103 protein-coding genes, 2 tRNA genes, 1 pseudogene and 2 riboswitches (2 of these 108 running past the window's edge) are annotated in these 115,343 nt (G+C 55.2%); of the genes and pseudogenes, 39 read left to right on the plus strand and 67 right to left on the minus strand.

Features of this window, described 5'->3' with window-relative positions; all coding sequences use genetic code 11:
* Nucleotides 1-870, minus strand: partial view of a zinc-binding alcohol dehydrogenase family protein gene (locus tag FYJ78_RS04785; protein WP_154620271.1) — the 5' portion only. Its footprint begins 162 nt before the window's first position; the window shows 870 of its 1,032 coding nt (coding positions 1-870); its start codon is at nucleotides 868-870; its stop codon lies off the left edge, out of view.
* 395 nt (nucleotides 871-1,265) lie between these two features.
* Between FYJ78_RS04785 and FYJ78_RS04790 the strand changes: the two genes are divergently transcribed.
* From FYJ78_RS04790 to FYJ78_RS04800, 3 genes and pseudogenes are all read left to right on the plus strand, one after another.
* Entirely contained in the window at nucleotides 1,266-1,628 is a 363-nt protein-coding gene (locus FYJ78_RS04790; protein WP_154620272.1) for a PTS glucitol/sorbitol transporter subunit IIA, read from the plus strand.
* 125 nt (nucleotides 1,629-1,753) lie between these two features.
* On the plus strand, nucleotides 1,754-2,023 hold the full coding sequence (locus FYJ78_RS04795) for a type II toxin-antitoxin system RelB/DinJ family antitoxin (RefSeq protein WP_154620273.1): 270 nt from the start codon (nucleotides 1,754-1,756) through the stop codon (nucleotides 2,021-2,023).
* Nucleotides 2,024-2,064: 41 nt separating this feature from the next.
* Nucleotides 2,065-2,286 (plus strand): annotated as a pseudogene (locus FYJ78_RS04800) (Txe/YoeB family addiction module toxin); the annotation flags it as partial.
* A gap of 95 nt (nucleotides 2,287-2,381) precedes the next feature.
* Here FYJ78_RS04800 and FYJ78_RS04805 read toward each other — a convergent pair.
* From FYJ78_RS04805 to FYJ78_RS04850, 10 genes are all read right to left on the minus strand, one after another.
* Nucleotides 2,382-3,893, minus strand: a complete 1,512-nt coding sequence (locus FYJ78_RS04805) for a phosphohexomutase domain-containing protein (protein WP_154620275.1) — start codon at nucleotides 3,891-3,893, stop codon at nucleotides 2,382-2,384.
* Nucleotides 3,894-3,958: 65 nt separating this feature from the next.
* Nucleotides 3,959-5,065, minus strand: a complete 1,107-nt coding sequence (locus FYJ78_RS04810; protein WP_154620276.1) for a 16S rRNA (cytosine(1402)-N(4))-methyltransferase — start codon at nucleotides 5,063-5,065, stop codon at nucleotides 3,959-3,961.
* Between the two features lie 45 nt (nucleotides 5,066-5,110).
* Nucleotides 5,111-5,929, minus strand: coding sequence for a Cof-type HAD-IIB family hydrolase (locus FYJ78_RS04815; protein WP_154620277.1), 819 nt, complete (start codon nucleotides 5,927-5,929; stop codon nucleotides 5,111-5,113).
* A gap of 170 nt (nucleotides 5,930-6,099) precedes the next feature.
* Nucleotides 6,100-7,386 carry an adenylosuccinate synthase gene (locus tag FYJ78_RS04820; protein ID WP_154620278.1) on the minus strand — a complete coding sequence of 429 codons (1,287 nt, stop codon included), beginning with the start codon at nucleotides 7,384-7,386 and terminating at the stop codon, nucleotides 6,100-6,102.
* A 109-nt stretch (nucleotides 7,387-7,495) separates the two neighbouring features.
* Nucleotides 7,496-8,788 (minus strand): adenylosuccinate lyase, encoded by a 1,293-nt coding sequence (purB, locus tag FYJ78_RS04825; protein ID WP_154620279.1) that lies wholly within the window; start codon nucleotides 8,786-8,788, stop codon nucleotides 7,496-7,498.
* 211 nt (nucleotides 8,789-8,999) lie between these two features.
* Nucleotides 9,000-10,208, minus strand: a complete 1,209-nt coding sequence (locus tag FYJ78_RS04830; protein ID WP_195847878.1) for an RNA-guided endonuclease InsQ/TnpB family protein — start codon at nucleotides 10,206-10,208, stop codon at nucleotides 9,000-9,002.
* Between the two features lie 23 nt (nucleotides 10,209-10,231).
* Complete coding sequence (locus FYJ78_RS04835; RefSeq protein ID WP_328597645.1) at nucleotides 10,232-10,477, minus strand: helix-turn-helix domain-containing protein; 246 nt, start codon at nucleotides 10,475-10,477, stop codon at nucleotides 10,232-10,234.
* Nucleotides 10,478-10,968: 491 nt separating this feature from the next.
* Nucleotides 10,969-11,045, minus strand: a tRNA-Val gene (locus FYJ78_RS04840).
* 93 nt (nucleotides 11,046-11,138) lie between these two features.
* A complete protein-coding gene (locus tag FYJ78_RS04845) occupies nucleotides 11,139-13,667 on the minus strand; it encodes a flagellar hook-basal body complex protein (RefSeq protein ID WP_154620280.1) in 2,529 nt (842 codons plus the stop codon).
* 32 nt (nucleotides 13,668-13,699) lie between these two features.
* On the minus strand, nucleotides 13,700-14,047 hold the full coding sequence (locus FYJ78_RS04850) for a TIGR02530 family flagellar biosynthesis protein (RefSeq protein WP_154620281.1): 348 nt from the start codon (nucleotides 14,045-14,047) through the stop codon (nucleotides 13,700-13,702).
* A gap of 292 nt (nucleotides 14,048-14,339) precedes the next feature.
* Here FYJ78_RS04850 and FYJ78_RS04855 point away from each other — a divergent pair, with 292 nt between their 5' ends.
* Complete coding sequence (locus FYJ78_RS04855; RefSeq protein WP_154620282.1) at nucleotides 14,340-14,537, plus strand: ribbon-helix-helix protein, CopG family; 198 nt, start codon at nucleotides 14,340-14,342, stop codon at nucleotides 14,535-14,537.
* 132 nt (nucleotides 14,538-14,669) lie between these two features.
* On the opposite strand, the gene FYJ78_RS04860 is transcribed toward FYJ78_RS04855, so the two are convergent.
* The 8 genes from FYJ78_RS04860 to mqnE all read right to left on the minus strand — a co-directional run bounded on the left by FYJ78_RS04860 (nucleotide 14,670) and on the right by mqnE (nucleotide 23,934).
* Nucleotides 14,670-16,376, minus strand: a complete 1,707-nt coding sequence (locus tag FYJ78_RS04860) for a methyl-accepting chemotaxis protein (protein ID WP_154620283.1) — start codon at nucleotides 16,374-16,376, stop codon at nucleotides 14,670-14,672.
* Nucleotides 16,377-16,392: 16 nt separating this feature from the next.
* Nucleotides 16,393-17,328, minus strand: a complete 936-nt coding sequence (locus FYJ78_RS04865) for a sugar ABC transporter substrate-binding protein (RefSeq protein WP_154620284.1) — start codon at nucleotides 17,326-17,328, stop codon at nucleotides 16,393-16,395.
* A 595-nt stretch (nucleotides 17,329-17,923) separates the two neighbouring features.
* Complete coding sequence (locus FYJ78_RS04870; protein WP_154620285.1) at nucleotides 17,924-19,099, minus strand: ATP-binding protein; 1,176 nt, start codon at nucleotides 19,097-19,099, stop codon at nucleotides 17,924-17,926.
* A 417-nt stretch (nucleotides 19,100-19,516) separates the two neighbouring features.
* Nucleotides 19,517-19,593, minus strand: a tRNA-Val gene (locus FYJ78_RS04875).
* Between the two features lie 207 nt (nucleotides 19,594-19,800).
* The gene (locus tag FYJ78_RS04880) at nucleotides 19,801-20,652 is read right to left on the minus strand and encodes an MTAP family purine nucleoside phosphorylase (RefSeq protein ID WP_154620286.1); all 852 of its coding nucleotides are present in this window, start codon (nucleotides 20,650-20,652) and stop codon (nucleotides 19,801-19,803) included.
* Between the two features lie 22 nt (nucleotides 20,653-20,674).
* A complete protein-coding gene (gene mqnC / locus FYJ78_RS04885) occupies nucleotides 20,675-21,703 on the minus strand; it encodes a cyclic dehypoxanthinyl futalosine synthase (RefSeq protein ID WP_154620287.1) in 1,029 nt (342 codons plus the stop codon).
* Nucleotides 21,694-22,824 carry a radical SAM protein gene (locus FYJ78_RS04890; protein ID WP_154620288.1) on the minus strand — a complete coding sequence of 377 codons (1,131 nt, stop codon included), beginning with the start codon at nucleotides 22,822-22,824 and terminating at the stop codon, nucleotides 21,694-21,696. The genes mqnC and FYJ78_RS04890 overlap by 10 nt, the downstream gene beginning before the upstream one ends.
* A gap of 9 nt (nucleotides 22,825-22,833) precedes the next feature.
* On the minus strand, nucleotides 22,834-23,934 hold the full coding sequence (gene mqnE, locus FYJ78_RS04895) for an aminofutalosine synthase MqnE (protein WP_154620289.1): 1,101 nt from the start codon (nucleotides 23,932-23,934) through the stop codon (nucleotides 22,834-22,836).
* Nucleotides 23,935-24,218: 284 nt separating this feature from the next.
* Here mqnE and FYJ78_RS04900 point away from each other — a divergent pair, with 284 nt between their 5' ends.
* Entirely contained in the window at nucleotides 24,219-24,440 is a 222-nt protein-coding gene (locus FYJ78_RS04900; RefSeq protein WP_154620376.1) for a hypothetical protein, read from the plus strand.
* Nucleotides 24,441-24,539: 99 nt separating this feature from the next.
* Here the strand turns inward: FYJ78_RS04900 and FYJ78_RS04905 are convergent, their stop codons facing one another.
* The 8 genes from FYJ78_RS04905 to FYJ78_RS04940 form a co-directional block, all read right to left on the minus strand.
* Nucleotides 24,540-25,742 carry an MFS transporter gene (locus FYJ78_RS04905; RefSeq protein ID WP_235899856.1) on the minus strand — a complete coding sequence of 401 codons (1,203 nt, stop codon included), beginning with the start codon at nucleotides 25,740-25,742 and terminating at the stop codon, nucleotides 24,540-24,542.
* A gap of 202 nt (nucleotides 25,743-25,944) precedes the next feature.
* Nucleotides 25,945-26,655, minus strand: coding sequence for a GntR family transcriptional regulator (locus FYJ78_RS04910; protein WP_154620290.1), 711 nt, complete (start codon nucleotides 26,653-26,655; stop codon nucleotides 25,945-25,947).
* A 109-nt stretch (nucleotides 26,656-26,764) separates the two neighbouring features.
* Nucleotides 26,765-29,422, minus strand: coding sequence for a glycosyl hydrolase (locus FYJ78_RS04915; RefSeq protein WP_235899867.1), 2,658 nt, complete (start codon nucleotides 29,420-29,422; stop codon nucleotides 26,765-26,767).
* A gap of 149 nt (nucleotides 29,423-29,571) precedes the next feature.
* A complete protein-coding gene (locus tag FYJ78_RS04920; RefSeq protein WP_154620292.1) occupies nucleotides 29,572-30,282 on the minus strand; it encodes a GntR family transcriptional regulator in 711 nt (236 codons plus the stop codon).
* Nucleotides 30,283-30,296: 14 nt separating this feature from the next.
* Complete coding sequence (locus FYJ78_RS04925) at nucleotides 30,297-31,694, minus strand: glycoside hydrolase family 1 protein (protein ID WP_154620293.1); 1,398 nt, start codon at nucleotides 31,692-31,694, stop codon at nucleotides 30,297-30,299.
* Nucleotides 31,695-31,701: 7 nt separating this feature from the next.
* Entirely contained in the window at nucleotides 31,702-32,025 is a 324-nt protein-coding gene (locus tag FYJ78_RS04930) for a PTS lactose/cellobiose transporter subunit IIA (RefSeq protein WP_154620294.1), read from the minus strand.
* A gap of 59 nt (nucleotides 32,026-32,084) precedes the next feature.
* Nucleotides 32,085-33,419: a PTS sugar transporter subunit IIC gene (locus tag FYJ78_RS04935; protein ID WP_154620295.1), complete on the minus strand. Its 1,335-nt coding sequence runs from the start codon at nucleotides 33,417-33,419 to the stop codon at nucleotides 32,085-32,087.
* Between the two features lie 102 nt (nucleotides 33,420-33,521).
* Nucleotides 33,522-33,833, minus strand: a complete 312-nt coding sequence (locus tag FYJ78_RS04940) for a PTS sugar transporter subunit IIB (RefSeq protein WP_154620296.1) — start codon at nucleotides 33,831-33,833, stop codon at nucleotides 33,522-33,524.
* 377 nt (nucleotides 33,834-34,210) lie between these two features.
* Between FYJ78_RS04940 and FYJ78_RS04945 the strand changes: the two genes are divergently transcribed.
* From FYJ78_RS04945 to FYJ78_RS04955, 3 genes are all read left to right on the plus strand, one after another.
* Nucleotides 34,211-35,740, plus strand: a complete 1,530-nt coding sequence (locus FYJ78_RS04945) for an S-layer homology domain-containing protein (protein WP_154620297.1) — start codon at nucleotides 34,211-34,213, stop codon at nucleotides 35,738-35,740.
* A 105-nt stretch (nucleotides 35,741-35,845) separates the two neighbouring features.
* A complete protein-coding gene (locus FYJ78_RS04950) occupies nucleotides 35,846-36,139 on the plus strand; it encodes a hypothetical protein (protein ID WP_154620298.1) in 294 nt (97 codons plus the stop codon).
* A 130-nt stretch (nucleotides 36,140-36,269) separates the two neighbouring features.
* On the plus strand, nucleotides 36,270-36,425 hold the full coding sequence (locus FYJ78_RS04955; RefSeq protein ID WP_154620299.1) for a hypothetical protein: 156 nt from the start codon (nucleotides 36,270-36,272) through the stop codon (nucleotides 36,423-36,425).
* Between the two features lie 174 nt (nucleotides 36,426-36,599).
* On the opposite strand, the gene FYJ78_RS04960 is transcribed toward FYJ78_RS04955, so the two are convergent.
* The 11 genes from FYJ78_RS04960 to sufC form a co-directional block, all read right to left on the minus strand.
* Nucleotides 36,600-37,949: a glycoside hydrolase family 26 protein gene (locus FYJ78_RS04960; RefSeq protein ID WP_154620300.1), complete on the minus strand. Its 1,350-nt coding sequence runs from the start codon at nucleotides 37,947-37,949 to the stop codon at nucleotides 36,600-36,602.
* Nucleotides 37,950-37,979: 30 nt separating this feature from the next.
* Nucleotides 37,980-39,002, minus strand: a complete 1,023-nt coding sequence (locus tag FYJ78_RS04965; RefSeq protein ID WP_154620301.1) for a substrate-binding domain-containing protein — start codon at nucleotides 39,000-39,002, stop codon at nucleotides 37,980-37,982.
* 11 nt (nucleotides 39,003-39,013) lie between these two features.
* On the minus strand, nucleotides 39,014-40,711 hold the full coding sequence (locus FYJ78_RS04970; RefSeq protein ID WP_154620302.1) for a methyl-accepting chemotaxis protein: 1,698 nt from the start codon (nucleotides 40,709-40,711) through the stop codon (nucleotides 39,014-39,016).
* A 302-nt stretch (nucleotides 40,712-41,013) separates the two neighbouring features.
* Nucleotides 41,014-43,671 carry a glycosyl hydrolase gene (locus FYJ78_RS04975; RefSeq protein WP_154620303.1) on the minus strand — a complete coding sequence of 886 codons (2,658 nt, stop codon included), beginning with the start codon at nucleotides 43,669-43,671 and terminating at the stop codon, nucleotides 41,014-41,016.
* A 569-nt stretch (nucleotides 43,672-44,240) separates the two neighbouring features.
* The gene (locus FYJ78_RS04980) at nucleotides 44,241-44,936 is read right to left on the minus strand and encodes a Crp/Fnr family transcriptional regulator (RefSeq protein WP_154620304.1); all 696 of its coding nucleotides are present in this window, start codon (nucleotides 44,934-44,936) and stop codon (nucleotides 44,241-44,243) included.
* A gap of 4 nt (nucleotides 44,937-44,940) precedes the next feature.
* A complete protein-coding gene (locus tag FYJ78_RS04985; protein ID WP_154620305.1) occupies nucleotides 44,941-45,444 on the minus strand; it encodes a flavin reductase family protein in 504 nt (167 codons plus the stop codon).
* A 107-nt stretch (nucleotides 45,445-45,551) separates the two neighbouring features.
* On the minus strand, nucleotides 45,552-45,995 hold the full coding sequence (sufU, locus tag FYJ78_RS04990; RefSeq protein ID WP_154620306.1) for a Fe-S cluster assembly sulfur transfer protein SufU: 444 nt from the start codon (nucleotides 45,993-45,995) through the stop codon (nucleotides 45,552-45,554).
* The gene (locus FYJ78_RS04995) at nucleotides 45,985-47,220 is read right to left on the minus strand and encodes a cysteine desulfurase (RefSeq protein ID WP_154620307.1); all 1,236 of its coding nucleotides are present in this window, start codon (nucleotides 47,218-47,220) and stop codon (nucleotides 45,985-45,987) included. Before FYJ78_RS04995 ends, sufU begins: the two co-directional genes overlap by 11 nt.
* The gene (locus FYJ78_RS05000; protein ID WP_154620308.1) at nucleotides 47,213-48,049 is read right to left on the minus strand and encodes a SufD family Fe-S cluster assembly protein; all 837 of its coding nucleotides are present in this window, start codon (nucleotides 48,047-48,049) and stop codon (nucleotides 47,213-47,215) included. The genes FYJ78_RS04995 and FYJ78_RS05000 overlap by 8 nt, the downstream gene beginning before the upstream one ends.
* A 78-nt stretch (nucleotides 48,050-48,127) precedes the next feature.
* Entirely contained in the window at nucleotides 48,128-49,537 is a 1,410-nt protein-coding gene (sufB, locus tag FYJ78_RS05005) for a Fe-S cluster assembly protein SufB (protein WP_154620309.1), read from the minus strand.
* Between the two features lie 10 nt (nucleotides 49,538-49,547).
* Nucleotides 49,548-50,306 (minus strand): Fe-S cluster assembly ATPase SufC, encoded by a 759-nt coding sequence (sufC, locus tag FYJ78_RS05010; RefSeq protein ID WP_154620310.1) that lies wholly within the window; start codon nucleotides 50,304-50,306, stop codon nucleotides 49,548-49,550.
* A gap of 323 nt (nucleotides 50,307-50,629) precedes the next feature.
* Between sufC and FYJ78_RS05015 the strand changes: the two genes are divergently transcribed.
* Nucleotides 50,630-51,316, plus strand: a complete 687-nt coding sequence (locus tag FYJ78_RS05015; protein WP_195847872.1) for a BglII/BstYI family type II restriction endonuclease — start codon at nucleotides 50,630-50,632, stop codon at nucleotides 51,314-51,316.
* A complete protein-coding gene (locus tag FYJ78_RS05020) occupies nucleotides 51,303-51,968 on the plus strand; it encodes an MT-A70 family methyltransferase (RefSeq protein WP_206671371.1) in 666 nt (221 codons plus the stop codon). The genes FYJ78_RS05015 and FYJ78_RS05020 overlap by 14 nt, the downstream gene beginning before the upstream one ends.
* 431 nt (nucleotides 51,969-52,399) lie before the next feature.
* Here FYJ78_RS05020 and FYJ78_RS05030 read toward each other — a convergent pair whose 3' ends face one another.
* On the minus strand, nucleotides 52,400-53,578 hold the full coding sequence (locus FYJ78_RS05030; protein ID WP_154620312.1) for an MFS transporter: 1,179 nt from the start codon (nucleotides 53,576-53,578) through the stop codon (nucleotides 52,400-52,402).
* A gap of 90 nt (nucleotides 53,579-53,668) precedes the next feature.
* Between FYJ78_RS05030 and FYJ78_RS05035 the strand changes: the two genes are divergently transcribed.
* Entirely contained in the window at nucleotides 53,669-54,379 is a 711-nt protein-coding gene (locus FYJ78_RS05035; protein WP_154620313.1) for a phosphatase, read from the plus strand.
* Nucleotides 54,380-54,382: 3 nt separating this feature from the next.
* Here FYJ78_RS05035 and FYJ78_RS05040 read toward each other — a convergent pair whose 3' ends face one another.
* The gene (locus FYJ78_RS05040) at nucleotides 54,383-55,777 is read right to left on the minus strand and encodes an EAL domain-containing protein (protein WP_154620314.1); all 1,395 of its coding nucleotides are present in this window, start codon (nucleotides 55,775-55,777) and stop codon (nucleotides 54,383-54,385) included.
* A 328-nt stretch (nucleotides 55,778-56,105) separates the two neighbouring features.
* Between FYJ78_RS05040 and FYJ78_RS05045 the strand changes: the two genes are divergently transcribed.
* Both FYJ78_RS05045 and brnQ read left to right on the plus strand, forming a co-directional pair.
* Nucleotides 56,106-57,602 (plus strand): class I adenylate-forming enzyme family protein, encoded by a 1,497-nt coding sequence (locus FYJ78_RS05045; RefSeq protein WP_154620315.1) that lies wholly within the window; start codon nucleotides 56,106-56,108, stop codon nucleotides 57,600-57,602.
* Between the two features lie 250 nt (nucleotides 57,603-57,852).
* The gene (gene brnQ / locus FYJ78_RS05050) at nucleotides 57,853-59,214 is read left to right on the plus strand and encodes a branched-chain amino acid transport system II carrier protein (RefSeq protein WP_206671372.1); all 1,362 of its coding nucleotides are present in this window, start codon (nucleotides 57,853-57,855) and stop codon (nucleotides 59,212-59,214) included.
* A gap of 248 nt (nucleotides 59,215-59,462) precedes the next feature.
* On the opposite strand, the gene FYJ78_RS05055 is transcribed toward brnQ, so the two are convergent.
* Nucleotides 59,463-60,344: a LysR family transcriptional regulator gene (locus FYJ78_RS05055; RefSeq protein ID WP_154620316.1), complete on the minus strand. Its 882-nt coding sequence runs from the start codon at nucleotides 60,342-60,344 to the stop codon at nucleotides 59,463-59,465.
* A 181-nt stretch (nucleotides 60,345-60,525) separates the two neighbouring features.
* On the opposite strand from FYJ78_RS05055, the gene FYJ78_RS12735 reads away from it, so the two are divergent.
* On the plus strand, nucleotides 60,526-60,690 hold the full coding sequence (locus tag FYJ78_RS12735; RefSeq protein ID WP_195847873.1) for a hypothetical protein: 165 nt from the start codon (nucleotides 60,526-60,528) through the stop codon (nucleotides 60,688-60,690).
* Between the two features lie 93 nt (nucleotides 60,691-60,783).
* Here the strand turns inward: FYJ78_RS12735 and FYJ78_RS05060 are convergent, their stop codons facing one another.
* The 15 genes from FYJ78_RS05060 to FYJ78_RS05130 form a co-directional block, all read right to left on the minus strand.
* Complete coding sequence (locus tag FYJ78_RS05060) at nucleotides 60,784-63,120, minus strand: FAD-dependent oxidoreductase (protein WP_154620317.1); 2,337 nt, start codon at nucleotides 63,118-63,120, stop codon at nucleotides 60,784-60,786.
* 30 nt (nucleotides 63,121-63,150) lie between these two features.
* Nucleotides 63,151-64,782 carry a glutamate synthase-related protein gene (locus tag FYJ78_RS05065; RefSeq protein ID WP_154620318.1) on the minus strand — a complete coding sequence of 544 codons (1,632 nt, stop codon included), beginning with the start codon at nucleotides 64,780-64,782 and terminating at the stop codon, nucleotides 63,151-63,153.
* A complete protein-coding gene (locus FYJ78_RS05070) occupies nucleotides 64,770-65,876 on the minus strand; it encodes a class II glutamine amidotransferase (RefSeq protein WP_154620319.1) in 1,107 nt (368 codons plus the stop codon). The genes FYJ78_RS05065 and FYJ78_RS05070 overlap by 13 nt, the downstream gene beginning before the upstream one ends.
* 414 nt (nucleotides 65,877-66,290) lie before the next feature.
* On the minus strand, nucleotides 66,291-67,289 hold the full coding sequence (locus FYJ78_RS05075; RefSeq protein WP_328597636.1) for a M23 family metallopeptidase: 999 nt from the start codon (nucleotides 67,287-67,289) through the stop codon (nucleotides 66,291-66,293).
* A 130-nt stretch (nucleotides 67,290-67,419) separates the two neighbouring features.
* Nucleotides 67,420-69,393, minus strand: a complete 1,974-nt coding sequence (locus tag FYJ78_RS05080; RefSeq protein ID WP_328597637.1) for a TonB-dependent receptor plug domain-containing protein — start codon at nucleotides 69,391-69,393, stop codon at nucleotides 67,420-67,422.
* Between the two features lie 75 nt (nucleotides 69,394-69,468).
* Entirely contained in the window at nucleotides 69,469-70,248 is a 780-nt protein-coding gene (locus tag FYJ78_RS05085; protein WP_154620321.1) for an energy transducer TonB, read from the minus strand.
* Nucleotides 70,241-70,660 (minus strand): ExbD/TolR family protein, encoded by a 420-nt coding sequence (locus tag FYJ78_RS05090; protein WP_154620322.1) that lies wholly within the window; start codon nucleotides 70,658-70,660, stop codon nucleotides 70,241-70,243. Before FYJ78_RS05090 ends, FYJ78_RS05085 begins: the two co-directional genes overlap by 8 nt.
* Complete coding sequence (locus FYJ78_RS05095) at nucleotides 70,647-71,312, minus strand: MotA/TolQ/ExbB proton channel family protein (protein WP_154620323.1); 666 nt, start codon at nucleotides 71,310-71,312, stop codon at nucleotides 70,647-70,649. The genes FYJ78_RS05090 and FYJ78_RS05095 overlap by 14 nt, the downstream gene beginning before the upstream one ends.
* A 21-nt stretch (nucleotides 71,313-71,333) precedes the next feature.
* Nucleotides 71,334-72,377: a FecCD family ABC transporter permease gene (locus tag FYJ78_RS05100; protein WP_195847874.1), complete on the minus strand. Its 1,044-nt coding sequence runs from the start codon at nucleotides 72,375-72,377 to the stop codon at nucleotides 71,334-71,336.
* Nucleotides 72,364-73,218 carry an ABC transporter ATP-binding protein gene (locus FYJ78_RS05105; RefSeq protein ID WP_328597638.1) on the minus strand — a complete coding sequence of 285 codons (855 nt, stop codon included), beginning with the start codon at nucleotides 73,216-73,218 and terminating at the stop codon, nucleotides 72,364-72,366. Before FYJ78_RS05105 ends, FYJ78_RS05100 begins: the two co-directional genes overlap by 14 nt.
* A gap of 12 nt (nucleotides 73,219-73,230) precedes the next feature.
* Complete coding sequence (locus FYJ78_RS05110; protein ID WP_154620383.1) at nucleotides 73,231-75,117, minus strand: TonB-dependent receptor plug domain-containing protein; 1,887 nt, start codon at nucleotides 75,115-75,117, stop codon at nucleotides 73,231-73,233.
* A 76-nt stretch (nucleotides 75,118-75,193) separates the two neighbouring features.
* Nucleotides 75,194-76,186, minus strand: coding sequence for an ABC transporter substrate-binding protein (locus tag FYJ78_RS05115; RefSeq protein WP_154620324.1), 993 nt, complete (start codon nucleotides 76,184-76,186; stop codon nucleotides 75,194-75,196).
* A 193-nt stretch (nucleotides 76,187-76,379) separates the two neighbouring features.
* Nucleotides 76,380-76,586, minus strand: a riboswitch (cobalamin riboswitch).
* A 73-nt stretch (nucleotides 76,587-76,659) separates the two neighbouring features.
* Nucleotides 76,660-77,148: a DUF4446 family protein gene (locus tag FYJ78_RS05120; RefSeq protein WP_328597639.1), complete on the minus strand. Its 489-nt coding sequence runs from the start codon at nucleotides 77,146-77,148 to the stop codon at nucleotides 76,660-76,662.
* An 87-nt stretch (nucleotides 77,149-77,235) separates the two neighbouring features.
* Nucleotides 77,236-78,186 (minus strand): ParB/RepB/Spo0J family partition protein, encoded by a 951-nt coding sequence (locus FYJ78_RS05125; protein ID WP_328597640.1) that lies wholly within the window; start codon nucleotides 78,184-78,186, stop codon nucleotides 77,236-77,238.
* The gene (locus FYJ78_RS05130) at nucleotides 78,176-78,937 is read right to left on the minus strand and encodes a ParA family protein (RefSeq protein ID WP_154620326.1); all 762 of its coding nucleotides are present in this window, start codon (nucleotides 78,935-78,937) and stop codon (nucleotides 78,176-78,178) included. The genes FYJ78_RS05125 and FYJ78_RS05130 overlap by 11 nt, the downstream gene beginning before the upstream one ends.
* A 214-nt stretch (nucleotides 78,938-79,151) precedes the next feature.
* Here FYJ78_RS05130 and FYJ78_RS05135 point away from each other — a divergent pair, with 214 nt between their 5' ends.
* A complete protein-coding gene (locus tag FYJ78_RS05135; RefSeq protein ID WP_154620327.1) occupies nucleotides 79,152-79,832 on the plus strand; it encodes a methionine synthase in 681 nt (226 codons plus the stop codon).
* Between the two features lie 83 nt (nucleotides 79,833-79,915).
* The gene (locus tag FYJ78_RS05140; protein ID WP_154620328.1) at nucleotides 79,916-82,297 is read left to right on the plus strand and encodes a homocysteine S-methyltransferase family protein; all 2,382 of its coding nucleotides are present in this window, start codon (nucleotides 79,916-79,918) and stop codon (nucleotides 82,295-82,297) included.
* 105 nt (nucleotides 82,298-82,402) lie between these two features.
* Here FYJ78_RS05140 and pfkA read toward each other — a convergent pair whose 3' ends face one another.
* Entirely contained in the window at nucleotides 82,403-83,365 is a 963-nt protein-coding gene (gene pfkA, locus FYJ78_RS05145) for a 6-phosphofructokinase (protein ID WP_154620329.1), read from the minus strand.
* Between the two features lie 199 nt (nucleotides 83,366-83,564).
* Nucleotides 83,565-83,641: riboswitch (ZMP/ZTP riboswitch) on the plus strand.
* Nucleotides 83,642-83,767: 126 nt separating this feature from the next.
* On the opposite strand from pfkA, the gene FYJ78_RS05150 reads away from it, so the two are divergent.
* Nucleotides 83,768-84,940 (plus strand): phosphoribosylaminoimidazolecarboxamide formyltransferase, encoded by a 1,173-nt coding sequence (locus tag FYJ78_RS05150; RefSeq protein WP_154620330.1) that lies wholly within the window; start codon nucleotides 83,768-83,770, stop codon nucleotides 84,938-84,940.
* Nucleotides 84,941-85,099: 159 nt separating this feature from the next.
* On the opposite strand, the gene FYJ78_RS05155 is transcribed toward FYJ78_RS05150, so the two are convergent.
* The 9 genes from FYJ78_RS05155 to rpmH form a co-directional block, all read right to left on the minus strand.
* Nucleotides 85,100-85,768 (minus strand): hypothetical protein, encoded by a 669-nt coding sequence (locus tag FYJ78_RS05155; protein ID WP_154620331.1) that lies wholly within the window; start codon nucleotides 85,766-85,768, stop codon nucleotides 85,100-85,102.
* A gap of 157 nt (nucleotides 85,769-85,925) precedes the next feature.
* A complete protein-coding gene (gene rsmG / locus FYJ78_RS05160) occupies nucleotides 85,926-86,639 on the minus strand; it encodes a 16S rRNA (guanine(527)-N(7))-methyltransferase RsmG (protein ID WP_154620332.1) in 714 nt (237 codons plus the stop codon).
* A 59-nt stretch (nucleotides 86,640-86,698) separates the two neighbouring features.
* Nucleotides 86,699-88,603, minus strand: a complete 1,905-nt coding sequence (mnmG, locus tag FYJ78_RS05165) for a tRNA uridine-5-carboxymethylaminomethyl(34) synthesis enzyme MnmG (RefSeq protein ID WP_154620333.1) — start codon at nucleotides 88,601-88,603, stop codon at nucleotides 86,699-86,701.
* 39 nt (nucleotides 88,604-88,642) lie between these two features.
* The gene (gene mnmE / locus FYJ78_RS05170) at nucleotides 88,643-90,025 is read right to left on the minus strand and encodes a tRNA uridine-5-carboxymethylaminomethyl(34) synthesis GTPase MnmE (RefSeq protein WP_154620334.1); all 1,383 of its coding nucleotides are present in this window, start codon (nucleotides 90,023-90,025) and stop codon (nucleotides 88,643-88,645) included.
* Nucleotides 90,026-90,171: 146 nt separating this feature from the next.
* Nucleotides 90,172-90,939 carry an RNA-binding cell elongation regulator Jag/EloR gene (gene jag / locus FYJ78_RS05175; RefSeq protein ID WP_154620335.1) on the minus strand — a complete coding sequence of 256 codons (768 nt, stop codon included), beginning with the start codon at nucleotides 90,937-90,939 and terminating at the stop codon, nucleotides 90,172-90,174.
* Nucleotide 90,940: 1 nt separating this feature from the next.
* The gene (locus FYJ78_RS05180; protein ID WP_328597641.1) at nucleotides 90,941-91,609 is read right to left on the minus strand and encodes a YidC/Oxa1 family membrane protein insertase; all 669 of its coding nucleotides are present in this window, start codon (nucleotides 91,607-91,609) and stop codon (nucleotides 90,941-90,943) included.
* Between the two features lie 39 nt (nucleotides 91,610-91,648).
* Nucleotides 91,649-91,858, minus strand: coding sequence for a membrane protein insertion efficiency factor YidD (gene yidD / locus FYJ78_RS05185; RefSeq protein ID WP_328597642.1), 210 nt, complete (start codon nucleotides 91,856-91,858; stop codon nucleotides 91,649-91,651).
* Nucleotides 91,855-92,232 carry a ribonuclease P protein component gene (gene rnpA / locus FYJ78_RS05190; protein WP_154620336.1) on the minus strand — a complete coding sequence of 126 codons (378 nt, stop codon included), beginning with the start codon at nucleotides 92,230-92,232 and terminating at the stop codon, nucleotides 91,855-91,857. Before rnpA ends, yidD begins: the two co-directional genes overlap by 4 nt.
* 80 nt (nucleotides 92,233-92,312) lie before the next feature.
* Nucleotides 92,313-92,447 carry a 50S ribosomal protein L34 gene (rpmH, locus tag FYJ78_RS05195; protein ID WP_075429623.1) on the minus strand — a complete coding sequence of 45 codons (135 nt, stop codon included), beginning with the start codon at nucleotides 92,445-92,447 and terminating at the stop codon, nucleotides 92,313-92,315.
* A 468-nt stretch (nucleotides 92,448-92,915) separates the two neighbouring features.
* Here rpmH and dnaA point away from each other — a divergent pair, with 468 nt between their 5' ends.
* From dnaA to FYJ78_RS05260, 13 genes are all read left to right on the plus strand, one after another.
* Nucleotides 92,916-94,349, plus strand: a complete 1,434-nt coding sequence (gene dnaA, locus FYJ78_RS05200) for a chromosomal replication initiator protein DnaA (protein ID WP_154620337.1) — start codon at nucleotides 92,916-92,918, stop codon at nucleotides 94,347-94,349.
* A gap of 273 nt (nucleotides 94,350-94,622) precedes the next feature.
* Entirely contained in the window at nucleotides 94,623-95,735 is a 1,113-nt protein-coding gene (gene dnaN, locus FYJ78_RS05205; RefSeq protein ID WP_154620338.1) for a DNA polymerase III subunit beta, read from the plus strand.
* A 20-nt stretch (nucleotides 95,736-95,755) separates the two neighbouring features.
* Nucleotides 95,756-95,983: an RNA-binding S4 domain-containing protein gene (locus tag FYJ78_RS05210; protein WP_154620339.1), complete on the plus strand. Its 228-nt coding sequence runs from the start codon at nucleotides 95,756-95,758 to the stop codon at nucleotides 95,981-95,983.
* Between the two features lie 28 nt (nucleotides 95,984-96,011).
* Nucleotides 96,012-97,118, plus strand: coding sequence for a DNA replication/repair protein RecF (gene recF / locus FYJ78_RS05215; protein ID WP_154620340.1), 1,107 nt, complete (start codon nucleotides 96,012-96,014; stop codon nucleotides 97,116-97,118).
* A gap of 1 nt (nucleotide 97,119) precedes the next feature.
* Nucleotides 97,120-98,073, plus strand: coding sequence for a DciA family protein (locus tag FYJ78_RS05220; RefSeq protein WP_195847875.1), 954 nt, complete (start codon nucleotides 97,120-97,122; stop codon nucleotides 98,071-98,073).
* On the plus strand, nucleotides 98,073-98,360 hold the full coding sequence (gene remB / locus FYJ78_RS05225) for an extracellular matrix regulator RemB (RefSeq protein ID WP_154620342.1): 288 nt from the start codon (nucleotides 98,073-98,075) through the stop codon (nucleotides 98,358-98,360). The genes FYJ78_RS05220 and remB overlap by 1 nt, the downstream gene beginning before the upstream one ends.
* Before the next feature lie 114 nt (nucleotides 98,361-98,474).
* Nucleotides 98,475-100,454: a DNA topoisomerase (ATP-hydrolyzing) subunit B gene (gene gyrB, locus FYJ78_RS05230; protein ID WP_408014423.1), complete on the plus strand. Its 1,980-nt coding sequence runs from the start codon at nucleotides 98,475-98,477 to the stop codon at nucleotides 100,452-100,454.
* A gap of 23 nt (nucleotides 100,455-100,477) precedes the next feature.
* The gene (locus tag FYJ78_RS05235) at nucleotides 100,478-101,428 is read left to right on the plus strand and encodes a GGDEF domain-containing protein (protein ID WP_154620344.1); all 951 of its coding nucleotides are present in this window, start codon (nucleotides 100,478-100,480) and stop codon (nucleotides 101,426-101,428) included.
* Between the two features lie 39 nt (nucleotides 101,429-101,467).
* Complete coding sequence (locus tag FYJ78_RS05240; RefSeq protein WP_154620345.1) at nucleotides 101,468-103,885, plus strand: transporter substrate-binding domain-containing protein; 2,418 nt, start codon at nucleotides 101,468-101,470, stop codon at nucleotides 103,883-103,885.
* A 36-nt stretch (nucleotides 103,886-103,921) separates the two neighbouring features.
* A complete protein-coding gene (locus tag FYJ78_RS05245) occupies nucleotides 103,922-104,620 on the plus strand; it encodes a YjbE family putative metal transport protein (RefSeq protein WP_235899858.1) in 699 nt (232 codons plus the stop codon).
* Nucleotides 104,621-104,692: 72 nt separating this feature from the next.
* Nucleotides 104,693-105,544, plus strand: a complete 852-nt coding sequence (gene htpX / locus FYJ78_RS05250) for a zinc metalloprotease HtpX (RefSeq protein ID WP_154620346.1) — start codon at nucleotides 104,693-104,695, stop codon at nucleotides 105,542-105,544.
* A 135-nt stretch (nucleotides 105,545-105,679) separates the two neighbouring features.
* Nucleotides 105,680-106,189: a phosphoethanolamine transferase domain-containing protein gene (locus tag FYJ78_RS05255; protein ID WP_154620347.1), complete on the plus strand. Its 510-nt coding sequence runs from the start codon at nucleotides 105,680-105,682 to the stop codon at nucleotides 106,187-106,189.
* A gap of 14 nt (nucleotides 106,190-106,203) precedes the next feature.
* On the plus strand, nucleotides 106,204-107,388 hold the full coding sequence (locus FYJ78_RS05260) for a phosphoethanolamine transferase (RefSeq protein WP_154620348.1): 1,185 nt from the start codon (nucleotides 106,204-106,206) through the stop codon (nucleotides 107,386-107,388).
* Between the two features lie 66 nt (nucleotides 107,389-107,454).
* On the opposite strand, the gene FYJ78_RS05265 is transcribed toward FYJ78_RS05260, so the two are convergent.
* On the minus strand, nucleotides 107,455-108,108 hold the full coding sequence (locus FYJ78_RS05265) for a prepilin peptidase (RefSeq protein ID WP_154620349.1): 654 nt from the start codon (nucleotides 108,106-108,108) through the stop codon (nucleotides 107,455-107,457).
* Between the two features lie 377 nt (nucleotides 108,109-108,485).
* On the opposite strand from FYJ78_RS05265, the gene cpaB reads away from it, so the two are divergent.
* The 9 genes from cpaB to FYJ78_RS05310 all read left to right on the plus strand — a co-directional run.
* A complete protein-coding gene (gene cpaB, locus FYJ78_RS05270; protein ID WP_154620350.1) occupies nucleotides 108,486-109,529 on the plus strand; it encodes a Flp pilus assembly protein CpaB in 1,044 nt (347 codons plus the stop codon).
* A 1-nt stretch (nucleotide 109,530) separates the two neighbouring features.
* Entirely contained in the window at nucleotides 109,531-111,123 is a 1,593-nt protein-coding gene (locus FYJ78_RS05275; RefSeq protein ID WP_154620351.1) for a type II and III secretion system protein family protein, read from the plus strand.
* Nucleotides 111,124-111,139: 16 nt separating this feature from the next.
* A complete protein-coding gene (locus FYJ78_RS05280) occupies nucleotides 111,140-111,967 on the plus strand; it encodes a CpaE/TadZ family protein (protein ID WP_328597643.1) in 828 nt (275 codons plus the stop codon).
* Nucleotides 111,968-111,983: 16 nt separating this feature from the next.
* Complete coding sequence (locus FYJ78_RS05285) at nucleotides 111,984-113,111, plus strand: CpaE/TadZ family protein (protein ID WP_154620352.1); 1,128 nt, start codon at nucleotides 111,984-111,986, stop codon at nucleotides 113,109-113,111.
* Nucleotides 113,108-114,094, plus strand: a complete 987-nt coding sequence (locus FYJ78_RS05290; RefSeq protein ID WP_154620353.1) for a type II secretion system F family protein — start codon at nucleotides 113,108-113,110, stop codon at nucleotides 114,092-114,094. Before FYJ78_RS05285 ends, FYJ78_RS05290 begins: the two co-directional genes overlap by 4 nt.
* A 19-nt stretch (nucleotides 114,095-114,113) precedes the next feature.
* A complete protein-coding gene (locus FYJ78_RS05295) occupies nucleotides 114,114-114,272 on the plus strand; it encodes a hypothetical protein (protein WP_154620354.1) in 159 nt (52 codons plus the stop codon).
* Nucleotides 114,273-114,335: 63 nt separating this feature from the next.
* On the plus strand, nucleotides 114,336-114,518 hold the full coding sequence (locus FYJ78_RS05300) for a Flp family type IVb pilin (RefSeq protein ID WP_154620355.1): 183 nt from the start codon (nucleotides 114,336-114,338) through the stop codon (nucleotides 114,516-114,518).
* 55 nt (nucleotides 114,519-114,573) lie between these two features.
* The gene (locus tag FYJ78_RS05305) at nucleotides 114,574-115,029 is read left to right on the plus strand and encodes a TadE/TadG family type IV pilus assembly protein (RefSeq protein ID WP_195847876.1); all 456 of its coding nucleotides are present in this window, start codon (nucleotides 114,574-114,576) and stop codon (nucleotides 115,027-115,029) included.
* 78 nt (nucleotides 115,030-115,107) lie between these two features.
* Nucleotides 115,108-115,343, plus strand: partial view of a TadA family conjugal transfer-associated ATPase gene (locus tag FYJ78_RS05310; protein ID WP_154620357.1) — the start only. Its footprint extends 1,162 nt past the window's final position; 236 of the gene's 1,398 nt are visible here — the first part of the coding sequence; it begins with the start codon at nucleotides 115,108-115,110; its stop codon lies beyond the right edge, outside the window.

Genomic DNA, 115,343 nt, shown 5'->3' on the forward strand with positions numbered 1-115,343 from the left:
ATCCTGTTTCCGCGCATTGCGCGAACCAAAAACATTGAGCTCCTTTTTCTGCAGCAGCGTGAAGTCGAAATCGGCATGCTTCCGCCCTACGCCGATCTGAACCACGCGCCCGCCGAATGCCGCGGCGTCGATGCAGTTCAGGAACGTCCCCGGCAGGCCTACGGCCTCGATCGCGACGTCAAAGCCATTGCCGCCGGTGATTTTCTCTACCGCCGCACGGAACTGCTCCGGCGAATCATTGAGAATCGTCCCGTCCAGATGGAACGATTCCATCGCATAATCCAGCTTTTTCGGCGCGATATCCGCGATATAGACCTCGGCCCCTGCCGCCTTGGCTGCCGTCGCGGCCAGAACGCCGATCGTCCCGGCGCCGACCACCAGCACCTTCTCGCCCGGGCGGACATGGGCGCGGCTCACGCCATGATAGCTGATGCAGAACGGCTCGATCGTCGCCAGCGTCCTCGGCGGCAGGCCTTTTCCGTCATAGATGCGGTCCAGCGGCATCGTGATGTACTCCGAAAACGCGCCGTCGCGCTGGGCGCCCATCGTCTCATTGCTCGTGCAGCAGTTGACCAGCCCGCGCTCGCAGGAATAGCAATGGCCGCAGTTGAAATACGGATTGCAGGTCACAATCTGTCCTTCATGAAGGCCCTCCGCCTTGCCGTGGAGTTCGACGATCTGCGCAGAAAACTCATGACCGGGGATCCGCGGATACGAGGCATAGGCAAACGTCCCCCGGTACGTCCCCAGATCGCTGCCGCAAATGCCGCCGTACAATACCTTCAACAGCGCTTCTCCCTCTTTAGGCATCGGTTTTTCGGTCTCTATGATCTCGACTGACCCGGGAGTTGGAATCCGAATCGTTTTCATGGAAATTCCTCCTTTTCATTCTTCCTTACGCGTATTTTATATTGCAAACGCCATGCCAACTTTCAAAATCCAGCCGAAAAACCTCGTGAAAAAAAATTTTTCGCATTCTGATGCATCGCTTCTGCCGCAATTCCGGCAATTCACTGAAAATTCTCCAGCCAGACCAGACCGTTTTCCCGCGCATTGTCACGTATTCTCCCGCTCTCCCTCCGGACTCGTTTCCGGTCTCTTGCGAGTTCTTTCAAAAATGAAACGTTTTTTGCAATCCGTCCATCCATCCGTTCCCGTTCCGCCCGCCGGGACGCCGCGGGGACGCCTTGCGCCCCCTGTTCAAAGGTGCTATACTGAGGCCGATTTGAAACAAAGTGATGTAAGGAAATGAGGAGGAATCCACCATGAAAATCAAATACGATGTAGCCATCACCGAAATCGGCAGTCTGGCCCGGACCTTTCTGAAAAGCAATCACAGCGCCACGCTCATGAACGCGGGGGAGAATCAGGAACTCAACGACATGGTCATCGCGCACCGGAAGGACGAGCTCAGCGAGGACATCTGCGCCGGCGACCGGCTGAAGATCTGCGACAGCGTGTTCACGGTCACCAAAGTCGGCGAAGCCGCCAACGCCAATCTGCGCCAGTCCGGCCACTGCACAATCCGCTTCAACGAAGAGGCCACCCTGCCCGGACAGATTTCCGTGGAAGGCAGCCCGCTGCCGGAACTCGCACCCGGCCGCCATATCATGTTTTATCAGGACTGACCGCGGCAATCAAAAATCCGAAACACCTGCATTGCAATAAATGTCTGTATTTTTTACATATATTTATTGTAAAATACTTTATTTTTGATATTATATATACATAAAATAGAAAGAGGGTGTTTTACATGGCACAGGCAGTAAGCGTGAATTTCAAGCTGGATTATGATGTAAAAAAAAGCATGGAATCAGCTTGCGCAGACATGGGATTGTCCATGAGCGCAGCTTTTACGATTTTCGCCAAAAAAGTAGGCCGTGAGCGAAGGATTCCCTTTGAAGTATCTGCTGCGCCTGACCCTTTTTATTCTGACAGCAATATTCGTTATCTGGAGAAAAAAATGGAAGATTATAAGGCTGGCAGGATGAAGTTGGCAGAACATGATCTGATTGAGGAATGACCGTGCGTATAACTAAGCTGGAATGGGATTTTGATGTGTGAGAAGATTATCTCTATTGGCAGACACAAGATAAGAAGACCTTGAAGCGCATCAATGCTCTTATCAAGGATATCAAACGGCATCCTTTTGAGGGTATTGGCATGGCAGAACCTCTAAAGGGAAATTTATCTGGATTCTGGAGCAAACGGATTGACGATGCCAACAGACTGGTGTATGCAGCAGAAGGAACGACCGTTATCATCATCGCGTGTCGAAATCACTATGCGGTAACGAGCGATAAAAAGAACCCCGGTCAGGGGGCCATTCAGACGCCCCCTGACCGGGGTTCTTTTTATCGATAAGACCGATGCGGACACGGTCACTTCTGCTCGAATACGCTGAGATCCAGGCTGGCAAAACCGTCCAGCAGCGTGCGGACCTCGGCCGCGATCCGGGCGACGCCGCCTTCCTTCCGGCTCTCGACATTCAGCGGCATATTCGGGTCATGCAGCGACATGCGCAACAATGCCCAGCCGTCGGCAAAGACCAGCCGCACGCCTTCATAGGACGGGCTGGCGATCCGGATGCCGCGCTGCGCGGCGCGTTCCTCAAAGGTTTTCAGCACGCCTTCGCCGTAGGCACGGAAATCCTCCTCGCCCTGTATCTTGATGCGGTACTCCCGGCTTTCCGCCGGTTCGCCAAGTCCGGCTACCAGATCGGCCAGCCGGCGGCCTTTCGCCTTGGCGCGGGCCGCCGCGACCAGCAGCTTGACGGCCAGATACGCACCATCGTCCAGATAGTAGTTTTCGGACAACGCGCCATGACCGGATGTCTCGATCGCCAGCGGCGAAATGACGCCGGCCTTATTCTGGCGGATACATTCGTCAATGACGTTCTTATAGCCGCGCTTATAACGGAGATGATGAAGCCCGAGATCTTTTTCCAAAAAGACCGTGAGCTCATCGCTTGTCACCGAGTCCGTGATGATCGTGCTGCCCGGATAATCCGGCGCGAGAATCGCGGCCATCATCGCGATCAGCGCATTGCGGCTGATTTCCTTACCGTTTTTCAGCACGGCGCTCATGCGGTCCACATCGGTATCAAAGATGAAGCCGAGATCGGCCCGGTTATCCAGCACGGCCTTGCGGATCGCGGCCATGGCCTGCTTGTTCTCAGGATTCGGGATATGATTGGGAAAATGTCCGTCCGGCTCCAAAAAGATGCTGCCCGTCGTGTCGGCGCCCAGCCGTCCGAGCACCTGCGTGGCAAAGAAACCGCCCGCGCCGTTGCCTGCGTCCACGACGATATGCATGCCCTTGAGCGGCTGATTTTCGCCGCCGAGCGCCTCGCGAATCTTCTTGCGCAGATGGTGGCAGTAACGCTCCATGAGGTTGTACTTCTGCGCCTTCGAGCGGTCGCCCTCCAAAACGGGATACCGCGCGGCATGTTTCAGGATCTGAAGAATATCCTCATGCTCCACGCCGCCGTCCTTCGTAAAGAATTTGAGTCCGTTGCGGTTGTACGGAAGATGGCTGGCCGTAATCATGATCGCCCCGTCCATCTGCGTCTCGGGAAAAACCGTAGACATGAACATGGACGGCGTCGATGCCATGCTGCAGTCCACGGTCACTGCCCCGGCAGCCGTCAGCGCCTTCAATGCCGCCCGCTTGAGATCATGCCCCGACAGGCGGGAATCGCGTCCGACCGCGACGCGCAGCTCCGTCTTATCCTTGCCCGTGCGCTGGGCCAGAAACTCAAGGAACCCCGACGTGATGACATTGGCCGCATCGGCGGTCAGCGTCACCGGCTCATCGGCGACCCCCTCCATGGCCACGCCGCGCACATCGCTGCCATTAGCCAGCTTCATGAGGTTTTTCTCTGGAATAATCATCAAAATGCCCCCTCAGCAATTTTTCGCAAATTCGTTATCTTTAGATTACATTCCATGCTGCCGGGTCATTTTCCTGCCTGACCGGACGACTTTCTGGCCCAGCGCAGCTTCGTCGAATGGGCCCGGCTGTTGCTGCGGCACTCCTCCCGGGTCGGCCGGACGACCTCCCGCGCAATGTCCTCATAAACGCCCTGCCGAAAAAACGCCTGAAACGCCTTCTTGACGATGCGGTCCTCGCCGGAATGAAACGTGAGAACCGCCGCGCGGCCGCCCGGCGCCAGCGCATCCGGCAGCTTCTCCATAAAGGCATAGAGCGCCTCGTATTCCTGATTGATATCGATACGCAGCGCCTGAAAGACACGGGCGCTGCTCTTCTTCACAAGCTCTTCCCGCGCCAAAGCCTGCTTTTTCGCGCTGCCGCCGGCGCGTCCGGCCAGATCGTCAGGCAGCCGGACGCCGCGGAGCGCGCGGGCGATCAGCTCATGGAGCTGCGCGGTCGTCTGAACAGGATGACGGCGGCGCTCCCGCACGATAGTGCGCGCGATTTCCATCGCGTACGGCTCATCGGCATTTTCCGTCAGCATGCCGGCCAACTCATCCATATCGATCTCTGCCAGGCGCTCCGCCGCAGAGACGCCTGTCTCCGGATTCAGCCGCAGGTCAAGCGGCCCGTCGCTCTTGTATGAAAAACCGCGCTCGGGATTGTCGATCTGCATAGAGGAAACGCCGAGGTCAGCGAGGACGAAATCAAACGGCCCCGTTTCCCGGACGAGCTCGTCAATCTGACAAAAATTCATCTGCCGCAGCTCCCAAAGATCCGGACCAATCCCTTTCGCCCGGATGCGGGCTTCCGTCTTGGCCGACTCGATGGGATCGACGTCTCCGCTGATGAGATGGCCCTTCCCCGCGAGCTTTTCCAGCATCGCGCAGGTATGCCCGCCATAGCCGAGCGTCGCGTCAAAGCCGCGTTCGCCGGGCCGGATCGCGAGGATATCCAGTATCTCGCGGACCATAATGGGGATGTGCATGCCGGCCGGCGTATTCCCCTTCGCCAGCACATGCGCGATCTCCTCGCCGTACTTTTCCGGATGAAGTTCCTTATATTTTTCTTCAAATCGCCGCGGATATTTGCCGCGGTAATGAATCCGCCGCCTGTGCTTCTGCTCGTCCATCACAAAATCCTTTCCATGCTGCCGCGCAGCCTCTTCCCGCTCCGTTCACCAAGAAAAATGTCTGGCCAGAGAAACGGCAATGCCGTCCTCATTGTTGGAAAGCGTGACCTCGTCGGCCATATCCTTAAGCTCAGCGCAGGCGTTCCCCATGGCCACGCCGCAGCCGGCAAACTCCAGCATACTCATGTCGTTCTGCGCATCGCCGAACGCCATGACCTCGGACGGATCGACGCCGAGCCGCTCGCAGACCCTGCTCAGCGAACTGGACTTGCTGACTCCCTTGATCGTCCCTTCGTAGAACCAGGGCGCCGACTGCACAAAGGACATATCCTCCTCAAAGCCGCGGCGGATATCGGAAAGATGCGGCACGAGGACTTCATTCGGTGCCGCCGTCAGAATCTTGACCGGGCGGAACCCGCCGGCGGCCACGGCATCTGCGATATTCGGCACGATTTTCACCCGAAGATTGTTGTTCCGGCTCTCGTCCATCACTTTGTGACGGCGGGCATCCGTCGTATAAATCGACTCGCCGTCATCGACGATCGGCGAAAGCTCGGGCCATTCTTCCAGATGGCGCAGAAACGCCACCGCGGTATCGTTGTCAATGTTGCTGTCAAACAGGATCTCTCCCGTCGTCGCATCCTGAATCCGCCCGCCATTGTAGGAAAGCAGCAGCCCGTGATAATCCTTCAGGCAAAGCGCCTCCGCCTCGCGGCGAAGCCCCGGCGCCTGCCGCCCGGAGGCCAGCACGACCGTGACGCCCAGACGCTGCACGGCCAGCAAAGCCTCCCGTGTCTTCGGCGTAATTTCCTTCTCATCATTATTCAACGTGCCGTCAAGATCCAGCGCAATCATCTTATACATGAACATCCATCCCTTCCCGAACCGGCAGGCGCGCCAAGCCCCTGCCCCGGCTGAAATCAGTATAGCAGAAAGCCCTGCCGCCGGCAATAACGCGCGGCTGGCAGCATGGCAGATAAAAAAGCAGGCAGGTACGGCCGTACCTGCCTGACTGTTCTTACCGGTTCCCTCGCTCAGAATATATCCTTCGCTATGACGATCGTCTCGTCGCGGTTCGGACCGACGGACACAATGCCCAGACCGATGCCGGTGACCTCCGACATACGCGTCAGATATTTTTTCGCGTTTTCCGGCAGGTCTTCATACCGGCGAATCTTGCCGATGTCGCATTTCCAGCCTTCAAAGGTTTCATAGACCGGCTCGACTTCCGCCAGCACCTTGAGGCTGGCCGGAATCTCATGGAGGAGTTCTCCCTTGTACTTGTAGCCGACGCACATCTTGATCGTATCGAAATCATCGAGAATATCCAGACGCGTCACGGCCATGTAATCGATACCCGAAAGGATGCCCGCATAGCGGACGACGCAGGCGTCCAGCCAGCCCGTGCGGCGCGGACGTCCCGTAACGACGCCGTACTCATGGCCGACCTCGCGCAGCTTGTCACCGATCTCGTTGAGCTGCTCCGTCGGGAACGGGCCTTCGCCGACGCGCGTGCAGTACGCCTTGACGATGCCGACGACCTTATCGATCTTCTGCGGCGCAACGCCGGCGCCCACACCGACGCCGCCGGAAATCGGATGGGAAGCCGTCACGTACGGATACGTGCCGTAGTCAATGTCGAGCATCGTGGCCTGAGCGCCCTCAAAGAGGATTCTGCGGCCCGCCTTGATCTCCTCATCGAGCAGGGCGATCGTATCGCAGACGTAAGGACGCAGGCGATCCGCATAGCCGTTGTACTCCGCAAGCATCGCCTCATAGTCCAGCGGCTCATGATCGTAGAGCAGCTTGAGCTCGCGGTTCTTGATCGCAAGATTCGCCTTCAGGCGCTTGGCAAACTCCTCTTTATCGATGAAATCACAGACGCGGATGCCAATGCGGTTGTCGCGGTCGACATAGCACGGGCCGATGCCGTTATGCGTCGTGCCGACCTTCCCCTTGCCGCGCGCATCATCAGCCAGCTGATCGATCAGGCAGTGATAAGGCAGCACAACCTGCGCCCGGTTGCTGATACGGATCCCCGAAAGATCGATGCCGCGTGCCGCGAGGCCGTCCATTTCCTCAAGCATCACTTTCGGATTAAAGGCCACGCCATTGCCGACAACGCAATGCGATCCCTTGAACAGAATGCCCGACGGCATGAGACGCAGCTTGTACGCCTCGCCGTCGACGACGACCGTATGGCCGGCGTTGCTCCCGCCCTGAAAGCGGACGACAGTCTCAGCCTGCTGGGCCAGATAGTCTACGATTTTCCCCTTTCCTTCGTCGCCCCACTGCGTACCGGTAACTACTACTGTTGACATAATCTGTCTCTCCTTCATGAAAGGACCCATCCGCCGGATGTTCCCACTGACACACAAAAGCCTTCTCCCCTCGGGGAGAAGAGGCTTTTCTTTCTTATTGATCGGATGTTCAAAGGCCGAAGCGCTCGAAAATCATATCGACATGGCGCAGGAAATACTTGTAATCGAAGCAGTCGTCGATTTCTTCCTTCGTCAGATATTTGGTGATATCCGGATCGTTCTCAACGCTCGTGCGGAAATCCTGTCCTTCCATCCAGCGTTTCATGGCGTTGCGCTGCACCCACTTGTAAGCATCCTCGCGCAGTACGCCCTTGCTGACCACCGTCAGCATAATGCGCTGGCTGTAAATCAGGCCGCCCGTGCGCTCCATATCGTGAAGCATCTTGTCCGGATAAACGAGAAGCTTGTCGATGATATCGGTGAGTTTCTTCGTGCAGTAATCGAGATTGATCGTCGTATCCGGCAGGATAACGCGCTCCACGGAGGAATGCGAAATATCGCGCTCATGCCAGAGCGTGATGTCCTCCATGGCGGCGACCGCATTGCCGCGGTTCAGACGCGCCATGCCGGAAATACGCTCGCAGTTGATCGGATTGCGCTTGTGCGGCATCGCAGAAGAGCCCTTCTGCCCCGGGGAGAAATACTCCTCCGCCTCGCGGATATCCGTGCGCTGCAGGTTGCGGACCTCCGTCGCGATCTTTTCCAGCGTACTCGATACGAGAGCCATGGTCGTCACGAACTCCGCATGACGGTCGCGCTGAATGACCTGCGTGGCAAGGCGCACCGGCTGAAGGCCCAGCGTCTTGCCGACCATCTGCTCGATCTTCGGATCGATATTGGAATACGTGCCGACAGCGCCGGACAGTTTGCAGACAGAAACGGTCTTTTTGGCATGCTCGACGCGATCGATATCGCGCTCGATCTCCGCGCTCCAAAGCAGCATCTTCAATCCGAAGGTCATCGGCTCCGCATGAATGCCGTGCGTGCGCCCGATGCACGGCGTATGCTTGAACTCCACAGCGCGGCGGCGGAGGACCTCACGGAACTTTTTCAGATCCTCAAGGATGATATCCGCCGCATCGCGCATCATCATGCAGTACGCCGTGTCCTTGACATCGCTCGACGTCAGTCCCTTGTGGATATATTTGGAATCATCACCGACGTTTTCCGCTACATTGGTCAGGAAAGCAATGATATCATGATGCGTGACCATCTCGATCTCATGGATGCGCTTGACATCGAATTTCGCCTTGGCGCGGATATTTTTTGCCGCTTCCTTCGGGATCTCGCCCAGCTCAGCCATGGCATCGCAGGCAGCCATCTCGACATTCAGAATCTGCTGCCACTCGTTCTCGATAGACCAGAGGTGCCCCATCTCCGGATTGGTGTAACGTTCGATCATTAGTGATTTCCTGCTACTAAAAAACATAGACAAAAGTATATATGTCTTAGAAAAATTCCTTATTCATCGTGTATGCTTTTGTCCAGGTAAGCCTGAGACTACTCACAAGTTCTTGTACACTCCAAAGGCGTTGACATCACACTCCTTGCTTTCGCAAGGAGGCAAGTCTGTTCCCGACCAGCCATCGGTACATATATCGGAACTTTTGTTGTTAAGCTACTCGATATTCTTTCGCATCCCGCAAATTCAGCGAAGCATTGTAATCTCTATCCGCTGTATAGCCACATTCTGGACAAACATACACTCTGTCTTTGAGTTTCAGCCCTTTGTGTATATGTCCGCAAGCATGGCAGGTTTTGGAACTAGGATAGAATCTATCAACTTCCCGAAACTCGATACCTATTATTTCAGCCTTACGTTTTAACTTGGCCAATAGGTGGTTGAACCTCTGTGCCGCTACCGCTTTTGACAGGTGCCGGTTCTTCATCATGCCTTTGACGTTCAAATCTTCCATTGTGATGAAGCGTGGTTTTTGCTTCACGATTTCATGGATAACTTTATTTTCGTAATCCTCACGGATTCTTGCTATACGCTGATGAAGCTTTTGTACCTTAAGCTTTTGCTTTTCTATGTTTGCAGAGGCAGCAGCAGTCTTACCACCTTTCTTTTTTCTAAATTCATATTTACGACTAAGGCGCCTCTGCTCTCTCCGAAGTCGTTTCTCCAGTCTTTTAACCTTCGAACCCTTATTGATATTCTTGAAAACTCTGCCGTCACTTAGGATAGCAAGGTTTTTCACACCTAAATCGATACCAATTCCTTCTGTTTGCCTAGCGTAACATGACTCTAAATCATTGTTATATCTGGATTTTTCATCAATATCCACGACCACGGAAACATAGAAACGACCAGCTGCGTAAGAGACAGTACCGCTCACTGCCGCCATACCTATAGGCAAATAGCCGTATTCCTTCAGCCTGACCTGCTTCAGGGTTGGTATCATCAGTTTATGCCGCCATATCTTCCAGTCACCTTTATTGTTGCGAGGAAAATACAGTTTGACATCTTGATTTGTCTTTTTCTTAAAGTTGGGGAATCCAGATGTGCCAGCAAAGAACCGCTTAAATGCTTGTTCAGCGTTTACCAAGGCTTTCTTGCGAGCCTTTGAACCGCATAGATTAATCCACGGCAGTTCTTTTTTCAGCTTATGATTAACATGCTTGTCAAACTCGTTAGCAGTAACAAAATGCTTCTGTCCCGCATCAAGCAGTCCGCACTGATACATCTTGTATAAGCGGCGATTACAGGCAATATACTGATTATACAGAAACCTCGCCACACCGATAGAACAGACGATTTTTCCTTTCTGTTCTTCAGTTGGGACTATCTCCGTTTTGAACGCCTTTAGCAATCGTCTCATCCCCTTCAATCTGTTTTTTGTATTTACGTAGGCCGTATAGCCTGCAAGAAAATAACTGTTTTCCTAGAATCAGCATCCTTGCCAATGCCTTTGAATTGTAAATACTGGTCGTAGGTATAATATCTTCGATTCGTGGGGGTTCTGTTTGCTACAAGTATCTTCTCTCTATCCCAGCGTTGAAGTGTCTTGACTGTAACATTAAGAAGCTCAGCAAATTCGTTAGGCTTGTAATTAGTGATATCTGATGTGTTCATGGCACAATCCTCCATAAACACCTTATACTACTAATACACATAATACACACTTTTGTCTATAAAATTATTTACTTAAACTTTCCTCCTCATTTTCCTGGCGGCGTCACTGCACCGCGGAAGTGAAAACACAACGAAAAAACTCAAATTGACCGGCCCACAAAAAAATCATAACAAAAGCGGGGCAGGCCTCATTTTGAGTCTGGAGAAGTACCTTATTTCCCTTGTCTATCATAGCAAATACACGTCCCGGTGTCAACGCCGCCCGCATATCCGGAACAAGTGTAATCCTGCACTGGCACAACGCAAAAACTCCCCCTGTGATGAGCGTCTGATATTTGCCGCCCGCACAGGGGGAGCCTGTCAGAATCCGGACGGGGCCGCTCCACCCTTTTGCGTTTCAGTCAAAGCCTGTCTCAAAGCTGCAAAGAAAAAAGAGGAGACACCGCTTATATGCAGCGTCTCCTCTTTCTATGTCCTGACTTGCCGCGGCAAGTCGATCTCTCGATTGGTGCTCGCTGAGGGATTCGAACCCCCGACCCCCTCCATGTGACGGAGATGCTCTAGCCAACTGAGCTAAGCGAGCGACTCAATGACAAATATTAGTATACTCCTTTTGCCAGAAAAAAGCCAGCTTTTTTTATCCGACGCTAACAGGCGCTAAAACTCCCGCATTGATTTACCGCTTCATATTGATGAGCGTCTCCAGCATCTCGTCGCCGACCGTGATGATCTTCGAGTTCGACTGGAAGCCGCGCTGCGTGATGATCATATCGGAGAACTCGTTCGCGATATCGACGTTGGACATCTCAAGCGCGGACGGCGTGATCGTGACGCCGAGATCCGCCGCCGTCTTGACGTTCGCCGTACCGGAGTTATTCGACTCCTGATAGAGGCTGTTCCCTGTCTTCGTAAGACCGGAAGCGTTCGTGAACTGCGCGACAGCGACCTGCGCTTCCGTTTGCTTGATGCCGTTCGTGTAGGTACCCGTGATGATGCCCGAGCTGTCGACGGAGACACTCGAAAGCGTGCCGGCGGCATTGCCGTCACCGGTGGCCACGAGCTTATTGCCAGAGACGTACTGCGTCAGATGCAAGAGATTCACGGACACCGTCTGCGTATCCGGCTTCTTCGAACCCGCCGGCTGCGTCGGATCCACCGGCGTCGTCGACCCCGCCCCATTGGTAAGCTTAAGCTCGAGGATGCCAGAGCCGGACACATAGGCACCGGACGAATTGAATACGAGCTCGCCGACGGGCATAGTCAGCGTCGTCAGATTCCCATTCTCATCTTTGATTGTCGCTGTACTCTCTGCACCACTCGCCGTATGGTCTAAATCAAGGGAAACCGCCCATTTGCTCTTCGGGTTTCCATTTTGATCCTTCTCACCTCCCATCTTCGTGAAAAAAAGCGTAGCTTCATGCTTCCCTCCCAAAGAATCGTAAATGGTCGCCGTCGTTGTGATCGGCAGGCTCGTCCCTTTCTGATACGATCCCGTGGTTTCCTGCACCGAAGTCCCATCGCTGAGCGTAAGCGTCACAGGATTCTCCGAGGAGGCGATCAATTGCGACGGTTCCTCGATCTGCGTGATCTTTCCTTTCTCCACATAATCGATCGCAGCGATGTCAGAACGCGTCGCCAGTGAAGTAACCGTTCCCGTATAGGCAAAGCTCTTAATTTTCGTCGTCGTTGGCGTGCCGCCTGCGGTGGTGTAGGTATACGCATCGCCTACTGTATAGGTCTGGCTAGCCGCCCCCGTAGCCGTCGTGCCATCCTCAAGAGTCAGGAGGATTCCCTTATCCGGCGGGTTTGCGGGATCGGAGGTATCACCAATTGTCGTGATCGCATCACCCGTATAGGTATCCCCCAGCTTATAGCTGCCGGTTGTCTTGGTAACGCTGCCATTGATAATCACTGTCGTATTGACATCTGCCGTTGCCGCATTGAGCTTACTCTCTTCTGCAAAACCGCCGACTTGCACCGTCGTACCCCGGCCGCCACTGAGCGTCAGCACGTCCATTTTCTGGATGGTATAGATCTTGCTTGCACCCGTGACCGTCGCCGTGGCCTGACCAGCTCCCGCCGGATACGTATAGGTATCCGTACCGATGACATAGTCGCCGGACGTCACCGTATGCTCCGTCCCATCACCGAGCTTCAGCACGAGCGGCGTGTCCGGTGATGCAGTGACCGTGCCAGTCGTCACCTCTGCCCCCTGATACGTCCCGCCGACCGTGTACGAGCCTGCCGGCAGCCCCACAGCAGTCGGAATGATCTTCGACGTTCTATTATCATCATAATAGAGCGTTACTTGCTGCTGTGGGCTCGCCGTCACAGTTTCTCCCAACGTATCTGTCGTAAAACCATATTTCATATTGGCGTTCGCTGTCGAGACAGTATACGTCTTTCCATTTTTCAGCGTTACACTCACAGGATCGGTACCAGCACTCGACGTCACTGAGCCGCTGGTCGTATGCGCCTCCCGACTTTGGGTACCACCGACCACGTATGTCCCCTCCGTTTTCACAATCTGCTCCGTCGTCCCATCGGGATACTTGACCGTCAGTGTGAGCGGTGTACCCGTCGACGCCGTAGACGATGCGCCATCTGTCGTATACGTTTTCGTCGATCCGCCTGCCGTTCCGCCCGTCATGGAAACGATGGAGGCCACAGAGGCGTTCAGATTATTCTTATACGTCACCGTTTCCGTCGCCTTTGCCGCCATGCTTTTGCCAGAAGGAATTTTAATATCCCCCGGATCATTCGATGTATTGAGCGATCCATCGGTCGCCGTCCACCCCTGCACATAGAGTCCAGAGCCCGGCAGGACATAGTTGCCCTCAGCATCGAACGCAAACGCGCCGTTACGCGTATAATACGTCTGCCCCCCCTGCTTTACGACAAAGAGCCCGTTGCCAGAAAGACAAAGGTCTGTATTCTTACCTGTTGACTGCACGGAGCCGTCCGTGAAAAGCATGTCGATGGAGGCGACGCCCGTGCCGAGGCCGATCTGCTTCGGGTTCGTGCCGCCGAGTGTTCCCTGCGGCGCGGAGGCTCCCGACAGCGTCTGAGAAAGTGTATCGGCAAATGTCACGCGGCTCGATTTGAAGCCCGTCGTATTGACATTGGCGATATTATTGCCGATGACATCCATACGCGTCTGATGGGATTTCAGACCGGACACGCCGGAAAAAAGAGAACGCATCATATTGTATCACTGCTCCTGTCTTATGATTTCAGTTAGAGAATGGCTGCGCTGTCGATGTTCGTGAAGATATTTTCCTTCGCACTCGCTTCATCGACAACCGTAATGACCGTGCGGTTCGCAACACTCACGATGAGCGCCACGGCATGGTTGATATAGATGAGGGCATCCTTGACGCCCTTCTCCTGCATCCTGTCAACCATGCGGCCGAGGCGCATGAGATCGCCCGGCGATAGCTTCACGCCGCGTTTCTCGATACGCGCCGCTGCATGTGCGGAGAACCGAACCTCCTGCCCGTCCGCCCGCTCCTGAGATGACGCTCCCTGTCGTATGCCGGCCGCTCTTCCCTGCCCGGCGCATCCTTGCCGCTTTGCTGTCTCCATGCCGCCCGCCTCCTTTCCGGATATTCATATCATCCCTATGCCTGATTTCATAACATATTTTATAACATACTATATGCTCATTTTCTATATCGGTTTATTCACCATTTTACTTAAATTTTATTTCAATTCACTAACATATAATATAGTTTTTATTTAGGCTATCCATTTTTAACATGTTATGAATATATCATATATATGTTTGTTTTAATAAAATAAAGTTGTTTCAATATAGCTCGCATGCATCTGCATCGCTTATATGAATCAACAATTCCTGCATGATGAGGTGATCGATATGAATAACAAGCTCGTCATCACAAAAAAATTACGCGGCGATGACGGCTACCGCGTTTTCTCCGTCCGCATCAAGGTCGATACATTCGACCGCATCAACGAGCTCGCCGAGGAGACGGGACGTACGCGCAACGAGCTTATCGGCATGCTGCTCGATTTCGCCTTGGATCACAGCGAAGTCGCCGGAGAGCGCACATGAAATAAAGTGACATCACAAGCAAAAAGCTGCGGTACGAATTTCTTCGTACCGCAGCTTTTTGCTTGGGCGTTGCGTATGCTTTTTTTTACCGATGGCAGCGCCTGTTCTGCGCTTACCCCTGCATTTCTTCCTTTATACCTTGAAACGCTCCACCTGCTCCCGCAGACGATCCGCGCCTTCTTTAGACGCACGGACCTTCTCCAGAATGGCATTCGCTTTTTCGGCGACCTGCGTGACCTTTTCCGCTACGGTCGTGTTGCCCGTAGCTTCTTCCTGCGTCGCCTTGGCGATTTCGCCCATGGCCTGATGCATGGTCGCCACATCATCGGCCAGCTCCTGCGACATCGCATTGCTCTTGCGGGCAAAACCGCGCAGATAATCCGCATCGCCGAGGTACTGATCCGCCGTCCGGTTGATCAGCTCATAATCCTGATTGACATTCTGCTCCATAAACTGCAGCAGTCCAAACGCCCCGTTGGACAAGTCCTGTACCGAACCGGTCACACGGCCTGTAAGGGACTGAATCTTCTCGGCCGTATGCTGGCTCTGCTCCGCCAGCTTGCGCACCTCGTCAGCGACAACCGCAAAGCCGCGCCCATGCTCTCCGGCACGCGCCGCTTCGATGGCGGCATTGAGTGCGAGAAGATTCGTCTGCTCGGCAATATCAGTAATATCCTTCGTCAGCGCATCAATGTGATCGACTACCTTGGCCGCCTCAATCGCCTGCTCCACCGAGGATTTCGTCGAATGATACACCTCTTTGGCGCTGGCCTGCGCCTCGTCCATTTTCTTCTTGAGGTCACCGGCACGCGAAGCCACTTCGTCCGTATACGCTTCGCTCTTCTTGGCCTCCTCCGCCGAGGAACGGATATTATCCCGAACCGTATCGGAAAGATGCTGGAGGCTCGCCGTCGAAGCGGCGGTTTCCTCCATCCCGGCTGCCATCTCCTCCGTCGCAGCCGACATATCCTGCGCACCGTCATTGAGTTCGCCGACCAGTCCGCTGACTTCCTCGACCATCGCGGCGCTCTTCTCCGCCTCGCTGCGGACATCATGCAGGACGCTGCGCAGCGATTCCTGCATCGTGGCCAAAGCGTCAATCATCCGGCCGATCTCATCGCGGCGGTCCACCAGCTCGTGCGGAAGCTCCTGCGTGAGATCTCCCGCCGCCACAGCATGGAGAAGATCGACGGACTTCCCGAGCGGCCCCGCAATATTCCTCGCGATGATCTGCGCCGCGGCGACGCCGATGATCAATCCGATCAGGATAATCCCCAAGAAGATCTTGATCGTGCGGTCATAAACCGCATTGCTGGCCTCAAAGAGCTGCTTGCCCTGTTGTACATTGTCCGGCGTAAGCACAGACAGTCCGGAGCTTATCGCCTTGGCCGTCCCGAGGTTTTTGAGAAGCTTCGCCTTATCCTCCGGCGAATTGGTCAGGCTTTCCGATGCCTTGATGCTGGACAAAAACGCCTCGGTATCCTGCGCCAGCTGGCTGATCGTCTCCTGTGCGCGCTCGCTGCGGTCGATTTCCTTGATTTTTTCTATGTCCTGCTGAATGGCTTTCGTTTTGGAACTCATATCATCCAGCAGCATCTTGCGGTTCTCCGGCACCAGATCATTGAGCAGCAGGAAATCAATATCGCTGTCGATCGTCCGTATCTGGACCGTAGCATCATTGAGATACTGCGTCGTCATGAGATTATAATTGTACATATCATCCGCCGACTGTTTCGACTGATGATTGGAGTAAATCCCCACCGCAGCCACCACACAGGTAATGACCAGCATGATCACGGCGAGCAGCAGGATCTTGATCCGGACACTGAAATCTTTCATTGAACACACCCCCTGCTCACTTCAAAAACGAGGCAACATTGCTCTTCGTGATCTCGATAAACGGAACTTTTTCATCCTCCGCCGACTGGCCGCCCTGAATCATCTTTTGAATCAGGCTCATGATGGTATCGGCGGATTGATCCACATCCTGCTTGATCGTCTGGCTCATATCGCCGGCGGCGACCGCCTTGACGGCCTCATCCCCGGCGTCGACGCCAGTCACCAGAATCCCGCTGTTAAAGCGGCCGGCCGCCTTCATCGCTGCGATGCCGCCCAGCGCCATATCATCATTGCCGGACACGATCGCATCAATCTGCGGGAAAACCCGGAGCCACAAGGTCATGTCCTTCATCGCTTCCGTTTTGTTCCAGCCGGCATCGGCCGAAGCCACTACCTCGATATCCGGTCGCTTATCCAGGCAGGCTTCCTTGAATCCTTCCCAGCGCTCGCGCGCCGAAACCTGCATGCTGTCGCCCATGAAATAGACGATCTTAGCGCCCTGCCTGAGGTTCTTTGCCATGAACTCTCCCTGCAGCCGCCCGGCCTGACGCTCATCGGAATGAACCTGCGCCGTCTTGCCGCCCGCAATATCGCGGTTCGTCACCAGCACAGGAATTCCCTCTTTATTCGCCTTTTCCACCGACGGAGTCAGCGCCGACGCCTCGACCGGCAGCAGAACAATCGCCGCCGGCTTTTTGGCGATGATTTCATTCATCTGGTCAATCTGCGCGCTGGAATCCATGCCCGCATTGGTAAATGCAACCGAATACCCCTGTCCTTCCGCCTTTTCCTTAATGCCTTCATACAAAGCGCCTGGAAAACCGGCTGCTTCATCATGGGAGACAAAAACGATCGTCTTGCCCGAGTTCCCCGACAAGCCTCCGCACCCCGCCGCGGCCAGCGCTACCATACCGGTGAGCAAAAGCGCCATCATTCGTTTTATTGCGATCATACCAACACGCTCCTCTTTTCCCTCGTCTGCAGCTCCCGCCGCAGGACTTCCGATGCAGTAATCTGCATGAATTATTTTTCAGTTCAAACTTATATTTCTTCGGAAGCAGCTAAAAATCCTTTTCCCCGCCCGAAAAACTGTAGGCACAAAGTCCCACATGCCCGGGGAAGGACAACAAAAAAGCCCCCGCTTGCGCGGAGGCATCCTCTTCCAATGGTGGGGTTAACAGGATTCGAACCTGTGACCTCCTCGATGTCAACGAGATAGGTCTAAAAGTACACTGACCATTAACAAGGTTTTACCCTAGACAAACGATTATCTATTTAGACCATCAGAAAATGATGGATAGTTTTTCTCACCTGCCTTTCTAAAATGTATATTACTCCATAAAAAATATCATAACATAGATTTCGCTGAAATCCTAATTGATAAGAAAGTGAGGTGAGGCGGGTATTCCTCCCCGGCCTAAAAGGTCGGAGTATCCTGCCCGCATTTAGATGAATTTTGAGATATGTTCGTCGTAGCTCAGTTCCTGCTCTAGTCCGCAGTCATAGCCCGAATTATCTTATCGAAAATCGCCGAAAAGCCTCTGTTTTTAGCCATGGGGATAACTGACTCTCTTGAGATATTCTCCGAATTGAGGAACAGTGAAATCAATCTCCCCCCGTGACGAATCATAGATAAACCCTTTGTGTATGAGCTGGGCACGCAATACAGAAATGCTTTGGAGTTTTACGTGCAGAATATTCGCAACTTGGCGTATGGTGCAGGGAAGAGCCCCTGTCTTCACCATAGCGAGCATAAACTCAAGTTCTCTATGCGTCGCTTTCTCATATCGGACACGAAAAAAAGATTCATCAATACGACTCTCAAATTCTCGATATGCTGCTTTTACTGTACCAAGCGTAATTGTATTATCCTGCTTCAAATCCCAGATTTGCGAACCATATTCTTGGAGAAAATAAGGGTATCCTTCGGTGATTCGCAGCACCTCATTAATTGCATCAGGCGTATAAGAAATGCCTAGTCCTTCAGCGGGCTTTGTAAGCGCGAGTGCAGCAGATTCTTTATCAAGAGAACCAATTTTCACAAATAAGAAAAGCCGTTCTGCATAAGATTTTACCCTGCCTGCTATCTTGATAATTTTCGGCAGGCCAGCACCGAATAGGACAAGAGGATATCCTTTCTGATTGACACGGTGGATAGCTACAAAAAGAGCTTCCATATCAGCCACCCGCAGAATTTGCATCTCGTCAATAAAAATTGCTACACCTTTTTTTTGATGCTTCGCAACTGAACCAAGAGCGAGGAAAAGTTCAGAAATATCGTTAGAGATATTGCCTGTATTGGCGATTCCCTGTACAGGATCTACGGAAATTTCCGTAGTAAAACCATCATTCGAATATTTCAAACTGAATGCTTTGAGAATACCGAGCGCACGGATCATGTATGCTTCGAGTTGCTTCGTTCGGCTCAACTGTGCCATAAGCTTGTATACTTTAAGAGCCAATTCGCTCTGAAAAGACTTGCTCCGATTCTCAATTTCGATACTCTCCGAAACAATGCCCCGTTCTATGCCAATATCCATAAGCCGATTGAGCAGGACAGTCTTGCCAACGCCGCGCAATCCATAAAAAATCTCTGAACGAGCAGGATAACCATAAGAAATCGTCGTCAGGATTTTCTCTCCTTCTTCGAGAGTCTTATCTCTGCCTGCGAGATATGTCGGTGTTTCTCCAGCACCTGGGCGATAGGGATTTGGAACAAACATTTGCCAAGCACCTCCTTTGTATTCTTATGAATATTATACTATGTGCGCGAGAAAACATCCATATATTTACATATAAATATTTATACAATCCGCCGGCTGTCTTTAGTATATCGTTATGTTGTGTCTTGTTCCTGAAGTATGCCGAGGGGCGGGAGTGGATTGAAAAGAACCCAATGCAGTTTGCAGAACTTCCATCCGTAGAACAGAAGCATAGCAGAGCCTTGACCGACGAGGAAATTAAAACGATGTGGTCTGTTGCGAAATGTGACAGAATCGGGGCTATAGCCTTTCCGTTACTTTTAGGGCTGGAATGGGAGGACAGTTCGAAGGCTTCTTATCGGAAACCATAGGAACATGATTGTCTCCGGAAAAAGGCAACAAAAAAGCCCCCGCTTGCGCGGAGGCATCCTCTTCCAATGGTGGGGTTAACAGGATTCGAACCTGTGACCTCCTCGATGTCAACGAGACACTCTAACCAACTGAGCTATAACCCCTTGTCATTTCTTCAACGACAGAATTTAGTATAGCATAATGAGTGCTTCGTTGCAAGAGGAAGGTCTTAAATTCTTAAAATTTTTTTCCCAGCTTGTCAAGTACTCTGCTTTCTGCCTCCCTTCATTCGGGAGTAGGAAGTGACCGCAAGCATGTTGTGCAAGTATGTTGTGATGGTTCTCTTGCATTAAGGCTTTCAGGCGGTCCTTTTACCCTTTTGCTGAAATTTCATGGTAAACCTCTTTGAGCAGGGTTTCTTTTCGCAGTGCCGCGCACTCGCAATGCCGGTGCTCCGCATCGATACGGCGAATCGTTTCAATCAGAATGGCGCCGATCATCGGCGCGTCGTCGTAGAAGATATCCGCCATTTTCTGATGCGACCATTTCGCACGGATCCCTTCACCGTAATTGACGGTAAAGTACAGCCCTGCATAGCAGGCGCCGATTTCACGGGCCAGATAGACTTCCGGCGCGATGCTCTGTCCGACGATATCCGCATGACCGTTCATCATGGCGATTTCCGCCGGGCTTTCAAAGTGGCGGCCATCCGTAACGGCATATGTGCCCCGTGAAAAGACCCGGCCGTCGAAGTGCTGCTTCGTCACGTCGATCAGGGCCTGACGCAGTTCCGGGCAAAGTGCATCGCGCATAATCAGCAGATACCGGCCGTCGAGCATGACGTCCTTTCGCACCGAAAGATCCAGATAATCATCCGGTATGATAAAGTCGCGCAGATCGAGCAGTTTGTTGACTGTGCCTACGCCGCCCTCGGAAAGAATGCGGCGAACGCCGGCCTCGCGAAATACCCAGAATATCTGTCGTGAGGCATCCGCCCGCGTAACGCCGGAGCGCCAGCCATGCATCCGAACCGTCAGCACGCGTTTTTTCCCCACCCGGAAGAGCCGGATCGCGGGGCTCCTGCCATACGGCGTGTCAAAGTGCATCGATTCAGCCAGAATCTCCACATCCTCATCCGGGAGCCGCGCCGGAAAATCGCTGGAAAGCGTTCCCGACCCGCCTACAATCGCATATTCCGCCTTTGGTATCTCTGTTCTGTCCATGTCTTCCTCCTGTTTTCGCCGGTCAGTCAAACCGGCGGATAATATGGTATCTGGTATCGCGCTGCGCCGGTTTTCTCCCCGCTTCGCGGATCAGCTCCGTCATTTTCCGGACATTCATTGCATGACTTGTCCCGGCTGCCCGCACGACGTTTTCTTCCAGCATAACACTGCCGAGATCATCGGCGCCGAAGCCCAGCGTCAGCTGGCCGATGCGCTCCCCCTGCGTAACCCATGACCCCTGAATATGATCGATATTATCCATGTACAGGCGCGTCATCGCCAGCGTTTTCATATAATCCCAGCTGCTCGTCTTCTCTCCGCCCATTTCGGTATGGCCCGGCTGATACGTCCAGGTGATAAACGCCCGAAATCCGCCCGTCTTGTCCTGAAGGCGGCGAATCCGTTCCATATGCTCGATGCGCTGGCTCATCGTCTCCCCCAGCCCAATGACCATGGTCGCCGTGCTTTTCATACCGATGGAATGAGCGCATTCCATCACATGCAGCCAATCCTCTGTCATGATCTTTTTCGGACTCACGCGGCGGCGCACATCATCGACAAGAATTTCCGCGCCGCCGCCCGGCAGACTCGCAAGGCCGGCATCCTGCAGGCGCTCGAGCGTATCCATTATGCTCAGCCCCGCCCGACGGGCAAAATACTGGATCTCCGTCGCCGTAAAGGAATGAATCGTAATCGACGGAAACGCACGGCGAATGCTGCGCAGCATCCGTTCATAATAATCCAGCCCCAGATCCGGATGAAGCCCGCCCTGTATCATGACCTGCGTCCCGCCGGCCTCCACCGTCTCGCGGACCTTCTGCAGGATCTCTTTTTCGGAAAGCAGATACGCATCCTTCTGTCCCTTGCGGCGGAAAAACGCGCAGAACCGGCACTCATTCTCACAGACGTTGGTATAATTGATATTCCGGTCGATGATAAACGTAACCGTATCGCCGAACCGGCGGCGCCGCACCGCATCGGCCTGACGGCCGAGCTCGACCGGATCGCCATGCAGCAGAAGCCGCTCGCCTTCCTGTGCAGTCAGTCGCATCGAACCGCCTCCTTCTCCTCCGTTTGCTCTGCCGGCTGCCCGCCGATTGCCTGATAAAAGGTATCACGCTCCACCGGCTCGAACCCGGCCTCGCAGATGATGCGCCGAAGCATGGTCCGCGTGATTCCCCTCCCTGTTTTCGCACCGGCGGCATGAATGATCTTTTCCTCGCCGATCGTCCCGTCCAGATCATCCGCGCCGAAGCCGAGCGCCAGCTGTGCCACCGGCATCGTCAGCATGACCCAGAAGGCTTTGACATGATCAAAATTATCAAGGATCAGACGCGACAAAGCCATCATCTTCAGGTCCTCCCAGGAACCAACGCGCTGCAGATGATACGTCTGCCCCAGTTCCGTATGAGCCGGATGAAACGGGAACAGCATGAACGCCTGAAATCCATGCGTTTCATCCTGAATATCCCGCAAGGTAATCAGGTGCTGCAGGCGTTCTTCCACCGTTTCCACATGACCGTACAAAATGGATGCGTTGGTCCGGATCCCGAGCCGATGCGCCGTCTTCATCGTCTCAATCCACTCGGCCGCCGTCGCTTTGTTCGGACAGATGATCCGGCGCACGCGGTCGGAAAGGATTTCTGCGCCGCCGCCCGGCAGACTGTCAAGCCCCGCCTTCCGGAGAAGCTCCAGTATTTCCCGGATGCTTTTCCCTGTCTGCCGGGCGAAATTCACGATCTCCACCGGTGTAAACGCTTTGACATCCACCTGCGGCAGCGCGGCCTTCACGCGGCGCACCACATCGAGATAATACGAAAACGGCTTGTCCGGATGCAGCGCGGAGACAATATGCACCTCCGACAGATTTTTTACCGTCCGCGCTTCCGCCGTGATGCGGTCAATATCCTCCGCTTCCAGCACAAAGCCGCGCGGATCGTCCTGCCCGACCTGAAAGGCGCAGAGCGGACAGTGCGAACGGCAGATATTGGTGAGGTTGATATGCCGGTTCACCGTATAAAAGACCTTCCGCCCGCTCTTTTTCTCCTTCATCCGGCGCGCGCAGGCCGCCAGAAACAATAAATCATTCTCCTGATACAGCGTCATAGCGTCCGCCAGCGAGAGGCGCTCCCCCGTCTCAGCCTTCGCGCGCGCTGCAGCAATTGTCGTCATAAGCTCCTCCTATTCAATTCGCCGGATCGGATGAAAATTGCAGTCACAGGCCACGGGAACGCGGCCCGCTTCCCGGATCACCCGGATGATCCGATCCTCGGAAAGCGCGGTTGGACTGGTTGCTCCGGCATCATGCAGAATCGTCTCTTTATGCACCGTCCCATCAATATCATTGGCGCCGAATCCCAATGCGACCTGCGCCACCGGCACGGTCAGCATGACCCAGTACGCCTTGATGTTGCGGAAATTATCCAGCATCAGGCGGGAAATCGCCATCGTGCGCAGATCATCCCACATGCTTGTCTGTCCGACCTCATGCCCCAGCTCGGTGTTCTTCGGCAAAAACGGGAAACAGATAAAGGTCTGAAACCCTCCGGTCTCATCCTGCAGCGCCCGCAGCCGCAGCAGATGATCCACACGCTCCTCCACCGTTTCGATATGGCCGTAAAGCATGCTCGCATTCGACCGGATCCCAAGGCGATGCGCCGTGCGGGCGACGTCCAGCCACTGATCCGCCGTCGCCTTGTTCGGGCAAAGCAAGCCACGCACACGGTCCGACAGGATCTCCGCCCCTCCGCCGGCAATCGCCTGCAGGCCGCCTTCATCGCGCAGCCGGATCAGCACCTCCTCCACGGACAAACCGGAAATCTGTGCGAAATGCGTGATTTCCACGCCGGTGAAGCCCTTGATATAAAGCGTTGGAAAGGTCTCATGGAGCGCCCGTACCAGCCCGAGATAATGCTCGAACGACCAGTCCGGATGAAGACCGCTCACGACATGAAGACCGGCCAGATTCGGGTCCTTCATGGCGTCGCGGACAACGTCAATCGCCTGTTCCCGGCTCATGGCATAAGCGCCCCGATCTCCCGCATCGCGTCCGAACGCGCAAAACTTGCAATGCGACGTACAGATATTCGTCAGATTGACATGACAATTTACATTATAATACACGGCATCGCCGCATTTCTTCCGGCGCACCTCATCGGCCATCGCGCCGAGCCAGGCAAGGTCCCGGCAATGAAACAGCCGCACGCCGTCCTCACGGCTCAGACGCTCTCCGCGCCGAATCTTTTCTTCGATATCCCTGTAGGATTCCGATGCTGACACCATAGTTCCTCCCTGCTCATAATATACATATTCATAGATTATACCATCGATCCCGTTTCTTTGCGATGATTTATTCTTTCAGACATGTCCATAGTTAACTTAATCAACTTTTAACAGCCCCCACTGCGATTTTTAAAAATAAACCGCTATACTGTGAAACGTAGTCAGGAAAGACTTCAACGAAACATAGCATTCTATGGATAGAACCAGCGAAATGACCCTGACCCAGCTGCGGCCGGATCAGGAACCGGAAAAAGGAGATGACCATCATATTCCAAACAAAAACCATGAAAACGACAGCGATCGCCCTTGCCAGCTTCCTCAGTCTGGGACTCTTCGGCGCGACGGTTTCCGAAGCAAGCCCGCACCGCCATGGCGGCGACTATGAGATCACCCAGCTCGCCAACCGGCATCACCGCTGGCATCCGAAAACTTACTCCGAAGGCGACCGCAACACCGCGGCAATCGTCGGTGCCGTCGCCGGTTACATTATCGGCAAAAACACCTGATCCCGTCCCTTCTTCCCAAATGTCCCAATCCTCACAATTCACAAAAGCCGCAGCCCGGACTTCCCGACCGGATCTGCGGCTTTTTGTCGCGGGCAAGGCTCAGGCCCCGTCGCGCTCCCGCTTCTTCGCCTGCGGGATATAGACCAGACAGAGATACACGGCGGCGGCAGCTGCGATGGCTGCGCCAAAAAAGCCGACGTACGCGAGCAGTCCCGCCGCCGATGCCCGCCCGCCAAGAAAGGTGCCACTGCCGATGCCGACATTGAAAATGCCGGAGAAAATCGCCATCGCGACGGGAGACGATGCACGCGTCGTATGGCGGATAATCTCTGCCTGCATAGCCAGATTGAAGCACGTCGAAATCGTGCCGAGCACCATGCAGGTCAGAAACGTCAGCGGCAGCGACGCGGACGCCGGCAGAAGCAGCGCCAGCGACGCCATAAGTCCGGCCAGTCCTGCGCGCAGCACGCCAAACCGGCAGCGCCCGTAGCAATGCGAGAAAAGAAAGCTGCCGCAGAACCCCATCACGCCAAGCACCATAAGCGTCACCGTGATCAGGGACGGCGCAAAATGAGCGGTCGTCGAAAGAAACGGCTCAATATAGCTGTACGCCGTGAAATACGCCGTCGCATAAAGCAGCGACAAAAGGAAGATCCCGGCAATCAGCGGCTGGCGCACAAGAGACGGCAGCTGTGCAGGCGAAAAACGCTCCCCCTGCGGCAGCGGCGGAAACACGCGGCAAAGATAGACGAGCGTGAGAAAGGAAATGGCCGCAATGCAAAAGAAGGTCGTGCGCCAGCCCAAAGCAAGCCCGACCACCCGCCCGAGCGGCAGGCCAAAGACCATCGCCACCGAAGACCCCGCCGCGACAAGCGAGAGCGCGAACGGCTGATGCTCCCGCGTCACGAGCCGCGTCGCCAGCGGCGCTGCGATCGACCAAAAGACCGAATGAGCACAGGCAACGGCAATGCGCGCTGCCAGCAGCGCCGGAAAACTCGCGGCAAGCCCTGCCCCCGCCTGACCGATGGTAAACAGCGCCAGCGTGAGCAGCAGCAAACGCCTGAGATCCATGCGGCAGGCGATCAGCATGAGCGGCAGGGACAGCAGGCCCACCATCCAGGCATACACGGTAATCATGACGCCCGCCTCCGCCGGCGTCATGGCAAACGACTGCGCAATATCCGTCAGCAGTCCGATCGGCATGAACTCGGAGGTATTAAAGACAAACGCCGACAGGGTAAGGCCCATCAGCGGCAGAACATACTTCAAGGGAATCGACGGCAAGAAACTCGCTCCTCTCAAAAACAGCAAAACACTACATCATTCATCCGCTTTCCCGGCCCGCATGAGCCGCGAAAAAGTAGTTCTATCCTACGACCTCCGCTGGGAATTGTCAAGCACTCCTTTTCTTTCCCGCAGCCCCCCAAAGAGGCCGCACACAAAAATACGGCAAAAGGGCTGTGCATGGACGCATCAAAGCGCATGCACAGCCCTTTCTTTACCTTTACCGTACGCTCACCGAACGGAAATTGCTCTTGTCGCCGCGGTGGCGGCTGACCGAATACTCAAACGGACGGCCGTCATCGAGAAACGCGACCTGCGAAACCTCCAGAATCGGCAGCGTTCCCTCGATCTGCAGCTCCTCACGCTCCCGGTCCGTCGGCATATCCGCCCGCACGGAGCGGTGCGCCGACTGGATATGAAGCCCGAGATCCTGCTCGATATAACGATAGATGGATGTCTCCAACACCTGCTGACGGATGCCGGGGATCAGCTGAATCGGCATTTGCGTATACTCGATGACGATCGGCTGACCGTCCAGAATGCGCACGCGTTCGATCCGATAAACAAAATCCTCCGTGCTGAGCTGCAGCTTCTCCGCCACCTGCTCCGAAGGGTGACCGATATCGAAGCGCAACACCCGCGTTTTGACCTCATGCCCCGCAAAGGTCGCGGCAAAACCGGAAAACTGATTCGCCATGCTGAGTTCCCGGACATCCTCATTTTCCATCGTCTTGACGAAGGTTCCCGATCCGCGGCGCTTGACTACAAGACCCTGCTTGACCAGCTCGTCAACCGCCCGCTTGATCGTAATGCGGCTCACGCCGAACTCCCGGCACATCTCTTTTTCCAGCGCCAGCTGCTGGCCCGGCTCATATTTCCCCTGCTGAATATCCTCGCGCAAGCGATTGGCAATCGCCTCATATTTCAACATAACCTTCGTATCTCCTCTATATACACTCATTTTATTCTGTCCTATTCTATTATATACTGAACGAGCTTATTATACAAAAGGATATACGAACATTTCTATTAAAAAATGATTATTTTACCGCGCGAATGTCGTCAAAGTAGAAAGACGAATCCACCGGAGCATCGCCAACCGCATTGCAGTAGAGCGCGAAATGCTGAATGGCTGCCGTATCCAGCCTGCCGCCGTTTTTGCCCTTGAACTGGCTGAACGGAATCGTCACAAGCTGCGGGGCCGTTCCGGAGGCAACCTTGGTCAGATCCACTTCAAAATCCTCGCCGCCGCTGTTGAGCTGGCAGATGAGTTTCTGACCTTTTCCATCCGGCGTAATCCAGAACTGAACCCCCTGATAAAGGGACCAGTCCACGCCTTTCAGGCTCTTGATGATGCCGGCATAGCCGCCCTTCGTCAGCTTGTAGTGATAGCGCAGTCCGGTCTCGCCTTCACTGTGCGTCGCGCTCAGCGAGGGATCGATGCTGCAGCCGGAGCCGCAGTTGGTGGAATAGGCGCCCTTGAGCAAACCGTTATCCCCATAATAATGTTCAAACGTATCAACCACAGCGGGATTCGGCGCCAGAGCCGGCATATTGTACAATACCGGGACCTGATCCGTCACCTGTCCGTCCACTTCCAGCGCCACACTGCCGACCGCCGCGCCGAGCAGGGACAGCGAATCTTCCGGCAGCAGGGCCTCAGCCAGACCTCCCTTGCCCGGCGAAGCGGGGATCGCGGCCGCTGTTGTGCCGTCCTTGCGGTGCAGCAGGAACTGCACCTTGCTCACCGGTCCGGTCAGCTTCGCCTTCATCGTGACCGGAGTCAGAATGCGCGTCATGGCATCCGGCGCCGTCAGGTATCCGTCCCTGGCCATGGCAGGTTCTGCCGCGACCTTGAGTTTCGAGACATCGCTGATCTGTCCGGCGAATACGGATTCCGGCTGATTATAGAACTGAATGAACTGGTTGACCATTTCATGACCGCGTTTCGGCGTGACGAGATACGGCTGATCGAAATTATCCTCGCTGAAGTTCGACCATGTCATAAAATAAGCCATCTTATGCGGTGCGATCGTATGAAGCGCCTCATTGAACCAGTCCGGACGCTGATTGCCCGTTCTGGCCAGCGCGCCGCCCTTGTTGCCGACGAGGATGCCCGTCTCTGTTACCGCCGCCAGTTTATGATGCTCCTCCGCAAACTGCTGAACCACCTTCATCGTATCGTCGAAGCCCTGCATCCAGTCGTCGCCCTTAGCAGGATCGCGGTGATAAATATCAAAGCCGGCAATATCCACAAATCCGTCGCCCGGATAACGGGACGCATAATCTTCCGTGCTGGCGAAAGGACCGTTCGGCGAATAAGCATAAATCAGGTTATGCAGCCCCTTCTGATCGCGCAGATACTCCACGGTATAGCGGAACAGATTCTTGTATTCGCTGGACGTACAGAACGCCGCGCCCCACCAGAACCAGCTGCCGTTATTTTCATGGAACGGACGGAAAACGATCGGCACATTGGCCGCCTGCAGCCGTCCGGCAAAATCCGCCACCTTGTCGAGATACCCGTTGAAAACCGGATTGAGATCCCCGCCCGGCAGGATGCGCCGGACCACATCGCCCGATGTAACATTCGGCGAATACGTGCTGTAATCATACTGCCCGTTAATCTTCGGCTTCTTCGACACCACATCGAAATTCGGCATATGGCAGGACATCGTGATGATCGCGCCGCGTTGTCCGGCAGGGATGATGATGCCGGCCAGCTTCTGCGCGTAAGTCATGCCCGCGGCCTTTTCCGCATCCGTAAGATCCAGTTCGTCACCGGTCAGCGCCAGCCCGTCCACGCCAATGACCGCTGCATCGTCCCCGACGATATCATACGTATCGGAACGGCCCGGCAGCGTACTGACCTTCTTGTGCAGCTCATTCTGATGGCCGTACAGCAGGTATTTGGAATCCGCAATCCCCTGCATGTACGCATAGACCTGCGCCGTGCGCTCCGAGGCCTTGCCGTCAACGAGCTTCACCTGTGCGGGAATCTGCAGCTCGGACAAAGGTACCTGCTGCTGCCGGGATACCTTGGCGGTCTTGCTGACATAGCCGTCCGGCAGCTTCACATAATGCGCCGAAACCTTGCCGACATACATCGCGCCCTTGTAGTCCGTATTCGAGCCGACGATGCTGAACATCAGATAATTGACGGCATTCCTGACCGGCTGGAACTGCACCTGCACCGAAACGACCTTCATGCCGTTTCCTGCATCCTTCGCCTTGCTCAGATCAATATCCGGCGCGGCATTGATGACCTCCTTGCCCGCCGTATCCTTCGCATAGACCTTCGTCTTAAAGGAACCGGCCGTCATGGCCTTCGGGTTAAAATACAGATCATACGTCAGCACATTGCAGCCGGCCAGACTGACCGGCTTCTCCGCCGCCTTGCCGTATTCCAGCTTAACCTCGGACCAGCTCTGATCCGCCGTCGGGCTATAGTCCAGATCCAGACGGATTGTCCCGCCGAAATCCTTGGACCAGGCGACCGCCGGCTTGCCCTTATACGCCCATTTTCCGCCGTATTTCCAGCCGTCCAAATCCTTGCTGAAACTCCAGCTCACGCCCTTGGACGCCGCCATAGCCTGCGCCGAAAGCGAAGCCGGCACAGCCTGCGGAAGCAGCGCCGGAACAGAAAGCACCATGCCGGCCGATAAGGTCAGCGGTACGATTTTTTTCAAAAGCTGCATATTCACGTTTGTTCTCCTCCCCAAAGCGGATTCCCCCGTCCGCACAAAATACGAAAAGGCTGCCGCGGCCGATTCCTGCCGCGGCAGCCTGTAGTTGTCCTTCCGCGTCAGAAACACGCCTTTTCGCTAAAACCATGTCAGAATCTTTTTTAACGGATGCTGACCGACCGGAAGGAATTCCAGTCCCCCCGATGACGGGAGATCGAATACTCAAACGGACGGCCGTCATCCAGAAAGGCAACCTGAGTGATCTCCAGCAGCGGCAGATCCCCGGTAATCCGGAGTTCCTGCTTTTCTTCCGCCGCCGGCATGACAGCCCGCACCTTGCGGTGAGCGGACTGAATATGGAGCTTCAGTTCCTGTTCGATATAACGGTAAATGGATGACTCCAGCACAGAGCGCTGAATCCCGGGGATCAGCCCGATCGGCATCTGCGTATACTCGACGACGACCGGACATCCGTCCACAGAACGAACGCGGGCAATGTCATAGACAAAGCTGTCCGGGCTGATCTGCAGCTTGGCCGCGATTTCCCGCTGCGGATGAATAATATCGAAGCGCAGGATCTCCGACGTGACCTCATGCCCCGCAAAAGCCGCCGCAAAGCCGGAAAACTGATGAGCCATGCCGAGCTCCTTCACATCCTCGTCCTTAAGCGACTTGACGAAAGTCCCGGCGCCGCGGCGCTTGACCACCAGTCCCTGATGAACCAGTTCATCCACCGCCCTGCGCACCGTGATGCGGCTGACGCCGTAACGGCCGCACATATCTTTCTCCAGCTCAAGCTGCTGTCCCGGCGTATAATCTCCGCTCAGAATCTCATGACGCAGATCCTGAGCGATTTTTTTATACTTCACCATGACGCCGGACCCCGTCAAAACCCGTGATTCCGGGCCACCTCGCGAATCCAGTAGCCGGATTTCTTGATCGTCTTTTCCTGCGTCGCAAGATCCAGCGCAATAAACCCGTAACGGTTCTTATACGCATTCATCCAGGACCAGCAGTCAATCGGCGTCCAGGCATGGAAGCCGAAGCAGTTCGAGCCTTCCTCGATTCCCTTGTGCAGCCAGGACAGATGCTCCTTAAAGAAATCGATCCGGTAATCGTCCTCGATATACCCCTGCGCGTTGCGATACTTCTCCTCGCCTTCTACGCCCATGCCATTCTCCGAAATATACCAGGGAATATTCCCCAGATTATCGCGGACATTGATCGCGATGTCGTAGATGGCTTTCGGATAAATCTCCCAGCCCCGGTAAGGATTCATGCGGCGGCCCGGCATCTCATAGACATCGAAATGCTTCTCCGGCAGCCAGCCATGGCTTTCATCGAAAGGCTCCTCCTTCGCTTTGGCGCGGAAGGGCTGATAATAATTAACCCCGAGGAAATCGATCGTATTCTCCGCGATGATCTTCAACTCCTCCGGCGTCGAAGACCAGAGCACGCCGTCCTGACGCAACGTCTCGACGATCGTCTCCGGGAAGAAACCCTTGACGGCAGGATACAAGAACGAATTGTTCTTGAAATCCTCCGCAAAGGCAGCGGCAGCCCGATCCGCCGAATCCTCCGAGCGCGGATAAGCCGGCGTGAGGTTCAGCACAATGCCGATGCGTCCGCCCTCCGCCGCACAGCGGGATTCATGAAAGGCGCGGATCGCCTTGGCGGAAGCCAGATTCAGATTATACAGGACCTGACACGCCTTGCGGCCGTCCACCAGCTTCGGGTAATGGAACTGATAGAGATATTCTCCCTCGACGACGACCATCGGCTCATTGAACGTCACCCAGTCTTTGACGCGGTCACCGAACAGCTCGAAGCACTTTTGGGCAAACAGGACAAAGAGATCGACGACCTTCTTCGACTCCCAGCCGCCGTATTTCTGATACAGCTCGACCGGCAGATCAAAATGATGAAGGTTGATAATCGGGCGGATGCCCTGACGCAGGAACTCGTCGATGACCGCATTGTAAAAGCGGACGCCGTCCTCATCCGTCGTCCCCTCCTCAAAGTCCTTCATGAGGCGGGTCCACTGGATCGAAGTGCGGACCGAGTTTAACCCGATCTCCTTCATCTTCGCGATATCCTGCTTATAATCGTTATAGAAGTTGGAAGCCGTATTGGGGCCTACCCCCTGAAAAAAAGCTTCCGGCTCCGTATCATACCAATAATCAAACACGCTGCGGTGCGCTTTATGAAAGCGCCCCTCGGACTGCGGGCCGGACGTCGCTGCGCCCCACCAGAAATCCTCTTTAAACCGATACTGAACCGCCATCTCTTCCTCACTTCCCATTTTTCAGATTGTCATACATCCCGACCATAAGCTGCGCCATATCGCGGACAGCCAGCGCCGTCATGAAATGATCCTGCGCGTGAATCAGAAGGATGGACTTCTCCACCGGCTGGCCGTCACATTCCGCCGACATCATCGCCGTCTGAATATCATGCGCCTCGCCGATCTCCTTGCCGGCCTCTTCGATCTTCTTTTTGGCAGCCTCCACGTCATTATCCTTCATCAGATCGCGCACGGCCTCAATGGCCATAGAACGGCCCGTTCCGGAATGCAGAATCAGCTGCATCGACTGCTCGACTGTTTTTTCATCCATTATAATTTCTCCTTACTCTGTATTTACTCCATTACTCTGCCTCCGGCTGACGCCGGATATTACTCCTCTTCCTCATCCTTGATCTTGTTTGCCGCGATGACAAACGGCGCGTAGATAAAGACATCCATGGCCAGCCACACCACCTGCAGCAGACCGCCGGCAATCGACCCCGTGCCAATCGTACCGCCAAAGAAAAGCGGCATCGTCCACGGAACGACATATTTAAAGATCGGAACCAGTCCGGCAGAAACAGCCAGCCAGCCGACTACCGTATTCGCCAGCGGCGCCAGAATATACGGAATCAGCAGAATCGGATTCAGTACGATCGGCAGACCGAAAGCTATCGGCTCCTGAATATTGAAAAGCATGGCCGGAGCGCCCAGCTTCGCGACAGCGCGCCAGCTGTCCTTCTTCGAGAAGAGGAAAATCGCAATGACAAGGCCCATGACGTGCATGAGTCCGGCCTCGAAAAAGCCGTTGGAGAAGATATAGGAAGCATCTCCGGCCTGATTGGCCAGCTGCGCCGGCATATAAACCATGTTCTGAATCGCCGCGGTAACATTATGCCCATGAATGCCGAACCACCAAAAGAACCAGACGATGAACTGGTAGAGCAGCGAGAAGCCGATGCCCTGCGAGAAACCCATGAGCGGAGCCTGAATGATCGCATAAATCAGATCGTTCAGCGCGCTTTTGCCGAGGAACTGCGCCTGCGACAGGATCGAAGCAAACACCGTGAAAACGCTCAGCGTGATGAGGACCGGAACGAGCACCGCAAACGACTGCGAAACAGCCGGCGGAACGGTTTCTGGCATCTTAATGCGGATCTTCTCATTCTTCGACAGCTTGACAAAGATCCAAGCCGCGACCGTCGCGACAATGATCGCCGTCAGGACGCCCTTATTGCCGAAATAATCGAGGCTGAACGCGCCCATCTTATCCCCGGCCTTGCCGATGATCTGCTGCGGCGTGATGATGATAAATGCGCCGACCGACGTCAATGCCGTCGAGAACTTATCGCCGCCCCAGATACCGCCGAGACGATAGGAAAACGCGGCGACCAGCAGGAACGAGAAGCAGCCGAAACCGACGGTAACGACATTATTGCAAAGGCCCTGCAGCGCCTGCATCGTACCAACGAAGCTGGAAACCTTGTAGGCATCGCCCGTCAGTCCACCAGACAGACTTTTCCCAAGGTTCAGACCATTTTCGCCCATAATCGTCCCCCATGGATCCAGGACAACCCATTCGATGATACCGAAGAACGAACCCACGATGATGAACGGCAGCAGCATGGAGAACGCGTCTCGCATGGCCAGCAGGTACTTATTGCTGGAAATCTTTCCGGCAACCGGCATCATGATTCGTTCAAATGTTGAAACAAAAGAACCCATTCTATGATTCCCTCCCCAATGATAATGAAATACGGCAGATATAGTAACGGACGGAAACGGCAAGTCCATTCACCGCCCCCGTCCGGCTTACCCATAAGGTAATCAGGCAGCTTCAATCATCTTGAGCGCCTTATCGAGGACCTTATCGCCGCGGATCATGCCATAGTCGCGCATATCGATCACATCGACCGGGCACTTGCCGCCGACGACCTTCTTCACATCGCCGAGCATATGGCGAATCTGCGGTCCGAGCAGTACGCAGTCCGCGGTATCGATACGCTCATCCAGAACCTCCACTGAGAACGCCTCGATATGCACATCCGCCAGATTCTTCTTCGCCGCAGCCTCCTGCATCTTCTTGACCAGAATCGACGTAGACATACCGGCATTGCACACAAGATAAATGTTCGTCATGATAAACTCCTCCTGCACTCTCGAATTCCTTTGTATTCCTTCTTTGTGATTCCTATTATATTTCCTGGTTCTTACTTTGTCAATAAAAAGATATGACATATTTGGCGCGTTTTTTTCCTTCAGCTCTGAAAAAAGAAGACTTATCGCATCCCCATGTTTTCTTTTCTTCCATATAATGCCCGGATAATGGTCGTATTTGTGTTGGATTCTTATTAAAGTGCCGCGTTTCAGTGAATATTTTTTAAATTTAAAAGTTATATTCTTTATTGACAAAAACAATTCGTTATTATATACTCATAGTAAGCAATAAATTGCTCGGTAAGAATTCGTTATTGATTCTTATCGCATAGAAGAATCAAACTTTAGGGGGAAGAATGATGAAGAAAAAACACTTGATCGCTGCAGCCGTTTCCGCGCTGGTCGTAGGATCAGCCAGCTCCTGCTTCGCCGCCGCGAATCCGTTCTCGGATGTTCCGGCTGACCACTGGGCATACGATGCGGTATCGCAGCTGGCCAAGGACGGCGTCATCGAGGGATATGGCGACAGCACCTTCAACGGCAGCAAGAACATCACGCGCTATGAAATGGCCCAGATGGTCGCCAAAGCCATGGCCAAGCAGAACGTCGGCAGCGGAGACAAGGCGCTCATCGACAAGCTGGCCGCAGAGTTCGGTGATGAACTCAATAACCTCGGCGTTCGTGTCGCCAATCTGGAAAAGAACTCGGATAATGTAAAGTGGAGCGGCAGCTTCATGCAGAAATATCAGAAGAAATACCAGACCTACAAGAAAAATGCTACCGGCAAAATGGTACGCGATCCTTCCGGCGGCCCATGGTACGAGAAAGAATTCGACCTCAATCTCTCCGCCAAAGTGCCGGGTACGGACTGGAAGGTCAACGGCTCCATCGTGACGAAATGGGGCTCCGACGGCACAGGCGGAGACAAGGGCGCTGGTTTCAACGATGAGCGCGACCTCCCTGACACTTGGAATGGCGGCAATTCCCGCTCGAATGAGAACCGCCTCGACAAAATCTGGGTCGAGGGCAATCTCGGCAAGACCGGCCAGTACCTCAAACTTGGCGACTTCCAGCCCTGGACGATGAACGGCTTCGTCAACGATGCCAATGTCAAGGGCGCCTCGGCCGAGCACTGGGGCAAGAACTACGCGACGCATATCTTCGGCGGCCGCCTCGATGTCAAAGACTGGGATATGGCCGTGCGCGGCGACGTAACCAATGATAACACTTGGGAAACCAATAGCGACGGCAGCCACTCCAATTCACATTACGGAAATCCATACAGCGACTTTGTCCGCAAAGGCAGTGTAACGAAGAAAATTGATTGGAATCCTGATTTCGACAAATCGAGCTGGGGTGCCGACAACAATACGGACCCGAACACCTGGCAGTTCATCAATACGCGCAAGGACATCATGGGCGCCGTCTTTGACTACACCTTCAACAAGAAGGTCAACGGCAGCCTCGGTTACTACGGGTTCCGTTCCGCTGCTTACGATCATGACTGGCTCCACATCGGCGCCGGCCTGCTCAACTACAAGCTCGTGCGCAACCTGAACCTCGAGCTCATGTATGCGCGCGGCAATCAGGGCGGACACAATGATGCCTGGAACGTCGAGTTGCAGTTCCGCGGCAATCCGTGGATCCCGGCTAACCGCAAGCACCTTTTCGGTGCCTACCTCGGCTACCGCTACCTCGGGCCGGATGCCCTGATCAAGTCGAATTTCGGCGATGGCGCCGACGAAGGCCAGAAGGGCTGGGAAGTCGGTATGTTCTACAACATCATGAAGAATTGCCAGTACACGCTCAAATATTTCAATGGTAAGTCTATCACCTACAACAACGAAAAGCGTTCCAAGGTCTTCACTTCCATTGGCTGGAACTTCTAATCTTGTTTCTCCTTAAACTCTCATATATACTTTTTACTCTGCAAAGGGAAAAGGGAGCCGCCTTGCGGCTCCCCTTTCCTGTTTTTTCTCAGGGAGGGAATCTCTATGTCACGTCGCGCTTTCATCCTGCGGCTGCTGCCGCTTCTCGCCGCAGGGATTGGTTTTCACTATCTGCCCGCTGATTTCCCCGTCGCTCTGCGGATCGGCCTGTCCATCCCGCTGATCCTGTTCCTGCTCTATATCGTCTGCCGCCGCGCGGAAAACATCGGGCTACCCCGCACCGCTAAAATTCTCTTCTGCCTCCTGACCTTCTGTCCGGTGCTGAACTATGTCCTCTTCCTCTATCTCGCCTGCGTCCCCACTGCCGCAGCCAGCGGGCAAGGTACTACACTGTCCTGATGCAGGGCCCCTCATCCGGGTTCGCTTCGCTCACCCACCTTCCCCCCAGGGGGAAGGCTTTTTTATTCATGGATGACGGCTATACGGACTGGGATGATTACATCACCGCGCGGGGTTCAATGGTTGGGGAATGAGTCTCGACTATGCTCCAAGCGACCACACCAAGCTGTCGCTGCCGCGCTACTGGGCGCATACCAATCCGGATGACGCCAACCTCAGGAAGGGCGCTCCGCTGGAAAAGACCGGCCATTACACAGCCTATCTGAAATTCACGACAAAATTCTAGTCCCATCCCATATTACTTCGACAAACGAAAGGAAAGACAATGACGAAAACAAAACAGATTATCGCAGATGCCGCCCTGACAGCTCATTCCCTCGCTTTCCCCAATATTTACATACACACCGAAAAGGAGACGCCGCAAAGGACGTCTCCTTTTCCTCTCATTCTTTTCTGGAATTTAATGAAAGTTTCGGTAGTCCGGATTCTGACTGGCAAAAATGGACGCGGGTTCATTGTAGAACGCGATGAATTCATTGACCATTTCATGACCGCGTGCGGCATCCACCATGTACGGCTGGTCAAAGTTCGTCTCGTCGAAATTCGACCAGGTCATAAACCAGGCCATATGATGCTTAATCAGGAAGGGCATAACCTCACGGAACCAGTCTTTATCCTTGTTATGCTTTTTGGCCAGTGCGCTGTTCCCGCAGAGAATGCCTCCCTCCGTGAGCGCGGCGGTCTTGTGATGGGCTTTGGCAAACCGCTCGACAATGGCCAGTGCGGGATCCATCTCATCCTGCAGGAAGCCGTCGCCGCGCTCCGGGTCCCGGTGATACATGTCCAGGCCACAGATGTCTACGGCCCGGTTGCCCGGATAGGTCAGACCGTAGTCTCCCTCGGATTTCGTCTCTCCGCCGCCCGGCGAATAGACGTAGAGTATGTTGTGCAGGCCCTTGCCCTGCAGATACTCTTCGGTGTACTGGAAAAGCTGCCGGAACTGCTGCGGAGTGCAGTGGCCGGCGCCCCACCAGAACCAGCTGCCAGTATTCTCATGGAACGGCCGGAACAGCAGCGGAATATCGTCCTCCTGCAGGCGGCGGTCAAAGTCAACGATCAGATCAAGGTAGCCGGTGAACACCGGATTCAGATCTCCGCCCGGCAGGATCCGGCGCACCACGTCGCCGTCTGTGACATTCGGCGAGTAGCCGCGGTAGTCATAGCTTCCGTCGATCTTCGGCCGTTTGGCCACCCGGTCAAAGTTCGGCATGTGACAGGACATCGTCACGATCGCTCCATGGCGGTCCGCGCGACGGGCGATTTGGGCCAGCTTCGCGGGAAGCGTCACTCCGGCCTTTCTTTCGCCTTCCGTAAGCTCCAGCTCATTGCCCGTCAGCGCCAGCCCGTCCATCCCGATGATGGCTGGATAGTCGCCGGTTATGTCATAGGTATCCGAATCGGTCGGGATGTTTTTGGCGACCTTGCGGCTCATGTCATTCTGATGTCCATACAGAATCATGCCGGAATCCGCAATCCCGCGCAGATAACGGGCCAGCGCTTTCGTGCGCGGCGTCGCCTGCGGGTCAGCCGTCTCCACGTCCACGGCTTTGAGCTGGCTCAGATCCACCGGCTTCTGCGGCTGGATCGCCTCGGTCCGGGCCACATAGCCGTCCTTATCCGGTTTTGCTGCAGCGGCCAGACAGACCGGCTGGCCGGCTCCGCCCGCCAGCGGCAGGACTCCGCCGGCCAGTGCGAGCAGGAGGCCTGCTCCTGCCGCCCGCTTTCTCATACTCTTCCAGTTCCGATACATATATCGTCTCTCCTTTTCTCTGTCCTCCGGTTACTGTGCCTCGTCGAGGTTCCCCCGGTCGATAATCTGCGGGATGCAAAGATACGCCGGTACGGTGATGACGCCGTTGTTATAAGTACGAACATCGTTGATATCCGGCTGCGACCCCTCGACGACCGCTTTTATCATCCTCAGGCATTTATAGTTTAAGGTGTCCGAATCTTTTTTGATGGTAAAGCCCATGCGACCATTCCGGACGTATTCCAGTGCCTTCTGATCCGCGTCCTGGCCGGTGATGAAGGGCCATCTGCCCGAATACCCTTTCAGCCCGTCGATAACGCCATAGGCGATGCCGTCCGATGCCGCTACGACAATATCCAGGCTGCGGCCCGTGTAATATTTCGCAACGATCTCCTGCATGTGCGACGCGGCATTTTTCGTATCCCAGTCCTTGATGGCCGTATCCTCGAAAGAGGTCCGTCCCGATGCCACGATCAGCTGTCCCTTGTCGATATATGGTTTCAGCACCGCGTAGGTTCCGTCGTGCATGAGGCGTGCGTTGCTGTCGTGCTCGCTGCCCGACAGGAACTCGATCGTGAACGGGCCGGCGCCGGACTGCAGATTGAATTTCTCCTCGATATACCGCCCCATGCTCGCCCCGACGCCCTCATTGTCAAACGTCACATAATAAGACAGCGCATCCGTATTCTGGACGAGCGAATCGTAAGCGATGATGGGAATCTTCGCCTCTTTGGCTTCTTTCAGCTCATCGCCGATCGCCTTATCGTTGCCGCCGGCCAGAACGATACAGGAGGACTTCCCGTCAATCGCCTGCTTCATGGCAGCCTTCTGTTCCTCTTCATTGCTGAAAATCTGCAGCTTGACGGCATATCCCTGCCGGCTGAGCTCTTCTTCCATACTCTTTGCACCATTCTGCCAGCGCTCCGGACTGTGCGAGAAGATCAGATCGACCCGCTTCGCCTCATGATCCGCACCGCCGCAGCCTGCCGCCATCAGCGACATCGTCAGGATAAGCAGACATGCCGCAAGAATCCCCCATGCTCTCTTCATCATCGTCCCCCTCCTCAAATCTGAAACTGTGCCGTGGACTGCTGCAGGTTGCCGGCCAGATCGGCAAGTTTGCGGCTGGCCTCCGCGACCTCGTCCATCGAAGCAGACTGTTCTTCCGTCGCAGCCGACACGGACTCCGTTTCCGCTGCGACATCCTTGCCGGACGCATTGATCCCTTCCATAACGGCAACCATCTGATCCGCTTTTTCCACCGAAGCATGCGCCGCGTTCAGAATATCCTCCGAATGCTGCGTCAGCGAAACAACCGCCTCGTTGATTTTCTCAAAGGCCTGTCCGGCCTCCGTCATAACGGCACTGCCGCTCTTCACATCCTTCGTTCCCTGCTTCATGCGGGCCACAGCCTGATCAGTGTCCTGCTGGATGCTGGCAATCAGCGCGGCGATCTGCGAAGCGGCATTGCCGGATTCCTCCGCGAGCTTGCGCACTTCCTCCGCGACCACGGAGAACCCGCGCCCTGCGTCACCGGCGCGCGCTGCTTCGATGGCGGCATTGAGCGCCAAAAGATTCGTCTGATCAGCAATGCCGGAAATCGTATCGCTGATCTGGCCGATCTCCTTCGAACGGCGGGCCAGCTTCTCAATGACCGCCGCGGATTCATTGACCGAATCCGCAATCTGTCCCATCTGCGCGACCGCGCCGTCGATCGACTTCTTGCCGTCAACAGCGATCGTTTCGACATGATGCGCCGCCGTCGATGAAGCCTTCGCCTTATCGGCAAATCCGTTCAGATCCTCGGCCATAGTCCGGATGCTGCGTGTCGATTCGCTGACCGAATCGCCCTGCTGGCTGGTTGAAGCCGCCACATTGCCAATCGACACAGCGACCTGCTGCGTCGCCTGCGCGGATTGATTGGCATTTTCCGTCAGCTGGGCGGCAAAGCTCGACACCTGCTCTGCCGTCGTCTTGATATTTTTGATCAGCCCGTGAAGATTCTCCACCGTATCGCGGTAAGCCGCAGTAAGCTGACCGATCTCATCCTGCGTCTTCGGCTCTACCTCGACCCGGAGATTGCCCTGTGCGACCTCACGGGAAACCTCCATCAGATAGCCGACGGACGAACCGATCGATCCGGCCAGATAACGGGCCATACCAAGAGAAAGGAGCAGCACGAACAGGATGGAGCCCATCAGCAGATACTTCGTCCGCTGATACTCCGCCGCGGCGTTCACATTCTCACGATGGATGAAATCCTTGCGATTATCCATCAGGGTACTCAGCTTTGTATCGATCGAATGATAAGCGCCTGCGTTTTTCTGCAGGCGGCTGATCGCCGCATCGCGCTGATGCGTGCGGGCCAGCGCGATCACTTCCTCCGTTTCCCTGCGGTACTGCGCCCATTCCTCACGAAGCGTCCGGAACGTATCGGCGGCATCGCCGGACATACTCGGCTCAATCGCATCCAATTTGATATCCATCTGATCCCCGATCTTCTTCGTCTCCAGGATCGCACGGACGCGCTCCGGCACCGTCGTCGCCGTCACCGCAGCATATTCCCCCTGCCGGTAAGACGCCAGCGCGCTGTGACTGTCGGCTACCGTCAGAATCCCCTGCAAATGTCCGGTGGCAATGCGCATCGTCGTATCATTGACCTGACTCAGACTATAGGCGGAATACACCCCGTTCCCCACAAAAAACAAAATCAGTATCCCGAAAATCAGATACAGTTTCTGCCGAATTGTCAACTTATCCATTCTGCTGACACTCCTTTCTCATCCTTCCCAGCTGCCCCGCTGCGGCCCTTCCTTTTCCTTTTCTTCTTGTATACATATCTTTTGTATAACATGATATATCATTTAAGATACCATTTCAATTTCTTTTCATGATTTCCTGCATATTTTATCTGTTTTTAATTTCTTTCTCATGAAATCCATCAGGAAACACAAGAGAGGCCAAACAGGCGGACAATCCAACGGGATTTCTCCGCCTTTCCCCATTCTCCGCACAAAGAAAGGACTGCGCCGGGAATCGCCCGGCAGCAGCCCTCAGCGCCGGATCAGCGCGCACTGTTCACGGCTTTGACATTATCGATGTAGAAATGAGAATCCACGGGATCCTCACCGATGGTATTGCAATAGAACGCGACATGCTGGATGTGCGCCGGATTGAACTGGCCGCCGTTCTTGCCCTGGAACCGGCTGAACGGAATCGTCACAAGCTGCGGCGCCGTTGTCCCGGCAAGATCGGTAAGGTTGACCTCGAAATCCTCACCGTCTGTGTTGATCTGGATCAGGAAACGCTGCCCCCTGCCGTCCGGCTTCAGCCAGAACTGCACGGCATCATAAGATGACCAATCCGCACCCATGCTTTTGATGACACCGGCCCAGCCACCCTTCACCAGCTTGTAGTGGAAGTCCAGTCCATGGCCCTCGCCCTGACGCTCGTCCGGCTTCACCGTCAGCGCCGGCATGATGCTGCAGCCCGGGCCGCAGTTTGTGGAATACGCCCCCTTGAGCATTTCATTGTCCCCGTAATAGCTTTCGAAGGTATCGACTTCCTCTGCCGGCGCTTTGACGAACGGCATATTGAAAAAGACCTTCAGCCGGTCCGCCGGCCTGCCGTCCTGCAGAACCTCCACCGTGCCGACCGTCTGTCCTATGCGATTCAGCAAATCTTTTGTGATCGCAGCCTGATAGATTCCGGGCGAAACGTTCTGCGCCGGAAGTTCTGCCACGAGTTCGCCTTTTGCGCCGCGCAGAGCAAACCGGATTTCCTTGTACGTTCCGGCCGCTTTGGCCCGAATCTCAGCCGGCTCGCAGACACGCGAATTGGAACTTGGCGTCAGGATATACGCATACGCCTTCTGCACCGGGGCGCCGCTCACTTTCCATTTCGTATAGTCGATCATCTGACCGGCAAAAACCGAACGCGGATCGTTGTAGAACCGCGTAAAGCCATCGGCCATCTCGTGACCGCGCTTCTTGTCCACCATATAGGGCTGATCGAATACATCGGCATTGAAATTCGACCAGGTCGAAAAATACGACATCTTATGCCGGGAGAGCACATCCAGCGCCTCCAGGAACCAGTCTTTGCGCTGGGCGCCGGTCCGCCCCAGCGTATCCTTTCCGCAGAGGATTCCTGCTTCGGGAACTGTCGTCAGCTTATTGTGATGTTCGGCAAACGACTGCACAATATCCATGTTCTGACTGAACGAATCCATCCATCCGTCCTTTTTCTGCGGCTTTTCCTGATACATATCGAAGCCGGGAATATCGACGAAGGCATCGCCTGGATAACGGGTCATATAATCATCCTCATCGACAAACGGCCCGTTCGGCGAGTAAACATACAGGAAGTTGTGGACGCCGCGCACATCGCGCAGATATTCTTCCGTATAGCGGAAAAGATTTTTAAACTCGCTCGCGGAACAATGTGCCGCGCCCCACCAGAACCAGCTTCCGTTGTTTTCATGGTACGGGCGGAACAGCACGGGGATCCCCTGTTTCTGCAGCGCCAGTCCGTAATCGGCGATTTTATCCAGATAGCCGGTGAACACCTCATTCAGATCGCCGCCCGGCATGACGCGGCGCACGACATCGCCTGCCGTGACCACCGACGTAAAGCCGCTGTAATCATAGCCGTCCGCCGTCTTTCCCTTTTCCGCCACCTGGGCAAAATTTGGCATGTGCGCGGAAAGGCTCACAATAGCGCCCTTCCGGTGCACACGAACCGAAAGCTCCACCGCGCGCTGAATCGCAGCCTTTCCCGTGACAGCCGGCAGTGCGCCGGGCGCCGGCTCATGATTCTGATATTCGGTATTGCTCCCGGCGAGCGTCATCGCATCGATCGGCATAACCGCCGGATAATCCCGGACAAGGCCGTATGTATCGGAATCCCCCGGCCCGGCATGCATCAACAGATCATTCATATGTCCATAAAGCACATAGTCCGTATCGGCCATCGCTTTCATATACGCATAAAGCTTCGCGGCGTTATCTATGGCTGCCGGATCGGTGAGCTGCACGACAGACGGGATCTTCAGCGCCTTTTCCTTTACCTTTTCCTGCTTCACCGGCCAAACGGTACGAACCACATAACCGTCGTCAAAATCCAGACAAATGTTATCCACATAGAGCGGGCCCTTGTAATCCGTACTGCTGCCGACCAGACTCAGGTTCAGCAGCGACGCCTGAATATCCGCCGGATCAAACGGTACGCTCACATGAACCTTTTTCAGCCCGTCACCGGCGTCCACAGCTCCAGCCCGCTCGATCTCAAGAAACGACTGAACCTCATGACCGCCTTCATCCTTCATGTACACCTTCGTCTTCAGCGTTCCCTTGCTCAGTTGCGCCGGCTGATAGTATAAGTCATAGCTCAGCCGGTTATACCCCTTGAGCGCCATCGGCTTTTCTTTGGTCACTGCCGCATCGCCCAGCTTAACCTCGCTCCAGTCCTTATCCGCGGTCGGGCTGAAATCCACATCAACCCGGATCGCGCCCTTTCCTACGGATTTATCGTACTGTACTGCTGGCTTTCCCTTGTAGGCCCATTTCCCCACATAGCCCCAATCCTGCGCCCCCTGAGCAAACTCCCAGGTCTGGCGAACCGCCGGCTGCGCCGCACCAGCCTCAATGACGCCTGCCGCCGGCAGCAACAGCGACAGCGACAACGTCATCGGAATCACCCGCTGAAGTAACTTTTTGTTCATCTATAGCCCTTCTTTCTGCATTTCTTTTTTCTTCTCATGCTATATTCATTATAGGTCGAATTATCCGTATATTCAATACAAAATTAATAATATTTTATTTTATATTTTGTTATGTCTTTTATTGACCTGCCACCGGACTTATGCTATAATACAAATCGATGAGGGTTTTATACTCTCCCTTACACCTAAGCACCTGATCCCTTGTTTACTAGGATTGCTTAGCATACTTCCCTTTACAGGCCCTGATTCTCCCCGTGTCAGGGTCTCTTCCCTTTTCTAATAGTTAACTTAATCAACATATAATCCTATCTCTATGGTATTTTAAACTTCGTCCCGTATACTATGAACTGTAATCAGGAACGATCTGATCACACAATGTAAATTCTTCTTCCCCAGAAGAATTTACATACATTCGATTCCTAAATCTCTAATTCTCTCAGAAAAAAGGACATGTCTCCACAACATGTCCTTTTTTCGTGTCTTGATTCAACCAAAAATCAGGGGGGGGAGTCTAAAACTCCCCCCTGATTTTTGGTTTCATTTTATTCGATTGCCTGCAACCGCCTGCCTCAGAGGTATTCCTCAAATCGATCCCGGTCGGTTACCTGAATCGTCCGCCCCTCTACGCGCAGGATGCCGTCCCGCTGCATGGCGCTCAGTTCACGGGACAGCGAGGGACGCGTCACGGCCAGATAAGCGGCCAGAAACTCCCGGCTGAACGGCAGCTTCGTCTCCGCGGACCGATCCATGTTCTGAAACAGGAAGCGCACAATTTTCTCCCGCAGAGAGCCGCTGGCCATGACCTTGATCTTATTGTGCATAAAATAGGCCTTGCGGGCAAAGATGCGCATGAGATTCCGCTGAACCATCAAGGCGCTGCGCGTGATCTTCCCGCCCGCGTCCAGCGAGAACAGACGGGAGGACAGTTCCAGAATCTGCGTCGTTTTGGCGGCCTGCACATACATATCGTACGGCTGTTTCAGCACCTCGTAGACTTCGCCGAACATGTCGCCCGGCTCATCGATCGCCGAAAGGAAGATCTGCCTTCCCGAAAAGGTGTCCTTGAGAATATGTACCTCGCCGGACAGCAGGATATAAAGCGAGTGCGGCGTTTCGCCATCATGAAAAATAATGCTGCCCTTCTCGTACTTCCTCTGCCGCACCTGACTGGAATCCAGCAGCTCGCCGACCATATCCTCATCCATGCCCGCAGCCAGCGAGCAGTGCTGCAGGATATTTACCAGATTCGCACGTTCCTTATCCATCGGATCATTCCTGCACGAGGATCGTTTCGATCTCGGCGATATACATCGTATGATAATCTCCCTGATACCATTTTTCATCGCAGGCTTTATCGATGAAGCACTCCGGCTTCATTTCCTGAGCGTAAAGCTTGCGGCAGAGCATGGTGACACGGGCTTCATCAAAATATGTCCGGCCCCGGTCATGCTTTACCGTCAGGCCGGATTTTTTGATCTTATCCTCGTCCCGTCCGGAAACCGTGCCGAAATAATTCATCATCTTGCGGCGTTCCTCCGGAAATACCGACAGAGTCAGTCCATCCGCCTTATCGATAAATTCCTTGGTATAGCGCGTCGGGCGGATAAACAGGAACGCCACCGGTTTTCCCCAGAGAATCCCCATTCCGCCCCAGGATGCCGTCATTGCGTTGGAGTGTCCGTCGGCCTCTCCCGTAACCAGCAGCCACTCCTTGCCGATTACCTGAAATACGCTTTCCCGAAATTCCTCCGGTTTGATTTCCTTTTGTGCCATGATTCTTTCCTCCACTTATCCACCAATTGATGAAGCAAAATCCACAAAATATAGATGTTATCCACAGTTTTGCCGTGGATATCCCCCATATTTTGTGGATAACTTGCTTATTTTTCCGGGTTCCCGTCCTTTTTCAGCGCGTCATCGAGCGTATGCCATGCCAGAACGGCGCATTTCACCCGGGCCGGCATGTGCGATACGTTCCGCAGAGCCAGCGCCTCGTCGAGATCCTCCAGCTCCTCGTCGTCCGTGATTTCGCCCTTGATCATCGCGATGAATTTCCGGGCCAGATCGCGGGCTTCTTCGATGGACTTGCCGCGGATGAGCTCGATCATAATATCTGTGCTGGCCTGAGAAATCGCGCAGCCGACGCCGGTAAAGGACGCGTCCTTTACCATGCCGCCTTCGACCTGCAGCTCCAACGTGATCTCATCGCCGCAGCTCGGATTGTGTCCCTTGAGCGCACAGGTCGCGCACGAAAGATGATGTTTATGATCGGGATTGCGGCTGTGCTCCCCGAGCACCTCGGTATAGACATCGTCAAGCGCCATAGCCAAGAACCCCCCTTACCTTTTTCAGGGCATCGACCCAGCGGTCGACATCCTCACGCGTGTTGTAAAGATAGAAGCTCGCCCGGCAGCTGGCGTTCTGCCCGAGATACCGGTGAAGCGGCTGGGCGCAGTGATGGCCGGCCCGTATCGCCACGCCGTAGCTGTCCAGAATCGTCGCTACATCATGCGGATGAACATCCTTGACGTTGAAGGCAATAATGCCGGTTTTATTGTCCCGGTGGCTATCGCAGCCATAAAGCTCGATATAAGGAAGCTCCCGCAGCTGGGACAGCGCGTACTCCGTCAGATCGCGCTCGATGGATTCAATCCGGTCAAACGTGATCGTTTCAAGATAATCGATCGCCGCCGTCAGCCCCGCGGCGCCGCCGACATTCTGCGTGCCGGCCTCGAACTTCGACGGGACCTCGGCATACGTCGTCTCCTGCTCCTGCACATACTCGATCATGTCGCCGCCCATGAGGAACGGAGGCATATCATCCAGCAGCTCATAGCGCCCGTAAAGAACGCCGATCCCCATCGGCGACAACATCTTGTGCCCGGAGAACGCAAAGAAATCGCAGCCCAGATCCTGCACGTCCACGGCCATGTGCGCCACGCTCTGCGAGCCGTCCACCACGCATACCGCACCGACACTGTGCGCTTTCTCAGCAATGGCCTTCACATCATTTTTCAGCCCGAGCACGTTGGAAACCTGCGTCACGGAAACGATCTTCGTGCGCTCCGTGATCTTCGTCGCGATATCCTCCTCCGAGAGATTGCCGTCCTCCGAGAGATAAATGTACTTGAGCGCAGCGCCCCGGCTCTTAGCCACGAACTGCCACGGAACCAGATTGCTGTGATGCTCGGAAACCGTGATGACGATCTCATCGCCGGGTCCGACATGATGCAGCCCGTAGCTGTAAGCGACGAGATTCAGCGCCTCCGTCGCGTTTTTCGTAAAGACGATTTCCTCCGGCCGCGCCGCCCCGATAAACTTTGCCGTGCGGGCGCGCGCCGTTTCGTAAATGTCCGTCGCCTTGACCGACAGGGCATACGCGCCGCGGTGCGGATTGGCGTTGCATCCGCCGTAATACCCGCAGATGGACTGGATCACCTGCTCCGGCTTCTGCGTGGTCGCGCCGTTGTCCAGATAAGCGATCGTTTTGTCCTCCATCTTCCGGTTCAGCAGGGGAAAATCCCTGAGAAAGTCCTGTGCCTCAGCCATTGGAAAGCCTCCCCTTCAAATAAGCATCGATTTCATCCCGCAGCCCTGCGTCCGGGATGCGGTCCAGCACCGGCTGGAACGACGCCTCTACCACCAGCCGCTGTGCATCGGCCAGATCCAGGCCGCGGCTCATCAAATAAAACAGCTTGTCCTCATCCATCTTGCCGACGCTGACGGCATGATGCCCGTCGACGTCGTCCTCATGGGACAGCATGATCGGCACACTGCGATTGCGGACCTCCGGCGAAAGCAGGACGACTTCCTCATTCTCGCGGCCGACCGACCCTTTCGAGCCCTCGATAAAGTCCAGCGTCCCGCGGAATTTCTTCTCGCTCTTCCCGAGCAGCGCCCCGCGCACCTGCATGTTCGCATCGGTGCGCTTTCCGCCCTGACGAATGACATAATTCAAATCGACGAGGCGCTCGCCGTCGCCGAAATAAAGGCCCCAGATCTCCCCTTTGCTGTCGTCGCCGGCCATATCGACCGTCAGCTCCGCCGCGGTATGACTCGCGCCGGCCTCCACCGTCGTATAGCGGAACATCGCACCCTTGCCGACGTAGACCCTGACGCGGCTTGTACCCGCCTCATCGGCCGGCAGCAGCTGGACGTTGACCAGATGCAGCTCGGCACCGTCCGCGATATGAACCTGAACCTCCTGCGCGCCGCCCTCGCGCCGCGTCAAAATAACCTGATCGCTTTTTCCCGCCTCGACGAGAATCTGTTCCTTTTTTCTATTCTCACTGAGACGCTCCGGCACGCGGGCTTCGTTGACACCCAGCCAGCGCCACGTCCGCATCGGAATCTCAGAAAATATATCCTGTTGCATCATATTCCTCCCTAAAACCTTCCCCGCAAAGAAGGCACCGGACACTCCGGACCGATGAATATCTTTTCCGCCGGAAAAGACTCAGCCCATCGTTCCTTCCAGCTCGATATTGACCAGATTATTCATTTCCAACGCATATTCCAGCGGGAGTTCCTTGGCGATCGGTTCGACAAAGCCTCGCACGATCATCGCCCGGGCCTCCTCCTCATCGATGCCGCGGCTCGTGAGATAGAAAATCGCCTCATCGCTGATCCGGCCGATCCGCGCCTCATGACCGATATCGGCCTCATCGCCCTCGATGTCCATGACCGGCAAGGTATCGCTGCGCGAAAGATTGTCCAGCATCAGCGACTCGCAGTTGACGGAGCATTTGGCATGATCCGCCCGGCGGGTCACCTTGACCGCACTGCGGTACGTCGCCTTGCCGCCGGACTTCGATATGGTCCGCGTATTGATATTGGCCGACGTATGCGGCGCGGCATGAATGACGCTGGCTCCCGTATCCAGATGTTGTCCCTTCGACGCGAAGGTAACGCCCGTAAATTCGCAGCGGGCATTCTCGCCATGCAGGATGCTGCAGGGATAAAGACAGGAAATATGCGAACCAAACGATCCCGAAACCCATTCGATGATTCCGTCCTTCTCCACGAGAGCACGCTTCGTATTGAGGTTCATCATATTGCGCGACCAGTTCTCAATCGTCGAATAGCGCAGGCGCGCACCCTCCTTGACGAACAGCTCGACGCAGCCGGCATGAAGATTCGTCACATTATATTTCGGCGCCGAACAGCCCTCGATAAAATGCAGGCTCGCCCCCGGCTCCACGATAATCAGGGTATGCTCGAACTGCCCCGCCCCGGCCGCATTGAGCCGGAAATAACTCTGCAGCGGCATCTCGACCTGAACGCCGGCCGGCACATAAACGAACGAGCCGCCGGACCACACCGCACCGTGCAGCGCCGCGAACTTGTGATCCTTGGGCGGGACAAGCGTCATGAAATACTCGCGCACCAGATCCTCATGCTCCCGCAGCGCAGACTCCATATCCGTATAAATGACGCCCTGCCGCACCATATCCTCCTGAATGCTGTGGTAAACCACCTCGGAGTCATACTGTGCGCCGACGCCGCCGAGCGACGTCTTTTCCGCCTCGGGAATGCCAAGGCGGTCAAAGGTATCTTTGATATCCTCCGGCACTTCCTTCCAGTTCCCCGTCATGCGGGCATCCGGCTGAACATAGGTAACAATATCATCCATATTGAGCTCGGAAAGATCCGGCCCCCAGGTCGGCAGCGCCAGAGAATGATACACCTCCAGCGACTTCAGCCGGAACTCCAGCATCCACTCGGGATCCTTCTTGCGCCGGGAAATATCCCGCACCACTTCCTCCGTCAGTCCGCTGCGGGACTTATACGCGGAATGGTCTTCGTTCCGGATATCGTAAAGCGTGCGTTCAATATCCTCAACATAGGTTTTCTTTTTCTCTGCCATAAGAACCGCCTCACTTTGCCGCATTCTGCGCGTCGAGAATATGCGTGAACCCGCGGCGGTTAATCTCATCGATCAGCTCTGCGCCGCCCTCTTCGACAATGCGTCCGTCCATGAGAACGTGCACCCGGTCGACCTTGAGCTTCTCCAAAATGCGCGTATTATGCGTAATGATAAGACAGCTGTTCTCCTCATTGTGGAACCGGGCCACGCCCTCCGACACAATCTGAACCGCATCGACATCCAGCCCCGAATCCGTCTCATCGAGCAGGGCGAGCTTCGGCTGCAGCATCAGCAGCTGAAGAATCTCATTGCGCTTTTTCTCACCGCCGGAAAAACCGACGTTCATATAACGCTGAGCATACTCCGGCTTCATCTTCAGCTCCTGCATCGTCGCCTTCAATTCCTTGCGGAACGGCAAAATCTTAACCTTCTGCCCCGTGATCGTCTGACGCGCCGTGCGGATCATATTCTCGACCGTGATCCCCGGAATCTCCTCCGGCGTCTGAAACGAAAGGAACAGCCCCCTGCGGGCGCGCTCAAACGTCTTGAGCTCCTTCATATCCTCTCCAGCAAACTGCATCTCCTCGCTCGTAACCGTATACTTCGGATGTCCCATAATGACATTCATCAACGTGGACTTGCCGGACCCGTTCGGTCCGAGAATAACATGGACTTCCCCCTTATTCACCAAGAGGTTCAGTCCCTTCAAAATCTCCTTGCCCTCAACACCGGCATGGAGATCACGGATTTCCAAAAGCTTCTCTGCCATACGATAAAACGCTCCTTTATATACACAACATACACAGGATAAACAGTATCTCTTTAATCCTTACTAAAATACTCGGGATTGATGTTTTCATTGTATGTTGTTTCTTAAAAAATGTCAATAGCCAATCCCACAAAGGGAATGGAGCGGATGTAGCGTTAGGAAACGAGTAAGAATGACGACAGGGATTCTGTTGAACTGGATTTGACGACGATGGTGTAGTATAATTATTACTGTCATAATAGTTTTGTCAGTATTTTAGATCTTCCATAAATACCGGGAATCCTCGTATAATGATCTTATAGTACATGCGAGGAGGCCTGCTTATGAGTGAATTGGATTGCTTGGAATGTTTATCCAATCGCATAAGAACAAACTTTGATTTTCGAAATTATGGACATGCACTGGAAATTCTCACCGAAGCATTTCCTGAAGAATGGTCCGAGCTGCAGGATGCTTTAGAAGCATTTTCCATATCTGTGGACGAGCTAAAAAAGCCGGGGGGAAATGAGAGCCCCATCCCTTTAAAGTTCGATCGCGTTTTATATCCGAAAGGATGGCGCGAAATTCGTATCTCAGGGGATTTGACCATCTTCAAATATCCGCGGGCTGCAAACAAAAAGCGTGGCCATTTTCAAGACTTGCCTGATGACCAAATAGAAATAAAAGGGTATATTGATGGACATAACATTGATTTCTTAAAGAAAAAGGTAGCATTTGATCTTGAGTGGAATAGCAAAGACCAGACTTTTGACCGCGATCTCCTTGCCATGAGAACTTATTTTGATTGTGGGATTATAGACGTTGGTGTTATTGTTACAAGGTCGACAGAACTTCATGATGTTTTCAAAAAGATAACGGATGATAAGGGAAAGCCGATCTTGCAAAAATACGGAGCATCTACGACACATATGGATAAGTTGATATATCGCTTAGATTCGCGTCGCAATGGTGGGTGTCCTATCTTGGCAGTTGGCATCAAGAAAGGATGTATAACAGGTGTTAACGAATAGCCTTAAGGCAGTAAGCCTTGAGAGTACAATTAAAAATTTCAAAAATTTCACAGCAGGGAAAAAATATCGCACAATTTATGCAGATCCGCCGTGGCAATTTCAAAATAGAACGGGCAAGGTTGCTCCTGAGCATAAGCGTCTTAGCCGATACCCTACCATGAAGCTGGATGATATAAAGTCACTTCCAGTTGCCGATGTCGCCGATGAAAAATGCCATCTGTACCTATGGGTTCCCAATGCCCTTTTACCGGAGGGAATAGAAGTGCTTCGCGCTTGGGGATTTGAGTATAAGACAAATTTGATTTGGGAAAAAGTGCGGCAAGACGGTGGGCCAGATGGACGAGGTGTCGGCTTTTACTTCAGAAATGTAACGGAAATTCTTCTGTTTGGTATCACAGGGACAAACAATAGGACGTTACAGCCTGCAAGATCACAAGTGAACTTGTTGCGGACGCGCAAACGGGAACATTCGAGGAAACCGGATGAATTCGTAGATTTGATTGAGAGCTGTTCGTCAGGCCCTTATCTTGAGATGTTTGCGCGCGGCGATCGAGAAGGCTGGGATATGTGGGGAAATCAGGCTGAGTACGATTATGAGCCAACATGGAATACCTACGCAAACCATACCGTAGCTGGTGGAGTGCATGAATAGAGATGGAGAGATCGAAAAGCTACAAGCTCGTATTCGATACCTGGAAAATCAATTGCAAGCAAGGCATGGCGGAAGAAAGCCGACTTTATCGGATGATGATGTAACGAAAATTTTGCAGATGTATTTATCATCAGAAACGCCAACTGCTACGGTCCGGGAGATTTCCCACAAATACCAAATGTCAGAACGAACGATATGGAGGATCATAAAAAAATCTAAATAACATGCTGCTTTTATCGGACCTGCAGGTTTACCATACATATTAAGAAATCAAAGGACGCGGTTTCTGCCGTATGGGCAGTGGACGACATAGACCGGGCAGCCACAGAAAACCTGTCGCTATGATGCCGTATACGATCAGCGGCCGCTTTGTGCTCTCCTTCAAAGGGAGCAGAAAGCGGCCGCTTTTTTGTAATGTTCTCTTTTATTCTTTATTCCGTTTTTTCCGTCCGACGGCACCATGCGGCGTCGATGAGCAGCAGGAGCGCTACAGCGAAGAACATCTGGCGTATGCCGAACACGGCGGCGAGATGACCGCCGAAAAAGGCGCCGGAAAACATGCCGATGAACTGGGCCGACTGATTGAATCCGTAAATTTGTCCAAGGCAGTCAGGCGGCGTCAGCTGACGGATCAGGCTGTTGACCGACGGCATGAGTCCGGCGATGGCGATGCCATGCAGGAACCGCAGCAGCGCAAGCTGCCACGGCGCAGTGACGAGGCCCTGCGGGATGGAAACGAGCCCGGCCAGCAGCAGACAGGCGGTCAGGACGTTCTGCGCCCCGATGCGGTCCGATATATGCCCCAGCCGGGAGGCGGTCAGCATACTGGCAAAGCCGGCGCTTGAAAATACAGCGCCGGAAATCACGGCGAGGTGCTCTGTGTCCGGCGCCAGTTCGCTGACGTAGACCGTCAGAATGGGCTGAATGCAGGTCAGGGAAAAGTGCAGGACAAGCGTGGTCAGGAAAAGCCCGACGACCGCCCGGCGGTGCGGCAGGGCAGAAAAAACGTCCCGCAGCCCGGCCGGCGTTCCCGCCGCAGCGGTCCGGCGCGTCTCACGGACCTGAGTCAGAGCGAGAAATCCCAGCAGGCAAAGGGACCCCATCAGCAGAAAGCTGTGCCGGATGCCGATAAGCTCGGAAATCATGCCGCCAATCAGCGGCCCAAGCAGACCTCCTGTGACCTGCGCGGTGAAGAACATGCCCATCGCCCAGCCCGAATGTTCCCGGGGCGTTTCCTGCGCGATAAGCGGCACCACGGCGGCCTGAAAGCCGGACAGGCAGCCCTGCAGCAGGCGAAGAACGACGAGATGCCAGACCGACTGGGCAAACGACATGCCGATCATGATGAGCCCCAGCCAGCCGGAGGCGCGCAGGATCATCGGCTTGCGGCCGTACCGGTCGGCCAGTTTTCCCCAAATCGGCGAAAAAACGGCCAGACTGATGAAATTGCAGCCAAAGACAATGCCCGCCCAGCGCGCGACATCCCCGCTGTCCGCGACGCCAAGCTCCGCGATATAAAGCGGCAGAATCGGCGCCATCTGGCTCATGCCCGCCGAAACGATAAACGAGGCCAGACAACAGATATACAGATTGCGTTTCCATATTTCCATCGTACTTCTCTTACTTCCTTCCCTTTTCCTCTGCGTCTCCGTGGTATATAATGGAAGTCAGTTTATTCATTTTGTCGGGAGGTTGTTTCCATGAAAGATCTGCTTGATGTCCATATGCATACCATCGCAAGCGTACATGCCTACAGCACATTGCGCGAGATGATTACCGCCGGCCGGGAAAAAGGGCTGAAGCTGGTCGGTATCGCCGACCATGCGCCGTCCATGCCGGGCGCGTTCCATGAGTTTTATTTCTGCAATTTCAAGGTGATCCGCCCCGAAGCCTACGGCATCGATGTCGTCATGGGCGCTGAGCTGAATATTCTGGACTACTGCGGCTCCGTCGATTTGAAAGAGCATCTGCTTTCCCGCCTCGACTATGCCATCGCGAGCCTCCACGATCCCTGTATCCGTCCGGGCACACGGGAGCAGAACACCGCTGCGCTCATCGGCGCGATGCGCCATCCGAAGGTCCGGATCATCGGCCATCCGGACAATCCGCTGTACCCGGTGGATTTCGATGCGCTCGCGGAGGCGGCCAGCCGGCGCCACGTCCTGCTCGAATGCAACAACAGCTCCTATACGCCGGGCGGAAGCCGCACCGGATCCCGCGAGCTGGCCGGTGAGCTGCTGGCCGCCTGCCGGAAGCACCATGCCATGGTCATCATGGGCAGCGACGCGCATATCGATCTCGATGTCGGAAACCATCAGTTTGCACAGGAGATTCTCGCGCAGAATGAATTCCCCGAAGAGCTTGTCATCAATGGCGATCCCGAAAGATTCCGCGCCTGGATCCGGGACTGATTCTCAAGCCCGCTCCTGCAGGAAGCGCGAAAATTCCCTTTCGGGCATCGGCTTCCCATAAAAGAACCCTTGTCCGCAATGACAGCCGCAGTTCAGGAGCAGTTTCTCCTGCTCCGCTGTTTCGATTCCCTCGCAGATCACGCGCATCCCGAGATCATGGCCCATGCGGATGGTATTGGTCAGCACGGACTGCATGCGGGCCGAATCCTCGGATGCGACAAGCAGCGTCCGGTCGAGCTTCATGACGTCCAGCGGCAGGGTATTGAGCAGCGACAGATCGGAATACCCCGAGCCGAAATCATCCAGCGAGATCCGGAAACCCATTTCCTTGAGCGTGCGGATCACATCGACGGCAGCCGCCCGCTGGCTGCTGCTCTCAAAGTCAAAGGCCGTTTCCGTCAGTTCCAGCTCGATCCCGTCGATCGTGCCGAACTGGCGGACCAGCCGCTTCATCTTGTTCAGATAGTTCTGCTCCTGAATGTGCAGGCGGGACTGGTTGACGGAGATCGGCACGACCGGCAGGCCGGCCTGCCGGCGATCCCGCTGATAGCGGAATACCTCATCCAGAATATAGAAGTCCAGCTGCGTGACGAAGCCGGTGCGCTCGAAAATACCGATAAACTGGCCCGGCATCAGAAAGCCAAGCTCCGGACTGTCCCAGCGGACCAGCGCTTCCGCTCCGATATAACGATGGCTGGCCAGATCGTACTTCGGCTGATACCAGACCTGAAATTCGTGATTGTCGAGGCCGCGGCGCATGCAGTTTTCCACCTGCGTGGCGAACCGGCGGCGCTCGATGATTTTGTCATCGTAAAACCGTATGCCGTCCGATACCTGCATCGCCAGCGTAGCCTGCAGGATGACCCGCTTCGCATCGGGACGCGGCACGCCCTTGAAGGTGCTGATGCCCGCGATCAGCGGCATGCGCAGGTTCATGTCGCCCACATCCATGTATTCCAGCCCGAGCATCGCGGTCTGCACCGAGAGTCGGAGCTGTCTCACAGACATCGGCCGCGTAAAGACGATCACTTGTCCCGACCCGGAACGCACGCCGACAGCCTGAATCCATTTTTCCCGCTGCAGAGAGATGCCGAGCCGCTTCATCATTTCATTGATGATGTCCTGACCATACGTGCTGGCCAAAACATCAACCTGCCGGACCTGAAAGACGACGATAGCCGCGTCGGAAGCGTCTTCCTTTTGCTTGTCCATCCGTTCCAGACGATGATCGATCTCATGTTCCAGCCAAATGCGGTTATGCAGTCCGGAGCTGGCGTCGCGGTAGAGCATCCATGTCAGCTTCTCCGCATAGCTGCGGCGCATAGACAGAATACGCAGACAGACGGCCAGGGCAATAAACAACAGAATAACGATTTCGACATGGGCATAACTGTACATCTGTATTCCTCCGGACCCGAAAATCACAAAAAATGTTACACTTCACCTCTACTATTATAATATACTAAAATGCCTTTTGTCGACATCAGATTGACGATCTCTCCGCTTTTCTTTATAATAATAACGCTTGAATTTCATGGAGAAATCTTTGACAATTCCAGCGGCGGGGTATAAAGTAAGACTTATTCAGGGCTTTAGGGGCGTTGATTTCCCGCCTGCAGAGACGGACGTCTCAGCGCCCCTTAGCATCGGATAAAAGTTTCCCATAACTTGGAAATCCGGAAAGAAGAACGAGAATCTGTACCGAATACAGAAAGTGAGCACAACCATGTTTATTCATGACCTCATCCATCAGGGAGCGCCTGATGCCATGGCGATCATCGATCATGACCGCCGTTTTACCTATCGCGACCTGCAGACGGCGACAGCGGCCTGCCGCAACCGTCTTTACGCGTCCGGCGTGCGTCAGGGCGACCGCGTCGGCATTTTCTCGCGCAACAGCGCCGAATTTGTCTTTGCGTTCATGGGCATTGCTTCGCTCGGCGCCATCGCCGTGCCGATCAATTTTCAGCTCAGCAATCGCGAGATCGCCTATATCATCAAGGATGCGGGCATCGAAACGATCCTCACGTATCAGCCGCTGAATCTGGTCGATGCCATGGCCCAGCTCCGCTGCGATCTCAAGGTTTCCCAGCATGACATACGGAACATCGGACGTCCCAAAGCCGGCGTCCCCGACGCGCCGGAGCTGTCCGAATACTTCAATGAAGGCAATCCCTGCGAGATCATTTACACCTCAGGCACAACGGGGAATCCGAAGGGCGCTGTCCTCTCGCACCGCAATCTCATCACCAACACGGAGCAGCTGGACGTCATGCACTGCCGGGCGGAGCACAACGTACTCTGCGTTCTGCCGATGTACCACTGCTTCGGCCTGACCTGCTCCCTGCTGTACCCGCTTCACTGCGGAGCGACGGTGATCATCCTCGACTCCTTCACGCCGAAGGAAACGATCAGCACCATCCGCGACGAACGCATCACAGATCTCTATATCGTACCGTCCATCTGCAGCCTGCTGACCAAGCTGGCCAGCACCGAAGATATGAAAACGGTGCGCCTCGTGGTGTCCGGCGGCACGACGCTGCCGCTGAAGATTCAGCAGGACTTCATCCATAAATTCGGCGTGGATATCTGCGAGGGCTACGGCCTTTCGGAAACCTCGCCGGTCGTCACGATGAACCCGCCCGAGCGTCCGAAAGTCGGCTCCTGCGGCATCGCCGTGCCGGGCGTTCAATGGAAGCTGCTGGATGCGGATGGGAATTCCGTGCCGCAGGGCGAGGCCGGCGAACTCGTCGTCAAAGGCGAAAACGTCATGCTCGGCTACTGGAACCTGCCGGATGTCACGCATGACGCCATGCGCGGCGGCTGGTTCCACACGGGCGACGTCGCCCGTGTCGACGAGGACGGCTACCTTTATATCGTCGACCGCATCAAGGATATGATCATCAGCATGGGCGAAAACATCTACCCGCGCGAGGTCGAGGAGCTGATCTATCAGTACCCCGGCATCTACGAAGCCGCCGTGATCGGCATCGACGACAAACTTCGCGGACAGGCCGGCGCCTGCTTCTACAGTCTTCACGACGGCGCGTCCGTGAACATCCGCGAACTCAAGAAATTCCTGCAGGCCAATCTCGCGCTCTACAAAATTCCACGCGAATTCCACCAGATGGAGAAACTGCCGCGAACCACGACCGGAAAAATTGCCAAGCGCCAGATTCTCAAGGCGTTTCAGGAAAGCAAAGAAAAAAACAAGGAAAAATAAACCGTTGACAAGAAACAGGGCTGCCGTGCGTGATTTCAATGTGCGGCAGCCCTGTTTATCGTCCTGCCGATTCAACAGACACCCGCGGCCGCTCTGCCTGCGCTTTCGCGATCCCGTCCGGTTCATATACATTGCAGACCGTCAGCGCTCATTACGCCTATGAGATGTTTTGCCCGCATGAAAAAACTGTCTGCTGCAAATCACGATAAAGTAAAACGATTACTGCAAAAAATTCAGGAGTGTATAATCTGTGAAAACGACCCTTACCTATGGAGAAACCCTTTCCATCACGAGTATGTTATTCGGCCTGTTCTTCGGCGCCGGCAATTTGATCTTTCCGGCCTTTATGGGACAGCAGGCCGGCAGCAATATCTGGTATGCCTTGATCGGCTTCCTCATAACCGGCGTAGGAATGCCCATGCTGGCAGTAGCCGCGCTTGGCATCACCGGCAGCAGCGGCCTTTTGAATCTCAGCCAGCGTGTCGGCCGTCGCTTCGGGCTGCTTTTTACCTGCGCCCTCTATCTGACCATCGGCCCCTTTTTCGCCAGCCCCCGCTGTGTCACGGTTCCCTTCGAAATCGGCGCAAAAGCGCTGCTCCCGTCCGGGACCAGCGAGCCGTTGGCCCTGCTTCTCTTCTCGCTTCTCTTTGTGGCCGCGGCGCTTTGGTTCTCCCTGCGGCCCGGCAAAATCCTCGTCTGGACCGGCAAAATCCTGACGCCTCTTTTTCTGGCGGTTCTCGGCATTCTGCTGGCGGCCGCACTGACCGACCCGGCGGCCAGTATCGCCTCCTTCCCCCCTGCGCCGGCTTACGCCAATACGCCGATCCTGCAGGGATTCCTCGATGGTTATAACACCATGGACACGTTAGCAGGTCTTGCCTTTGGCATCATCGTCGTTGATGTCATCCGCAAACTAGGCATCGAAGAGTCTGGCGCCGTCGCCAGAAACACCGTCAAAGCGGGTGTTTTCAGCTGTCTGCTCATGGGCGTCATTTATGTATTCGTGGCCATGGCCGGAGCCGGCAGCCGCGGATACGCCCCCCTGAGCGGCAATGGCGGCGCTGTCCTCGCCTCGATTTCTTCTCACTACTTTTCTGACGCCGGCGCGGCCCTGTTGGCGTTCATCGTACTGCTGGCCTGCCTCAAAACCGTGATTGGCCTGATTACCAGCTGTTCCGAGGCCTTCGTCAAGATGTTCCCGGACAAGTTCTCTTATAATCAACTGGCAGTCACTTTTGCCGTCGTCACGTTTTTGATCGCCAACATAGGCCTGTCCGCCATCATCCAGTTCTCCATCCCCGTTCTCATGATGCTCTACCCCATTGCCATCCTGCTGACGCTGACCTCGCTGATCGGACACATCTGCGGTCTCGACCGCCTGCTGATCCGCAGCATCATGGCGGCAGCAGTCCTGAGTTCTGTTTTCGATTTTCTAAAAGCCCTGCCGCCGGACTGGCTGACCGCTGTCGGACTTGACGGGCTCATCCTGTATCTGACCGAAACCCTGCCGTTTTTCGCACAGGGATTTGGCTGGATCTGCCCATCCCTGCTCGGTCTTGCCGTCGGCACCGTCCTAAAATACAGCCGGACTAAACACAGCCGCCAAGCGTAATGCCGACATTTTCTCCAACGGGGCGACAGCGGCCCTTATCATCGGATAAACCATATTGCAGCGGGGCTGTTGCAGGTAAGGATAGATATCCTCCCATGCAACAGCCCCGTTTCTTTCTGCTGAAAGATTCCGTTTCTCTGCGGTCAGCGATCGGCATGTTCCCCATGATTTTGTGGTTGATCTGGTCAAATAATCATCCCATAGCAATGTTTAGCCATACGGCAAACGCCAGCTCCCCTGCCGTCCGGTCATTTGAGGTATTTCGTGATGTCCTGCAGGTACGCCATGAGGATTTTCTCATCCTCGTAGATCTGACGCCCCTTCTTGGTGACAATGCCCGAATTGATAAAAAACGGCTCGGCCAGCGGAATCACGGCAAGATGATCTTCGGGCAAAACGGCCTGCCGCGTCAGGAAGGTCGAAACGATCCCGTTCTTTACCAGATTTTTGATCGTATGCAGATACGGCGAATAGTGAAGGATCTTCCCCTCCCGGCCGGCTTTGAGAAACATTTCATGGACCATGCGGTAGACAAAGAAGCTGCTGTCGAGCATGACCAGCGGCTCTTCCGCAAAATCTTCCAGTGAAACGGTCTTTCGCCCGGCCAGCGGATGGCCGGGATACGTCACAAAGCAGCATTCGCAGGTGAAAAGCTTCTGGTAGTTGAGCTTCGTACTGAATCCGCTCTCATAATTCGTCAGCGCGATGTCGAGCTTCTCATCCTCGACCATCTGCAATGCGCTGATGCCGCCGGACTCGATGACATCGATCCGTATCTCCGGGTGAAGCCACCGGAAGTCGCCGAGGATCAGCGGAAGGAACTGCGTGCCGAGCTGCAGCGGCATGGCCATGCGGATGTGGTTGCGGTTGTGCGCCATGTCCTGAATGTCATCGTCCAGCTGATCCAGCTGATCCAGAATATGGCGTATCTTGCCCAGCAGACGGCTGCCGTCATGCGTGATGAGGAGCTTGCGCCCCTCACGATGGAAGAGATTGAGTCCTGTCTCAGACTCCAGCGCCTGCATGGCCACGCTGACCGTCGGCTGTGAAACATGCAGATGCTCCGCCGCCTTGGTGATATTCTGCCAGCGGCACACGGCATCGAAATAACGCATCTGGATAATCGTCATACCGGTTCCCCCTTTACGCCCGTTTCCCATTTTCTGGTCAACAGTATAGCACATTTCTATAAAAAAAAGCTATCGTTCATGAAAAGGAAGTATTTCACACGATACCGAATCTATGTCATAATAACAGTAAATAAAACGTATGTACATCAATAAATGACAGCAATAAAAAGGAGCGATTGGTATGATGGAGTTCTGGTTCAATCATGTAAAAAGCTATACGCAGGATATCCTGACGGAAAATGCCGATAATCTGAAGCAGTTTGAGATTCGTCCTGGCGTTTATTCCAATGTGAATCCGTCCGACCTGCTCGATGTGAAGGCCGCAGACTTCGATCTTGCCCGCTGAACTCACTGAGAAAAAAAAAGAACCGCCGTCCTGTTTTCATACAGGCGGCGGCCTTTTTTATTTCAGTTATTGCTTTTGGCGAAACGGACCGGTTCAGGCCTTCGCGCCGGTGGAATACATCGGTATCTTTTCCGGATTGTCGCTGATGCTCCAGACGCCGCACGGGCAGACGCCGGCGCAGATGCCGCAGCCGATGCAGCGTTCCGGATCGGATACGTACTCCCAGCTGCCATCCTCTTTTTCCACGCGGGTGATGGCTTTTTCCGGGCAGGATTCCAGACACATTTTGCAGTCACGGCAGGTGCCGCAGCTGACGCAGCGCGTATGATCGTCGACCGGATCGCCGAGCAGGCAGTGGTGGCACTTATCGAAGTATGCTTTGGACAGGCGCTCCGCCGGAATCTGCTTTTTCTCCGGGAACGGCTTTTCTTCCCGTCCCATCACATACTGGTCGACATACCAGGCAGCCTTGCGGCCGCTGCCGATGGCGTCGGTGAGGCGGCCCGGCTTGATCGTATCGCCGGCCGTAAAGATGCCTTTGGCGATGCTCAGATCGCTTTTCGGCACGAGCCAGCTCTTGCGGAAGAACTCGATTCCTTCGTCTTCCGGCAGGAAGTCGAGGACCGGCTCCTCGCCGATGCTGACGATAACCTGATCGGCAGGAATAAAGCGCCCGTCATTGCCGTACACACCTTCCGGCGTGATCTTGCTCGTGAAGAACGGCCAGACGAGTTTGCCGCCCAGTCCCTCGATATAGGCGATTTCGTCGGCAAAAGCGGCCGGCTTCTGCACATCGACGGCCACGACCGTCTCTGCGCCCATCTCATAAGCGCCGCGGCAGGTATCCATGCCGGAGTTGCCGGCGCCGATGACGACGACATGCTTCCCTGTCTTCGGCTTCTCGCCGCGGTTGATGGCCTTGAGGTACTCCAGACCCATCGTGAGATGCTCCACGCCTTCCCACGGGAAGAAGCGGGATTTCGTACCGCCCGTTACGACGACTACGGCATCGTTTTCGCTGCGGATCGCCGCGAATTTCGCCTTGTCGACCCGGCAGGCGCTGACGAACGTCACGCCGACGCTCTGGATGCGCTTGAGCTCTGCTTCCAGTAGCTCGTGCGACAGACGGCCACGCGGGATAACCTGTTCCAGCTTGCCGCCGATGTGCTCCGCATCGTCATAAACCGTGACGTCATGTCCCTTGCGGGCCAGCTGCCAGGCCGCCGAAAGGCCGGCGACGCCGCCGCCGATGATGCCGATTTTCCTGCCGGTCTTTTCCTTCGGCGGAGCGACCGGAACAAAGGCCGAACGATAGCCGAGATCCCCGATCTGAATCGGCTCGTCGATCGTGCCGCGCGTGCAGTGATCCATGCAGGGATTCGGGCAGACCGAGCCGCAGACCGAGCCGGCAAACGGCGTATAATCCAACTCAAGCTGCAGCGCCTCATCGAGTTTGCCCTGACGGATCAGATCATAGCGGCGCTGTGTCGGGATGCCGGTCGGGCAGTTGAATTCGCAGGGCGCGGCAAATTTCGCGTTGTCCCAGCTCGGAACACGCAGGCGGTAAAGCCCCGTAGAAAGCGTATTATGCACCGCGAAATCATCATGAGCCACATCGCTGAAGATGCCGCCCTTCACCCATTCCTGCAAACGGAACGCATGCAGATCCGGCGCCTGCTTCGGCTTCTTTTCCGCAGCAGTCAACGGGCGCAGCTTTTTCCACTGGCTCCAGTCCGAAAGCTCCGTGCGCAGCTCCTCCCGGCCAATGTGCTGCAGGAACTCGTCCATGCCGCCGTCCAGGAACGCGATGTCGTCGTCATTCAGATCGGCATAGACAATATCCTTCGGATACGTGTCGATCGGGCCGCGCACATAAACGACGCCGCCAACCATGCCGACGCAGGCGCGCTCTCCCAGAACCGACGCAAATTCCTTGCTGTCATAGCCGCAGACCACAGCCTTGCCGCCGCCCATGAACTCGAAGGAGAACGAGCCGACATTTTTGAGAATCCAGAGTTCCGGCTCCTCATAGAGCGGATCGTGCTTCATCAGCGAGCCGGTACGCGTGCCGCCGCGGCCGCCGATGAAAATTTTTCCGCCCGACGAGCAGTGGCCTGCCGTATCACCGGCATCGCCCTTTACCGTGATGATGCCGCCGGCATTGAGCCAGCCGACATCAGCGGAAATGGAGCCCTCTGCGACGATCTCCGTACCGGGCAGGCACATCGAGCCGAGACGCTGACCGGCGTTCCGGACGTGGAAGTGCAGCGGCTTTCCCTCCGGATGCCACAGCGGACCGCCGATATCATGCTGTCCGGATGCTTCAATTTCAAACTCCGTCTCCCCCTGCTTCACGGCGTCGCCGATGGCCAGAAGCAGATCCTGGGTGGACATGCGGTCATGTCCTTTCATGGTTTCTATCTTAAACATAAACGGTTTGCCTCCTGTCACGCCATCGATTTAGCACACATACTGGATACCGAGCTTGTCTGCAACGGCCTTGTCCGTGGAAACCAGCGCATCACTGCGGCCGATCGGAAGCGAGCTGTTGCCGATCGGCGCCATGAGCTTCTTGAGCTCCGTATCGAAGGCCAGCACATAATCAACGATTTTCTGTGCGCCGCGGTCGATATCGAGACGTTTAACGAGACGGGGATCCTGCGTGCAGATTCCCATCGGGCACTTGCCGGTATTGCAGGAATTGCAGCGGCCCTGTTCATTGCCGATGCAGCCCAGAAGCTGAATGAGTATCTTGCCGACAAATACGCCGTTGGCGCCGAGACACATCATCTTAAACGCGTCCGCCGCCGCATTGCCGGTCATGCCGATGCCGCCGCCGCCGTAAAGCGGAATCTGCCCCTGAAGGCCCTGTTTGACAGCCGCAAGGTAGCAGTCGCGAATCTTCGAAACGACCGGGTGGCCCGTATGATCGAGCGAAACCTCATTGGCCGCGCCCGTGCCGCCCTGAATGCCGTCGATGAAGAAGCCGCCGCAGATCTTGTACGGATCGCGCAGCAGATTGTTATAAACGGAGACCGACGTCGCCGAAGCCGCGCACTTGATGGCAACCGGCACGCGGAAGCCGAAGGCCGCGTTCATGGAAAGGTGCATTTTCTGAACGGATTCCTCGATGGAATACAGGCCCTGATGGTTCGGCGGCGAGGCCAGCGTCGCCTTCGGAACACCGCGGATGGCCTGAACATGCTCGGCCACCTTGGCCTCCGGCAGCAGACCGCCGTCGCCCGGCTTCGCGCCCTGTCCGATCTTGATGAGAATGCCGGCCGGGTCCGTCTTCATGTGCGGCATCGCCTTGATGATGCGGTTCCAGCCGAAATGCCCCGAAGCGATCTGAATGATGAAATATTTCAGGTACTCTGATTCCAGCAGCTTGACCGGCATGCCGCCCTCGCCGGAGCTCATGCGCACGGGCAGGCCGCATTTTTCATTGAGATAGCCGACCGCCATCGCGACGGCCTCCCAGGCGCGCGTCGAAAGTGCGCCGATGGACATATCGGAGAAAATCAGCGGATAAATCCAGTCTACGGGCGGCGTATGCTTCGCCTGAACGAGCTTGCCGTCGTGAATCTCGAAAGGAAGCTCCTTGGCCGACAGCACGCGGCCGAACGGCGAACGGATATCGAAGGTATGGCGCGCCGCATCGAGGGACGGGTCCGTCATCTGAGAGATACGGCCCACGACAATGCTGTCCAGCGTCCGCTGCGCATTGAGATTCGTGCGGCCGCCGCGCTTGATCGGGCCGTTGTCGCGCGAAAGCAGTTCCTTGCGCGTATCCGGATTGCGAACCGGACGGATGGCCTGATTCGGGCAGATCTTTTCACAGATACCGCAGCCGCGGCAGTAATCCGTCAGGCTGGCCACCTGCGTGATAACCGGACGGGCCATGTGCTTATGCACCGGCTCCGGCTGACTCTCCACCGATACCGTCATATCGCGCCGCTGCGTTGTGACCTTGATGGCCTTGAAGGAACAGCTGGCCACGCAGCTGCCGCACATCGTACAACGCTCGGAATCATATTCAATCTTCCATGGCAGGTCATTGACCCCCACATCCTGTGTCTTTACTGCTTCCATCTCTGTACCTCCAGGTCATTGTCGATTACTACGATTTCGCGTTCATTCGGATAAATATCCTTCGTCTGGTCGCGGTCCGGCATGATTTCATTGATGCCGCAGACCTCTGAGGAAATCGCCACCATATCCTCCGTGCGGCCGACGACGACCGGACGCAGCTTCTTGGAATCACAGCAGGTGATCATGCGCTGATCCGGCAGAACGCCGATGATCGTATTCGGACCGTTGATCTCGAGATTGGCAAGCGACTGCCGGATCGCCGTCAGGACTTCTTTATCCGGACGCTCCGCGATCTCCTCGAACGGCAGCGGCGTAATGACATGCTTGTAATAGATCAGCGGCCACTTGAGTTCATGATGAACGTAATGGAGGGTATTCAGGAAGCACTGGGAATCGGACTCAAAGCCGATGTATCCGCGGTGCAGGGATTTCTGAAATTCCTTATTCTTCGTATAGAAGGTATTCTCACCATTCGCACAGAGCGTATAGCCCTGCAGAAAGAACGGATGAGCCGCGTAGCGGACAATATCATAGTTCGTATTCTGACGGCACTGGGCGACGATCGATTTCGCCACCAGACAGCCGTTATCATCCCAGAGATGGAAATATGTGGCGATATCACGCGGATCGCCGATCTCTTTGAGCGTCAGAACATCCGGCCAGAAGGAATAGACAAAGCCCTCGCCGTCCTTTTCCAGAAGTTTGCGCAGAGCCAGACGCGTATCGAGCAGAAGATTTTCCTTCTGCTCCTTCGTCATCTTCTCGGCGCCCTCCGGATAATCATAGTTGCGGAAAATGTAGTACGGCATCGCCTGAATATCCAGCCCCGGCTTCTTGTCCGGAACCGGGATCCATTCAGCCAGCTGCACGAAGTTATGCGCATCCATATATTCCTCGACCAGCTGGGCGCCCCGCTGTGTGCAGGCCAGCGATAAGAGCGGTTTATCCTTATAATTGGAAAAGATTCCATAAAGATCCTGCATGACCATGGCAAATCCGGAATTATCATGCCCTTCCTGCTGCGGCAGCATCAGGTGCAGCGCCATGGATGGCTGAATGGGTACCTTGCTCTTGATTGAACCGATTCTACACATATCCGTCTCTCCTTTGAGATTGTCCTTTATATAAGGTATATTGTCTCTATACAATACATATAGACTGTAATGTATCTATTATTATAGGAACCTTGTAAACCAATGTCAATATGCATATTCAAACATAATATTCTGAAAAAAAAGCTCTCGGGCTTGATTTTATACGCCTTAAAACAATTTTTACACGAATAATTATTCTTATATGTATATTATATCATTCTAAAAGTTTACATAAGTATTCCTAAATTATACTTATGATCGCAATAAAAAAGCCCTATGCCGTTATCTGCATAGGACTTTTAGAAATTATACCCTTTTGTTATGTTATGTATTTTTTTACTGTATACAGGAATACATCCGGCCCGCGGCGCAGGCCGGTGCATCCATCAAGTATACAAAATACTTGATAAAACTTCAATGGAGATACGATGACGGATTGACCGCCTGCCCGTTGATGCGGACTTCATAATGCACATGCGGCCCCGTCGAGAAGCCCGTGCTTCCCATGTACGCGATAACCTGACCGCGGCGCACATACTGACCGGCCATGACGGCAACCTGCATGGCATGGCCGTACCGCGTCATGACGCCGTTCCCATGATCGATATCGACCATATTGCCGTAGCCGCCATCATTCCATCCCGCTGTCGTCACGACGCCGTCCGCCGTAGCGACAATCGGCGTCCCCATGTCGTTGGCGATGTCGATGCCCGGATGGAAATCCGAACCGTTCCAACGCAGGCCATAAGGCGAAGTGACGGTTCCCCGTGCCGGCCAGATCCCCGGCATCGTGCTGCCCGGCAGACCGGACGAAGCCTGCGGCGCGAGGCTGCCTTGCCGATCCTTGAGCTGCTGCTGCAGATCGAGCAAGGACTGCCGCCGCGCTTCAACGCCCTTTTCCACCTGATCCAGAACCTGTCCGACCTGATTGAGATCGGGGCGGATCAGCGGGCCGCCCTGTCCGTCATGCCCGCTCTCACTGCCGGCATCCGGCGTTTGCTGCTGCCCCGGGGCCTGATCCGCCGCCGGAGCCGCGCCGGAAAGACGGCGCAGATCATCCTCGAGCTTTTTCAGCTGATCCAGCTGATCCTGCAGCGCATTGGCCTTCTTGGAAAGCTGCAGCAGCTGCTCCTGCTGGATATTGTTCACCTCGCGCAGATTGCGGACCTCATCCGCGCTGCTGCGGGCAGCAAACGTGCTGTACACCGAATAACTGAACGCACCGACGAACAGCATCGCCCCGGCGGCCAGCGAAACCGCCCCCCATTTCAGCGCCCGCGCCGACAGGCGGATGCTGCGGATCTCGTCCCCTTTCGGCGGAATAAACTTAATGAGATACTCCTGCTTCCGCTCCGCATTCTCCTGCTCCGCGGCGCGGTCAGCCTGTCCCGCATTGTCTTTTGGTTCCTTCACCAGAACGCCTCCTGCAATAAAAAGAATCCACGGATCATTCTTCCCTGGATCATGATACAAACATAAAAAAGCAAAAGCCTTTCTGCTATTATAGCATAAGGCTTTTGCTTTTGAAACCCCTTTGCCGCGCTCAGAATTTATAGGCGTAGCTGAACAGGAAGCTTGCCGGTGCGGTGTAATAGGTCGACACGCCATGCGAGATCACATCGTGGCGGTCCAGCATGTTGTTGATGGTCAGGCTGAATTCATTGCGTTCATCCGGCTGGAAGATGGTATTCCATCTCGTCAACAGGTAAGGCTTGGCGTCAAAGGAATGTGCCGCAGTCGGAGTCTGCACCCGCTTGGCGAGGAAGGAAGCGTCCAGACGGGACGTCCATTTCCCCTGATGGAAGCCCACGCCGCCGGTCAGCTGGAGCCGTCCGTATTTCCGATCCCAGTAGCCTTTCTTTGTGCTTTTGGATTCCGGGTTCTGCACGGTCATGCCCCAGTGCCAGGACCATGGCGATACGCCCTTGATATCCAGCGCCAGTTCCAGACCGGTGTTGCGGAAGTCTTCATTCGAATATTCATACTGGCTTTTTTTGCTTTCCCAGGAAGCAGAGATGTTATCCGTAATGTCCATATGGAACAACGCGGCTTTCCAGCTATGTGCCGCCCGCTTTTTCTTCCAGCCGATCTCGTAATTGACGCCTTTCTGCGGCTTCAGATCCGGATTCGGCACCGCAGCGGATGATGCACCGTACATCTGGGCAAAGTACGGCATGATGAAGGACTGCGCGACGCTGGCATACAGATTGCCGGCTTCGCCCATCCGGTGCAGCCACTGCCCGGACATGCTGAAATTGTGATAGTTCTGATCCTTCCATGCGCCGCTCGTCCATGTTTCCCGCGCCCCGGCAGTCATGCTGTTTTTCGCATCAAAGGCATGCTCGTACTGCGCAAAAGCCGCCCAGTTATTCCGCGTATATTTCGCGGCGGTTTTGGTGGAAACCGCGTACAGTTTATCCATCTGCTCGCGCTGCAGGGACATGCCGCCGATCCAGGTATCTTTCGGATTCTGCTTCCAGCGGCGCTGAATATCCAGCCCATAGGTGATATTCTTCTCCCGGGTATTATAACGGTTCGCCGAAGCCTCTGCCGGTTTGCCCGTCTTTGTGTTGAAATTCGTCGGCCCTTCCGATTCCACCGTTCCTGAATTGAAGTAGAAACTGCCTTTCCAGTCCTTGTCCTTATAGTTCAGCTGGGTGATATGGCGCTCCTTCGTATAATGCCGGCTATTGTACAGATCGCCCGGCTCTGCGGCAAGACCCGCTCTGGCCTGCGTCACCCAGCGGTCATACGTCGCGTCGGTGTTCAGATACTGATAAAGGAAGCCGAGATTCGGCGTCAGCTGCCAGCTCAGACCGGCTGACTGTTTTTTGACGTCATGCAGCACGGTTTTTGTGTCGATCAAAAGCGGCGAGGACGGAGTGCGGCTGACCTCAACGCCGTGTTTCCACTGGCTGAAATCATAAGTTACGGCCAGCCGGTCGTCGCCGGCATTGACATGATACTGATATTGTCCGGAATTTCCGATTCCGGCCATAACCTGATTGTCCGCTTTCTTTTTGGTGATGATGTTGATCACGCCGGCCATGGCCTCGCTGCCATAGAGTACCGATCCGCCGCCCTTTACGACCTCGATGCGTTCAATGCTTCCGGCGGGAATGGCCGACAGATCGTACTTGCCCCGCCAGGAAACCGGATTCCCATTCACAAGGATCAATGTACCGTTGTCGATGCCGCGTATCACCACATCATTGGACATGGTCCCCATCGCCGCGCCATTCTGCCCAAAGGCCGAATAGGCTGTGCTGTCCATCTCAGACAAGGCTTCCGCGGCATTGCGGGCGCCGCTTTCGCGAATTTCCTGCGCGGAAATCACCCGCGTTGCTGCCGGAACCTCCAGATCCCGTTTGGCAGACCGCGTCGCCGTGACGACGACCTCGCCCAAATCTTCCTGAACCGTACCGTCCTTTCCGGCGCCGTAGGCCACAGGCAGCGCCGCTCCGGTTATGACCGCCGCCATTCCGGCCGCCAGATATGTTCTTGTTCTTTGTTTCAAATCGATTCCCTCCGTTTTTCATCCTGACTTTCATTCCAAAATCCATTTCAACCCGGCGTGGTGTACGCCTCTGCCTTACCAGTCATCGCCCCCTTGCAGTTCAAAGCGATACGTCGTACGATAACGGCCCGGATGCCCGTTCATCTGGAAGCGGCACTGCCAGCCGGCTGAGACGGCCGCCTGATCCAATGCGCCATATCCGGAGGAACGGACGATCTCCACCGATGTCACCGCACTTTCCGGCGATACCTCGATCTCAATCGTCACCCTGCCGGACGCGCCGGCCTGAATCATCCCCGCCGGATACTGCGGCACAGCGCGGTACGTGCAGTACGCGCCCGCATCCACCACCGCCGGCGCTTCATCGGGCGCAGGCGCGGAGCCTGTCTCCGCGCCGCCTGCACCTGATGCCTTCCCGGCGCCCTGTTCTGCTCCGCCGTCCGCGTGTCCCGTTCCGGCAGATTTCCCCGCCGCATCCGGCGCACCAGCCTCTCCCGGCGCCCTGCCGCTCTGCTCCGCGCCCGCTGTGTCTTCCCGGTGATTTTCCCGGTACTCCCGCTGCTTTTCCGGCTGCTCCGTATAATCCTGCCGGATGTCCGGCAGCTTCACAGCAGAGGAAATCTCAACCGTCGGCGCGGGCGCGGCAGGCGCCGACGGCGGCGGTACCTCCGCGCGGGAAGAACCGGATGCGCCGCCGTCAGCCAGCGAGATTTCCACGACATCCTCCGCGTCCTGCGGAGCTGGCCGGACCAGCAGAAATAGCCCGGCGGCCGCCAGCAGGAGAAACAGGAACAGATGAACGATCAGCGACGCCCCCCAGGCCCGCAGGAGTATTCTGCCCTCCTGACTATTCATTGCCGGTTCCTCCGTCATCCGCGGCCAGACCGATATGGACGATGCCATGCGCCTTGAACTGATCCAGCAGTCCAATGACCATTCCGTAATCCAGCCCCTGATCGGCCCGGACAACAACGGAAAAATCTGGATTCTTCCGCCGCTCCGCTTCAGCCCGTCCGAGAAGCTCCGCCTCAGCGACCGGCTGATCTTCCAGCCACAGGGAGCCGTCCTGCTTCATTGTGACCACATACGATACAACCACCTGTGTTTCGGCATGTCTGGCCTGAGGCATATCCACATCGACCGTCTTCATATTCACCATGTACAGAGTGCTCATCATGAAAAAGACCAGCAGGAAAAACATGATATCGATCATCGGAATGATGACGATTTCCGGCTTCTGCCAGCGTCTCCGGTCACGCAGTCGCATAGTCCGCCTCCGTTTTCTCCTCCCCTGCGGCCCGCGCAAAAGCAGCGGGATCCGCTTCGACCAGCGAGCAGCACTGCTCCATATCCGTCAGGATCGTATCTACGCGCTGGACAAAAAAAGCATGGACAATCAGGGCAAAAATCGCTACACAAAGCCCGAAAGCCGTAGCGACCAGAGCCTCGCCGACGCCGCCTGTTATCGCCGAGGCCTGCGCATTCTGGACATGAAAAACGCTGAAGGCCGATATCATGCCGCTGATGGTTCCCAGCAGTCCGAGCAGCGGCGCCATCGTCACGACAACGCTTAAAAAATAAAGGCGCTGGCGAAATTTTGCCAGAATGATACCGGATTGTATCTCCAAAAAGGACGTCGCCTCGCGCCGTTCCCGCCAGGAACGGCGGCTGACCTGCGTCAGCATCCGGGCCAGACTGCCGGACGAACCGGCGGCCAGACGGGCGGCCTGCTTCCAGTCCTGTCTTCCGGCCGCCTCGGCAAAACTCCGGGCAAACGCCCGCCCCGAATCCATGCGGCGAAAATACTGCCACCGCTCTATGCCGGTTGCCGCGACAAACAGCGAGCAGAGCAGCAGGACATACATGACGATGCCGCCCTTCTGGAACAGTTCGACTCCGGCCGTGATATTCTCAATCATATAAAACTCCTTTCTCCGCTTTCAATCCGACAGGTTCCGCTGCTGTTTCCGCAGCAGATACAAGAAGTACGGCGTCCCGATAAAGGCCGTCATGATGCCTGCCCGGACTTCCATGCCGGAAAAGATCACGCGCCCGGCCGCATCACAGAACACCAGAAAACATCCACCGGCCAGCAGACTGGCCGGAAGAAGGCGCCGGTGATCCGGACCGACAAGAAGGCGCATCATATGCGGGACAACCAGCCCGACGAAACCGATGTTTCCGCTGATGCATACGCCCGCTGCCGTCGTCAGCGAAGCCAGCAGCAGCAGCGCCATGCGATAGAGCGTCACCGGCATGCCGACGGCGCGCGCCTCCGTATCGCCCAAAACCAGAATGTTCAAATGGCGCGCCAAAAGAAGCATAACGGCGATGCCTGTCCCCATCGGGCCAATGGCGAGCAGGACATGGTCCCAGCGCCGATAATCCAGCCCGCCAATCGTCCAAAACAGATACTCCTGCATCTTGTTTTCATTCATCGCCGTAAGGATCGCAGCTGTAACGGCGGAAAGGAACATCCCCACGACCACGCCGGCCAGCAGCAGCGTAAGGACAGGAATCCGTCCATGGCGCATCGAAAGCGAGACGGTCAGCAGAACAGCCAGCAGCGCTCCGAGCAGGGCGAAAACCGGCAGGGCAAAGAGACTTAGGGAGGACAAGCCGAGAGCGATCGCTACGATCGCTCCGACGGACGCGCCGCTTGACACGCCGATGATTCCGGGGTCCGCCAGCGGATTAGCGAAAATCCCCTGCAGCACCGCGCCGGAAATCCCCAGCCCGGCACCGACCATCAGTCCGACCGCCGTCCGCGGCAGCCGGATATGCCATAAAACAGCAGCCTGATCCGCGGGAACCCCCGCATCCGCCACCCCCGGCGCTATCCCCTGCAACAAGGCGGCCATGACATGCGAAAACGGAATCTTCATCTGCCCCCAGGAAAGGGACAGCAGAACGGCCAAAATCAACAGGACGGCCAGACACAGCATGATCCGTCCATATCGCCGGTTTGCCTTATGCTCTTCCATCGGATCCCTCCCTGCCTGTAATCTGACGCAGCAGTTTCTCCCGATCTGCCGCAGGCTGGCCGGGCTGCGTATAGATATCCGCATGTCCGGTCAGCGGATTCACGGACACACGGATATCCGCCGAAAACGCCCGGCTCAGCAGCGGCTCTGTCATAACCTCGCGGGGAGTTCCGTCCGCGATCAGTCCGCCCTGTCCGATCAGCAGAAGCCGTGAACAGAAGCGATCTGCCAGACTGAGCTCATGCGCGATCAGCATTACGGTCCGGCCTGCCGCGCAAAGCGACCGGCAGAAGCGAAACAACTCCTCCTGATACATCAGATCCAGTCCCGCTGCCGGCTCATCGAGCAGCAGAACCGGCGTCTGCTGGGCCAGCACCTTGGCCAGCAGAACGCGCTGACGCTGCCCTCCCGACAGTTCCTGAAGCGGACGGTTCGCCTGATCTGCCATGCCGACATACGCCAGACAGACCTCGGCCAGCTGCCGATCCCGCTCCCCGGCCTGCTGCCACCAGGAAAGATACGGATATCGCCCCGTCATAACGATATCGCGAACCGTATAGGCAAACGGGACGGCCGTCTGCTGCTGCAAATATCCGGCGAGCCGCGCAAGCTCCCGGCCGGGGATGTCCCGTATCTTCCGGCCGTACAGCCGGACGGAGCCTTCCTGCGCTGCCAGCATCCCCCGCAGGGTCTTCATCAGGGTGCTTTTTCCGGCGCCGTTCGCTCCGATGATACCGACGAGTTCCCCGGGCCGCACGGAAAACGAAAGATCATGGAGCACCAGCCGCCCCGGATACCCGACAGTCAGATGCTCCGCTTCAAAAACAAACTCCTCGCTCACAGTTTCTCTCCTTCAGAAGGAATAAGTCAGACCAATCTGGAAGAACCGGCCCGCCCCCGGATATTTCCATCCGCTGTAGCGCGACCATGCCTGATTGGTGAAATTCAGGGCCTTGGCATAAATCGTCAGCTGCGGATTGTACGCATAGCTCGTATAGAAGTCCAGCAGCGCATAACGGCGCATGCCATAGGCCTCGCGATCGAGTCCTGTTCCCATCCGTCCGTCCAGATCAGCCGTCCATGCGCCCTGATGGTAGTGGATGCCGGCCCGGTACCCATTGGGCTGGCTGTTCGCCTTCAGATACTGAGACACTGACGCATTGTGCGAATCGTTGGTTTCCGTATGCGTATAAGAATAAGCGAGATCATAACTCCAGAAAGGAGACAGCTTTTGCTTCCAACTCAGAGACAATCCCCTTTTTTTCTCCCGGGCTATATTGGAAACCGTCCAGTTCATCCCGTCCGCGCTGTGCCAATCGATCGCATCATGAAGGATGGAGCGGAACAGGCGGACATCCAGCGAGGCATCACGGCCCATATCCCGCGTCAGGCCGATCTGCTCCGTATGACCGGATTCCGGTTTCAAATCCGGATTGCCCTTGTAGCTTCCCCATGCGCCATAATCTACCTGATAGTACAGATCATCTGCGGTCGGCGCTTTAAACACCCGGCCCCATGACGCATAAACCTTTGTCGCCGGATCCGGCCGGTAATTGACCGCCGCCTTCGGCGACCAGTGCGTGCCGAAGGCGGTATGATGGTCCATGCGGACTCCGGGTACAGCGATCCATTTTGGCGCCAGCTTTATGGTATCCTGCAGAAAAACCGCCGTGTTGGCCGTCTCCCGATCCATATAGCCGCTCTGCCGGTTGGACGAATTGCTCTGATGCCATTCCGCGCCGGCGATGATCTTCTGATTCGCAGACGGAGCCCATCCGTCCTGATAGTCCACCCCCTGCAGACGCGTATGGAATTTGCCGCTGAAAAACACGGATTTATAATGATTGAAATAGCGCAGATACCCCGGCAGGCTCGTATCTTCCCGGAACCGGTACGTCAGAGAAACATCGTTGAAAATCTCATCCTGACGCGTCGACTGGAACACGCCGTAGAGCCAAGCCGGCTGACTGCCATCCATCGTGCGGTGGCTGTAACGCAATGCCAGCGACTGCGCGTCATCCAGCCGCTGAACAAGGTTCAGCGAAGCTCCGTCATTGCTGTAATCGCTGTCCGGCATGCGCACGCTGTTCCCCTGCCGGTCCTTATAATAAAAGTATCCGCGCTTCTGCAGGGCGGCCGTTGCCGACCAGCTGAAACGGTCGGATCTGCCCTGAGTGGCCACTTCATACGCATGCGTTCCCCAGGAACCTGTACTGAGATCCACCACCGTCCGGTTTTCCCGTACCTTCTTCGTGATGATATTGATCACGCCGCCCACGGCATCGCTGCCGTAAAGAGCTGATCCTCCGCCTCTGACGATCTCGATGCGCTCGACATCCTTCAGGGAAGGAATACGGGTAAGCGTCGCGCTGGCCCGGCTCATCGATCCCTGCTCATCATTGATGCGTTCACCGTCCACCATGACGACGACACGTTCTTCGCCGTCGATCCGTACCGTCTGGTCGGCTCCGTTCGCTCCATTCGTCATGACTGTACCATAAACATGCTGCAGGGCTTCGGCAAAGTCCGTATAATGTCTGGCTTCGATCTCCCGGGCGGTAATGACGGTAACATCAGCCGGCGTATCCAGCCGGCGCGACGGGATGCGCTCCGCAGTGACGACGGTTTCGCCCAAATCGCCGCTCACACTCTCGCCGGCCGCTGCGGCATGGCCCGCAAAACACAGGGTCCCCAGCGTCAGGGAGGAAACCACGGCATACGTTAATGTTTTCTGATTCATCATTCTCTCTTCCTTTCTCTCTTGGACATCGCGATCAACCTATAAGCGGATCATGCCCGGCACGGGCTTTCCCGCTTCAATCCTCCACAGCGGAAAGGTGCTCCTCTCTTCCCTGACGAAAGGCTTCACCATACACGCGATACGCGATCTCCTGCACCCCGAATACAAAATCCTGAGAACAATTATAGATGTATGCCTCATACGGCTCCTGCAGATTTCCTTCCCGTATCGCCCGGATCGTCTGCAGCGAAGGGTCTTTGAGATACTTGTCCCGGAAGGCCTCTATATCATAGGCGCCGTGATTGGTATACGTCGGCAGAAACAGAATGTCCGGATTAATGGACACCATCTGCTCCTTGCTCATCGTCTGACCGCTGTGTATGCCGGCTTTCGCCATTCCGTTGACGACTCCGGCATACTGGCAGGCTTCATCAAAGGAACAACCGATGCCGCCATAAGCGCTCATCAGCGAGATCAATACGACTGTCTTTCGCTCGGATTCCGGGATCTTTGCGGTCTTGGCCGTAATCTGATCCAGCTTGTCCTCCATTTTCTGAACGAGCCGGTCTCCCCGCTCCGGTTCGCCGACGGCCTGAGCAATCAGCCGGATGGTTTCCTTGATCTCGCTGAGATTCTTTGCCCCCTTGCAGACCACAACCTTCAGGCCGAGATCCCGCAGCGTTTCCACTTTGGCAATATCGCCCCAGTCCGGCACGATGACCAGATCCGGCTGCAGGGCCGCGATCTCTTCCACCGAAGGATTCTTAATCCGTTTTTCTACCTGACTGGCCAGCGGCACGATATTGGAACTGACCGGATCGTCCAGCAAATGATTCACGGCGGCCATGCGCTCCGGCCTGACCAGCCCCAATACCACCTCGTCCGTACTCATCGACAAGGTCAGAATACGCTGCGGCTTTCCCGGCATATCGACGACGGTTCCCCGGTCATCCGTGACCTTGTAGCCCTCGCCGCTCTCTGCCCCGGCAGCCATATCCCGGCATCCCGTCAGGCTCAGCAGCAGAAGCATCATCAAAACGGCCAGCAAAGCCCGGCTTTTTTCTCTCATTTCATGCAATCCCCCTTTTCTGACGAAGCAGACGCCCCGAACTTTGATTCGAGACCCGCTTTCGGATTTTTTCCACAAAAAAAGACCCTTTTCACAAGGAAAAGAGCCATTTGCAGAAAATCGGCAGACAAACACAGCGGCTTGCCAGAGCATATACCTATGCCCTGATCCCCTCCCTATCTTTCGTAGATCGTCAGTGATCGTTAATTGGGCAGTTCTCCTGGCTCCAGTTCATCGCTTTTCTGCGCCTTCCCAGCAAAACCATCGTTTTGCCAGTGACATATCTTATGCAGAATCACTCGCTGTTACAGTGGCGGGACCGCTCCGGCTTTTTACCGGATTTTCTATTAAGTCGTACAAGTGTAATTGCACTTTGGACACCCAATTCTATTTTGTTCAGATAAAACAATCTAAACATATTTAATTGTTGCATTTAGAATAGCATTTCTATTTCTTCTTGTCAACCGACAGGATCACTGCTGCTTCATCGCATCATGAAGCGCCTGTTCTTCCTCTTCTGTCATGGTATAGGTCGACTGGCCGGCCTGAATCGGCTTGACGTAGCTGCGGGAATCCTCCCGGCCAAAGATACTGGAAAGGATCACGCCGTTGTTATGGGAGTCCAGCAATGCCACCGCGTAGCTTAGGTCGCTTCCCATATCGTCGAAGGCGCGGAAGCGAACCACGCCGACGCGGGTGATCGCGTTCTGCAGCAATTCATTCATGCGCTTGTTTTCCTCGTCAATGCGCTGGTTCTCCGATACGACCTTCCGGACTTCATCGATATGGCCCATAAGCATCCGCTCCAAATTGGCCCCGTCTACTCCGGCCATCATTTTCCGATAGCGTTTTTTCATATAGTTCAGCTTCATGGCCTGATTGACGACCAGTCCCAGCAGAATCAGCCAGCCGATGGCCATACCGATGACAATAAAAGGCATGTTGTCCATCACAATCTTCATAACTTGCTGCATATCCATTCCTTTTGCCTGCTCCTTTTCTCCGGATGTTTCACGTGAAACATTCTTCTCTCTGTATTTCCTTCCCTATTATACCGTAAATTTTCCGGTCAGGGAAACTTTTCTGAGCGCATCGATTTTCTGCTGCGTCACATCCTGCTGACTGGTCAGAATCGTTCCCATGATGCGTTCCAAATCTTCCGGTGAATAAAACTCGATCTCGATCCGGCTCTTTTTCTTGCCCGGATGAATCCGGACCTGCGTTCCAAGAAGGTGCGTCAGTTTCTCCACGGCATCGGTAAGATGAACGTCCTGATCGGACGCGGTCTTTTTCTCCTCCGGTGATTTTTGATGCAGATACTCAGGATCGGCCTGCAGCTTTCGCACCAGATGCTCCGATTGACGGGCAGACAGATCTTCGGACTGAATATACTCCGCCGCTTCGCGCTGCAGCGACTGATTTTCCAGACCAAGCAACGGCTTGGCCTGTCCCATGGACAAGGCGCCGTTTGCCACGTAGTCCTGCACATGAGGTTCCAGCTTCAGCAGACGCAGAAAATTTGCGATGTGCGACCGGCTGCGGCCGATCTTTTTCGCCATGATATCCTGTGTCAGCCCGAACTCCTTCATCAGCCGGTCATAGGCCTTCGCTTCTTCCAAAGCGTTGAGATCTTCCCGCTGGATGTTTTCAATCAAGGCGATTTCGCTGATTTCCGCATCGTTGTACTCGCGAATCATCGCGGGAACCATCCGGATCCCCGCCAGCTTCGCAGCCCGAAGGCGGCGCTCTCCGGCGATGAGCTCATACCCCTGCTCCGGCAGGCGGCGGACCAACAATGGCTCGATAATACCGATCCGCTTGACGGAATCCTTAAGGTTTTCCAGCGCCGCTTCATCAAAATCCTGACGCGGCTGATACCGGTTGGGCCGAATTTCCTCGACAGAAATCTCCTGAACCCGGTCGCGCGCAGGCGTCAGCTTCGTGTTTCCCATCAGGGCGCCAAGCCCCTTGCCCAAACCGCCATGTCCTTTACTTGCCACGTGAAATCACCTCTTTTGCCAGCTTCTGATAAACCTCCGCGCCCTTCGACCGCTTATCGTAATAGAGAATCGGCTGTCCGTAAGACGGCGCTTCACTCAAACGCACCGTGCGCGGAATCATCGTCCGGTATACCACATCGCCAAACGCCTCGCGGACCTCCGCAACGACCTGCTCCGCCAATCTGGTCCGCGAATCGTACATCGTCATGACGACGCCCTCAATTTCCAGCTGCGGATTCAGATTGCTGCGCACGAGATCGATCGTGTTCATGAGCTGGGAAACGCCCTCCAGCGCATAAAACTCACACTGAATCGGCATGAGAACGGAATCCGCCGCCGCCAAAGAGTTCAAGGTCAGCAGGCCCAGCGACGGCGGGCAGTCGATCAGAATATAGTCATACCTGTCCTGAACGGGTTCAAGCGCCCGCTTCAGCCGCGTCTCCCGGGAAATCGCCGTCACCAGTTCCACCTCCGCGCCGGCCAGTTCGATATTCGCCGGCAGGACGTCCACCCGGTATTCCGTCGGCCGGATGACCTCTTGGATGTCCGCCCCGTTGATCAAAACATGATAGATGGTCTGTTCCAGAGCCGATTTATCGATTCCAAAGCCGCTGCTGGCATTACCCTGCGGGTCGCAGTCAACCAACAGCACCTTTTTTCGTTTTTCCGCCAGACAGGCAGCCAGATTGACCGCAGTCGTCGTCTTGCCGACGCCGCCTTTCTGATTGGCCACTGCAATAATTCTCGTCAACGATTCCACCACTTTCTGCTTTATTATAATAAATGTTACAGTTCACCTTGTAAAAATCCGCTATAATAAGTATAATTGTTTCATTACTATATGTTGCATGTGGATACTTATCATACCCGATTCTTTCACAGTCCGTTCTTTACTTATATCATAATATGAAATGACGAAAAAGCCAATGTTTCACGTGAAACATTTTGCCGAAAGGAGGCAAAAAATGCCTGTTTATAATGCTCCTCTGCTTCAGGTAGATCCGAAGGAAACACGACGCTACGCCGGATTGATGAAGGCAGAAGGATTTGATGAAGAAAAAATTGAAAATGCCTGTCAGGATGCCCGGCTGTTAGCTTCGCCGCGGGGAATCTGGCAGATTTATGATTACAACTGCGACAGGCAGGAAGTCTGCGCCGATCCGCCCTTCATCATTCAGGGGAAAAAAATCGGCGCGCATCTGGCCGGCTGCGACAAGGTGATCCTTCTGTCGGCAACAGTAGGAGAAGAAATTGAAGAAACGGTGACGCGCCTTTTCGCCGAAGGCGAATACACCGCTTCTGTCCTGCTCGATGCGGCAGCCACGACAGCGGTGGAACAGATCGCGGACGATATGGAAAAGGTCATTCGGCCCAAGGCGGCGGCTCAGGGATATGGCATGCGCTGGCGATTCAGTCCGGGATATGGCGACTGGCCCATCGATCAGCAGCCGGAACTCATCCGCCTCGCAAAAGCCGGCGAGATCGGCGTGTCCCTGTCCAGCTCCATGATGCTGATTCCCCGCAAGAGCATCACGGCCATCATCGGTCTTTATAAGGAAGGAACCCGGAAGGAACAGGCTGTCCACGCCAAGGGATGCGCAGCCTGCAGCAAGCTCGACTGCCCGTCCCGGGTGATCCGGCCGTAAGCCCGGAGTTTCCGGTTGACACATTCCATATTCCCGCTTAGGATGAAAGAGACAACATATATCCCGAAAAAAGGAGCAGCCTTATGATTCATATTTTTGACGGTGCCATGGGCACCATGCTGCAGGCAGGCGGATTGAAGCCCGGCGCCTGCCCCGAACTCATGAACCTCAAACATCCGGATGTCGTAAAGGGCATACACCGGGCCTACATCGACGCCGGATCGACCATCATCGAAACGAATACGTTCGGCGCCAGTTCGCTGAAGCTCGCGCACTATGGTCTTCAGGACCGCATGGCGGAAATCAATGCCGCCGCGGTAAAGATCGCCCGCGAAGCGGCCGACGGCCGGGCAAAAGTTGCGGGTTCGATCGGGCCTACCGGCCGCTTCGTCTTTCCGCTCGGCGATCTGGACTTTGAGGAAGCTTACCAGTGCTTCTTTGATCAGGCCAGAGCGCTGGCCGAAGCCGGCGCGAATTACCTGCTGTTTGAAACCTGCATCGATATTCAGGAAATGCGCGCCGCTGTGCTAGCGGCAAAGGACGCGGCACCGGATATTCCCATCATCTGCCAGCTTTCCTACAGCGAGGACGGACGAACCGTCACCGGCACGGATCCCCGGTCGGCAGCGATTATCCTCGAAGCACTCGGCGCCGACATCATCGGCGTAAACTGCTCGCTTGGCCCGGAACAGCTCGTCCCCATCGTCCGCACATTGGCACAGAACTGCAGCGTGCCGGTCAGCGTCCAGCCCAATGCCGGAATGCCGCACCTCGACGAAAACGGCGAGACCGTATTCCCGATGGACGCCGCATCTTTCGGCAGCTGGGCGCCAAAATTGCTGGAAGCCGGCGCCACCTGGCTCGGTGGCTGCTGCGGCACAACACCGGAACATATCCGGGCTATGGCCGAAGCGCTGAAAGGCTGCTCCGAGCCGGCGCGTCAGCCGCGCCAGCCGAAATTGTGGCTGGCCAGCCGCAGCAAATCCGTCTGCGTCGACCGCTCCCTGCCGACCGTGCTGATCGGTGAGCGCATCAACCCGACAGGGCGCAAGAAGCTTGCCGCAGAGATCCGCGACGGATCGCTTCTTTCCGTCAAAAAGGAGGCTGTAAATCAGGTCAAGGCCGGCGCCGCACTGCTCGATGTGAACATGGGCGTTGGCGGAATCGATCAGGCCGCTGCCATGAAAAAAGCCGTATCGGAAATCGCCCAGCTGACCGACGCCCCGCTGGTCATTGACACCAGCGATGCAAAAGCGCTTGAAGCGGGACTCCGGGCTTATCCGGGGCGCGCACTGATCAATTCCGTCAGCGCCGAAGATGCCCGCATCGCCGAATTTCTCCCGCTGGCCCGCAAGTACGGCGCCGCCATTCTCTGCCTGCCCATCACGGAAGACGGCGTGCCGAAAACGGCGGAAGCCCGGCTGGATGCCGTCCGCTTCATCATTCAGTCAGCAAAAAAACAGGGACTGCGCGACGGCGATTTTCTGCTCGACGCACTGGTCATGACCGTATCTGCAGATGTCCATGCGTGTCAGGAAGTGCTCCGCACGCTTCAACTCTACCGCCGCGAACTCGGATACCCGTCGACCATGGGCCTTTCCAACATTTCCTTCGGTCTGCCGAACCGGCCGCTCATCAACAGCACCTTCTTCGCCATGTCTCTGGCCTGCGGACTGGATGCACCGATCATGAATCCTTACGACGAATCCATGCAGCGGGCGCTCAAGGCATCCGCCGCTCTGCTCGGACATGATCCGAACGGTCTCGCCTTCAGCAAGGATGAAGCAAACCTCAGCGTCCCCAAAAAGGCTGCCGTAGCAAAGACAAGCGATCTGGATCCCCTTTCCGCCATCAAGCAGGCTGTCATCGAAGGCGAAAAGGATGAAATCGTCGGCTTAGTCGAAAAGGCGCTCCGGGAAGGCTTTGATTCCAATGAAATCACCGAAAAAGCCCTGACTGCCGCTATGACGGACATCGGCGAGGACTTCGGCTCCGGCCGGATGTTCCTGCCGCAGGTTCTGCTTTCCGCCGAAACCATGCGGGCCGCCTTCAACCGCCTGAAAGAACTCATTCCGGCCAGCGCCAAGGCAGACAAAGGAACGGTCGTCATCGCCACGGTAAAGGGCGACGTCCACGATCTCGGCAAAAACATCACCGGCGCATTGCTCGCCAACAGCGGATTCCGTCTTATCGATCTCGGCAAAGACGTCGACGCGGCAGAAATCGTCAAGGCGGCCATGGAAAATAAAGCCGATATCGTAGGTCTTTGCGCACTCATGACGACCACCATGGTACAAATCGACAAGGTAATCGAACAACTCAAAGAAGCAGGCTGCCCGGCCAAAGTCATGGTCGGCGGCGCGGCGGTCACACAGGATTACGCCGACCATGCCGGCGCCGATGCCTACGCATCGGACGGCGTCAAGGCCGTAAAACTGGCCAAGGATATGCTGGGGATCCGATAAAATCCCTTGCAAAAGGTTCCTGTCCCAAAGGACGAAAAAGGGGCAGAAAGAACATGAACGTTCATGTTCTTTCCGCCCCTTTTATTGTTGCACGTGAAACAAATTTCAGAACAACACTTTGGACAAATGAAGATAATCCGGATCCAGTTTCTTTTTGTTGTTGACCGAATCATGCAGATCGATGGAGACAACGCGGCCTTTGCTGAAGCCGAATACAATATCCGACAGTCCGGAAATCAAAGCGAGTGCGGCCTGCTCGCCAAGCTGGCTTGCCCGTACGCGGTCAATGACCGAAGGAGATCCCCCACGCTGAATGTGTCCGAGAACCGATACGCGCGTATCGAGTTTCGTGTGCTCAGCGATATACTGACCGATTTCCTGTCCGCTTCCGGCGCCTTCAGCCACCACGACGAGAATATAGCGTTTTCCCTTCTTGTAGGCTTCTTTCATATCCTCGCAGATCTTCTCAAGATCAAACGGCTCTTCCGGAACAAGAATATACTCCGCGCCGCCGGAAATGCCCGACACCAATGCCAGCCAGCCGGAATTGCGGCCCATGACTTCCATGACGATGACGCGGCGATGTGCCGAAGCCGTATCGCGGAGCTTGTTGATCGCATCGATGATCGTATTGGCCGCCGTATCGCAGCCAATCGTATAATCAGATCCCCATACGTCATTATCGATCGTTCCCGGCAATCCAACGATAGGGATGCCCGTCTCCTTGGAGAGCAGAGAAGCGCCGCGCAGCGAACCATCGCCGCCGATCACGCAGAGTCCCTGAATGCCCCGGTCAACCAGATGCTGATACCCCAGCATGCGGCCTTCCGGCGTTTTCCAGCGCTTGCAGCGCGCTGTCCCCAGAAACGTACCGCCGCGCTGAATGATGTCGCCGACATCCTTGGACTCCATCTCAAACATATCTTCTTCCAGCAGTCCATGATAACCATCGCGGATTCCCCATACCTTGACGCCTTCATAAAGCGCCGTACGTACAACAGCACGGGCCGCCGCATTCATTCCCGGGCTGTCCCCGCCGCTGGTCATGACCGCAATACTTTTCAACATAGTAGAAGTCCCCCCTGAAATATAGGAAAAAGAAAAACTAAAATCTCCTTGAAAAGATCGTACCACCTTCCTATCATAACATAAATCCAAGAAATCGAACAGTTCTTTCCCGTAATATTGTAAACGAAACATCACTTTTTTGCTTTCTTGCTTCGGACCGTCTGCTTGACAAAAACAGCGGATCATGTTAGATTGACAATAGATGCTGTGCAACTGACGGAAGTGGAGTACCACGGGGAGCACAGGGAAGAAAAGCCGACCGTCTGGGCACTGCCTGGATTTGTGTCGGCTTTTTGCGTTCCCGTGATGCCGCCGTTTCCCGCAGGCATAAAACGACAGGCTTGAAGCTGCCTGTCCCGCTGTGAATTGATCATCTTCAAAAAGGAAAAGGAGCATCTCGAAATGAAGGAACTGGAACTAAAATACGGCTGCAACCCCAATCAGAAACCAGCACGTGTTTTCATGACAGAAGGCGATCTGCCGTTTAAGGTATTGAACGGAAAACCCGGCTATATCAATCTGCTCGACGCCATGAACAGCTGGCAGCTCGTCCGCGAACTCCGCGCCGCAACGGGACTCCCGGCCGCGGCCTCATTCAAACACGTCAGCCCGGCCGGTGCCGCGGTAGCGGTGCCGCTTTCCGCTGAACTTCAAAAAGCATACTTTGTCGAAGGCATCGAATTATCCCCGGTTGCCACGGCTTACATCCGCGCCCGCGGCGCAGACCGCATGTCGTCCTATGGCGATTTCGTCGCACTGTCGGATGAATGCGACGCACAGACGGCTTCCTTCCTCAAACGCGAGGTATCTGACGGCATCATTGCTCCGTCTTACTCGGATGCCGCTTTGGAGATTCTGAAAACAAAGCGCAAAGGAACGTATCTCATCCTGCAGATGGATACGGACTACAAGCCTGAGCCGCTGGAACGCAAGCAGGTATTCGGCATTACCTTCGAGCAGCAGCGCAACGATGTCGAACTTACGGAGGACTGCCTCAAAGACATTCCCACCGTCAATAAAGAGATTCCGGCATCAGCAAAGCGCGATCTGCTGATCGCCCTGATCACACTGAAATACACCCAGTCCAATTCCGTCTGCTATGCGAAAGACGGTCAGGCGATCGGCATCGGAGCCGGCCAGCAGTCCCGCGTTCACTGCACGCGTCTTGCCGGCAGCAAGGCCGATATATGGTATCTGCGCCAGTCGCCGCAGGTTCTCAATCTGCCGTTCCGCGACGATGTGCGCCGCCCGGACCGCGACAATGCCATCGATGTTTACGTCGGCGAAGAATATATGGATCTTCTCGGCGGCGAAGAATGGAAACGGGTTTTCACCGAAAAACCGCCGGTATTCACCCGCGAAGAAAAACAGGCATGGCTGTCCACGCAGAGCGGCGTCGCACTCGGCTCTGACGCGTTTTTCCCGTTCGGCGACAACATCGAGCGCGCCCATAAGAGCGGCGTTGCCTACGTTGCCCAGGCCGGCGGCTCCATTCGCGATGACAACGTCATTGCCACCTGCGACAAATACAACATGGCCATGGCTATGACGCATATCCGCCTGTTCCATCATTAAAAAACAGCCGGCATTTCGTCCGCAAAAAATAAAGCAGGAGGTTATCCCCCATTTCTGAGGATAACCTCCTGCTTTATTTTTCTTTAGTTATCCACAAAATCATCCACAGAACAGTGGATATGTTCCTCTTTTTGTGGATAACTTTGTTTTTTCATGCAGTTAAAGAGAGATACGAAGATATTCCTCCAGCATATCGCGGGCGCTCATTCCATGCGTTGTCTTCCCTCCCACTTTATTCTTTCCCATTGCCTTGAGCGCGCCATGATAGATATCATCCTCCAGCGAGCCGGGGACAAGATTTTCCCAGTTCTGCATGCTGTAAGCCCGTTCCTTGATGGCGTTATCCGGACGTCCTGCAACCTCCAGCTCGCTTAAAAACTGAATCTGCTGCGTTTTCGGCCGCAGATAATAATGCTCCAAATAATATTTCGGCGGATAGCTGTAATCTTCCGTTTTGTTCCCGTCGGGTTTCTTCTCTTCATCCGCCTGATCGTCCGTCTTAACCAGTTTGATCCAGACATCGGCAATATACTCATCGCCCGAATGAGGCATCCTGATCCAGCGGGCATTCTGCGTATCCATGAGATAAAGGTACCCGTTGTCTGACAGCAGCGGGACAAAGCGCTCCTTCTGCCTGCGCGTTTTCTTCCCCTTTTCCTTACTCTGTACCGCCGTCTGATTCTCCGCTCCCGCTGCGGCAGCAGATGTTTGCGCCGTTGTATTTTCCCCTGCCTTTGCCTGCGTATCCGCCGCACAGGCAAAAGGCACCGGGCTGGTCACAATCAGTCCCAACAGAAGCACCCCGGCAAGATAAGCCATTTTTTTCACGTCATTCTCTCCTTCCCGTTTGCCATAATCCTATTCTTTCATTTCGCTGTCAGCCGCCATTTTCCTTTTTGCTTTTCCGTGAAATCCGGCAAAAGAGATCGTTGCCGGCAAATCATAGAGGAGAATGTTTCACGTGAAACATTCTCCTCTATGTCCGTCACAATGGATTTTTAGCAGGCGTTCCCGCCTTGCGCGGATAAGACTTCGGCGTAGGCTTCGCTTTCGTGATGACGATGACCGCCCGCTTGTCTTCCAGTCCGGGCAGACGTACCGTGCGGCTTTCCATTTGCCCGCCGCCCAGTACCCGGACGGCCTTTTCCGCTTCTCTTTCTTCCGCTTCATAATCGCGGCCCTTAAGCGCGAGAAAATGTCCGCCGCACCGGACAAAAGGCAAACAATATTCGCAAAGGACCGGCAAGCGGGCCACTGCCCGCGAAACGGCAAGATCAAACCGTTCGCGGTATTTCTTATTCCGCGCACCCTCTTCTGCCCGCGCATGGACGCACTCGACCTGCTGCAGTCCAAGCGCATCGACCACCGTCTGCAGAAATTTCACCCGCTTATTCAAAGAATCCATCAAAGTCAGACGCACGGACGGACAGAATATCTTTAGAGGCAGTCCCGGAAAGCCGGCGCCTGTCCCAACGTCGATCATCGACACATCTCCGGTAAAGAGCGCCGGATCATAAGCGGTCAGCGAATCGATCATATGCTTGACCGCTACTTCCTGCGGCCCGGTGATGGCCGTGAGATTCATTTTTTCATTCCATTCCACAAGCAGTTCATAATAGCGGCGGAACTGACCGAACTGCTCATCGGAAAGAACGATGCCATACTGTTCTGCCGCTCGTTTCATTTCATCGATAAACATAATCACGTTCTCCTGTCTGCTGACCATTTCTCGTTCAACGTCTCCCCGGTTCCAAACGGTTACTTTTGGGATTTCCCGAGCCGCCGCTGCTGTTCCAGCCAGACCAGCAGCACGGAAATATCGGCGGGCGATACGCCGCTGATGCGGCTGGCCTGTCCCACAGAACGCGGGCGGATCTTCGACAGCTTTTCCCGGCCCTCGTCCCGCAGGCTTGGCACTTGCTGATAATCCATATCCTCCGGCAGCAGTTTTTCCTCCAGCTTTTCCATATGTTCTACCTGCTCCTGCTGCTTTTTGATATAGCCTTCATAAGTAATGGAAATTTCCACCTGCTGACGCACCTCCGGCTCAAGCTCCGGCAGGCTGAAAACGGTCTGCAATCCGGTGTACGTAACATCCGGCCGGCGCAAAAGCTCATAGAAAGTCGTGGCGTTGCGGATCGGCTCAATACCGGCTTCACTGAGCTTCTTCCTGATTTCCTGCGTGGGATTGATGGAATTCTTTTTCAGATACGCCATGGCGTCCTGAATGGCTTTCTGCTTTTTTGTAAAGCGCTCCCAGCGCTCATCCGATACAAGTCCCACGCGGCGCCCCATCGGCGTCAGGCGCTGATCGGCATTGTCCTGTCGCAGCAGCAGACGGTACTCAGCCCGGCTCGTCATCATACGATACGGCTCGCTCGTTCCCTTCGTCACCAGATCATCGATCAGCACGCCGATATAAGCGTCGCTGCGCTTGAGAATCAGCGGTTCCCCGCCCCTGACCAGCATAGCGGCATTAATCCCGGCGATGATGCCCTGAGCCGCGGCCTCTTCGTAGCCCGACGTACCGTTGGACTGTCCGGCGGAGAAAAAGCCCTTTATCGTCTTAAATTCCAAGGTCGGGCGCAGCTGGGTCGGGTCGATGCAGTCATATTCAATCGCATAACCGGCGCGCATGACATGCGCATGTTCCAGCCCCGGTATCGTATGCAGAAAAGCCAGCTGGACATCCATCGGCATGCTCGTCGACATGCCCTGAACATAAACCTCATTCGTATGCAGCCCCTCCGGCTCAAGAAAGAGCTGATGCCGCGCCTTGTCCGGAAAGCGCAGGATCTTCGTCTCGATGGACGGGCAGTAGCGCGGCCCGATTCCCTCGATGATGCCGTTGGCCATCGGCGCGCGGCTCATATTGTCCCGCAGAATCTTATGCGTCGCCTCATTCGTATAGGTAAGCCAGCATGGCGTCTGCTCGCGCGTCGTCACATCGCTCATGAAGGAAAAATTACGGCACGCGTCGTCCCCCGGCTGCTTTTCCATTTTATCATAATCCAATGTGCGGGCGTCGACCCGGGCAGGCGTTCCCGTCTTGAACCGCATCAGCCGGACGCCCGCTTCGCGCAGGGAATCCGAAAAGCGCAGCGCGGCGCGCTGTCCGTTCGGACCGCCCGTATAGGTATGCTCGCCGACGATGATGCGCCCCCGAAGGTATGTTCCGGTTGCCATGACGACGGCAGCAGCCTTATAGATCTCGCCGGTCTCCGCCTGAACGCCCGTCACTTTGCCGTTCTCGATAATCACCCGGTCGATGAGAAGCTGCTTGACGTCGAGATGCTCCGTATTCTCGCAGGTTTCCTTCATCATAAATTGATAGCGTTTCTTATCCGCCTGTGCGCGCAAGGCATGAACGGCCGGCCCTTTTCCCGTGTTGAGCATGCGGAACTGGATGCACGTCTTATCCGCGTTGATTCCCATCTCGCCGCCCAGCGCATCGACCTCCCGTACCAGATGGCCTTTGGCCGGTCCGCCTACAGACGGATTGCACGGCATCATGGCGATATTATCCATCGACAATGTGACCAGCAGCGTCCGGCAGCCGATTCGCGCAGCGGCCAGCGCAGCTTCCACGCCGGCATGTCCCGCGCCGACGACGATGACCTCATATTCTCCCGCTACAAAAACATTTCCCTCTTCGCAGTCCAAAAGAATCCCCCCTGCCCATAACAATATGCTTCACCCGGATTACTTCCCGATGCAGAATTTCGAAAAAATTTCCTGAATAATATCCTCGCCAACCGTCTCGCCGGTCAATTCACCCAGCGTTTCCCAGGCCGACCGAAGATCAATGGAGATGAAATCCAGCCCCATCTCCGCTCCGATGGTGCGCAGCGCAGCCGCCAGATGCCCATCGGCCCGGCGCAGGATCTCCGCTTGCTTCGCATCGTTGACGAATCCACCCTCGCCGCCTTCCTCGCTGCCATGATAGACCCGTTTCGCGATGGCCGCTTCCAGCTTGTCCAGCCCCTCGCCGGTCGCCGTGGAAAGAGGAAATACCGGCAAATCCGTCCGATCCCGTATCATCTCATCCGTTGTAACAGCGGGAAGATCCGATTTATTGAGCAGAACCATCGCCTCTTTGCCGCGGATCAAGGAAAGAATCTCCTCGTCCTCCGCCGTGAGCGCCTGCGACCCGTCAAACAGGGCCAGAATCAATCCTGCCTCATCGGCATACGCTCTGGCCCGGCTCACGCCGATTCGTTCGACCACATCATCGGTCTTTCTTATCCCCGCCGTATCGATGATACGCAGCGGCACGCCGCCCACATTGACGAATTCTTCAATCGAATCGCGTGTGGTTCCCGGAATATCCGTCACAATGGCCCGTTCCTCGCGCAGCAGCACGTTCATGAGCGAGGACTTGCCGACATTCGGCTTGCCGATAATCGCCGTCAGCAGCCCGTCTTTCAGGATGCGTCCGGTCTGGGCCGTATCGAGCATCTTCCTTATTTTATTGCGTATATCAACCACTTTTTTTTCGATGGCATCGGTCACAACCTCATCGACTTCATCCTCCGGAAAGTCGATAGCCGCTTCCAGATGCGCGATCATGCCGAGAATATCCCGGCGCATCGCCTGAATCTGGCCGGAAAACCGGCCGGTCAGATGGCCTGCCGCCATTTTCAGCGACCGCTCGGTTTTCGCGCCAATGAGATCCATGACCGCCTGCGCCTGTGACAAATCCAGCCGCCCGTTCAAAAAGGCGCGCTTGGTAAATTCGCCGCGCTCGGCGCTGCGCGCTCCGGCCCGCCAGGTCAGGAAAAGGGTCTTCTGCAGCGCCACAGCGCCGCCATGACACTGCAGCTCCACCACATCCTCCTTCGTATAAGAATGGGGCGCCTTCATCACCAGCGCTATCGCTTCGTCCACGACCGCGCCGCTTTCGTCTACAATCCGGCCGTATACCGCCCGCTGCGTTTCCGTTTCAGCGAGTGTTTTGCCGCAAGCCGCCCGGAATACCGCATCCGCCACGGACAGAGCCCTTTCTCCGCTGATCCGGACAATGCCGATCCCGCCTTCGCCTCTGGCCGTAGCAATCGCACTGATCGTTTCCGCCTGCTGCACCATATCTCCCTCTTTCCTGATTAGTAGAAAAGGGCAGTCTCAATCATGAGACAGCCCTTTCACAGCTCTCTGTTTCCAGCTTCCTATTTTACTTTATCCTGCAGCAAATCTGTACAAAAGCGCGCTCTTCATACAGACCTGCTTAACTCTTAATACTCCTGCTGCTCGCCGCGGCTGAAATCACGGCGGCGGCGGCGCTTCGGCGCAATCACCACATAGCGGCGCGGCTCATCGCCGGCGCTGTAGGTAATGACCCGGCGATTATCCTGCAGGGCCATATGAATGATTTTGCGTTCATGCCGGTTCATCGGTTCAAGATGAACTTCCTGACCGATGCGGCAGGCTTTTTCTGCCAGATGGCCGGCCAGACGGCTCAGAGTCTCCTCACGACGCGAGCGATAGTTCTCCACATCGAGAACGATGCGGACACGGTCTTCGGAAATCCCCCGGTTTGCCGCCAGATTGGTCAGATACTGCAGAGCGTCCAGCGTCTGACCGTGCTTGCCGATCAATACGCCAAGATTCTCCCCGTCCAGACAGAACAGCACGCCGTCCTCCGTATCGCGGCGCGTCAGTGCAACCGTAAGATTCATGGCCGAAAAAACATCCTGCAGGAATTTGATAGCCCGCTGCACCTGATCACCAGCCTGTCCCGGATCCAAAGCGGAAGACGCCTGCGTCTCTTCCGCAGCCGCGCGCTCCTCCACGGCCTGATGTGACGGTGTCTCAGCACCCGATACAGCCTTTTTCCGCACGCGTATCCGTGCGGGCTTTACGCCAATCAGCCCGAAAAGCCCGCGAGAGGGCTTTTCCAGTACCTCATACTCCACGTCAGCCGCTTCGGCGCCAAGCGTTTCCAAGGCCTGCCGGAGCGCCGCTTCGACTGTTTTCCCCGTTGCTTCTATTACCTCTGCCATATCAGGCAGCCTCCTTCTTCTTATCCTCATCGCGGTACATCCACCATTGCTGGGCAATCTGCACCACATTCATCGTAACCCAGTACAGCACCAGTCCGGAAGGGAAATTCAGACTGATCCAGCCGATGAACAGCGGCATGACCGTCATCATGATCTTCATCTGCTGATTCATCTCTGTCGTGGTCATTTTCTGCTGAAGGAAGGTCGTCAGCGCAGAAAGAACCGGCAGGATATACAGCGGATCCGGAGCGGACATGCTTGGAAGCCATAAGAACTTCGCCGCCTCCTCCGACGGATAGCTGAAATTATACAGCGCATAGTACATCCCCATCAGAATCGGCATCTGAATGAGCAGCGGCAGACAGCCTGCCAGCGGGTTGACGCCAGCTTCCTTATAAAGCGCGCCGACCTTCTGCTGCATAACCTGCGGATTGTCCTTATACTTTTCCTGAATTTTTTTCATCTTCGGCGACAGTTCCTGCATCGCCTTCATCGACTTGACCTGCTTGACGGTCAGCGGATAAAGGATCATCTTGATAATGATCGTCAGAAGAATAATCGCCAGACCATAGCTGCCGATACCGGCCAGATCCGTAATCGAATATAATGCCTCAAGCACGAAGTGCAGAAGATTCTCAATCGGTGTAAACAAAGTGCCAAAAAAGCCCACGCCATCACGTCCTAATCTAAAAACTCAAACCAACAACATCTATGGAACAGGGTCGTAGCCGCCCTCATGAAAGGGATGACAGCGCAGGATCCGCTTTATGGCCAGCCAGCCGCCGCGGCGCACCCCGTATTTTTCTACTGCAGTCATGGCATACTCCGAGCAGGTCGGAACATACCGGCAGGAAGGCGGACTCAGCGGCGAGATAAACGCCCGGTAAAAACGAATGCCCGCGAGTATTGCCTTCTTCACGCCTTATTCCCTCTTTTCTGCGAACCTTCCTGCAAAAAAATGCCCGCTTTCCGGCCCAGAGACAAAAACGCGTCTTCCACCACATCGCATTTCACGCCCGTCATGGCCTTCCGACCGACAAGCAGCAGAGCCAGCCCCGGCCGCACGAGATCCTGATGCTTCCGGTAGCTTTCACGCAGCAGGCGCTTGACCCGGCTGCGGACCGCTGCACAGCCCAGCTTTTTCCCGGCGGCAAAGCCAACCTTTCCGTCAAGCTGGTCCGAAACAAAGACATACAGGACAAAATACCGGTTTGCATACGAACGACCGGCGTGATAAACCCGCTGAAAATCGCTGCGGCGCTTCAGCATCCGTTTTCTCGGTAAGGTAAACATTCCGTCTTTCCACCAAATCTATATCAATGCGTATTGCTAACAAAGAAAAAGGCCACCGCGTCAGTGACCTTGCCTTGAATTTATGCCGAAAGCTTCTTTCTGCCGCGCTGGCGCCTTCTCTTCAGAACGAGACGGCCGCCTTTCGTCTTCATACGCTCGCGGAAGCCATGAGTCTGTTTTCTCCAATGGTTATTCGGCTGATAAGTCTGTTTCATTCGCTGAACACCTCCTTTATCGCAGTCTCTACGGATTTTCTGTCCGCCGAAACGGCTGCAACAGAATACTTCGCTGTTTCACGCTCAGGCGGAGGCATCCTCCGCACTAAGACTCAAAATAAATTATAGACTACGCCCGATAGCGTGTCAAGATTTTATCCAGTTCATTTCCCGCCATTTGTGTGGATAAAATCACCATAATCCTCGTTTGTCCACGGAAAAACTGTTGATAACTTTCGTCGATTTTGATAAGATATTGTTGATTATTGTGCGGAAAACTCCACAGGATGCAAAATACTCTGCGTTTTTCTTACAGCGCTGTCCATATTTCCTGCCTCTTTCCTCAAAACTGTTTCTGGTTATCCACACCTGTGGATAATAATGTGGATAAAAAAATTCACCTGTGGAAAATTTTTCTTCATAACTACATAACTAACATACTAACTAACGCAGAAAGGGTTATTTTACATGGAGCAATCACAGTTGCAGGCTGTCTGGGAGCAGATTCTCAATAATATGAGAGATCAGCTCGCCGGTTCCGCCTTCAAATGGCTCGATCCGGTCCAGCCGCTCTCCCTGACCGACTCCGAACTGGTCCTCGGCACGCAAACCGGCATGGCCAGGGATTGGATTACCAGTCACTATCTCACCATTTTGGAAGACGCCGTCACCGCCGTCCTCGGCAGCCAGCGCAAAATTACAATGAAAGTCGTTGCTCCGGAAGGCGGAGAAGCAGCGAACACGGAGCAGAAGGCCGCCGAGCCGGTAAAACGCGGACGCCGGGAAAAAGAAAATCCCGATCAGGTCACGCTGTTCCATGACGGGCAGACTCCTGCGGCGGACAGCGGCGAGATGCACATTGTCGCCGCAGGCGACAGTTCTTCGCTGAACCCGAAATATACATTCGATACCTTTGTGACCGGCAGCTCCAACCGCTTTGCCCATGCCGCGGCCATGGCCGTGGCCGAATCTCCGGGAAAGGTATACAACCCGTTCTTCATGTACGGCGGCGTCGGCCTTGGTAAAACACACCTTATGCACGCCATCGGCAACCGCGTCCTGCACAACCACCCGGAAATGCGCGTGCTTTATGTATCGAGCGAACAATTCACCAACGAAATCATCCGCTCGATTCAAGAAGGCACCGCGGAAAAATTCCGGCAGAAATACCGGAACATCGACGTCCTTCTCGTCGACGATATCCAGTTCCTGTCCGGCAAAACCAGTACGCAGGAAGAATTCTTCCATACCTTCAACACACTGCATGACGCGCAGAAGCAGATCATTTTATCCTCCGACCGGCCGCCGCGCGAGGTAGAACGTCTGGAAGACCGGCTCCGCTCCCGCTTTGAGTGGGGCCTCATCACCGATATTCAGGCGCCGGATCTGGAAACGCGTATCGCCATCCTCAAAAACAAGGCGCAGCTGGATCATTTCAGCGTACCCAACGACGTCATGGTCTACATTGCCAGCCGCATCGACAGCAATATCCGTGAACTCGAAGGAGCGCTTACGCGCGTCGTCGCCTACGCCTCCCTGATCAAAAAACCGGTCACGACCGATCTTGTCACCGAAGCGCTCAAGGACGTATTCCCGAACAGCAAGACAAAGGAAGTAACCATGGAGGTCATTCAGGAAATCGTCGCCTCCTACTTCAAGATCCGCATCGAAGACCTTCATGCGAAAAAGCGCACGCGCACGATTGCCTACCCGCGGCAGATCGCCATGTATCTCTGCCGTGAACTGACCGATACTTCTCTGCCGCAGATCGGCAATTTCTTCGGCGGGCGCGACCATACGACGGTTCTGCATGCCTGCGACAAGATCACCAAGGAAAAGGAATCGGACCGCAAGCTCACAACCATTCTGAACGAACTCATCGAACGCATTCAGAAAATGTAACCGCATTCGTCAGAATTTACCTGAACGTGGATAACCCTGTGGAGAATCATATGGAAATCCTGTCAACAGATTGTGGATATCGAAAGGGGAGATTATTCCAGTGTATTCTGTGGATAACCTCCCCTCTTGTTATGAACACATTACCCACAGACGAGCCGTTGATAACTACGGCTCTCCTCCACCTTATTCACATTTCCACAAGGCCTACTACTACGACGGCTATTTCTTTAAAAAGATTACAAGTCATATAAAATAAAAGAGAGGACCATCAAAATGAAACTTTCCTGTGCCAAAAACGAACTGGTCAACGCTCTGCAAATCGTATCCAAAGCCGTGGCCAGCAAACCGCAAACTCCCATTCTGTCCGGTATATACCTCCGGGCAGAAGCCGGTGTTTTAGAGCTTCAGGCCACAAATTATGAGATCGGACTCGTCAGCCGCATTCCGGCCGAGATCGAAGAACCGGGACAAATCGCGCTCTCCGGACGATATTTTCAGGAAGTTGTCCGCAAGCTGCCGGGGGATAATGTCGATATCAGCTTCAACCGGGAAGAAAAAATCGTACATATTCGTTCGAATCAGGCCAATTTTACCCTGCTCAGCATGAATGCGTCGGAATTTCCCACGGTCAAACCCGTTGAGGGCACGCTGCAGTTCCAGATCAAGGACAACATCCTTCGTTCGCTCATCAAAAAAACTGTTTTCGCCTGCGCTTCGGATGAATCGCGCCCGATTTTTACCGGCTGCTATCTGGAAGTGAACGATACAAAAGTAACGATGGCTGCGACAAATACCCACAGGCTGGCTGTGCGTTACGAGACCTTCGACCAGCCGATTGGCAGCATCAAGATCATCATTCCCTCGCGCATTCTTCAGGAACTTCTCCACAATATGACCTCGGAAATCCCGACGGATGTCACGGTGACCTGCTCCTACAATCAGATCAGCTTCGCCTTCGACAATCTTTATATGACCTCCCGCCTGATCGAGGGCGTATTCCCGGACTACCGCCGCGTCATTCCGCCGGAATTTGCAACGTCCGTCACGCTGAACGCCGCGGAATTCAGCTCGGCCGTCGACCGTGTTTCCCTGATTTCCCGCGCCGGAGACTACAACATCATCAAGCTGGAATTTGCAAACAATCAGGTCCACATCACGTCGAACAACCCGGACATCGGCAACGCCGAAGAAGCGGTTCCGGCTTCCATTGAAGGGCCGGAGCTTACCATCGCCTTCAACGCACATTACATCATTGATGTGCTCAGGAACATCGACAGCGAAACCTGCCAGATCCGGCTGAATCAGCCGCTTTCTCCGGCAGCGGTCCGCGAACAGGGCGATGAAAATTATATCTACATTGTCACGCCGGTTCGCACCGCACATTGAAGAAACGGGAGGTTTTGCACATGGAAACCGTAGATATCGCCATTGAGACCGAAGAGATCCAGCTGGATCAGTTTCTCAAATGGGCCGGCGTCGTATCGTCCGGCGGCGAGGTCAGGGCTTTGCTGGAACAGCGGCTCATACGCCGCAACGGCGAGACGGAAAGCGCCCGCCGCCGCAAACTTCATGTCGGAGACCGGATTGAAATCGACGGCATGGGGGCCTGGCGGGTAACAGGAGGTCCTCAATGACTCCTGACCGAACGGGAGATTAGAAAAAATGGATATATGTTCTATTTCACTAAGAAATTATCGGAACTATTCAGAGCTGGACCTGACCTTTGACCGGAACATCAATGTATTCCTGGGACAAAATGCGCAGGGCAAGACCAATATCATCGAAGCGGTTTCCTACGCTTCACTCGGACGATCTCATCGGACGCATACGGATCAGGATTTGATCCGCTGGGAGCAGCCGGGCGGGACGATAAAGCTGGAGTTTGAGCGGCTTGGCGTTGAAAACCGTCTGGAATTTCAATTCAGCCGGGAAAAGCGACGCCGCATCCTCCTGAACGGTCATCCGATACGGCCGAAGGAGCTCGTCGGCAGCATCAATAGCGTTCTGTTCTCTCCGGAAGATCTGTTTCTCATCAAGGGAGCGCCGGCTGGTCGCCGGCGCTTTTTGGACGGCGAGATCTCTCAGGCCAGTCCGTCCTATTATCATGAACTGCAGCAATATACGCGCATCGTCACGCAGCGCAATACTTTGCTGAAACGGATTCGGGAGCGCCGGGCCGATCCCGGCATGCTGGATCTTTGGGACGCGCAGCTGCTCGAACATGCTGTGAAGATCACGCAAAAGAGGCTGGAAGCCGTGAAAAAGCTGAATATGCTGGCCAATCTCATGCAGCGCCGTTTGTCGGGCAGCAGGGAGAATCTGTCGCTGGCTTATGAGATTCACGGCTCCGAGGGGCAGGATGTGACAAAAGACCTCGCTTCATGGTATAATAAAGAGCTGAAAACACATCGTGAGCTGGATATTCTGCGCGGCGCTACGGGCAGAGGGCCGCATCACGATGATCTTATTCTATCTGTTAACGGCGTCAACCTGCGTTCTTTCGGATCGCAGGGACAGCAGCGCACCGGCGTTTTGTCGCTGAAGCTTTCCGAGCTGGAGTTTCTGCGCTCGGAAACGGGGGAATATCCGATTCTTCTATTGGATGATGTCATGAGCGAGCTGGATGCGGACCGCCGCCGCCAGCTGATGGAGTTCATCCGGCGCGAGCATATTCAGACGATGATTACGGCGACCGATGCAGCGTATTTCCCATCCGAGCGGATCGGGACGTATTTTCTGGTGCGGGAGGGCCGGATCGAGAGGGAATAGTATGGCAAAGCGTACACCGGGGCTTGAACCGGTCACATCCGTGATCCCGCGCTGGGTTCACGGCAAGGGACGGCCCTTTGAAAAAAAATTCTTTGCGCACTGGGTGATTTGGCACTGGGAGGATATTGTCGGCAGCTACAATGCCCGTCAGGCTGAGCCGCAGGGCATACGAAATGAGATCCTTTATCTTTACTGCTGGAATTCGGTTCTGCGCAACGAGCTACAGATGATGCAGGCGCGGATTGTGGATCAGGTCAATCAATATGCCGCTTGTCCGCTGATCCGGGGCATCGCTTTCAGCCGCCGCTGGGAACAGCCGGAAAGCGACGGCATCGGCGAGATACGCATCGCGCATCAGCAGAAGGAATATGACTGGGGACGCCAGCGGAAGCGCATCGCGCTTTCCGAGGAGGAGCAGCGGGAAGCGGCCGCTCTTGGCGGCGGTGCGGAAGATACGGATATCCGTGAAAAGGCGCGTATTCTTTATGCCAGACAGCTTCAAATGAACCGGCTTCGGAAGGAGCGGCAGTGGCGTCCCTGCGCGGACTGCGGCAGGCTTTGTCCTCCGGAGCAGGAGCGCTGCATGTCCTGCCGCAGCCGTCGGCAGGAAGAACGGGCCGCAGCGGTACGTCAGGTGCTGCGCGATATTCCGTGGGCGCGGTGCGGAGAGGTCCGGGAGTATGTTCCGGACTGCACACCGAAGCTTTTAAACGAGCAGCGGGCCGCCATGGTTCAGCAGCTGGCTTCGGAGGTGGACGTCCGCGATACGTCCAGCCTGAAGGCGCGGAATCTTGTCATGCTGTACCGCTGCCTTCCGCCGGAGCAGCTGACTGAGGAAGAAATGGCCCGCACGCTGTACCAGCTGAGGTTCAATCTGCACCGGCCGAAGGATTATAAGGCACCAAAGCGTTATTCGGTCATCCCCTTGGGAAAGAAAGACAGGAGAAAAAGCTGATGTTTCTTCATCTGGGCAACGGGTTTTCCGTGCGTACAAAAGACATTCTTGCCATACAGAGCAGCGAGGTATTCCGGGACGGTCCGGGAAAGGAAATGCTGGACCGCCGGATGGCGGACGGCAGCGTCGTAAACGCGCTGGATCCGGAGGATGAGAAGGCGGAAGTCAAGTCGCTGATTCTTACGGCGCATAAGATATATCTGTCCGCGATTTCGCCGCTGACGCTGAAGCGGCGTTCTGAGCTGGCTTTTCAAAGCACGGTTCCTTTCCGGGAATCGGGCCGATGACGGGACGATAAGGCAGATTGTGCCTTTTTGGAATGATGGGAGCGTAGAATTTTCATGGCAAACAACAAGGAAACGAAGAACATAGATCTGACTCCGGCGGAGCATACGGAACCGATGGACGAATTCGCCGACAAGGATCTGGATACGACAGGCGTTGAGATCCATACGGATGAGAGCAGCGCCGCCGTCACGGCGGTAGAGGCCGATTATGGTGCCGATCAGATTCAGATTCTGGAGGGACTCGAAGCTGTGCGCATGCGTCCGGGCATGTACATCGGCAGTACATCGGAGCGCGGACTGCATCATCTGGTCTACGAGGTCGTCGACAACAGTATCGACGAGGCGCTGGCCGGTTACTGCGACCGCATCGACGTGACCATTCACAGGGACAACAGCATCACGGTCGTCGACAACGGCCGCGGCATCCCTGTCGATATGCACGAAAGCGGAAAACCGGCCGTAGAGGTCGTGCTCACCGTTCTTCACGCGGGCGGAAAGTTCGGCGGCGACGGTTATAAGGTATCCGGCGGTCTGCACGGCGTCGGCGTGTCCGTCGTCAACGCGTTGTCTACCTCTATGGATGTTCAGGTCAAGCGCGACGGGAAAATTCATGAAATTTCCTTCCGGCGCGGCGTGACGCAGCATCCGCTGACGGTGACCGGCACCACAGAGGAAACGGGGACGCGCGTGCATTTTGTCCCGGATCCGGAGATTTTTTCGGTCACGACCTACAGCTATGAAACCCTGCGCCACCGCCTGCGCGAGCTGGCTTTTCTGAACCACGGCATCACGATTTCCCTGCATGATGAGCGCGGTGAAGCGCTCCGCAGCGAAACGTTCCATTTCGACGGCGGCATCAGCTCTTTTGTCGAGCATCTGAACCGCAAAAAAGAGAAGCTGAACCCGGAGCCGATCTATTTCAACGGGTCAAAGGATGATACGGTGGTCGAGGTCGCTTTGCAGTACAACGACAGCTATCAGGAAAATATTTATTCCTTTGTCAACAACATCAATACCGAGGAAGGCGGCACGCATCTGGCCGGATTTAAGCTGGCGCTCACGCGCGCGGCCAATGACTTTGCCCGCAAGCAGGGGATTCTCAAGGATAAGGACGGCAACCTTTCCGGCGACGATGTGCGCGAAGGGCTGACCTGCGTCATTTCCCTGAAGATTCGCGATCCGCAGTTTGAAGGACAGACGAAAACCAAGCTCGGCAACAGCGAGGTACGCGGCATTGTGGATTCCATCGTGACTGAGGGTCTGGCCGAGTATTTTGAGGAAAACCCGGTCATTACCAAGAAGATTATCGAAAAGGCGATTATGGCAGCCCGTGCGCGCGAGGCCGCGCGCAAGGCAAGGGAGCTTACGCGCCGGAAAAATGCGCTGGAGGTGTCCAGCCTGCCGGGCAAGCTCGCGGACTGCTCGATCAAGGATCCGGAGCAGGCCGAAATCTATCTGGTCGAGGGCGACTCGGCGGGCGGCTCCGCCAAGCAGGGCCGTGACCGCCGCTTTCAGGCCATCCTGCCGCTGCGCGGCAAGATTTTGAACGTCGAGAAAGCGCGTCTCGATAAGATTTTCGCGAATGCGGAGATTCGGACCATGATCACGGCCTTCGGCACTGGCATCAGCGAGGATTTCGATCTGGCGAAGCGGCGCTACGGCAAGATCATCATCATGACCGATGCCGATGTGGACGGAGCGCATATCCGCACGCTTCTGCTGACGTTCCTGTACCGTTACATGAAGCCACTGATCGAGCACGGTCATGTGTTTATCGCTCAGCCGCCTCTTTATCAGATTCGCAAGGGCAAGAAGCACTGGTATACCTACAGTGATGAAGAACTGTCCAAAAAGCTGGATGAGATCGGACGGGACGGCATCACGGTTCAGCGCTACAAAGGTCTTGGCGAGATGAATCCGGAGCAGCTCTGGGAGACGACGATGGATCCTGAGGGTCGCACGATGCTGCGCGTCGATATGGAGGACGCCGAGGAAGCCGACGAGCTTTTCACCATTCTGATGGGCGACAAGGTCGAGCCGCGCCGCCAGTTCATCGAGGAAAATGCCAAGCTGGTGCGCAATCTGGATATCTGATCGGAAAAGGCAGGGAACATGCTATGATGGTCAAAGTGAATTTTCTGTGGCTTCTGCTGATTGCCGGCGGACTGCTTGTCCTTCTGGCTGTCCTCTACTATCGTTTGACCCGGGAGAGAGAACGGCTGGGCTTTTACCGGCGCGTCTGCGAGGATATGAATTTTTACTTCATGCGCTACGATATTCTCCGGGACATGGTTTCTCTGTCTGCTCCGGCGGCTGCGATGCTGGGCCTTGAAAGTCCGGTGCGGAATTTCTCGCAGCGGGTCAAGGAAGAGGGCAGCAGGCCCGGTCTGCCGCTCTATCCATTGGATCAATGCCTGCGATCCTATGAAAAGGACCGGTTTATCAAGGTAAGCCGGGACGGTCAGCCGGCGCACCGGCTGCAGCTCCATGCCTACATTTTCCGGGATAGTCGGAATCGGGCCAGACATGTCGTAGGCATGATGATGGATGTCACCCATCAGTTTCATAAAGAGGCGAAGCTGACCGTCAAGGCGGAGATGGATGGTCTGACCCGCCTTCATAACTCCGGCACCTGCCGCCAGTTCCTTGAGCGCACGATCGGGACGAGCGGCCGCGCCTTGTTTATCCTGATGGATGTGGATAATTTCAAATCCGTGAACGATACCCTTGGCCATCAGGCCGGCGATCTGGTTCTGACGGTCGTCGCCAATGCGATGCGCAAGGTCATGAAGGGACGCGGTTTTCTCGGCCGTCTGGGCGGCGACGAGTTCTGCTGCTATATTCATCTTCTCGAAGCGGAAGACGATGTCGACAGACTGTGCGACGATCTGAACCGCAAAGTAACCGAAATGTGTGAAGAAGAAAAGATTGCGATGCGCATTACGCTGAGTATCGGCGCAGCCATTCTGCAGGGATCTATGACTTACAAGGATGCCTATGCCAAGGCGGACAAGGCATTGTATCAGTCCAAAGAGCGCGGCCGGAATACGTATACGATCCTGTCCTGAACGGCCGCTCAAGGCGCAGTGCGCAGAAAGGAAACGAACATGCTCCAGGCGTTTCGGCTGAAAACGAGACGGAACAAGGCAGGCTGGCACAGATTGATGGCGGTCTGCCTTGCCTTGCTTTTTATGCTTTCTCCGGCCGGCTATGTTCATGCCGAACGGAAAAATGTCCGTGTTGGTTATTCCAGTTCGGGAAGCATGCTTTACCGGAATGATGAGGGAGATTATCGCGGCTATGATGTGATTTATCTCTACGAAATTGCGAAATATACGAACTGGGATTTTACGTTTGTGCCCTACGACAAATGGAATGAAGCCGTGCGGGATCTGGAGCTCGGCAAGCTGGATCTGCTGCCGACCGTGCTGAAAACACCAGCGCGGGAAAAGACGCTGCTGTTCCCGCTTCATCCGATGGCCAGCACGAACGTCGCGCTGGTCGCGCCGAAGAATGATACGAAATATACATACGGCGATATTTCCGGGTTTCAGAATGCGGTGATCGGCGTCCGGGAAAATACCGTGGACACCAGCGCCTTTATCAAATGGGCTGCGAGCCGCGGTCTGAACTATCAGATGAAGGTTTATCCGGACCGCGGGCCGCTGATCCAGGCACTGGATCAGGGAGAGGTGGACCTTATCGCCACTTCCTATTCCGGCAGCGTGCAGCAGTATCCGGTCGTGGCGGAATTTTCCCCGCAGCCGATGTATTTTGCGGTAGCTCCGGGCAGGACGGATCTTGTGGCGGAGATGGACGCCGCAGTCAATCAGTCGATGCTTTACGATCCGAGCTTCAATGACCGGCTGATGACGCTGGCCAATCCGTACCGCTCGGCGAATCGCCTGCGGTTCAGTCAGGAGGAACAGGAATACATCGATCAGGCGCCTGTCCTGCGCGTGACGATGATGCGCGACGGCGCTCCGTTCTCTTACGAGGAAGACGGCGTCATGAAGGGCGTGCTGCCGCAGCTCCTGCAGGATGTCGGCCAGAGTACGGGACTGTCCTTTTCGATCGTCCCTGTCGATACGATAGACGAGGCCGTCGACGCGGTCCGGACGGGCAGGGCGGATATCGTCGGGCGCATCGCCATTGATCCCTACTATGTCCGGGAGCTTGGCCTGCGGGCGACAACGCCGTATTATCAGGAAAAGACCATGCAGATCGCGCGGATCGGCAGGGAGATTCAAAAAGCGGGCATCATGCCGGGAGCGCGGGAACAGCTGCTTCAGAATGACACGGTCCCTCAGGATCTGGACTATGAGACATATGAAAGCATATCCGAGTGTCTGAATGCCCTGGAAAAGGGCGATGTCGATGCGGTGTTCTGCGATATGGCTACCGCGACTTATTTTGGCAATGTCCTTCATCGGCGCGAGTTCCAGCTCAATATTATTGACTCCTCGACTTACGGGCTGGCTTTTGGTCTGGACCGGGACGCCGATCCGCGCCTCGGGCGTATTTTGGACCGGACGCTGCAGGAGATCGTGCCGCTAAAGATGCCGCAGCTGCTCCAAAACACTTACGAACATGCGCCGATATCGGCTGCCAATATTTTTGACCGTCTGTCGGCGCTGCAGCTGACCGGGATTTTCCTGCTGCTCCTTCTGGCACTGCTGTTCTTCGGCTACGCGAGCTTCAATCTATGGCGCAAACGCGGCATGGAGTTCCGGGTGGCCGAGATCGAGCAAAGCCGCCGTCAGGCGTCCATGCAGCTGGATATCGAGCGTCATGCCAATCAGGCCCGTAAGGGATTTTATCAGTATCTGGACATCAGTTTGGCCCAGCCGTTAAAGCAAATCATGAAAAAATCGCTGGATCATGGCGGGCTGAGTCCGGACAGCGAATATCATGAGTTCTATCAGCTGGCCAGCCGTATTCAGGAGTTTCTGCTGGACGTGCGCATGCTGAATCAGATCGAAGGCAGCAAGCCGTCCCTGAACTGGGAAACGCTGGCCTGTCGGGAGTTCCTCGAGGGACTTTGCCATACGGTGGACAAAACGGCAGAGCGCAAGGGCGTCACGTTTGCCACGGATTTCAGCGGCATTGGGGATGAAATGATCATCGGCGAGCGGCGCAGCATTTCCATGATTATCATACGGGTGCTGTCCTACCTGATGAATTATACGCCGTCCGGCGGCACGCTTCTCCTTTCCGGCAATATTTCTCAGGCATACGCCGGACGCAGCGTTCTGATGCTGAATGTTCAGGCGCCGGCAGTTCATCTCAGCGATGAGCTGCTGCAGCATATTCACCGGCTTTTGGAAAGCGCGCAGTCGAAAGATGCGAGTATTTATGACAGTTTTGCCGACAGTGACTGGGGCTCGCTGGAAGAGCGGAAAATGCTGCTGCGCGTAGCGATTTTGCAACATATCATCTCGGAAATCGGCGGAGACTGGTCCATACAGCAGGATGGCAGCTGCGGAACGCGCATAAGAATCGAGCTGTATTTTGATCTGGCCTGAGGCTCTATGACGGCCGGGGAAAGCGAGGAGAGAATTTTGGATTCATTTTTTGCCGGGATGTTCAGTCCGGAGTGGCTGGCTTCGCTTTCCGGTATTCTGCTGCTGGATTTGCTTCTGTCGGGCGATAATGCAATACTTATCGCGCTGGCCTGCAAAAATCTGCCGGCACATAACCGGCGGAAAGCCATTGTGGTCGGTGGGCTCGGCGCCGTTTTGATCCGCATTACCTGTACCTTGTTCGCTACAGGGATGCTGGCCGCGCCTTATATCGAGGCAATCGGCGGAGCGGCGCTCCTTTACATTGCCGTGCGGCTCGTCACGGAGCAGCAGGGCGGCGCGCAGGACGAGACGGCCGCTCCGGTCACCTTCGGCGCGGCCGTCCGGACGATTTTGATTGCCGACTTCATCATGAGCATCGACAATATCCTGTCGCTGGCCGGACTGGCCAACACCGTGCCGGAAGGAAAATGGAGCCTGATTATCTGCGGCCTTTTGATTTCCATCCCCATCGTCTTGTTCGGCGCACAGGTTTTTCTGATGATTATGCTGAAGATTCCGGCGCTCGTCTACGTGGGCGCGGCCATTCTGGGATGGACGTCGGCTGAGCTCATGGTCAGCGACAAGGCGGTTGGCGCCTTCCTGCTTCCCTATGAAACGGGACTGAAAATACTGTTTGTCCTCGCTGTATTGCTCATCGGCTGGCGGATCAACCGCCAGAGAGAAGCTCATCGCTGAGCAAAGTCTCATCAAAGGGGCAGCGATAACATATATTGGGTACAAGGAAATCGGAAAAGGAGTGGATGAACGATGAATAACCTCAAAACACTTATGCTTATGGTCCTTTTGGCCGCGATCATGATGTTTATCGGCGGTCTGGTTGGCGGAAAAAGCGGACTTATGTTCATGCTGATTTTATCGCTTGGCATGAATGTCTTTTCGTACTGGTTTAGTGATTCGATGGTTCTGCGCGCCTATGGCGCTCAGGAAATCACCCGCGAAGACGCTCCGCAGCTCTATGGACTGGTGGAAAAGCTGGCGGAAAATGCCGATCTCCCCATGCCGAAAGTCTGCATCATCAACTCAGATGTGCCAAATGCCTTTGCCACGGGGCGCAATCCGGATCACGCGGCTGTCGCTGTCACGACCGGCATCATGAACGTGCTGGATTACCGGGAGCTGTCCGGCGTGCTGGGCCATGAGCTTTCCCATGTCAAAAACCGCGACATCCTGACTTCGACGATCGCCGCCATGATGGCCGGCGTGATCACCTATGCCGCGCAGTTTCTGGCCTTCTTCGGCAGCTCGGACGACGAGGACAGCAATCCTGTCGCTGCGCTGGCCATGGTTATTCTGGCGCCGATCGCCGCCATGCTGATTCAGATGGCTATCAGCCGCTCCCGCGAATACGAAGCCGACCATGACGGAGCCGTCATCTGCGGCAATCCGGATGATCTGGCCGACGCACTGGAAAAGATCGAATATTACGCGACCCACTCCCGCCCGATGGAAGACGCAACGCCGGCCACCGCGCACATGTTCATCATCAATCCGCTCAAAGGATCCGGTAAAGCGGTGATGGACTTGTTCCGCACCCATCCGGACACCGCCGAACGCATCGCCCGCCTGCGCGAACAGGCCGCGCAAATGCGCCGGAGATAAAGAAAAACGAAAAGCAGCAGAAGCATGTTTGATGTTTCTGCTGCTTTTTCTATGCGCACGTTTTGTTTTGTAGGAAATTTTCTGCTGGTATGGTATGATTAAAAACAGTGTGCGGGATGAAATGGGGGAAAGAACGTGAAAGCAGTTGTTTTTCATCATTATGAGCGGTTTAAAAGCATCTTTCAGACTTTTGTGCGGGAAAACCTTTGCTGGATCAGTTTATTTATGGTCTGTTCCATGCCGAGTGTTTTTTCGAATGTGGGTTATGTGCTGAAATATCCGAGTCCGGCTGCAGATATAGCCAGTATGGTACCAGTATGTATCTTAAAGTCCTTTACCGAAAGCATTCTTCTGGCCTGGGTATGCAGCCGCCTGCCGAGAATCCCGGCGCGGAGCATCGTGATCGCGACCGTCTTTTTGGCATGCTGCGATCTGGCTGCTTTAAAAGAATATCACTTCGTTTTGTCCGAAGGACTGCTGCAGGCTGTGATGGCAACGAATCTGCAGGAATCGAAGGAATATCTTTACACCTATCGTGAGGAGCTGATTCAATCGGTCCTGATGGCGCTGACCATCGGCTGGGTTATGTTTCAGGCCGTTTTCTATGGAATACGCCGGATCAATCAGGACAGGCGTATTCCATAGAAAACGGCCTGATATTGGGCGCAGAAGCCTTTCTGTATGTTACGTTATACTGGGGAAGTCTGCCGGGAATCAGCATTGCCTCGGCACGCTGTCTGGCTATCTTGCCGAAAAGCGCCGCGGAGCTTTCGGCTTATCGCGATCTGCCCGGCCGCATCTGTGAGGATCAAAAGAAACTGACCCGCATAGACAAGGAGGTTCCACATGTCGTTTTTGTGCTGGGAGAGTCGGCCAGCCGTCATCACATGGGACTTTACGGCTATGATCTGGACACGACGCCGTATCTTTCGGCCCGGGAGGCCAACGGGGAATTGACGGTCTTTTCCGATGTTATAAGTCCGCAGTCGGTGACGATTCTCTCTCTGGAACGGTTGTTTACGTTTTATCATAATGAGTCCGGGGCGGATTCATGGTATCATTACGGCAATTTATTCGGCATATTGCGCAAGGCCGGGTACCATACAGCATGGCTGTCCAATCAGGAAACCGGCGGCGTATGGGGAAATGTCGGCCGGTTTTACGCGGACTGCTGCGATGCGCAGGCTTTTGTGAAACGACGCGATTCGCTAAGTAAGAAGGTATCAGCGGAGTATGATGAACAGCTTCTGCCGCTGTTTGATTCGCTTCTGCAGGACGAAAAGCAGGAGCCGTATGATTTCACGGTCATTCATCTGATGGGCTGTCATGCCAATTATGCCAGCCGTTATCCGGAATCCTTTGCAATCTTTCAGTCAGACGAGGAGAGCGCGGATACAGAGAAGAAGAGACAGGCCAGAGCGGAGTATGACAATGCCGTGCGGTATAACGATTATATTCTGGATCAGATCGTCCGCCGGCTGGAGCAGGAGGACGCGGTTCTCATTTATATCTCCGATCATGGGGAAGAAGTCTATGATGTGGGCGATTATATGGGACATTATACCAATGGTTCCTTTTATCAACTGGAAATTCCGATGCTGATCTGGACTTCCGCTTCGTTCCGCCGCCATCATCCCGAAACCTGTCAGCGGATCGAAGCGGCTAAGGACCGGCCTTATATGACGGATGATATGATTCATACCTTGCTGGACCTGACCGGCGTGGCTACCGATGAATATGACCCCGACCGCAGCATCATCCATCCCGATTTTCACGCAGACCGTCCGCGTATTTTCAACGATAAAGTATACCGGCGGGACTGGGCGGAGAAAAAGTCCTTTTAACCTTTGGCGAAAGCGGTGCTGTTCCCGCGGAGCAGGGCGTTCCAGCATCGACAGGAAGGAGTGCGTTCACAGCCAGGCGAGGAACAGCGCGGTGATGGTGAAGCCGGGGCCGTAGGGAAAATAGTCGCTGCGTTTTTTGCGGCCTGTGATAAGAAGGACGAGCGCGGCGAGGCCGCCGAGAATCAGGCCCGAGACGGCGATGGCGGTGAGGCCTTCCGTACCGGCCCAAAGGCCGAGTGCGGCGATGAGCTTGATGTCTCCACCGCCGATGCCGCCGCGGGTCAGGATGGCCAGCAAAAGAAACAGGCCGCCGCCGGCAAGAGCGGCGAGCAGGTGATCGGCGGCCGGAAGTCCGGCAAGAACCGTATGGAGCAGGCCGATCACGGCAAAGGGGAGCAGCATCCGGTCAAAGATCACCTGCTGTTCCCAATCGGTCATAGTGAAGAGGAGCAGAAAAAAGACAAAGAGAAGCAGCAAAATCAGGCTGGACGGCGGCAGTTCCGGATGGCGGATGATGGTCAGAGCGCCTGCCGCGAGAAAGGTGCAGCCGGGAAAGCGGCGCAGAACGCAGCGCTGGTCTGTTTGCTCCGGATGGCTGAGGATAGACGGATCGCGGCGATAGCGGCGGCTGATCCATCGGCTGCCCGCACGGCCGAGCAGCAGGGCGGGCAGGCTTAGGAGAACAAGACGGATCACGGCGCCGGTTGTGATGGATATCATGGGAATCATCTCCTGTAAATGATTGGCGAATCGTAGCTTGTTTTCTTCATTTTAGCAAAAAGAAACGAAAAAGAAAACGGTTGGCGATGAATCCATTGGGACGTATGGTCCAATGCCCGATAAAGAATAGAAATAAAAAAATATAAACGCAGGACTTTTTGCGTATGTTTTGCGCTTTGTAGAACGGTTTCAGGCAGGAACTTTATTGTTTTATGGTATTTTTCCTAAAATTAAACGAGATTTAGTTGAAATAAAGAGTGGGGTTCATTATAATATAACTATATTTTTGTCATATTAATGAAAAAATAATATTTTTGTTTATGTGGGAGAAATAGGACTTTTAGCTATCGTTGTAGGACACAGGGGGGATGTCTGGCATGGGTAAAGGACCGTCATTCATCCAGCGTATTCAGGCACTGACGGACAGGCTGTCTTATCGCCAGTATCTGATTATCATGGGCGGGGTAAGCCTGCTGCTGGGAATTGTGGTGTTTTTTTGCTACAGCAGTCTGAAGAGCGACTTCAGCAGTACCAAAAAGGATAAGGAACCACAGCTGGTACAGGTCGTGGTAGCGAAGCAGGATATTCCGCAGCGCGAGACGATCCGGGACGATATGATCCGGGTGGTTTCGATACCGGCCGAAGCGGCTCCGCCGGGAGCGTTCCAGTCAGCAAGCGAAGCGGTCGGCCAGCCGGCCAGCGTCCCGATTCAGCAGGGCGATGTCCTGACGAATAAGAAAGTTCTGGTGGATCCCCGCATGGCAGGGTTTACGGGCATGATTCCACCGAATTGCCGCGCTATTACGATAGCGATCAATGATGTGACCGGAGTAGCCGGCTTTGCACACCCTGGCGATTACGTGGATGTGATGGTCATTCGTGGTGATAAGAGCAAAGGCAAGGTTTCCGGCGAAATTCTAATGCAGAATGTCCTTCTGCTTGGCGTCAACAAAAGAGGAAACGATACGGCGCGCGTCAGCAATACGGGAGGCAAAGACGACAGCAAGGACAGTAAAGACGGCAAAGAAGCGAAGGCGAAAGACAGCGGAGCGGACGTGAATGCTTCGCAGGATACGATGGCCAACGCTACATTGGCCGTGACGCCGGAAGAGGCGCTGAAGCTGGCCGTCGCCGCTCAGAACGGAACGATCTATCTGGTGCTGCGCCCGTTTAAGCCGAATAATATGTTCGTGGTCGGCACGGAATATTTCCAGTTCAACGATACGGAAAAAACAGCCACGGCTCCTGCAGCGGCAGCTCCGGCAGCCCGTTCTTCTGCGCCGGTTTCGGCGCCGGCACCGGCGCAGAGCTATACGCCTGCGCCGAGACCAGCCGCTCCTGTCAGTCCGTCGGTCCCAAGCTATAGAAATACCATTGAAGTGATCCGGGGAACCGATTCTAGCACAGTAGGAGTGAACTGATATGATAAAGGGAAGAAAATCACTGCTGGCCGGTATCGTTTCCGCCTCGATGGTCCTGATGGCAGAGGCCCCGGCTTACGCATATGTGCAGCCGCTGACGCTCGGCGTACACCAGTCGTATTATCTGAATACCGGATCGGGCATCACGAGGGTAGCGGTAGCCAGCCCCGATATCGCCGATGTGAAGATACTCGGCGGCAGCGCGCTGACCGTGGTGGCGAAAAAGCCCGGTTCGACGACCTTGAACATCTGGACGCAGAACGGAATGCGTCAGGAATACCGCGTCACCGTGACGGGCGAGGATAAGGGGCTGGCGGCCATCATTCAGAAGGCCATCGATCTTCCGCATGTGGAGGTGACGATGGTCGGCGACCGCATCCTTCTCAAGGGGCATGTCCAGAACCAGTACGAAAAGAATCTGGCCTTTAAGATCGCCTGCCTTTATGTCGGCGATGATGCCGTCAATTCCAAGAAACAGGTCAATAAGAAGATGAGCGGTGCGGCCGCCAATACAGCGTCGGATATCACCGGCGAGGAGGAGATCGACAGCAGCGCCCGCGTGGTGAACCTGCTGCAGATGGTCAATCCGGACCAGATCAATATCGAGGCCATGGTCATCGAAATCAATTCCGACGATGCCAAGAAGCTCGGTATGGAGTACAGTTCGCCGACGAATGTTTCCGTAGATACCGATTCGAACTGGCGCAAGGTAACGGACGGCACAACCGGCGAATATTACGGCGGCGAAACATACGGACAGGAGCGCAGCAAGGGAAGCCACTGGTACAACCGGAACTGGCTCTACACGCATTTTTCGCAGATCAATGCCAAGATTCATGCGCTGGTCACGCAGGGAAAGGCCCGCATCATATCGCGTCCGAACATCACGACCATGAGCGGCAAGACGGCGGGCATACTGGTCGGCGGCGAGATACCCGTGCCGATTAAGAGCAACGATACCGTTTCGGTCGAGTATAAGCCGTACGGCATCCAGCTGAACCTGATTCAGCCGACGGTGGATAATGAGGGCAATATCACAGCGGATCTTCAGGCCATCGTCAGCCGGCTGGACTGGTCGAATGCGGTGACGGTGAACGGCTTCAATATGCCGGGTCTGGTGACGCGCCGGGCTGATACGATGGTCAACATCCCGACCGGCATGACCATGGCCATCGGCGGACTGCTGAACTCGGAGGACAGCAAGACGGTGAGCAAGGTTCCGCTGCTCGGCGATATTCCGGTGATCGGCGAACTGTTCAAATATCATAACAATACCCGGGCCAAGTCGGAGATCATGATCCTGATCACGCCGCGCGTAGTCAATGAGGAAACGCCGGTGCGCATGTCGGCGAAGCTAAAGGATGCGTATCAGGATGGCCGCCGGGAGACGCAGAAGATGGAACAGGTCGACGTCAATGCGCCGGTTCCGGAGAAGAAGGAAGAACCGCAGAAGAAAAAAGCGGAACAAAAGACTTCGGGCGCACCGTCTGCGTCCGGCACAGAGCGGCAGAAGACTCTGCATGCCGGCTCGCCTGCGGCGGCGCGGCCCGCTGGCTCAGACGCCGTCGAGCTGACGATCCGGCCGGTGCGCTAAGAGAGGGGGAGAAACGGTGGCAGAAGAGAAAATCAATGTCAATGGTACCGTGATTACCTTTTTCAGCACAGCTTCGGCCGTGGGAAAAACGCTGGTCAGCTGCAATGTCGCGGCGGAGCTGGCGCGGCTCGGGCACCGTGTCTGTCTCGCCGATCTCGATCTGCAGTTCGGCGATGTATGCAATTATCTCCAGCTGATGCCCCAGCAGACTCTGGCGGACGCGCAGAATGCCATTCATGTGCAGGGCGACGCGTTCCATGTGGAACAGTATCTGACAATGTACACGCACGATCAGACGCGGTTCTATGTGCTGGCTTCGCCGCAGCGGCTCGATGAGGCATACAACATACAGGCCGCGGAGGTCCGGAAGATCATTCAGCATTTGCGCAGTATGTTTGATTATGTGCTGCTGGATACGACGTCGATGTTCAGCGTACTGAACCTCAGCATGCTGGATATGAGCACGATTGTGACGTTTCTGGGGATTGTGGATTTTCTGCCGACGATCAAAAATATGAAAATCGGCAACGACACGCTGAAAAATCTGAATTACGATATCAACAAGATCCGGCTGGTGCTGAACCGCAGCGATTCGGTCACCCGCATCAGCCGTGAGGATGTTGAGGAGCTTTTGGGCGAATCCTTTGATTATATCCTGCCCAATGATTTCAAGGCGGCGAACCGTTCGATCAAGGATGGCGTTCCGCTGGTGCTGGGCGGGGACCAGACGCCGCTCGGCGATGCGCTCTGCGATATGGCCGCTCAGTATACGAACCGCGGTCTTGACGATGAGGTTTATGATGAGGGAAACAACAATTCCTGGTTCAGCCGTTTATTTCACTGAAAGAAGGTGTTGATCGATGAAATACCGGGTTCTGCTCGTCGAGGGCAATCGTCTGATGATGGAGCAGCTGGCGAATGTCATCAATCAGACGCCGGATTTTGAACTGGCGGCAAAATATCAGAGCGATTCCGATGCGCTGGGGCAGGGCGGTGTGTTCAAGCCAAACCTGATCCTGCTCGATGTGGAGAACCGCAATGCGCCGGAGATTCTGGCGGATTTCCGCCGCGTTTATCCTGACACGTCCATCGTCTGCATGGGCGATCACTGGCAGGCGGAGGTCGCAAGCCATCTCGTGCGCGAGGGAGCGCGCGGGTATATCATCAAGCCGTTTACCGGCGAGTATCTCGTCAAGGCCATGCAGCAGTTCGCCAAAACGGGCATGGAGGTGACGAACCGGACGGTCAGCTTTTTCAGTCCGAAGGGCAAGAGCGGCAAGACGACGGTCATTGCGAATCTGGCCATGTGTCTGGCCAATAAGACGGGCGAACAAATCGGCATCATCGACGCCGACCTGCAGTTCGGCGATATGGCGGTGTTTTTTAACCTCAAGCCGAAGAGCACGATCGTCGAAGCGGTGCGCGATGTGGATTTCCTGTCGCCGATCTCCCTGAGCGGTTATTTTACCGAGGTAAATGATCGTGTGAAGGTGCTGTGCGGCACGGCAAATCCGAGCCTGAGCGACCGCGTGGAGATCGAGTCCTTCATCCGCGTTATTCACATGGCGCAGAGCCTGTTCCGCTATGTGCTGATCGATGTGCCGCCGGGATTCAACCCGACGTCGATTGCCGCCGCGGAGCAGTCGGATACGGTCTATCTTGTCTCGATGATTAACGGTGGCTTCGAGGTGCAGCATATGCGCCGGGCTTTGGAGATCTTCGAGGGGCTGGACCGCCATGAGGAGATCGTCCGCACGATCTTCACCCGGGTGACGCCCTGCGATATCGCTTCTCAGAAGCGTCTGGAGCAGGAGCTCGGCTATCCGGTGGACTGTATCGTGCCGAATGAATATCAGATCGTATCGAACGCGGCGGACAATGGCCGCATGGCGCTCGATATTGAACCGGACAGCCAGCTGACCCGCAGCATCAACAAGCTGGCGGCTCAGCTGACCGGCCATAAGCAGATACGGTGGGATCAGCCATGAGCATTCTGATGATTTTCCTTCTGTCGTTCCTGTTCTTTATCCTCCTCACTCTGCCGCTGAAGCATCGGGAGAAGGATCATAAGAGCATGGTGCAGCGCATGGAATACTTCTCCGGCAAGGAGGAAGCCATGCCGAAAAAGTCGGCGGCGGAGCGTCAGGCCAAAGCGGGAATGCAGCTGCAGGAGCGGGCGCTGGTAAAGATTCGCAAGATTTCCCGGCGCCTTTCCCCGCGCGGGCGGCAGACCAATTCCTTCGACCTCATGATGCTGCAGGCCGACTGGCCGCTTTTGGGCTCGGAGTTTGAGGTGGTGCTGGGCATTCTGGCCGTTCTCGGCGGACTGATCGCCTTCCTGACCACATTAAAGCTGCCGATGCTTTTCATTGGCATGGCGGCGGGCGCTTTTGGCGGGATTTTTTATCTGAAGCTTCATATTTCGCGGCGCGGCAAGGCGTTTAACAATCAGCTCGGCGATACGCTCATCATGATGTCCAATGCGCTGCGGGCCGGATTCAGCTTTCAGCAGGCCATGGAGCTGATCGCCAAGGAGATGGAGGCGCCGATCGGCGTCGAGTTCCAGAAGGTGCTCAGCGAGCTCGCGCTCGGCGCAAGCCTCGAAACCGCGCTCGGCCATATGAGCAAGCGCGTGCAGAGCAAGGACTTCGATCTCGTCATTACGGCGGTGCTGATCCAGCGTCAGGTCGGCGGCAATCTGTCGCAGATTCTCGACACGATCAGCGATACGATCCGGGAGCGCATCCGCATGCGCAACGAGATTTCGTCGCTGACGGCGCAGGGCAAGCTGTCCGGCATCATCGTCGGCGCGGTGCCGTTCGCCATCGTCGGCTTTTTGTATCTGAACGATCCGCATTATCTGCAGCCGATGCTAGACAGCGCCATCGGCAAAATGATGCTGGCCGCGGCGGCGGCGCTGGAACTCATCGCGGTGCTGATCATCCGCAAGATCGTCGATATCCGGGTCTGAGCCGGGAGGAGGAGTTTTCATGAAGAGAAGGAAGGAGGCGCAGCGGGGACAGAGCATTGTGGAATATGCGCTGATTCTGGCGGCTGTCGTCTTGTTCGCAGGAATCCTCGTCGCCTACCGCGAGCCGCTGGCCGAGGCCATCACGGGTGTTTTTTCCTCGCTCGTCCGGTATTTATGAGATGTGACGCCATACGGCTTTACATAAGAAGTATTTTTATCTATTTTCAAGGGGGACTTAACAATGTTAGAGATTCTGAATTACCTTCGTGGCCGCTACATGTCGGAAAAGGCTCAGGGCATGGTCGAGTATGCGCTGATTCTGGCCTTTGTTGTCGCTCTGGCTGTTGTATTGACGAATACGGGCGGTTTGAAAGAAGCTATTTCTAATGTATTCTCCAGTGCAACCAGCCAGTTGAATAAGTAATGCCGGCGCATTGGCAGAAACGTAACAGTTCATCTTTATGAAAGGGGGCGGTATCATGAAACGGAAACAAAGCGGTCAGTCGATTGTGGAGTTTGCGCTGATACTGCCTTTTTTTCTCTTGCTGCTGGCCGGCATTACGGCCTTCGGCATGATGTTTGCCGACTATATCTCCCTAAACAACGCTGCGCGCGCGATTGCCCGCGAGGTTTCGGTGACGGGGAGCACGACGGCGTATCAGGCCAAATACAAAAACTATGGAACCATGACCAATATGTATCTGTGGGATATCGGTAAAGTCAAACTCAACGCGAAGGATGACAAGGCATTGAAGCAGCAGAAGGATGTCGAGGTGACGATCACTTCGGATCTGAACCGCAAGAGCGGTCTTTTGGGCTTTTTCGGCTTTTTGTCCAACCCGGGCGGGAAGAACGATGGGCTGAAAATCATCCCCGATCCCATTACGATTACTTATACCATGTACAATGAATCCTATACCGGTTCTAAGAAATAGAACCCTGATCGTGAAAAAGGCGGCTGCCGCAGGGCAGTCTTTCCATAGATTCCTATTTTTTACGGAGGAGTGAACGCGATGTCCTTATTGGCCCGCCTTGGGCGCCCGAATGCGGAAAACCGGCAGGTGATGATCTTTGCCTCGTATGGCAGTACGGAACAGGTGTCGGAGGAGCGGAGCCTGCAGAAGCTGAAGCTGAAGATTCATCGCCGCATCGTCGAGAGCATGACGCCGGAAGAGCAGCATGCGCTGGCGACGGCCAAGCATGAGAATACGGATCAGGTCGACGCGATCATCAGCCGGTATTTCGAACG

Source organism: Wylensekiella montiformis (assembly GCF_009697385.1).
Classification (GTDB): Bacteria; Bacillota; Negativicutes; order Selenomonadales; family Selenomonadaceae; genus Selenomonas_A; species Selenomonas_A montiformis.

What these genes read in the sequence shown, in the direction of transcription:
- FYJ78_RS04870 (WP_154620285.1), bottom strand. Translation starts at nt 19,099, where the DNA reads ATGTTTGTTCCAAATCCCTATCGCCCAGGTGCTGGAGAAACACCGACA.
- dnaA (WP_154620337.1), top strand. Translation starts at nt 92,916, where the DNA reads ATGGAGCAATCACAGTTGCAGGCTGTCTGGGAGCAGATTCTCAATAAT.
- FYJ78_RS05045 (WP_154620315.1), top strand. Translation starts at nt 56,106, where the DNA reads ATGTTTATTCATGACCTCATCCATCAGGGAGCGCCTGATGCCATGGCG.
- FYJ78_RS04835 (WP_328597645.1), bottom strand. Translation starts at nt 10,477, where the DNA reads ATGGAGGATTGTGCCATGAACACATCAGATATCACTAATTACAAGCCT.
- FYJ78_RS05085 (WP_154620321.1), bottom strand. Translation starts at nt 70,248, where the DNA reads ATGAATAGTCAGGAGGGCAGAATACTCCTGCGGGCCTGGGGGGCGTCG.
- rsmG (WP_154620332.1), bottom strand. Translation starts at nt 86,639, where the DNA reads ATGTTTATCGATGAAATGAAACGAGCGGCAGAACAGTATGGCATCGTT.
- FYJ78_RS04930 (WP_154620294.1), bottom strand. Translation starts at nt 32,025, where the DNA reads ATGGATGAAAAAACAGTCGAGCAGTCGATGCAGCTGATTCTGCATTCC.
- FYJ78_RS04955 (WP_154620299.1), top strand. Translation starts at nt 36,270, where the DNA reads ATGAGTCTCGACTATGCTCCAAGCGACCACACCAAGCTGTCGCTGCCG.
- FYJ78_RS04970 (WP_154620302.1), bottom strand. Translation starts at nt 40,711, where the DNA reads ATGGATAAGTTGACAATTCGGCAGAAACTGTATCTGATTTTCGGGATA.
- FYJ78_RS04975 (WP_154620303.1), bottom strand. Translation starts at nt 43,671, where the DNA reads ATGAACAAAAAGTTACTTCAGCGGGTGATTCCGATGACGTTGTCGCTG.
- FYJ78_RS05115 (WP_154620324.1), bottom strand. Translation starts at nt 76,186, where the DNA reads ATGAGAGAAAAAAGCCGGGCTTTGCTGGCCGTTTTGATGATGCTTCTG.
- FYJ78_RS05040 (WP_154620314.1), bottom strand. Translation starts at nt 55,777, where the DNA reads ATGTACAGTTATGCCCATGTCGAAATCGTTATTCTGTTGTTTATTGCC.
- sufC (WP_154620310.1), bottom strand. Translation starts at nt 50,306, where the DNA reads ATGGCAGAGAAGCTTTTGGAAATCCGTGATCTCCATGCCGGTGTTGAG.
- FYJ78_RS05055 (WP_154620316.1), bottom strand. Translation starts at nt 60,344, where the DNA reads ATGACGATTATCCAGATGCGTTATTTCGATGCCGTGTGCCGCTGGCAG.
- FYJ78_RS05290 (WP_154620353.1), top strand. Translation starts at nt 113,108, where the DNA reads ATGAGCATTCTGATGATTTTCCTTCTGTCGTTCCTGTTCTTTATCCTC.
- jag (WP_154620335.1), bottom strand. Translation starts at nt 90,939, where the DNA reads ATGGCAGAGGTAATAGAAGCAACGGGGAAAACAGTCGAAGCGGCGCTC.
- FYJ78_RS05120 (WP_328597639.1), bottom strand. Translation starts at nt 77,148, where the DNA reads ATGAAGATTGTGATGGACAACATGCCTTTTATTGTCATCGGTATGGCC.
- FYJ78_RS05265 (WP_154620349.1), bottom strand. Translation starts at nt 108,108, where the DNA reads ATGATATCCATCACAACCGGCGCCGTGATCCGTCTTGTTCTCCTAAGC.
- rnpA (WP_154620336.1), bottom strand. Translation starts at nt 92,232, where the DNA reads ATGTTTACCTTACCGAGAAAACGGATGCTGAAGCGCCGCAGCGATTTT.
- sufB (WP_154620309.1), bottom strand. Translation starts at nt 49,537, where the DNA reads ATGGCAGAGAAAAAGAAAACCTATGTTGAGGATATTGAACGCACGCTT.
- FYJ78_RS04960 (WP_154620300.1), bottom strand. Translation starts at nt 37,949, where the DNA reads ATGTATCGGAACTGGAAGAGTATGAGAAAGCGGGCGGCAGGAGCAGGC.
- FYJ78_RS05300 (WP_154620355.1), top strand. Translation starts at nt 114,336, where the DNA reads ATGTTAGAGATTCTGAATTACCTTCGTGGCCGCTACATGTCGGAAAAG.
- FYJ78_RS04945 (WP_154620297.1), top strand. Translation starts at nt 34,211, where the DNA reads ATGAAGAAAAAACACTTGATCGCTGCAGCCGTTTCCGCGCTGGTCGTA.
- FYJ78_RS04940 (WP_154620296.1), bottom strand. Translation starts at nt 33,833, where the DNA reads ATGACGAACATTTATCTTGTGTGCAATGCCGGTATGTCTACGTCGATT.
- FYJ78_RS05030 (WP_154620312.1), bottom strand. Translation starts at nt 53,578, where the DNA reads ATGGAAATATGGAAACGCAATCTGTATATCTGTTGTCTGGCCTCGTTT.
- FYJ78_RS04920 (WP_154620292.1), bottom strand. Translation starts at nt 30,282, where the DNA reads ATGGTGAAGTATAAAAAAATCGCTCAGGATCTGCGTCATGAGATTCTG.
- FYJ78_RS05235 (WP_154620344.1), top strand. Translation starts at nt 100,478, where the DNA reads ATGATGGTCAAAGTGAATTTTCTGTGGCTTCTGCTGATTGCCGGCGGA.
- sufU (WP_154620306.1), bottom strand. Translation starts at nt 45,995, where the DNA reads ATGGCGCTTGACGATGTCTATACCGAGGTGCTCGGGGAGCACAGCCGC.
- FYJ78_RS04890 (WP_154620288.1), bottom strand. Translation starts at nt 22,824, where the DNA reads ATGACGACAATTGCTGCAGCGCGCGCGAAGGCTGAGACGGGGGAGCGC.
- FYJ78_RS04850 (WP_154620281.1), bottom strand. Translation starts at nt 14,047, where the DNA reads ATGGAGACAGCAAAGCGGCAAGGATGCGCCGGGCAGGGAAGAGCGGCC.
- FYJ78_RS04865 (WP_154620284.1), bottom strand. Translation starts at nt 17,328, where the DNA reads ATGATCGCAATAAAACGAATGATGGCGCTTTTGCTCACCGGTATGGTA.
- gyrB (WP_408014423.1), top strand. Translation starts at nt 98,475, where the DNA reads ATGGACGAATTCGCCGACAAGGATCTGGATACGACAGGCGTTGAGATC.
- FYJ78_RS04910 (WP_154620290.1), bottom strand. Translation starts at nt 26,655, where the DNA reads ATGTTGAAATATGAGGCGATTGCCAATCGCTTGCGCGAGGATATTCAG.
- FYJ78_RS04995 (WP_154620307.1), bottom strand. Translation starts at nt 47,220, where the DNA reads ATGGCTGAGGCACAGGACTTTCTCAGGGATTTTCCCCTGCTGAACCGG.
- dnaN (WP_154620338.1), top strand. Translation starts at nt 94,623, where the DNA reads ATGAAACTTTCCTGTGCCAAAAACGAACTGGTCAACGCTCTGCAAATC.
- FYJ78_RS05095 (WP_154620323.1), bottom strand. Translation starts at nt 71,312, where the DNA reads ATGATTGAGAATATCACGGCCGGAGTCGAACTGTTCCAGAAGGGCGGC.
- FYJ78_RS04810 (WP_154620276.1), bottom strand. Translation starts at nt 5,065, where the DNA reads ATGGACGAGCAGAAGCACAGGCGGCGGATTCATTACCGCGGCAAATAT.
- FYJ78_RS05285 (WP_154620352.1), top strand. Translation starts at nt 111,984, where the DNA reads ATGAAATACCGGGTTCTGCTCGTCGAGGGCAATCGTCTGATGATGGAG.
- cpaB (WP_154620350.1), top strand. Translation starts at nt 108,486, where the DNA reads ATGGGTAAAGGACCGTCATTCATCCAGCGTATTCAGGCACTGACGGAC.
- FYJ78_RS04880 (WP_154620286.1), bottom strand. Translation starts at nt 20,652, where the DNA reads ATGGACAGAACAGAGATACCAAAGGCGGAATATGCGATTGTAGGCGGG.
- rpmH (WP_075429623.1), bottom strand. Translation starts at nt 92,447, where the DNA reads ATGAAACAGACTTATCAGCCGAATAACCATTGGAGAAAACAGACTCAT.
- FYJ78_RS04790 (WP_154620272.1), top strand. Translation starts at nt 1,266, where the DNA reads ATGAAAATCAAATACGATGTAGCCATCACCGAAATCGGCAGTCTGGCC.
- FYJ78_RS05210 (WP_154620339.1), top strand. Translation starts at nt 95,756, where the DNA reads ATGGAAACCGTAGATATCGCCATTGAGACCGAAGAGATCCAGCTGGAT.
- FYJ78_RS04900 (WP_154620376.1), top strand. Translation starts at nt 24,219, where the DNA reads ATGAAAACGACAGCGATCGCCCTTGCCAGCTTCCTCAGTCTGGGACTC.
- FYJ78_RS05065 (WP_154620318.1), bottom strand. Translation starts at nt 64,782, where the DNA reads ATGGAAGCAGTAAAGACACAGGATGTGGGGGTCAATGACCTGCCATGG.
- mnmE (WP_154620334.1), bottom strand. Translation starts at nt 90,025, where the DNA reads ATGGTGCAGCAGGCGGAAACGATCAGTGCGATTGCTACGGCCAGAGGC.
- FYJ78_RS12735 (WP_195847873.1), top strand. Translation starts at nt 60,526, where the DNA reads ATGATGGAGTTCTGGTTCAATCATGTAAAAAGCTATACGCAGGATATC.
- FYJ78_RS05220 (WP_195847875.1), top strand. Translation starts at nt 97,120, where the DNA reads ATGGCAAAGCGTACACCGGGGCTTGAACCGGTCACATCCGTGATCCCG.
- FYJ78_RS04830 (WP_195847878.1), bottom strand. Translation starts at nt 10,208, where the DNA reads ATGAGACGATTGCTAAAGGCGTTCAAAACGGAGATAGTCCCAACTGAA.
- FYJ78_RS05305 (WP_195847876.1), top strand. Translation starts at nt 114,574, where the DNA reads ATGAAACGGAAACAAAGCGGTCAGTCGATTGTGGAGTTTGCGCTGATA.
- FYJ78_RS05100 (WP_195847874.1), bottom strand. Translation starts at nt 72,377, where the DNA reads ATGGAAGAGCATAAGGCAAACCGGCGATATGGACGGATCATGCTGTGT.
- FYJ78_RS04980 (WP_154620304.1), bottom strand. Translation starts at nt 44,936, where the DNA reads ATGGATAAGGAACGTGCGAATCTGGTAAATATCCTGCAGCACTGCTCG.
- FYJ78_RS05000 (WP_154620308.1), bottom strand. Translation starts at nt 48,049, where the DNA reads ATGATGCAACAGGATATATTTTCTGAGATTCCGATGCGGACGTGGCGC.
- FYJ78_RS05110 (WP_154620383.1), bottom strand. Translation starts at nt 75,117, where the DNA reads ATGAATCAGAAAACATTAACGTATGCCGTGGTTTCCTCCCTGACGCTG.
- FYJ78_RS04820 (WP_154620278.1), bottom strand. Translation starts at nt 7,386, where the DNA reads ATGTCAACAGTAGTAGTTACCGGTACGCAGTGGGGCGACGAAGGAAAG.
- FYJ78_RS04795 (WP_154620273.1), top strand. Translation starts at nt 1,754, where the DNA reads ATGGCACAGGCAGTAAGCGTGAATTTCAAGCTGGATTATGATGTAAAA.
- FYJ78_RS05070 (WP_154620319.1), bottom strand. Translation starts at nt 65,876, where the DNA reads ATGTGTAGAATCGGTTCAATCAAGAGCAAGGTACCCATTCAGCCATCC.
- FYJ78_RS05060 (WP_154620317.1), bottom strand. Translation starts at nt 63,120, where the DNA reads ATGTTTAAGATAGAAACCATGAAAGGACATGACCGCATGTCCACCCAG.
- purB (WP_154620279.1), bottom strand. Translation starts at nt 8,788, where the DNA reads ATGATCGAACGTTACACCAATCCGGAGATGGGGCACCTCTGGTCTATC.
- mqnE (WP_154620289.1), bottom strand. Translation starts at nt 23,934, where the DNA reads ATGGTGTCAGCATCGGAATCCTACAGGGATATCGAAGAAAAGATTCGG.
- mqnC (WP_154620287.1), bottom strand. Translation starts at nt 21,703, where the DNA reads ATGCGACTGACTGCACAGGAAGGCGAGCGGCTTCTGCTGCATGGCGAT.
- FYJ78_RS04950 (WP_154620298.1), top strand. Translation starts at nt 35,846, where the DNA reads ATGTCACGTCGCGCTTTCATCCTGCGGCTGCTGCCGCTTCTCGCCGCA.
- FYJ78_RS04985 (WP_154620305.1), bottom strand. Translation starts at nt 45,444, where the DNA reads ATGGCACAAAAGGAAATCAAACCGGAGGAATTTCGGGAAAGCGTATTT.
- FYJ78_RS05275 (WP_154620351.1), top strand. Translation starts at nt 109,531, where the DNA reads ATGATAAAGGGAAGAAAATCACTGCTGGCCGGTATCGTTTCCGCCTCG.
- FYJ78_RS05015 (WP_195847872.1), top strand. Translation starts at nt 50,630, where the DNA reads ATGAGTGAATTGGATTGCTTGGAATGTTTATCCAATCGCATAAGAACA.
- FYJ78_RS05135 (WP_154620327.1), top strand. Translation starts at nt 79,152, where the DNA reads ATGCCTGTTTATAATGCTCCTCTGCTTCAGGTAGATCCGAAGGAAACA.
- recF (WP_154620340.1), top strand. Translation starts at nt 96,012, where the DNA reads ATGGATATATGTTCTATTTCACTAAGAAATTATCGGAACTATTCAGAG.
- FYJ78_RS04805 (WP_154620275.1), bottom strand. Translation starts at nt 3,893, where the DNA reads ATGATTATTCCAGAGAAAAACCTCATGAAGCTGGCTAATGGCAGCGAT.
- FYJ78_RS05150 (WP_154620330.1), top strand. Translation starts at nt 83,768, where the DNA reads ATGAAGGAACTGGAACTAAAATACGGCTGCAACCCCAATCAGAAACCA.
- FYJ78_RS04925 (WP_154620293.1), bottom strand. Translation starts at nt 31,694, where the DNA reads ATGGCGGTTCAGTATCGGTTTAAAGAGGATTTCTGGTGGGGCGCAGCG.
- FYJ78_RS05090 (WP_154620322.1), bottom strand. Translation starts at nt 70,660, where the DNA reads ATGCGACTGCGTGACCGGAGACGCTGGCAGAAGCCGGAAATCGTCATC.
- pfkA (WP_154620329.1), bottom strand. Translation starts at nt 83,365, where the DNA reads ATGTTGAAAAGTATTGCGGTCATGACCAGCGGCGGGGACAGCCCGGGA.
- FYJ78_RS05240 (WP_154620345.1), top strand. Translation starts at nt 101,468, where the DNA reads ATGCTCCAGGCGTTTCGGCTGAAAACGAGACGGAACAAGGCAGGCTGG.
- FYJ78_RS05035 (WP_154620313.1), top strand. Translation starts at nt 53,669, where the DNA reads ATGAAAGATCTGCTTGATGTCCATATGCATACCATCGCAAGCGTACAT.
- FYJ78_RS04815 (WP_154620277.1), bottom strand. Translation starts at nt 5,929, where the DNA reads ATGTATAAGATGATTGCGCTGGATCTTGACGGCACGTTGAATAATGAT.
- FYJ78_RS04965 (WP_154620301.1), bottom strand. Translation starts at nt 39,002, where the DNA reads ATGATGAAGAGAGCATGGGGGATTCTTGCGGCATGTCTGCTTATCCTG.
- remB (WP_154620342.1), top strand. Translation starts at nt 98,073, where the DNA reads ATGTTTCTTCATCTGGGCAACGGGTTTTCCGTGCGTACAAAAGACATT.
- FYJ78_RS05295 (WP_154620354.1), top strand. Translation starts at nt 114,114, where the DNA reads ATGAAGAGAAGGAAGGAGGCGCAGCGGGGACAGAGCATTGTGGAATAT.
- htpX (WP_154620346.1), top strand. Translation starts at nt 104,693, where the DNA reads ATGAATAACCTCAAAACACTTATGCTTATGGTCCTTTTGGCCGCGATC.
- FYJ78_RS04860 (WP_154620283.1), bottom strand. Translation starts at nt 16,376, where the DNA reads ATGAAAGATTTCAGTGTCCGGATCAAGATCCTGCTGCTCGCCGTGATC.
- FYJ78_RS05140 (WP_154620328.1), top strand. Translation starts at nt 79,916, where the DNA reads ATGATTCATATTTTTGACGGTGCCATGGGCACCATGCTGCAGGCAGGC.
- FYJ78_RS04935 (WP_154620295.1), bottom strand. Translation starts at nt 33,419, where the DNA reads ATGGGTTCTTTTGTTTCAACATTTGAACGAATCATGATGCCGGTTGCC.
- FYJ78_RS04915 (WP_235899867.1), bottom strand. Translation starts at nt 29,422, where the DNA reads ATGCAGCTTTTGAAAAAAATCGTACCGCTGACCTTATCGGCCGGCATG.
- FYJ78_RS04845 (WP_154620280.1), bottom strand. Translation starts at nt 13,667, where the DNA reads ATGATGCGTTCTCTTTTTTCCGGCGTGTCCGGTCTGAAATCCCATCAG.
- FYJ78_RS04855 (WP_154620282.1), top strand. Translation starts at nt 14,340, where the DNA reads ATGAATAACAAGCTCGTCATCACAAAAAAATTACGCGGCGATGACGGC.